This window comes from Thalassobacillus pellis, assembly GCF_016908295.1.
Taxonomy (GTDB): domain Bacteria; phylum Bacillota; class Bacilli; order Bacillales; family Halobacillaceae; genus Thalassobacillus; species Thalassobacillus pellis.
In genome coordinates, this window is sequence record NZ_JAFBDO010000009.1 from 1 (window position 1) to 115,343 (window position 115,343).

The 115,343-nt window shown below is 41.7% G+C and carries 113 protein-coding genes, 1 rRNA gene and 2 other annotated features (1 of these 116 running past the window's edge); of the genes, 90 read left to right on the plus strand and 24 right to left on the minus strand.

The window, feature by feature from the left end:
* Positions 1–106, plus strand: a 5S ribosomal RNA gene (gene rrf / locus JOC33_RS18845); the annotation flags it as partial.
* 465 nt (positions 107–571) lie between these two features.
* On the opposite strand, the gene JOC33_RS18850 is transcribed toward rrf, so the two are convergent.
* Positions 572–1,837, minus strand: coding sequence for a BaiN/RdsA family NAD(P)/FAD-dependent oxidoreductase (locus tag JOC33_RS18850; RefSeq protein ID WP_205094129.1), 1,266 nt, complete (start codon positions 1,835–1,837; stop codon positions 572–574).
* A gap of 116 nt (positions 1,838–1,953) precedes the next feature.
* Between JOC33_RS18850 and JOC33_RS18855 the strand changes: the two genes are divergently transcribed.
* On the plus strand, positions 1,954–3,579 hold the full coding sequence (locus tag JOC33_RS18855; RefSeq protein WP_205094131.1) for a putative polysaccharide biosynthesis protein: 1,626 nt from the start codon (positions 1,954–1,956) through the stop codon (positions 3,577–3,579).
* 12 nt (positions 3,580–3,591) lie between these two features.
* Positions 3,592–4,311 (plus strand): pseudouridine synthase, encoded by a 720-nt coding sequence (locus tag JOC33_RS18860; RefSeq protein ID WP_205094133.1) that lies wholly within the window; start codon positions 3,592–3,594, stop codon positions 4,309–4,311.
* A 48-nt stretch (positions 4,312–4,359) separates the two neighbouring features.
* On the opposite strand, the gene JOC33_RS18865 is transcribed toward JOC33_RS18860, so the two are convergent.
* Positions 4,360–4,578 (minus strand): DeoR family transcriptional regulator, encoded by a 219-nt coding sequence (locus tag JOC33_RS18865; RefSeq protein ID WP_205094135.1) that lies wholly within the window; start codon positions 4,576–4,578, stop codon positions 4,360–4,362.
* Positions 4,579–4,719: 141 nt separating this feature from the next.
* Here JOC33_RS18865 and JOC33_RS18870 point away from each other — a divergent pair, with 141 nt between their 5' ends.
* The 6 genes from JOC33_RS18870 to JOC33_RS18895 all read left to right on the plus strand — a co-directional run bounded on the left by JOC33_RS18870 (position 4,720) and on the right by JOC33_RS18895 (position 10,815).
* Positions 4,720–5,745 (plus strand): potassium channel family protein, encoded by a 1,026-nt coding sequence (locus JOC33_RS18870; RefSeq protein ID WP_239534318.1) that lies wholly within the window; start codon positions 4,720–4,722, stop codon positions 5,743–5,745.
* A 2-nt stretch (positions 5,746–5,747) separates the two neighbouring features.
* Positions 5,748–7,130 carry a dipeptidase PepV gene (gene pepV / locus JOC33_RS18875; protein ID WP_205094139.1) on the plus strand — a complete coding sequence of 461 codons (1,383 nt, stop codon included), beginning with the start codon at positions 5,748–5,750 and terminating at the stop codon, positions 7,128–7,130.
* Between the two features lie 53 nt (positions 7,131–7,183).
* On the plus strand, positions 7,184–7,735 hold the full coding sequence (thpR, locus tag JOC33_RS18880; protein WP_205094141.1) for an RNA 2',3'-cyclic phosphodiesterase: 552 nt from the start codon (positions 7,184–7,186) through the stop codon (positions 7,733–7,735).
* Between the two features lie 6 nt (positions 7,736–7,741).
* Positions 7,742–8,662 carry an NERD domain-containing protein gene (locus JOC33_RS18885; RefSeq protein ID WP_205094143.1) on the plus strand — a complete coding sequence of 307 codons (921 nt, stop codon included), beginning with the start codon at positions 7,742–7,744 and terminating at the stop codon, positions 8,660–8,662.
* Between the two features lie 132 nt (positions 8,663–8,794).
* Complete coding sequence (locus JOC33_RS18890) at positions 8,795–9,721, plus strand: diacylglycerol/lipid kinase family protein (RefSeq protein ID WP_205094145.1); 927 nt, start codon at positions 8,795–8,797, stop codon at positions 9,719–9,721.
* 290 nt (positions 9,722–10,011) lie between these two features.
* Positions 10,012–10,815, plus strand: a complete 804-nt coding sequence (locus JOC33_RS18895; RefSeq protein ID WP_205094370.1) for a phosphotransferase family protein — start codon at positions 10,012–10,014, stop codon at positions 10,813–10,815.
* On the opposite strand, the gene JOC33_RS18900 is transcribed toward JOC33_RS18895, so the two are convergent.
* Positions 10,802–11,092: a YtzH-like family protein gene (locus tag JOC33_RS18900; protein ID WP_205094147.1), complete on the minus strand. Its 291-nt coding sequence runs from the start codon at positions 11,090–11,092 to the stop codon at positions 10,802–10,804. The genes JOC33_RS18895 and JOC33_RS18900 overlap by 14 nt on opposite strands.
* Before the next feature lie 93 nt (positions 11,093–11,185).
* Positions 11,186–11,344 (minus strand): hypothetical protein, encoded by a 159-nt coding sequence (locus tag JOC33_RS18905; protein WP_205094148.1) that lies wholly within the window; start codon positions 11,342–11,344, stop codon positions 11,186–11,188.
* 262 nt (positions 11,345–11,606) lie between these two features.
* On the opposite strand from JOC33_RS18905, the gene trmB reads away from it, so the two are divergent.
* Entirely contained in the window at positions 11,607–12,245 is a 639-nt protein-coding gene (gene trmB / locus JOC33_RS18910) for a tRNA (guanosine(46)-N7)-methyltransferase TrmB (protein ID WP_205094150.1), read from the plus strand.
* A 72-nt stretch (positions 12,246–12,317) separates the two neighbouring features.
* Entirely contained in the window at positions 12,318–13,172 is an 855-nt protein-coding gene (locus tag JOC33_RS18915; protein WP_205094152.1) for a YtnP family quorum-quenching lactonase, read from the plus strand.
* A 65-nt stretch (positions 13,173–13,237) separates the two neighbouring features.
* Here the strand turns inward: JOC33_RS18915 and JOC33_RS18920 are convergent, their stop codons facing one another.
* Positions 13,238–13,552 carry a PepSY domain-containing protein gene (locus tag JOC33_RS18920; RefSeq protein WP_205094154.1) on the minus strand — a complete coding sequence of 105 codons (315 nt, stop codon included), beginning with the start codon at positions 13,550–13,552 and terminating at the stop codon, positions 13,238–13,240.
* A 141-nt stretch (positions 13,553–13,693) separates the two neighbouring features.
* Here JOC33_RS18920 and JOC33_RS18925 point away from each other — a divergent pair, with 141 nt between their 5' ends.
* Entirely contained in the window at positions 13,694–14,761 is a 1,068-nt protein-coding gene (locus tag JOC33_RS18925) for a M42 family metallopeptidase (RefSeq protein ID WP_205094156.1), read from the plus strand.
* 135 nt (positions 14,762–14,896) lie between these two features.
* Positions 14,897–15,403, plus strand: coding sequence for a DUF84 family protein (locus JOC33_RS18930; RefSeq protein ID WP_205094158.1), 507 nt, complete (start codon positions 14,897–14,899; stop codon positions 15,401–15,403).
* A 103-nt stretch (positions 15,404–15,506) separates the two neighbouring features.
* Here the strand turns inward: JOC33_RS18930 and JOC33_RS18935 are convergent, their stop codons facing one another.
* Complete coding sequence (locus tag JOC33_RS18935) at positions 15,507–15,947, minus strand: YtoQ family protein (RefSeq protein WP_205094159.1); 441 nt, start codon at positions 15,945–15,947, stop codon at positions 15,507–15,509.
* A gap of 150 nt (positions 15,948–16,097) precedes the next feature.
* Between JOC33_RS18935 and JOC33_RS18940 the strand changes: the two genes are divergently transcribed.
* From JOC33_RS18940 to ccpA, 13 genes are all read left to right on the plus strand, one after another.
* Positions 16,098–16,598 (plus strand): hypothetical protein, encoded by a 501-nt coding sequence (locus JOC33_RS18940; protein WP_205094161.1) that lies wholly within the window; start codon positions 16,098–16,100, stop codon positions 16,596–16,598.
* A gap of 423 nt (positions 16,599–17,021) precedes the next feature.
* Positions 17,022–18,068, plus strand: coding sequence for a PTS sugar transporter subunit IIC (locus tag JOC33_RS18945; protein ID WP_205094163.1), 1,047 nt, complete (start codon positions 17,022–17,024; stop codon positions 18,066–18,068).
* A 56-nt stretch (positions 18,069–18,124) separates the two neighbouring features.
* The gene (locus JOC33_RS18950) at positions 18,125–18,433 is read left to right on the plus strand and encodes a thioredoxin family protein (protein ID WP_205094165.1); all 309 of its coding nucleotides are present in this window, start codon (positions 18,125–18,127) and stop codon (positions 18,431–18,433) included.
* A 91-nt stretch (positions 18,434–18,524) separates the two neighbouring features.
* The gene (locus JOC33_RS18955; protein WP_205094167.1) at positions 18,525–19,343 is read left to right on the plus strand and encodes a DUF1444 domain-containing protein; all 819 of its coding nucleotides are present in this window, start codon (positions 18,525–18,527) and stop codon (positions 19,341–19,343) included.
* Between the two features lie 3 nt (positions 19,344–19,346).
* The gene (ytpR, locus tag JOC33_RS18960) at positions 19,347–19,955 is read left to right on the plus strand and encodes a YtpR family tRNA-binding protein (protein WP_205094169.1); all 609 of its coding nucleotides are present in this window, start codon (positions 19,347–19,349) and stop codon (positions 19,953–19,955) included.
* A gap of 127 nt (positions 19,956–20,082) precedes the next feature.
* On the plus strand, positions 20,083–22,893 hold the full coding sequence (locus tag JOC33_RS18965) for a DNA translocase FtsK (RefSeq protein WP_205094171.1): 2,811 nt from the start codon (positions 20,083–20,085) through the stop codon (positions 22,891–22,893).
* Positions 22,894–23,105: 212 nt separating this feature from the next.
* Positions 23,106–24,215 (plus strand): nicotinate phosphoribosyltransferase, encoded by a 1,110-nt coding sequence (locus JOC33_RS18970; RefSeq protein WP_205094173.1) that lies wholly within the window; start codon positions 23,106–23,108, stop codon positions 24,213–24,215.
* 515 nt (positions 24,216–24,730) lie between these two features.
* Positions 24,731–26,023, plus strand: coding sequence for a UDP-N-acetylmuramate--L-alanine ligase (gene murC / locus JOC33_RS18975; protein ID WP_205094175.1), 1,293 nt, complete (start codon positions 24,731–24,733; stop codon positions 26,021–26,023).
* A 219-nt stretch (positions 26,024–26,242) separates the two neighbouring features.
* A complete protein-coding gene (locus JOC33_RS18980; protein ID WP_205094177.1) occupies positions 26,243–26,677 on the plus strand; it encodes a DUF948 domain-containing protein in 435 nt (144 codons plus the stop codon).
* Position 26,678: 1 nt separating this feature from the next.
* On the plus strand, positions 26,679–27,122 hold the full coding sequence (locus JOC33_RS18985) for a YtxH domain-containing protein (RefSeq protein WP_205094179.1): 444 nt from the start codon (positions 26,679–26,681) through the stop codon (positions 27,120–27,122).
* 59 nt (positions 27,123–27,181) lie between these two features.
* The gene (gene ytxJ / locus JOC33_RS18990; protein ID WP_205094181.1) at positions 27,182–27,511 is read left to right on the plus strand and encodes a bacillithiol system redox-active protein YtxJ; all 330 of its coding nucleotides are present in this window, start codon (positions 27,182–27,184) and stop codon (positions 27,509–27,511) included.
* A gap of 200 nt (positions 27,512–27,711) precedes the next feature.
* Entirely contained in the window at positions 27,712–28,785 is a 1,074-nt protein-coding gene (locus JOC33_RS18995) for a bifunctional 3-deoxy-7-phosphoheptulonate synthase/chorismate mutase (protein ID WP_205094183.1), read from the plus strand.
* 210 nt (positions 28,786–28,995) lie between these two features.
* The gene (ccpA, locus tag JOC33_RS19000) at positions 28,996–29,991 is read left to right on the plus strand and encodes a catabolite control protein A (RefSeq protein ID WP_205094185.1); all 996 of its coding nucleotides are present in this window, start codon (positions 28,996–28,998) and stop codon (positions 29,989–29,991) included.
* Between the two features lie 220 nt (positions 29,992–30,211).
* Here the strand turns inward: ccpA and JOC33_RS19005 are convergent, their stop codons facing one another.
* The 4 genes from JOC33_RS19005 to JOC33_RS19020 all read right to left on the minus strand — a co-directional run bounded on the left by JOC33_RS19005 (position 30,212) and on the right by JOC33_RS19020 (position 35,966).
* A complete protein-coding gene (locus JOC33_RS19005; protein ID WP_205094372.1) occupies positions 30,212–31,387 on the minus strand; it encodes an acetoin utilization protein AcuC in 1,176 nt (391 codons plus the stop codon).
* Positions 31,384–32,031, minus strand: a complete 648-nt coding sequence (locus JOC33_RS19010) for an acetoin utilization AcuB family protein (RefSeq protein WP_205094187.1) — start codon at positions 32,029–32,031, stop codon at positions 31,384–31,386. The genes JOC33_RS19005 and JOC33_RS19010 overlap by 4 nt, the downstream gene beginning before the upstream one ends.
* Positions 32,032–32,044: 13 nt before the next feature.
* The gene (locus JOC33_RS19015; protein WP_205094188.1) at positions 32,045–32,683 is read right to left on the minus strand and encodes a GNAT family N-acetyltransferase; all 639 of its coding nucleotides are present in this window, start codon (positions 32,681–32,683) and stop codon (positions 32,045–32,047) included.
* A 256-nt stretch (positions 32,684–32,939) separates the two neighbouring features.
* Positions 32,940–35,966, minus strand: coding sequence for a transglycosylase domain-containing protein (locus JOC33_RS19020; protein WP_205094190.1), 3,027 nt, complete (start codon positions 35,964–35,966; stop codon positions 32,940–32,942).
* A 124-nt stretch (positions 35,967–36,090) separates the two neighbouring features.
* Positions 36,091–36,298, plus strand: a binding site (T-box leader).
* Between the two features lie 154 nt (positions 36,299–36,452).
* On the opposite strand from JOC33_RS19020, the gene tyrS reads away from it, so the two are divergent.
* A complete protein-coding gene (gene tyrS / locus JOC33_RS19025) occupies positions 36,453–37,724 on the plus strand; it encodes a tyrosine--tRNA ligase (RefSeq protein ID WP_205094192.1) in 1,272 nt (423 codons plus the stop codon).
* Positions 37,725–37,867: 143 nt separating this feature from the next.
* On the opposite strand, the gene rpsD is transcribed toward tyrS, so the two are convergent.
* Together rpsD and JOC33_RS19035 are read right to left on the minus strand one after the other, a co-directional pair.
* Positions 37,868–38,470, minus strand: coding sequence for a 30S ribosomal protein S4 (gene rpsD / locus JOC33_RS19030; RefSeq protein WP_205094194.1), 603 nt, complete (start codon positions 38,468–38,470; stop codon positions 37,868–37,870).
* Positions 38,471–38,935: 465 nt separating this feature from the next.
* Positions 38,936–39,415 (minus strand): GAF domain-containing protein, encoded by a 480-nt coding sequence (locus JOC33_RS19035; protein ID WP_205094196.1) that lies wholly within the window; start codon positions 39,413–39,415, stop codon positions 38,936–38,938.
* 130 nt (positions 39,416–39,545) lie between these two features.
* On the opposite strand from JOC33_RS19035, the gene refZ reads away from it, so the two are divergent.
* Positions 39,546–40,166 (plus strand): forespore capture DNA-binding protein RefZ, encoded by a 621-nt coding sequence (refZ, locus tag JOC33_RS19040; protein WP_205094198.1) that lies wholly within the window; start codon positions 39,546–39,548, stop codon positions 40,164–40,166.
* Here refZ and hisJ read toward each other — a convergent pair.
* Entirely contained in the window at positions 40,145–40,951 is an 807-nt protein-coding gene (gene hisJ / locus JOC33_RS19045; protein ID WP_205094200.1) for a histidinol-phosphatase HisJ, read from the minus strand. The two genes, refZ and hisJ, sit on opposite strands and share 22 nt — an antisense overlap.
* A gap of 221 nt (positions 40,952–41,172) precedes the next feature.
* Here hisJ and ezrA point away from each other — a divergent pair, with 221 nt between their 5' ends.
* From ezrA to JOC33_RS19070, 5 genes are all read left to right on the plus strand, one after another.
* Positions 41,173–42,864, plus strand: coding sequence for a septation ring formation regulator EzrA (ezrA, locus tag JOC33_RS19050; RefSeq protein WP_205094202.1), 1,692 nt, complete (start codon positions 41,173–41,175; stop codon positions 42,862–42,864).
* 232 nt (positions 42,865–43,096) lie between these two features.
* On the plus strand, positions 43,097–44,236 hold the full coding sequence (locus tag JOC33_RS19055) for a cysteine desulfurase family protein (protein ID WP_205094204.1): 1,140 nt from the start codon (positions 43,097–43,099) through the stop codon (positions 44,234–44,236).
* A 5-nt stretch (positions 44,237–44,241) separates the two neighbouring features.
* Positions 44,242–45,444: a tRNA uracil 4-sulfurtransferase ThiI gene (gene thiI, locus JOC33_RS19060; RefSeq protein ID WP_205094206.1), complete on the plus strand. Its 1,203-nt coding sequence runs from the start codon at positions 44,242–44,244 to the stop codon at positions 45,442–45,444.
* An 80-nt stretch (positions 45,445–45,524) separates the two neighbouring features.
* The gene (locus JOC33_RS19065) at positions 45,525–45,725 is read left to right on the plus strand and encodes an alpha/beta-type small acid-soluble spore protein (RefSeq protein WP_205094208.1); all 201 of its coding nucleotides are present in this window, start codon (positions 45,525–45,527) and stop codon (positions 45,723–45,725) included.
* A gap of 249 nt (positions 45,726–45,974) precedes the next feature.
* Positions 45,975–47,567: an amidohydrolase gene (locus JOC33_RS19070; RefSeq protein WP_205094210.1), complete on the plus strand. Its 1,593-nt coding sequence runs from the start codon at positions 45,975–45,977 to the stop codon at positions 47,565–47,567.
* Between the two features lie 152 nt (positions 47,568–47,719).
* Here the strand turns inward: JOC33_RS19070 and JOC33_RS19075 are convergent, their stop codons facing one another.
* Positions 47,720–48,523: an NAD kinase gene (locus tag JOC33_RS19075; RefSeq protein WP_205094212.1), complete on the minus strand. Its 804-nt coding sequence runs from the start codon at positions 48,521–48,523 to the stop codon at positions 47,720–47,722.
* A gap of 129 nt (positions 48,524–48,652) precedes the next feature.
* On the opposite strand from JOC33_RS19075, the gene JOC33_RS19080 reads away from it, so the two are divergent.
* The 7 genes from JOC33_RS19080 (at position 48,653) to JOC33_RS19110 (ending at position 54,230) form a co-directional block, all read left to right on the plus strand.
* Positions 48,653–49,246 carry a DUF2953 domain-containing protein gene (locus JOC33_RS19080; RefSeq protein WP_205094214.1) on the plus strand — a complete coding sequence of 198 codons (594 nt, stop codon included), beginning with the start codon at positions 48,653–48,655 and terminating at the stop codon, positions 49,244–49,246.
* A gap of 11 nt (positions 49,247–49,257) precedes the next feature.
* Positions 49,258–49,737, plus strand: a complete 480-nt coding sequence (ytfJ, locus tag JOC33_RS19085; protein ID WP_205094216.1) for a GerW family sporulation protein — start codon at positions 49,258–49,260, stop codon at positions 49,735–49,737.
* A gap of 88 nt (positions 49,738–49,825) precedes the next feature.
* Positions 49,826–50,326, plus strand: coding sequence for a thiol peroxidase (gene tpx, locus JOC33_RS19090; protein WP_205094218.1), 501 nt, complete (start codon positions 49,826–49,828; stop codon positions 50,324–50,326).
* Between the two features lie 106 nt (positions 50,327–50,432).
* A complete protein-coding gene (locus tag JOC33_RS19095) occupies positions 50,433–51,419 on the plus strand; it encodes a class I SAM-dependent methyltransferase (protein ID WP_205094220.1) in 987 nt (328 codons plus the stop codon).
* Between the two features lie 129 nt (positions 51,420–51,548).
* Positions 51,549–52,751 (plus strand): acetate kinase, encoded by a 1,203-nt coding sequence (locus tag JOC33_RS19100; RefSeq protein WP_205094222.1) that lies wholly within the window; start codon positions 51,549–51,551, stop codon positions 52,749–52,751.
* 134 nt (positions 52,752–52,885) lie between these two features.
* Positions 52,886–53,728, plus strand: a complete 843-nt coding sequence (locus JOC33_RS19105; protein WP_205094224.1) for an EcsC family protein — start codon at positions 52,886–52,888, stop codon at positions 53,726–53,728.
* Positions 53,718–54,230, plus strand: a complete 513-nt coding sequence (locus tag JOC33_RS19110; protein WP_205094226.1) for a MogA/MoaB family molybdenum cofactor biosynthesis protein — start codon at positions 53,718–53,720, stop codon at positions 54,228–54,230. Before JOC33_RS19105 ends, JOC33_RS19110 begins: the two co-directional genes overlap by 11 nt.
* A gap of 38 nt (positions 54,231–54,268) precedes the next feature.
* Here the strand turns inward: JOC33_RS19110 and JOC33_RS19115 are convergent, their stop codons facing one another.
* Both JOC33_RS19115 and JOC33_RS19120 read right to left on the minus strand, forming a co-directional pair.
* Positions 54,269–54,571 carry a hypothetical protein gene (locus JOC33_RS19115; RefSeq protein ID WP_205094228.1) on the minus strand — a complete coding sequence of 101 codons (303 nt, stop codon included), beginning with the start codon at positions 54,569–54,571 and terminating at the stop codon, positions 54,269–54,271.
* Between the two features lie 15 nt (positions 54,572–54,586).
* Positions 54,587–55,036 carry a universal stress protein gene (locus JOC33_RS19120; RefSeq protein WP_205094230.1) on the minus strand — a complete coding sequence of 150 codons (450 nt, stop codon included), beginning with the start codon at positions 55,034–55,036 and terminating at the stop codon, positions 54,587–54,589.
* 118 nt (positions 55,037–55,154) lie between these two features.
* On the opposite strand from JOC33_RS19120, the gene JOC33_RS19125 reads away from it, so the two are divergent.
* The 10 genes from JOC33_RS19125 to JOC33_RS19170 all read left to right on the plus strand — a co-directional run bounded on the left by JOC33_RS19125 (position 55,155) and on the right by JOC33_RS19170 (position 63,975).
* A complete protein-coding gene (locus JOC33_RS19125) occupies positions 55,155–55,319 on the plus strand; it encodes a hypothetical protein (RefSeq protein WP_205094232.1) in 165 nt (54 codons plus the stop codon).
* Between the two features lie 183 nt (positions 55,320–55,502).
* Positions 55,503–56,261 carry an SDR family oxidoreductase gene (locus tag JOC33_RS19130; RefSeq protein WP_205094234.1) on the plus strand — a complete coding sequence of 253 codons (759 nt, stop codon included), beginning with the start codon at positions 55,503–55,505 and terminating at the stop codon, positions 56,259–56,261.
* 160 nt (positions 56,262–56,421) lie between these two features.
* The gene (gene ald / locus JOC33_RS19135; protein WP_205094236.1) at positions 56,422–57,540 is read left to right on the plus strand and encodes an alanine dehydrogenase; all 1,119 of its coding nucleotides are present in this window, start codon (positions 56,422–56,424) and stop codon (positions 57,538–57,540) included.
* Between the two features lie 149 nt (positions 57,541–57,689).
* Positions 57,690–58,202 (plus strand): DUF4178 domain-containing protein, encoded by a 513-nt coding sequence (locus JOC33_RS19140; protein ID WP_205094374.1) that lies wholly within the window; start codon positions 57,690–57,692, stop codon positions 58,200–58,202.
* A 16-nt stretch (positions 58,203–58,218) separates the two neighbouring features.
* Positions 58,219–58,887, plus strand: coding sequence for a PspA/IM30 family protein (locus JOC33_RS19145; protein WP_205094238.1), 669 nt, complete (start codon positions 58,219–58,221; stop codon positions 58,885–58,887).
* Between the two features lie 133 nt (positions 58,888–59,020).
* Positions 59,021–59,695 (plus strand): DUF4247 domain-containing protein, encoded by a 675-nt coding sequence (locus JOC33_RS19150; RefSeq protein ID WP_205094240.1) that lies wholly within the window; start codon positions 59,021–59,023, stop codon positions 59,693–59,695.
* 17 nt (positions 59,696–59,712) lie between these two features.
* Positions 59,713–60,108, plus strand: coding sequence for a DUF350 domain-containing protein (locus JOC33_RS19155; protein ID WP_205094376.1), 396 nt, complete (start codon positions 59,713–59,715; stop codon positions 60,106–60,108).
* Positions 60,109–60,139: 31 nt separating this feature from the next.
* Positions 60,140–61,690, plus strand: a complete 1,551-nt coding sequence (locus tag JOC33_RS19160) for a polyamine aminopropyltransferase (protein ID WP_205094243.1) — start codon at positions 60,140–60,142, stop codon at positions 61,688–61,690.
* Between the two features lie 45 nt (positions 61,691–61,735).
* Positions 61,736–62,416, plus strand: a complete 681-nt coding sequence (locus JOC33_RS19165; protein WP_205094245.1) for a metal-dependent hydrolase — start codon at positions 61,736–61,738, stop codon at positions 62,414–62,416.
* 245 nt (positions 62,417–62,661) lie between these two features.
* A complete protein-coding gene (locus JOC33_RS19170) occupies positions 62,662–63,975 on the plus strand; it encodes a DRTGG domain-containing protein (RefSeq protein WP_205094248.1) in 1,314 nt (437 codons plus the stop codon).
* 215 nt (positions 63,976–64,190) lie between these two features.
* Here the strand turns inward: JOC33_RS19170 and JOC33_RS19175 are convergent, their stop codons facing one another.
* A complete protein-coding gene (locus JOC33_RS19175; protein WP_205094250.1) occupies positions 64,191–64,493 on the minus strand; it encodes a YtpI family protein in 303 nt (100 codons plus the stop codon).
* Between the two features lie 117 nt (positions 64,494–64,610).
* Here JOC33_RS19175 and JOC33_RS19180 point away from each other — a divergent pair, with 117 nt between their 5' ends.
* Complete coding sequence (locus JOC33_RS19180; RefSeq protein ID WP_205094252.1) at positions 64,611–65,564, plus strand: DHH family phosphoesterase; 954 nt, start codon at positions 64,611–64,613, stop codon at positions 65,562–65,564.
* A 115-nt stretch (positions 65,565–65,679) separates the two neighbouring features.
* On the opposite strand, the gene JOC33_RS19185 is transcribed toward JOC33_RS19180, so the two are convergent.
* The 3 genes from JOC33_RS19185 to ytrH form a co-directional block, all read right to left on the minus strand.
* Positions 65,680–65,877 (minus strand): YtzJ family protein, encoded by a 198-nt coding sequence (locus JOC33_RS19185; protein ID WP_205094254.1) that lies wholly within the window; start codon positions 65,875–65,877, stop codon positions 65,680–65,682.
* Positions 65,878–66,002: 125 nt separating this feature from the next.
* Entirely contained in the window at positions 66,003–66,485 is a 483-nt protein-coding gene (gene ytrI, locus JOC33_RS19190; RefSeq protein ID WP_205094256.1) for a sporulation membrane protein YtrI, read from the minus strand.
* A complete protein-coding gene (gene ytrH, locus JOC33_RS19195) occupies positions 66,485–66,817 on the minus strand; it encodes a sporulation membrane protein YtrH (RefSeq protein WP_275577019.1) in 333 nt (110 codons plus the stop codon). The genes ytrI and ytrH overlap by 1 nt, the downstream gene beginning before the upstream one ends.
* 148 nt (positions 66,818–66,965) lie before the next feature.
* Between ytrH and dnaE the strand changes: the two genes are divergently transcribed.
* The 8 genes from dnaE to JOC33_RS19235 all read left to right on the plus strand — a co-directional run bounded on the left by dnaE (position 66,966) and on the right by JOC33_RS19235 (position 78,040).
* Positions 66,966–70,325: a DNA polymerase III subunit alpha gene (gene dnaE / locus JOC33_RS19200; protein WP_205094259.1), complete on the plus strand. Its 3,360-nt coding sequence runs from the start codon at positions 66,966–66,968 to the stop codon at positions 70,323–70,325.
* A 261-nt stretch (positions 70,326–70,586) separates the two neighbouring features.
* Entirely contained in the window at positions 70,587–71,825 is a 1,239-nt protein-coding gene (ystJ, locus tag JOC33_RS19205) for an NADP-dependent malic enzyme (protein ID WP_338054558.1), read from the plus strand.
* A 146-nt stretch (positions 71,826–71,971) separates the two neighbouring features.
* Positions 71,972–72,580: a GntR family transcriptional regulator gene (locus JOC33_RS19210; RefSeq protein ID WP_205094261.1), complete on the plus strand. Its 609-nt coding sequence runs from the start codon at positions 71,972–71,974 to the stop codon at positions 72,578–72,580.
* An 80-nt stretch (positions 72,581–72,660) separates the two neighbouring features.
* The gene (accD, locus tag JOC33_RS19215; RefSeq protein WP_205094264.1) at positions 72,661–73,521 is read left to right on the plus strand and encodes an acetyl-CoA carboxylase, carboxyltransferase subunit beta; all 861 of its coding nucleotides are present in this window, start codon (positions 72,661–72,663) and stop codon (positions 73,519–73,521) included.
* Complete coding sequence (gene accA, locus JOC33_RS19220; RefSeq protein WP_205094266.1) at positions 73,518–74,480, plus strand: acetyl-CoA carboxylase carboxyl transferase subunit alpha; 963 nt, start codon at positions 73,518–73,520, stop codon at positions 74,478–74,480. The genes accD and accA overlap by 4 nt, the downstream gene beginning before the upstream one ends.
* 291 nt (positions 74,481–74,771) lie before the next feature.
* Positions 74,772–75,731, plus strand: coding sequence for a 6-phosphofructokinase (gene pfkA, locus JOC33_RS19225; RefSeq protein ID WP_205094268.1), 960 nt, complete (start codon positions 74,772–74,774; stop codon positions 75,729–75,731).
* Positions 75,732–75,777: 46 nt separating this feature from the next.
* The gene (gene pyk / locus JOC33_RS19230) at positions 75,778–77,538 is read left to right on the plus strand and encodes a pyruvate kinase (protein WP_205094380.1); all 1,761 of its coding nucleotides are present in this window, start codon (positions 75,778–75,780) and stop codon (positions 77,536–77,538) included.
* A gap of 109 nt (positions 77,539–77,647) precedes the next feature.
* On the plus strand, positions 77,648–78,040 hold the full coding sequence (locus JOC33_RS19235) for an FxsA family protein (protein WP_205094269.1): 393 nt from the start codon (positions 77,648–77,650) through the stop codon (positions 78,038–78,040).
* A gap of 164 nt (positions 78,041–78,204) precedes the next feature.
* On the opposite strand, the gene ytvI is transcribed toward JOC33_RS19235, so the two are convergent.
* Positions 78,205–79,314, minus strand: coding sequence for a sporulation integral membrane protein YtvI (gene ytvI, locus JOC33_RS19240; protein ID WP_205094271.1), 1,110 nt, complete (start codon positions 79,312–79,314; stop codon positions 78,205–78,207).
* A gap of 431 nt (positions 79,315–79,745) precedes the next feature.
* Here ytvI and citZ point away from each other — a divergent pair, with 431 nt between their 5' ends.
* The 23 genes from citZ to JOC33_RS19355 all read left to right on the plus strand — a co-directional run bounded on the left by citZ (position 79,746) and on the right by JOC33_RS19355 (position 104,451).
* The gene (gene citZ, locus JOC33_RS19245; protein ID WP_205094273.1) at positions 79,746–80,861 is read left to right on the plus strand and encodes a citrate synthase; all 1,116 of its coding nucleotides are present in this window, start codon (positions 79,746–79,748) and stop codon (positions 80,859–80,861) included.
* 128 nt (positions 80,862–80,989) lie between these two features.
* The gene (gene icd, locus JOC33_RS19250) at positions 80,990–82,261 is read left to right on the plus strand and encodes an NADP-dependent isocitrate dehydrogenase (RefSeq protein ID WP_205094275.1); all 1,272 of its coding nucleotides are present in this window, start codon (positions 80,990–80,992) and stop codon (positions 82,259–82,261) included.
* 22 nt (positions 82,262–82,283) lie between these two features.
* Positions 82,284–83,222 carry a malate dehydrogenase gene (mdh, locus tag JOC33_RS19255; RefSeq protein WP_205094277.1) on the plus strand — a complete coding sequence of 313 codons (939 nt, stop codon included), beginning with the start codon at positions 82,284–82,286 and terminating at the stop codon, positions 83,220–83,222.
* A gap of 88 nt (positions 83,223–83,310) precedes the next feature.
* Positions 83,311–83,787 carry a MaoC/PaaZ C-terminal domain-containing protein gene (locus JOC33_RS19260; RefSeq protein WP_205094279.1) on the plus strand — a complete coding sequence of 159 codons (477 nt, stop codon included), beginning with the start codon at positions 83,311–83,313 and terminating at the stop codon, positions 83,785–83,787.
* Between the two features lie 670 nt (positions 83,788–84,457).
* Positions 84,458–85,153: a response regulator transcription factor gene (locus JOC33_RS19265; protein WP_205094281.1), complete on the plus strand. Its 696-nt coding sequence runs from the start codon at positions 84,458–84,460 to the stop codon at positions 85,151–85,153.
* The gene (gene pnpS / locus JOC33_RS19270) at positions 85,154–86,887 is read left to right on the plus strand and encodes a two-component system histidine kinase PnpS (RefSeq protein ID WP_205094282.1); all 1,734 of its coding nucleotides are present in this window, start codon (positions 85,154–85,156) and stop codon (positions 86,885–86,887) included.
* A 320-nt stretch (positions 86,888–87,207) separates the two neighbouring features.
* Positions 87,208–89,844 carry a DNA polymerase I gene (gene polA / locus JOC33_RS19275; RefSeq protein WP_205094284.1) on the plus strand — a complete coding sequence of 879 codons (2,637 nt, stop codon included), beginning with the start codon at positions 87,208–87,210 and terminating at the stop codon, positions 89,842–89,844.
* A gap of 20 nt (positions 89,845–89,864) precedes the next feature.
* Complete coding sequence (gene mutM, locus JOC33_RS19280) at positions 89,865–90,689, plus strand: DNA-formamidopyrimidine glycosylase (protein ID WP_205094286.1); 825 nt, start codon at positions 89,865–89,867, stop codon at positions 90,687–90,689.
* A gap of 63 nt (positions 90,690–90,752) precedes the next feature.
* Positions 90,753–91,370 carry a sporulation membrane protein YtaF gene (gene ytaF, locus JOC33_RS19285; protein ID WP_205094287.1) on the plus strand — a complete coding sequence of 206 codons (618 nt, stop codon included), beginning with the start codon at positions 90,753–90,755 and terminating at the stop codon, positions 91,368–91,370.
* 11 nt (positions 91,371–91,381) lie between these two features.
* Positions 91,382–91,981, plus strand: a complete 600-nt coding sequence (coaE, locus tag JOC33_RS19290) for a dephospho-CoA kinase (protein WP_205094289.1) — start codon at positions 91,382–91,384, stop codon at positions 91,979–91,981.
* Between the two features lie 189 nt (positions 91,982–92,170).
* Complete coding sequence (locus tag JOC33_RS19295; RefSeq protein WP_205094291.1) at positions 92,171–93,205, plus strand: glyceraldehyde-3-phosphate dehydrogenase; 1,035 nt, start codon at positions 92,171–92,173, stop codon at positions 93,203–93,205.
* A gap of 251 nt (positions 93,206–93,456) precedes the next feature.
* Positions 93,457–93,834 carry an adenosylmethionine decarboxylase gene (gene speD / locus JOC33_RS19300; protein ID WP_205094293.1) on the plus strand — a complete coding sequence of 126 codons (378 nt, stop codon included), beginning with the start codon at positions 93,457–93,459 and terminating at the stop codon, positions 93,832–93,834.
* A 260-nt stretch (positions 93,835–94,094) separates the two neighbouring features.
* Complete coding sequence (locus JOC33_RS19305; protein WP_205094295.1) at positions 94,095–94,493, plus strand: cytosolic protein; 399 nt, start codon at positions 94,095–94,097, stop codon at positions 94,491–94,493.
* Between the two features lie 31 nt (positions 94,494–94,524).
* A complete protein-coding gene (gene nrdR, locus JOC33_RS19310; protein WP_205094297.1) occupies positions 94,525–94,983 on the plus strand; it encodes a transcriptional regulator NrdR in 459 nt (152 codons plus the stop codon).
* A 73-nt stretch (positions 94,984–95,056) separates the two neighbouring features.
* Positions 95,057–96,430: a replication initiation and membrane attachment family protein gene (locus tag JOC33_RS19315; protein ID WP_205094299.1), complete on the plus strand. Its 1,374-nt coding sequence runs from the start codon at positions 95,057–95,059 to the stop codon at positions 96,428–96,430.
* Between the two features lie 21 nt (positions 96,431–96,451).
* Complete coding sequence (gene dnaI / locus JOC33_RS19320) at positions 96,452–97,384, plus strand: primosomal protein DnaI (protein ID WP_205094300.1); 933 nt, start codon at positions 96,452–96,454, stop codon at positions 97,382–97,384.
* A gap of 103 nt (positions 97,385–97,487) precedes the next feature.
* A complete protein-coding gene (ytxC, locus tag JOC33_RS19325) occupies positions 97,488–98,336 on the plus strand; it encodes a sporulation protein YtxC (RefSeq protein ID WP_205094302.1) in 849 nt (282 codons plus the stop codon).
* A 406-nt stretch (positions 98,337–98,742) separates the two neighbouring features.
* On the plus strand, positions 98,743–100,689 hold the full coding sequence (gene thrS, locus JOC33_RS19330) for a threonine--tRNA ligase (RefSeq protein ID WP_205094304.1): 1,947 nt from the start codon (positions 98,743–98,745) through the stop codon (positions 100,687–100,689).
* Positions 100,690–100,865: 176 nt separating this feature from the next.
* Positions 100,866–100,996 (plus strand) — a sequence feature (ribosomal protein L20 leader region).
* A gap of 80 nt (positions 100,997–101,076) precedes the next feature.
* Positions 101,077–101,580: a translation initiation factor IF-3 gene (gene infC, locus JOC33_RS19335; protein WP_205094306.1), complete on the plus strand. Its 504-nt coding sequence runs from the start codon at positions 101,077–101,079 to the stop codon at positions 101,578–101,580.
* A gap of 35 nt (positions 101,581–101,615) precedes the next feature.
* Complete coding sequence (gene rpmI / locus JOC33_RS19340; RefSeq protein ID WP_205094308.1) at positions 101,616–101,813, plus strand: 50S ribosomal protein L35; 198 nt, start codon at positions 101,616–101,618, stop codon at positions 101,811–101,813.
* A 41-nt stretch (positions 101,814–101,854) separates the two neighbouring features.
* On the plus strand, positions 101,855–102,211 hold the full coding sequence (gene rplT, locus JOC33_RS19345; protein WP_062447185.1) for a 50S ribosomal protein L20: 357 nt from the start codon (positions 101,855–101,857) through the stop codon (positions 102,209–102,211).
* 270 nt (positions 102,212–102,481) lie between these two features.
* Entirely contained in the window at positions 102,482–103,252 is a 771-nt protein-coding gene (locus tag JOC33_RS19350; RefSeq protein ID WP_205094310.1) for a TerC family protein, read from the plus strand.
* 626 nt (positions 103,253–103,878) lie between these two features.
* Entirely contained in the window at positions 103,879–104,451 is a 573-nt protein-coding gene (locus JOC33_RS19355; RefSeq protein WP_205094312.1) for a TVP38/TMEM64 family protein, read from the plus strand.
* Positions 104,452–104,466: 15 nt separating this feature from the next.
* On the opposite strand, the gene JOC33_RS19360 is transcribed toward JOC33_RS19355, so the two are convergent.
* Positions 104,467–104,883, minus strand: coding sequence for a sigma-w pathway protein ysdB (locus JOC33_RS19360; protein WP_205094314.1), 417 nt, complete (start codon positions 104,881–104,883; stop codon positions 104,467–104,469).
* A gap of 137 nt (positions 104,884–105,020) precedes the next feature.
* On the opposite strand from JOC33_RS19360, the gene JOC33_RS19365 reads away from it, so the two are divergent.
* Together JOC33_RS19365 and JOC33_RS19370 are read left to right on the plus strand one after the other, a co-directional pair.
* Positions 105,021–105,506, plus strand: a complete 486-nt coding sequence (locus tag JOC33_RS19365; RefSeq protein ID WP_338054560.1) for a dUTP diphosphatase — start codon at positions 105,021–105,023, stop codon at positions 105,504–105,506.
* 79 nt (positions 105,507–105,585) lie between these two features.
* Entirely contained in the window at positions 105,586–106,671 is a 1,086-nt protein-coding gene (locus JOC33_RS19370; protein ID WP_205094316.1) for a M42 family metallopeptidase, read from the plus strand.
* 98 nt (positions 106,672–106,769) lie between these two features.
* On the opposite strand, the gene sspI is transcribed toward JOC33_RS19370, so the two are convergent.
* Positions 106,770–106,988 (minus strand): small acid-soluble spore protein SspI, encoded by a 219-nt coding sequence (gene sspI, locus JOC33_RS19375; RefSeq protein ID WP_205094318.1) that lies wholly within the window; start codon positions 106,986–106,988, stop codon positions 106,770–106,772.
* A gap of 100 nt (positions 106,989–107,088) precedes the next feature.
* Between sspI and JOC33_RS19380 the strand changes: the two genes are divergently transcribed.
* The 3 genes from JOC33_RS19380 to pheT all read left to right on the plus strand — a co-directional run bounded on the left by JOC33_RS19380 (position 107,089) and on the right by pheT (position 111,664).
* Positions 107,089–107,835 (plus strand): TrmH family RNA methyltransferase, encoded by a 747-nt coding sequence (locus JOC33_RS19380; RefSeq protein WP_338054561.1) that lies wholly within the window; start codon positions 107,089–107,091, stop codon positions 107,833–107,835.
* A gap of 355 nt (positions 107,836–108,190) precedes the next feature.
* Positions 108,191–109,222, plus strand: coding sequence for a phenylalanine--tRNA ligase subunit alpha (gene pheS, locus JOC33_RS19385; protein WP_205094320.1), 1,032 nt, complete (start codon positions 108,191–108,193; stop codon positions 109,220–109,222).
* Positions 109,223–109,237: 15 nt separating this feature from the next.
* Positions 109,238–111,664: a phenylalanine--tRNA ligase subunit beta gene (pheT, locus tag JOC33_RS19390; protein ID WP_205094322.1), complete on the plus strand. Its 2,427-nt coding sequence runs from the start codon at positions 109,238–109,240 to the stop codon at positions 111,662–111,664.
* A 401-nt stretch (positions 111,665–112,065) separates the two neighbouring features.
* On the opposite strand, the gene rnhC is transcribed toward pheT, so the two are convergent.
* Positions 112,066–112,995 (minus strand): ribonuclease HIII, encoded by a 930-nt coding sequence (rnhC, locus tag JOC33_RS19395; protein WP_205094324.1) that lies wholly within the window; start codon positions 112,993–112,995, stop codon positions 112,066–112,068.
* A 132-nt stretch (positions 112,996–113,127) separates the two neighbouring features.
* Here rnhC and zapA point away from each other — a divergent pair, with 132 nt between their 5' ends.
* From zapA to polX, 3 genes are all read left to right on the plus strand, one after another.
* Positions 113,128–113,451 (plus strand): cell division protein ZapA, encoded by a 324-nt coding sequence (gene zapA, locus JOC33_RS19400; RefSeq protein ID WP_205094325.1) that lies wholly within the window; start codon positions 113,128–113,130, stop codon positions 113,449–113,451.
* Positions 113,444–113,992: a CvpA family protein gene (locus JOC33_RS19405; protein ID WP_205094328.1), complete on the plus strand. Its 549-nt coding sequence runs from the start codon at positions 113,444–113,446 to the stop codon at positions 113,990–113,992. The genes zapA and JOC33_RS19405 overlap by 8 nt, the downstream gene beginning before the upstream one ends.
* Before the next feature lie 238 nt (positions 113,993–114,230).
* Positions 114,231–115,343, plus strand: the 5' portion of a protein-coding gene (gene polX, locus JOC33_RS19410) for a DNA polymerase/3'-5' exonuclease PolX (RefSeq protein ID WP_205094330.1). 615 nt of this gene lie beyond the right edge of the window; only the first 1,113 of its 1,728 coding nucleotides appear in the window; the start codon lies at positions 114,231–114,233; its stop codon lies beyond the right edge, outside the window.

Sequence of the window (115,343 nt, forward strand, 5' to 3'; positions counted from 1 at the left end):
CGATAGCGGAGAGGTCACACCTGTTCCCATGCCGAACACAGCAGTTAAGCTCTCCAGCGCCGATGGTAGTCGGGTTTATCCCCGTGAGAGTAGGACGCCGCTAGGCAAGTCAAAAGCCAGAAGCACACACGCTTCTGGCTTTTGCTGTTTTTGTAAGGTGATTTCATCAGTAGCCCTAGTTAATTTTTGCGCCTAAAGTAATGAGAATTCGCCACTAAACTTTAAGCGGCACATTACAAGTTGCCAAAAACTGCCTCTTTCTGTTAATCTCAAATAAGAAAAGCAGAATATATGTTCGGGTGATTAATGTGCAATTAACTAGGTGGAGTTATTCAAGAAGAGGTGTAGTGAGAGGATATTTCGATAAATTTCCTACTTCTACTTTATATTTTAAAAGAATCAGGCGATATTATTTTTTATGTTCGATAGATTGGGGAGCAGATGATCCTCAAGTTACAAAAGAAGATCGTGATGTCATGAATTTACTCATAAATCGCGAATTGGGAAAAGAACAGGCCTATAAAAACAGAAAGTCGAGAAGTCTGTAAAAGAAGACTTCTCGATTTTTACGTTATATTCTGCTCATTGATTCCCAAGCGGCATTCATGCCGGCAACACGTCCTGTGACCATGGCAGAGGTGATGTTATACCCCCCTGTATACCCGTGAATATCAAGAATTTCACCGCAGAAATAAAGACCGTCCATAAACTTTGATTGCATGGTATTTGGGATTACTTCCTTAATGGAGACCCCACCACCTGTGACAAAGGCTTTCTCGATAGACTGGGTATCATGGATCGATAATGAGAAGTGTTTTAGTAATTGAATGAATGTAAGAAGCTTTTCTTTTGATATATTTGCAGATTTATCTTCTTTCGAAATACCTGCTGATTGAAGGAGATAATCCAACAGCCTTTCCGGCACGAACCCTTTAACGAGATTCCGGAAAGATTTTTTTGGGTTATTTTCCATTTCCTTGCGCATTTCTTCTATTAATTCGTTTTCTTTTTTATCGGGCAGGTTGTCAACTTCCAGCACGACTGGACGATGCCCTTTCATAAATTCTTTGACTACATATTGCGAGCAACGGAGTATTGCAGGGCCGGAAACGCCGAAGTGAGTAAAAATCATGTCCATCTGGTGGGTTATGATTGCTTTACCTTTTGGATTGAGAACTGAAACAGCGACATCCCGTAGTGATAATCCTTGTAATGTTTTATTTTTTATCACTGCTTCCTTGGAGATAAGAGGTACTTCAGTCGGATACAGGTCTGTGATCGTATGCCCCGCTTTTTTGGCCCAGGCATATCCATCTCCAGTACTCCCGGTATGGGGGACAGATTTTCCTCCAACCGCTATAACGATGGAACCAGTATCTATTTTTTCATTATCCATTAAAATGATCTGGTGCTTATTATCTCCATAATGTATAGCTTTTACAGGGGTGTTTGTCCTGATCTCCACACCCAGCTTATCCAGCCTGTTTAAAAGAGCATTTACCACATCTTTCGCCTTATTGCTTGCAGGAAACATCCTGCCATGATCCTCTTCCTTTAGCGCGACTCCCAATTCTTCAAAAAAATCGATGATATCATAATTGTCGAAAACAGAAAAAGCACTATACAGGAATTTTCCATTACCCGGAATATGTTTGATTACTTCTTCCTGAGGCAGCCGATTTGTTACGTTACAACGCCCTCCTCCAGAAATGGCGAGCTTTTTACCTAGTTTATTCCCTTTGTCGATCAGAAGCGTCTTTACTCCTTGTTCCGCGGCTGCAATAGCTGCCATCAGGCCGGAAGGTCCGCCTCCAATAATGATTACTTGGTAGGTCAATGGTGTCAATCCTTTCTATAATTCTATATTGGGCATTAATATTCTTTGAAGGGTCTTGATTTATGATAAAATAGATTCGTTCGACTCTACAATCAATGAAGGTGGAATAGATAAAAATGTCGAAAATAATAAAAGGAACGATGCTCCTCACGGGTGCGACTTTTTTGTCCAAAATGCTTGGACTACTTTATGTCATCCCATTTGAAGCACTCGTCGGAGCCAGCGGTGGTGCACTTTATGCATATGCTTATGTACCATACAACATATTTCTAAGCGTATCAACATTGGGTGTTCCGCTTGCCGTATCAAAATTTGTATCGAAATATAATTCGCTCGGAGACTACAAGACAGGAAGAGACATTCTGAAATCAGGAATGCAGCTGATGGCATTAACTGGCCTGATCGCATTTTTGTTCATGTTCTTTGGCGCTGGACAAGTTGCCCACTGGACCATCTCAGAAGGTGCACAAAGCAAAAATTCTATTGAAGATGTCACTATGGTCATTCGCATGGTCAGTTTTGCTTTATTAATTATTCCATCTATGAGTATAGTGCGTGGGTTTTTCCAAGGTCATCAATCGATGGCACCGACTGCAGTATCCCAGGTCATTGAACAGATCTTTCGTATTGTCTTCTTGCTTACTGCAGTCTTTCTTGTTACAAGAGTATTTGGCGGCAGCACGCAATTAGCTGTTGGATTCGCAACATTTTCAGCTTTTATCGGCGCAATTGCTTCCTGTATCGTCCTTTTTTTGTATTGGAAAAAGCGGAAGCCATACTTAGATAAAGAGTTAGAGAGTCAGACAAGCTCCCATCGATTATCAAAGGCATCCATGTTCAAAGAATTGTTCAGCTACGCAGGACCATTTGTCCTGGTTGGCATTGCAACCTCATTATACCAAATAGTCGACCAGTTCACCTTTAATGATGCCATGTTTGCGACAGGGCTGGGGAGTAAGGCAGAGCAGGCTTATGCTGCAATTAACTTGTATGGTCACAAGCTTGTCATCATTCCTGTTACACTTGCTACAGGATTATCACTTGCATTGATGCCAGCCATAACAAGGTCATTTACAGAAAAAAATAAAAAGCAGCTGCATAAACAGATCAATCAGGCCTTGCAAATTATCATGCTGTTGATATTACCCGCAGTCGTAGGGTTATCTTTACTTTCTGATGCAGCTTACGGAAGCTTTTATGGCATTGATGAGAATATTGGCTACTATGGTAAATTGCTTGCCTGGTATGCGCCTGTTGCCCTTTTATATGCTTTATTTACTGTCAGTGCCGCTATTCTGCAAGGAATCAACCAGCAAAACTTTACATTCATCAGTTTAACGTGTGGTTTAATCGTTAAAGGTTCCTTGAACATCCCTTTTATCATGATGTTTGGTGCTATCGGATCTATTGTTGTTACTGGGCTTGCTGTCGGTACTGCTGTAGTTATGAATCTGATGAGAGCGAGACGGAAGGCAAGCCTGTCGTTTAAACCATTATTCAAGCGGACGTTGTTAATTATCATCCTTACCACTATCATGTCTGTCATTGTCCTGTTTATTCGGTGGGCAATTGGCGGAATACTATCACCAGAGGAAAATCGTATTCATGCGCTTATTGTTTTGTTAGCAGGTATAGCTTTTGGTGGTATATCTTATCTATGGTTAAGCTACAAAACAACACTGCTCGAACACATAATGGGTGGAAGGATCCGTTTACTGGACAGATTTTTAAAGCGTTCATAAAGGAGAGTTACGATGAGGATAGATAAACTATTAGCGAATATGGGGTATGGTACGAGGAAAGAAGTGAAAGGTCTTTTAAAAACAGGGAACGTGCGGGTGAACGAGGAGCCGGTAAGCAGCCCTAAGCTTCACGTGAATCCAGAAAAGGACCAGGTAACGGTTTATGGAGAGACTGTTGATTACCGGGAATTCATTTACCTGATGATGAACAAGCCGGCTGGGTTGGTATCAGCAACAGAAGATGCTTCTGAGGAAACAGTTATTGAAATACTTCAGCCGGAGGATCTGGTTTTTAATCCTTTTCCTGTCGGCCGCCTGGACAAGGATACAGAAGGATTACTATTGATTACCAATGATGGACAACTTGCTCATCGCTTGACCTCTCCTAAAAAAGATGTCGGTAAAACCTATTTTGCCGTAATTGAAGGGGAAGTGACTGAAAATGATAAAGAAAAATTCCTGCACGGAGTTACACTGGATGATGGATATGTCACGAAACCTGCTGAGCTGTCCATACTTTCCTCCGGTCCTGTATCTGAAATCGAGCTTATCATTACGGAAGGTAAGTTCCATCAGGTGAAGCGGATGTTTGAAGCTGTAGACAAAAAGGTCACCTACTTAAAAAGATTGAAGATGGGAAACCTTGGGCTTGATCATGATCTTCATCCGGGAGAATACAGGGAATTATCGGATGAGGAACTCCATTACTTAAAAGAATTGACAAACCTATAACTTACAAAAAATCACCCGGTGTCAAACCGGGTGATATATCTTTCTTTATTAGGATATTTTCACTTTCTTTTCTGTTACCGCCCACTTTCCTCTAAGCGGGCTGTCCACAAGTCCGTTGTATTCCAAAACAGTCAAATCCCTTTGAATCGTCCGATCGGTTATACCGAATTCATCAGCAATTTCTGATGTGGTAACTGTCCCATTTTCCCTTATATAGAGATAGACAGCTTTGATTCGATTCAGCATTCGTGAGGATGAAGGATTCAAATAACCACTCCTTAGTTGGAATCCATGTACTTGATACTATGAAGTTAATTATAGTTTACACTATGATCAATGAAATATGCCACACTATCTTTTAGAATTAACAGATTTTTCAAGAAATTTACAGTCCTTTAAAAAAGGAGAATGACCGTGCATATACTCCGAAAGCTGTTCACAAAAATGATTCATATTAATAATTATGTCCTGTTTGTTTCAAGTGGTTTAATGATTGCATTGAGCACTATTTTAATCGTGACTGTGGAAGACGAAACCTTCCCCACATACTTTGATGGATTCTGGTGGGTAATGACGACAGTAACCACAGTAGGTTATGGAGATTTTTATCCAATTACTGTCGCTGGTCGCCTAATTGCAATTGTTCTTTATGTGCTTGGTATCGGTCTGATTGGGGTCGTAATTGGAAAAGTAGTTGATGGATTTGCAAGCTTCCATAAAAAAAGGCGGGAAGGTGATATCGTGTATAAAGAAAAAGGCCATTACATTATTATCGGCTGGTCACAAAAAGCGAATTTTGCAGTAAAAGAAATGATGGATACGGAAGAGAATGTAGAAATTGTCATCATTGATGATTTGAACGAAGCACCTATCCTAAAGGACAACATTCATTATATAAAAGGGAATGCTTCTCAACAGGAAACCCTTTTAAAAGCAAATGTAAAGGCAGCAAAAGCGGTGCTCATTTTTGCAGATGACAAACTTCAAGGGGACGAATTGATAGACGGGAAAACATTGTTGATTGCTTCCTCTATAGAATCTATAGCTCCAAATGTTTATACGATAGTTGAAGTTATGGAAGAAGTGCATATCAATAACTTCAAACATATTAAAGTGGATGAATTCATCGTTTCAAATGAAGCCATCTCTTCTCTCGCAGTTCGTTCAGCGTTCATGAATGGCATTTCCAATATATATGGCCAGCTGTTAAGTCGTTCTTTTGGAGATGATGTCTTCCATGTACCTCTAAGGAACGATTGGAATACTTATCGGGAGGCTTTCGATGCATTGCTTCAAGAAGGTGCGACGTTGATCGCTGATCGTGGAGAATTAAATATAAATCGTCGTCTGGATGATCAACTGCCTGATGATGCAAAGCTGTTTGTCATCTGTGACCAATCCACCTATCAAAAGATTACTGCAAAAGAGGTGTAAGCATGCATTTTCAAAAGCTGGCCGAGAATTACGAGAAAGAATTTCTGGAAAAAGTGACACGTGTATTACGTGTTCCAAGTGTCTACGAATTTAACGACCATTTTCCGTTTGGGAAACCGATCAACGATGTACTGGAACTGATGCTGAAGATGGGAGCAGAAGATGGATTTGAAGTGAAAAATATAGACGGTTACGCGGGGCATATTGAATGGGGAAGCGGAGAGGATTTAATAGGGGTCCTTGGTCATCTGGATGTGGTTCCTGCAGGTGATGGCTGGGATAGCGATCCCTTCGAACCACTAATAAAAAACGGTAACCTTTATGCACGGGGAGCACAGGATGATAAAGGTCCCGTTCTTGCTGCTTATATAGCCATGAAGTTGTTGAAGGATCAAGGTTTCCGCCCAAATAAACGTATACGTTTAATAGTAGGTACAGATGAGGAAAGGGACTGGAAAGGCATCAAATATTATTTTGATAAAGAAGAAATGCCGACTTTTGGATTTTCACCGGATGCTGCGTTTCCGGTTATCCATGCAGAAAAGGGATTGATTGACGGCTACCTTTCCATTCCATTTGATGCTAATGAGGATGGCATCTATGAATTGCTTGATTTTTCGGGAGGAGACCGGCTCAATATGGTTCCGGATCAGGCATCCGCACGACTTCGGGTACCTGAAAATAATGTGGTCAAGGACAAGTTTGAAGCTTTTTTACAGACACATCATATAAAGGGAAAGCTTCATGAGGAAAGAAAAGACATAGAGCTGAGCGTGGAAGGTAAAGGAGCCCATGCCAGTAAGCCTGAGCAAGGAAAAAATGCCATAATACTATTAGCAAAATTCTTAACGGAAATTCCATTACCTGAAAATCAGCAGAAATGCTTCATGTGGATCATCAATCATTTTTGTGATACGAAAGGAACAGCTTTAGGGATGGATATATCAGACGAAGTTTCTGGAGCGTTGACTCTCAACCTTGGTTCTTTGCATTTGGATAAAAGTACTTTGATTGCAGGAGTGAATATTCGTTATCCCATTTCTGGAAATAGGGAGGCTGTAGTGGATGGTATAACTCATAAAGCGCAAATCGTCCAAGGCTCCTTTAAGCTTTATGATCACTTGGAATCGCTCTATGTTAATGAGGAAAATCCTGAGGTGCAGTTATTATTGAACATATATAATGAGCAGACAGGAGAAAATGAAAAAGTCATGGCTATTGGTGGAGCAACCTACGCCCGTTCATTGGAAACCGGTGTAGCGTACGGGGCTATGTTCCCCGATAGTCCCGATACTGCCCATCAGAAGAATGAACATGTTCGTATCAAAGATATGATTAGGGCTATCTCCATATATGCAGAGTCACTCTATCGACTAACGCGTTAAAGTAGTGAAATCAGTCTAATACCAAGAAGCCTCAGGAAGGGTGGATATGTTGAATGAGCAATGCACATTTTTTTATCGGAATACCCGTAACCGAGCCGATCCGGAAAAAGATGACAAAGTGGCAGTCTGAACTGAAAGAGAAGGTTTCCTTTAAAAACTGGACTAACCCGGAAGATCTCCATATCACCCTTAAGTTTTTAGGCGGTGCAGATATCACTGATGTTAAAAATGTCAATGAACGCTTGCAACATACTGACTTCCCTGCCCCTTTTAGTTTAAATATTGACAGTTTAAGCTATTTCGGCAAGTCTGAGCGCCCTAGGGTAGTGTTTGGCGGGGTGGAGAAGAATGACGTACTCTTTAAGATGCAGAGTCAGGTAGAACATATTGCTGCTGAAGCGGGTTTTCCTAAGGAGAACCGCTCATATCATCCTCATATCACCCTCGCGAAGAAATGGGATTTTAACCAGCCAAATGTAACCCCTGGCTGGTTAGAGGGCTATCAGGCCAAAATGGAAATGAAAGTGGATCGTTTCCATATATATCGTATTCATCCCGGCAAAAAGCCGAAATATGAAGCTGTTGCTACGATTCTTTTAAAGTGAGGTGACATGATGGCACAATTGATCAAGCTTCAAGATTATGTCTCCCGTTATGAAAGTGACATGTATCGTTATCCTGGACAATTCATCCGTCTAAAAAGAAATAACTGGGAAAAACTCAAGAAAACATGGGAATATCAGAAGGTCCAGGACAGCTTACCAACAGCACAGGAGAAGGTGGAAGATGAAGACCAATCTTCCTGGAAGAAATATTTCAAAAAATCTACTGGATCAGAATCTACTCAAGAATCTTCCCCTTCTTTTGTTAAAAAGCTCCCAGAGTCGATGGATGATCTAGAGCAACTATTTTTAGACAGGATATTCACTTTCCAGTTGACATGGGCAGCAACAACTTTGCGCAGAAAGTCCTTTATGAATGCCAGTTATCGTCATAATCCACATTTGAAGTTTTTCCTGCAGCGGTTTCCGGATACATTTCTTATCATGTATGAGCCGATTGTCCGTATTAAAGAAGCTCCACTTGATACCGATATAATCATTATAACACCAGTAGGAGTGGAAATAATTCATTGTCTGGATGTACCGCCAGGAGTGACCGTTCATCCGGAAGACGATAAAACATGGATGGTGGAACAAAAAGGACAGTTCAAAAAAGTAATCAGTCCGCTGATTTCACTTAATCGGAGCGAAACATATGTAAAAAGTGTGCTGTCAAAATATAATCTGGATATACCTTATAAGAAAATAGTTCTAGGATCCCGTGTGGATATTAAAGGCTCAACAGAACCTTATAAAACAGCCTTTATTGGCCGTGAAAGATATCTGGATTGGTTTAAGGAAATGCGCACATTAAACTCACCTTTGAAGCATATCCAACTAAAAACGGCGGAGGCATTGACAAAACATAGTGTAACCACTTCTATCAGGCGGACGGAATGGGAGCAGGAGGAAGAGATTTCAATGGAGTAATAATCCACCTGAAGGGATACTGTATGACTTCACGGAGTGCGGCATTTAGCTGTTATGCTCCTGTGCCTCTTCATATTAATTAACGGCAGTGTACAGACTTTTTTCAGTATTCAAAACCTAGGGAGATCATACATGCATATAATCATTATTAATGCTGCAGCAGGAAGTGGAAAAGCTGTAAAAATATTTAAATCAATACAGAAGGATCCATCATTTAAAGAAAAACAATGTAGGAGCTTTTTGACTGAGTATCGGGGACATGCAGAAAAAATTGCTGCACAGGTAGCAGAAATTTACCATGAAAAAATTGATTCCGTTATGGTTATTGGAGGCGATGGCACTCTTCATGAGGTAATGAACGGATTAAATAAATATCCGGGTATTCCTGTTGCGTTTCTTCCTGCCGGATCCGGTAATGATTTTGCAAGAGGAATAGGTACTAAACTGCGTGCGCTGTCGCTATTTCAATCAATAATAAAAAGCCCTAAGAAAAAATTATTCCATCCGGGAATCTACCAGGTAAATGCCAGTAAGAAAGCCCAGCGTTATTTTATGAATAGCTTGGGGTTCGGAATAGACGCAGCTGTTGTACGCGCAGCTGAGCAGGCCAGGTATAAATATATACTGGGTAAATTGGGGATCGGATCATTAAGATATGCATTGGTTTTCATGCAGGTGCTGCGGTCTTTTGTCCCTATGGAAGTAGAATTGGAAATAGATGGGCGTGTGTTGAGGTATAATCGAGCATTTATGGTAACCGTGGCGAATCACCCTTATTACGGCGGGGGTATGAAGGTCGCTCCGCATGCAAATGCGAGCAGCCGTGAACTCGGCGTTATTGTTGTACAAGATATACCCAAATGGAAAACCCTATTAATGTTTCTGACCGTATATACAGGGAAACATGTTTGGATGAAGGAAGTGCATCAATATAAAGGTAATAATATTACGATTCGATCTAATCGGCCGATGTTATTTCAGGTAGATGGGGAAACGGGGAAGTGTCAATCATGTGAAATGAAAAAATCACACGTTAAACGCCCGGTTTTGCATGCCTAAAGAATAAAACGCTTGAAATTAACAGACAGGATGATATATCCTAATCAAAGTGTATATGGGGGAATTTTTTTACACTTTTAGAAAGTTTAACGTTGTTAAAGGATTAAATGATAAATAAAACTAAGGCTTTCGCCATAAGTCCTTGGCGACAAGCCAAGTTTTTCTAACAATAATTCCCTATTGAACCTACTGGCGAAAGTTACTGTAGATGGACTGAAAATGAGTTATACTTAAATTAGCTTTTCATGATCGGTAATACATACAGATTAGAGGAATTGAAGGTGAAGCGCTTGGAACATATACTTGGAGATGAATGGACAATTACACCAGCTGGAGGCTCTACAGGAGAAGCCTACTATGCACAGAATGACAACAAACGTCTATTCTTGAAGCGGAATTCATCACCATTTCTGGCCGTGTTATCTGCAGAGGGAATCGTACCCAAGCTTGTCTGGACAAAACGATTGGAAAATGGGGATGTCATTACAGCTCAGGAATGGCTGGAAGGCCGTGAATTGAAAACAGAAGAAATGCAGCATCCGCGTGTTGCAAAGCTTCTTAGTAAAATCCATCATTCTTCTGAGCTATTAGACATGCTGATGAGAATCAGCAAGCACCCTTTACTTCCTAAAGATATTCTTGAGGATATTAAAGTAAATGAGGGCCTTTTTGAAAAAATAGATCCCTGGTCAGGAACAAGAGATGCCATCAGCTATTTGGAAGCGCGCTTGCCTGAAGTTGAGACAGATAGACATGTGGTCTGTCATTGTGACATGAACCATAATAACTGGATGCTTTCTTTAGATGATCAACTGTATTTGATTGATTGGGATAATGCAATGGTAGCGGATCCTGCCATGGATTTGGGAATGCTGCTTCATTGGTATATCCCAAGAAGTGAATGGAAAGCGTGGCTGGATCGTTATGGTATGGAGGAAACGGAAGGTCTGTATAAGAGGATGACATGGTACGCAGTTGCTCAATCATTGACTTTCATCCAATGGCATCGCATGAGAGGTGATTTGAAAGAAGCTGCCCAACGCGTTGAATCGTTGAAACAGCTTATGATCACTCATGGTATTACAAATCTTTGATTTCTGATAAAGCATTGGTCCATTGTTTTAGATTGGCCTGATTGCTTATAATATGGTCTTCAAATTGATCATCTGAATGCAAATTGCTGCTGTATTTATAAATGGCTGGTAACTGACTACGGAAATCATGATAGGCATCATCATCCAGTTTCGCTTGCAGAGAGTGAACGAGCCTTGCTATTTGTTCACATTCGGCAATCGTACCACATCCATCTTCGCATTGTTCCGAAAGCAGGTCGTACAGGACATTTAATTGATCGTTAACTGTCAGTGGCATAGAGGTACACCCTTTTTTACTTAGAGTGCAGAATTACTGGCTATATTATACAAAAAAACTCAGGCGGAAGCATGATGCTTCTGCCTGAGTTTTTTAAGCTTGTGGTGCATATTTCATTTGCTTTTTACGGACTTCAGGATTCATATACTGGCTAACTTTTTCAAATGGATATATGAAAAGTGCATATCCAGCGAATAATACTGAAAATACAGCGACTACGCTCATTTCAATCATACCTGTCAGCAATTTCATTATTAGTAACTCACTCCAAATTTGTAGTTTGAACAATACGATATCTATCATATAACTGCAACCGCTTACATCCCAACTCTTTCATGGCACCTTATTGCAACAATATATCCGTTACAGCCGACTGCGAAAAAAATAGCTGTTGCATATGTATATATAGCCATTTATAAGCGAAAATCCTTAGGTATACGGCATATTCATCAAAAACTTTTAAAAAATATGATTTTCATGATAAAGTTTAACCGAGGAAAAGGAGGAAATTATCATGCGTTTACGACATAAACCATGGGCGGATGACTTTCTGGCAGAAAACGATCAGGTCGTAGTCCAGTACCCATTTGATTATAAAAGCAAATGGCAGGAGGCATTCCAAAGAAAGCAGCCTCTCCATGTAGAAATAGGTTCAGGGAAGGGACAGTTTATAGCAGGGATGGGTAAGCAGCATCCTGACATTAATTTTATTGGAATTGAACGGGTAAAAAGTGTCATTGTTGGGGCTGTAAAAAAAGTGCTTGATGCTGGACCTGAAAACGTACGGATGGTTAATGAAAATGCCCGTGATCTGAGGGATATGTTCGCAGAAAATGAAGTGGACCATCTCTATTTGAATTTTTCTGACCCTTGGCCAAAGACTAGACATGAAAAGCGACGTCTGACATATCATACTTTTTTAGAACAGTATAAAGATATACTTAAACCCGGCGGCGTAATTACTCTAAAAACAGATAACAAAAAACTGTTTGAATATTCTCTTATAAGCTTTTCAAAATTTGGCATGGAGGTGGAAGAAGTAGAATTGGACCTGCACCAATCAGGAGATCCGTGGAATGTGGAAACGGAATACGAAGAGAAGTTTGCGGCTAAAGGACAGCCGATTTACCGATGCAGGGTCACCTTCGTTTAATGACAGCGTTTCCAAAAGGTTCGATCCCTGATACACTGTGATGTAGTAATGGTTGTAAAGGAGGGGCAAGTAATGGAAACTGTAAAGATTGGTAGGGCTAAGCTAACCTGGTTGAATGGCGGAGTTACTCACTTGGACGGTGGTGCTATGTTCGGAGTGGTGCCAAGGGCTTTATGGACCAAAAAGTATCCAGTGAACGAAAGTAATCAGATTGAACTGCGTACAGACCCAATTTTATTGGAGTTAGATGATAAAATAATGCTGATCGATTCTGGTGTAGGAAATGGAAAATTCTCTGATAAACAGAAACGGAATTTTGGTGTACTTGAAGAATCACATGTAGAACAATCCTTAAGGCAAAAAGGACTTGAACCCGCTGATATTGATGCTGTTTTAATGACCCACCTCCATTTTGACCATGCATGTGGGCTTGCGAAATGGGAAGGGGACAAGCTTGTACCGACTTTTCCGAATGCTGATATTTTCACAACAGAAATCGAATGGACAGAAATGAAAAATCCTAACATTCGTTCAGCAAATACTTATTGGAAAGAGAACTGGCAGCCAATTGAGCATCTGGTGCATACCTTTGTGGGTGAAAAGGAGATTCTCCCAGGACTGAAAATGATACATACCGGCGGGCATAGTGATGGACATGCAATCCTTTTATTTGAAGACGACAACGATACCTTCCTTCATATGGCAGATATAATGCCGACCCATGGTCATCAGAATCCCCTTTGGGTACTTGCCTATGATGACTTCCCTGTGACTTCTGTACATCAGAAACAAAAGTGGATGACCTATGGATATAAAAAACAAGCATGGTTCACATTTTATCATGACGCTTATTACCGGGCACTTAAACTGAATGAAGAAGGTAAAGTGAAGGAGTCAGTGGAACGAGAGAGGTATGAATATAGCTAAATAAACTAAAAAGCCCATGCCGGGTCATTTATCCAAGGCATGGGCTCTTATTATGAAAATTATAATTAATTTGCTTCCGCTACATCAACAATTGTACCTGTTTGAGAATCAATGAAGAATTCATATTGAGAAGTTTCCCCATCCTGGCTTTTAGATACTCCACCGCGATAAACGTCATAATCGACACCGTTTTTAGTGATTTCTTCTGGTTTCATATAAATCCATGAACCGCTGATTGGTCCTTGTTTTTTGAATGCTTCTTTTGCAATTTTCAACGCTTTTTCAGGTGTAACGCCTTGCTTGTTGACAACTTGCTCTTTCACTACATAACCTGCCAGGGCTCCAACTCCCGCAGCGATCGCAACTTTTTTCCAATTCATAGACACTCACCTCAATAATTTATCTTTCCACTAAGTATACTAAATATAAATCAATAAAGAAAATAAAAACCGGTCAGAAAGTAGAAAGTATTTGGAAGTTTCGGTAAAATGGATAAGGTAGAAGAAAGGAGTTTTTACATAATGAATCAAGAAACACAACAATTATTTAAATCATTAACTGAAATACAAGGCGCTCCTGGTAACGAGCATTTAATTCGCCGCATAATGAGAGGCGAGCTGGAGAAATATTCCGATGAAATCATTCAAGATAATCTTGGCGGAATATTTGGCGTTCGTAACGGAGAAGGCCCGAAAGTAATGGTGGCAGGGCATATGGATGAGGTTGGCTTTATGGTCACCAAAATTACTGAAAATGGGATGCTCCGTTTTCAGACGCTCGGTGGCTGGTGGAATCAAGTTATGCTGGCGCAACGGGTCCAGATCATGACAGATAATGGTCCAGTTGTCGGTGTAATTGGTTCCATCCCTCCTCATAACCTCACACCAGAGCAGCGTAAAAAACCGATGGAAGTCAAAAATATGTTGATTGATATCGGGGCTGATGATCAAGAAGATGCAAAGCGGATCGGTATAAGCCCCGGTCAGCAAATCGTTCCAATTTGCCCGTTCACTCCGATGGCCAATGAAAAGAAAATTCTGGCGAAAGCATGGGATAATCGGTATGGCTGTGGCTTAGCAATTGAATTACTGAAAGAATTGCATGGTGAACAGCTGCCTAACCAACTTTTTTCTGGTGCAACTGTACAGGAAGAAGTAGGGTTGCGCGGTGCTCAGACAGCTTCTAATATGATTAAACCGGATATCTTCTATGCACTCGATGCATCTCCCGCAAATGATATGAGCGGGGAGGATAAAGAATTCGGCCATCTAGGGAAAGGCGCACTACTGCGGATTTTAGACAGAAGTATGGTTACCCATCGCGGAATTCGTGACTTTATTTTAGATACAGCTGAAAGCAATGATATCCCATACCAATACTTTATTTCACAAGGCGGTACGGATGCAGGCAGGGTCCATACTTCCAATGACGGGGTACCTTCAGCAGTAATCGGTATTTGCTCCCGCTACATCCATACCTCTTCCTCAATCATTCACGTAGATGACTATGCAGCAGCAAAGGAGCTATTACTGGAACTTGTGAAGAAGACAGATAAGAATGCAGTAGAACAGATCAGGAAGCAGGGTTGAAGATACGGCCTGTTTCCTGCATAATGTAAAATTAAGTCTGGTAATAAGTCACGATGCTATCCTATGCATTCGTGACTTAATGCTTTTCTTAACATCTAACAATGAGTAATCGTTTGTGGAGAAAGGTGAAAAATAATGAAACAGATTTATATAGGGTCACAGAATCCTGCCAAAATAAACTCGGTCAAAAATGTTTTTCCTGATTTTAGTGTGGAAGGGGTCATGGTAGAGTCGAAAGTCTCTGCCCAGCCTTTTTCAGATGAAGAAACGATGGAAGGGGCAATCAACAGGGCGAGGGAATGCGCAAAGATGAAAAAAAGTGTATTCGGTCTCGGTTTGGAAGGCGGAGTCATGGAGATAGAGGATGAGCTCTACCTTTGTAACTGGGGGGCTTTAATTGATACCCAGGAAAACTTGTATATGGCTAGTGGCGCCAGGATTCCGTTGCCTGACAAAATAAAGAATGAGCTGGAAAAGGGAAGAGAATTAGGTGATGTGATGGATGAATATGCAGAGAAACAGGAAATAAGAAAAAGAGAAGGTGCTATTGGGATTTTTACCAATGCCGCTATAAATCGTGAAGAGATGTTTGTTCATATTGTCAAACTGTTGAAAGGCCAATATGAGTTTTACAACAATTAATAATAATCAATTAGCTAAGTGAGCCATATCTAAAGCAGAAACCTCGGAAGTAATTACTTCCGAGGTTCTTTGATTATAAAGGGTTCTAGCGTAATTAACATCCTTATTCGTATATATATTGCAATACTGCCACTGCTTGATCAATTGTTTCTACCGTTACATTTGCTTTATTCGATAGTTCCTTCAAAGGATGTATCAGGGATTCCGGACGCACGATAATGGTAGGTTTATTACTATGGATGGCTGCGCTGGCATCCATTGCGGTATTCCATTGTTTATATTTCTCTCCAAACAGTGCAATGACCACATCCGCCTTTCCAAGTAATACTTGTGTCCTTAAATTATTGATGCTTGATGCAGCATCATCCCGGTATTCTTTACCCGGCTGTTCACCAATAATGTCCTCTCCAATACTATCGGATCGTTCGTGATTTTCCTGGGGTCCCACAAAAGTCAGCGGCAGCTTTTTATCCTTTGCTTTGTCTTTGATTTCATTTCTCCAGTCATCATGGATCTGACCGGCTAAGTATACAGTAAGTTCCATTGTTATTCCTCCCTCGTTCTTTTCTTTATTATGAATCCATATATCCTGTTCTGTCCATTCATGTGACTGGAAAGAACTGTCGCTTGCTATATGGTGCTGCGATAGTATCATGGAAGTAAAAGAGTGCTATATAGGAGGACTTTATTTACCATGATTAAATCAACGGGAATAGTACTTTGCGTGGTTTTGTTGTTGGCTGGCTGCAGCTATTTCAAATCCGAGCAAGATGTAATAGCTGAAGCACTGAAAACAACTGAAAAAACCTTCGAAATGCGAGAAACCAAACCCAATCATGAAACTACTGCTTTTTCTTTATACTTACCTAATACCATGGATATTACAGAGGAATCAAAGAATAATGTTATTTTGACAGAAGGAGAACAGACATATGTTTTGTTTCATAACAGCATGGAAGAAAAGACAAGTGATCTGAACTTCCTTGCAGCTTCACAAGCTGAAAAGGCGCTCCTGCTTGAATCATTTATTCATAATGACCGTTTAGGGTATATCCGTGTACTTCCTATGGAAAAAGACAACAGCTATGAACTCCAGGTAGGTGTAGGCGGAACAAAAATCACTACCTATACCTCAAAAGACCACCTGGTTTCTGATGCTGAAAAAATGATGAAGATTGCAAATTCCCTCTCTTGAAGAAACCATGGTCAAAAAATTAAATTGAAAACACTTACAAGTAAATCAGCTGTATTCATCATAAGAAAAGGGATGTCCTAGATAGTTGTGGGACATCCCTATTTAACGTCCAGAAAGTTATAAATGGATGGCTCTATATCAAAATCCGTACTCAGTCATGTGTCATATCGGATTGCTGGTAGGAAAAGAAAATAGAGAAGCCCAAGAATTACAACAATGCTTACAAGTAACAATAAGAGATCAGTCCTACACGAATCGTATTGAATTCCGTTTTAAAGTTTATGAACCTATAAAACTATAAACACCTTAAAAAACCAACATATATAAACTGTTCACCTCCGACAAATCCAAGTTATGCTGTATTTACACTTGTAAAAAAATAATGTAATATGAAAGAGTTGTCAGGTGAGAGGAGGAAAGAACTTGAAGCAATTTTTGCATAGAAAAGGAGTAAGCCTCAGTGCAAAGGAGTACTTCATAACAGCCTTGAGTTTTATGGCTTTAGGACTTTTTTCATCGTTAATTATCGGGTTGATTATAAAAACTGTCGGCGAGCAGATGTCACAATCTACGTTTGTTCTGTGGGAAATATTGGCTGATCCTTTTATAGAAATGGGTACCTTTGCCATGGATGCAAAAATCTGGGGCGGAGCTATCGGAGTAGCTATTGCCTATGGACTAAAAGCACCTCCACTAGTGCTGTTTGCTGCTCTTTTTGGCGGGGCTTTTGGTGCTCAGCTTGGCGGACCGGCCGGAAGCTACGTCACAGCATTGATAGCAACTGAAATTGGAAAAATAATCAGCAAGGAAACAAGAGTCGATATCATACTTACCCCATTTGTAACAATTGCTGCAGGTTTTTTCGTGGGGGCGTTTATTGGACCTCCAATCGGCAGCTTCATGGTATGGTTTGGTGATGTGATTCAATGGGCGACAACGCAACAGCCTTTTCTGATGGGAATTATTGTGGCTATCTTAATGGGTCTGGCTTTAACAGCTCCTATTTCGAGTCTTGCTATTGCTTTGATGCTATCATTGGATGGAATAGCAGCTGGTGCCGCCACTGTCGGCTGTGCTGCCCAAATGATCGGATTTGCAACCATCAGCTACAGGGATAATGGCATCGGCGGCTGGCTGGCCCAGGGGATAGGAACCTCGATGCTCCAGGTAGCCAATATACTGAAGAAGCCGATTATTCTGGTGCCCCCCACGGTTGCAGGGGCTGTCCTTGCACCGCTTGCTTCAGTGTGGTTTGATATGGTTAATAATCCAATGGGAGCAGGAATGGGGACGAGCGGTCTTGTTGGCCAGATAATGACTTTCGAATCCATGGGCTTCAGCTGGGATATCTTTTTAATCATTCTTTTTCTCCATATTATCGCACCAGCGATTATTAGTTTTGTTATTGCTGAATGGTTCAGGAGAAAAGGCTGGATTCGCCCAGGGGACATGAAAATTAATTACGATTGAAAGAATTTCAAGTCACATTTCCTGAAATATGGTAATATGGTAGCGGAGGTGTACGGATGATTCAACTTGAGACAAACAAACAATTTGATGAATTGATCCACCATAAAACAGTTATGCTCTTTTCTGCTGACTGGTGTCCTGATTGTCGTTATCTGGAGCCAATCATTCCGGAACTGGAGGAAGAATTTCCAGAACAGACTTTCGTTTATGTTGATCGAGACCTATTCTTAAATATATGTACGGAACATGGCATCTTCGGGATCCCAAGCTTCATCGTTTTTGACAAGGGAGAAGAAAGTGGCCGTTTTGTCAGTAAAAACCGTAAGACTAAGAGTGAAATTGAATCCTTCCTGAAAAGGATATGATGGAAAGACTGCGCTGTTGTTGCTGCGCGGTCTTTTTATGCTAAAATAGACAAGTAATTCATTTCTCCCGATCAAAAGGAGGAAAGTTCGGATGAAAATGACTAGTATCAAAATGAAAAAGAAATTAGAAGAGCGGTTGAAAGAGGAAGAATGGCGTACTTCTTTTAATCGAGATAAGGATACTTTCCGGATAGAGTGGAGGGATTCGGGGCAGGGAATCACCATTACTCTGCCAAATGTCATCGCAAAATGGGAAAATCGCGGTGATACGGCCCTTGATGAGCTGGAAGAACATGTGAAAGAAGCTCTGCGTATCATGAACGAGACACATGAGCTGACAGGGAAAGAGCGACACATATTTCCTGTTATACGGGCAGCATCATTTCCTACAGAAACGGAAAGCGGGAAGAGGCTTATCCATACAGAGCATACAGCTGAAACCAGAGTGTATTATGCCCTTGACTTAGGAAAATCGTACCAGTTGATAGATGAAAAGATGCTTGAAAATGAAGGTTGGACAAAAGATAGAATAAAGGAAATAGCCGGCTTCAACGTTCGCTCGCTTCCCGTGGATATGAAGGAGGATGAAGTGTACGGAAATACCTTTTATTTTCTCTCTCATCAGGATGGTTATGACGCCAGCCGTATTTTGAATGAAGCACTGCTTGAGGAAATGAAAGCCAAGGTGACCGGGGAACTGGCTATCAGCATTCCTCACCAGGATGTCATTATATTTGCTGATGTCAAAAATCCTTCCGGGTACGATATTTTGGCACAAATGGCAATGAAATTCTTTGCAGAAGGTGTTGTTCCGGTTACTTCATTATCATTTTTATATGAAGACAAGCAGTTGGAACCCATCTTTATACTTGCCCAGAACAAACCAAAAGACGATGGAAAGGACGAATGAAGCATGCATGTTTTTTATAACCCCAAAGGTATCGGTGATGTACTAATCATCCCGGTAAAAGATGGCGATCGCAATGCTATCAGCCAGGAACGTGTCGGCGATATAGTTAAAATCACTGATGCAAATAATGGAGAATTACTAGGCTACAACTTGTTCCATGCCTCAGAGTATATGAACCTTACTGAACATGGAAAAATAAGGCTTACGGATGTAATGCTTGCTGATATCAAGCAAACCTTTGAGAAGATTGGCTTAGAAGATTCCCTGGACTTTGATCTGTCTCCAAAGTTTATCGTCGGTCATGTCGATGAAAAGTCGCCACACGAGAATGCAGATAAACTCAGTGTGTGTACTGTGGATGTGGGTGAGGAAAAACTTCAGATCGTTTGTGGAGCTCCGAATGTTGATGCCGGTCAAAAAGTTGTCGTAGCAAAAGTGGGGGCGATTATGCCTAGTGGGATGAAAATTAAACCGACAGAACTGAGAGGAGTACCTTCTCATGGGATGATTTGCTCAGCTAAGGAACTAGGTATACCCGATGCACCTAAAGAAAAAGGCATCCTTGTACTGGAAGATAAATATGAAATTGGTCAGGCTTATGAGTTGTCATAAATGAAGGACATTGGACTGTAGCACTATTTTTGGTGCTGCGGTCTTTTTATTTTTAACAAAATAACCTTGAAGATGAAAAAACTGTTAAAATGAATAGTAAATCACATTGGTAGAAAGAGTGAGTAATATGTGGAATCAGATGAAGAAAAAACTGAAAGAAGTATTTACAAACGACCCATCTGAAATACCGATGGAGGAAACTGAAAAAAGCCAAGAAAACTACGACCCATATGTAAGAACAAAAATGACCTATAGATATCCAAAGCAAGGAGAATTCCGTTTTCCGGTTATACCTGATCAGCAATCAGCACCGGAAAAACAAGATGAAAAGAATACAAGCAGATACCCTCAGGACAGTAGAGAGTATAACGAAGCCGAGCGGGGAAATCATTCCAGAAACCGTTATTCCCGTGAAAAGCAACATAGCTGGGAGAGGCATTTGGACTCAGGAAATAATCGGGCGAACAGGTCATCGGGTGTATCCGCACATCAAGAGAAGAGAAAGCGGGAATATACCCATACTACTACTAAGGAAGGTTGGAATACCCCTTCTTATAACAAGAGGGACAACCATATAAAACGGGAAGCACAAAAACATACAGAGACAGCTGATGGATACCGTCAGGAAAGAAGTCAGAGAAAGACAAATTGGAACAAAGAAAATAAAGTTACCGTTGAAAAAGCTCCATTTCAGCCATCAGAAGTACCTTCTCCAATTTATGGATACCATCCCAGGAATATGAAAAGCCGTATTTTGGAGGATCTACCTGCTTATCTGGAAAAAAATGACGATAATGCTCATGAAAAAAATTTGGAAATGACAGAAAGTAACGAACAGAAGAATTCGTATGAAGAAGCTGAAATTATGACAGAGGGATTGGAAACTGAACAGAAGGGAAGTGAAGCATTTGAGTCTGAAATTTATGAGGCCCCAGTAGAAAATGAAACAAAAGATAATAAAATTGACATGATTGAAAATGGAATAAATGAAGCAGCAGCAACAGTTGAAACAGAAGCTCTGGATAAGGTATCTGATGAGGTAGAGGAAACACATGCGAGAGAAGAAACAATTGTCGGAAAAGATGAAGGCGAAACAATGATTGAAATCACTGACGAAGACTCCTTCGAAGAGGAAGGAAATGAAGAAGAACTAAGTCTGGATGAAAAATCCTCCTCTGTTACGGAAGCTACAGAAAAAGCGGATATTGCAAACAATAGTGACAAACCCAAGAAAGTGGAAGAGTCGGTCGAGGAAAATATTGATAGGGAAGGGAAATCAGAACAGAAGCCTTCTAACACCCTTGAAACAAAGAAAAGCCATAGAAAAGAACAAACCCAAACCGAAAAAAATCATCAATCAACCACAGAAAAACAAAGGGTTCCTTTTAATGTTTTGATGACACCAAGAGATAAAAGAAGTCAGAAACGTAAAGCTGAGGAAACTTTTGTTAAGCAACAGGACCAGAGCGTACAAAGGGAGCAAAAAGAGGAACAGGCAGTGTTTCAACGACCACCATTCCATTTGCTGAATGATCCGGTCGAGCGGTCTCACGATGATGACGAATGGGTGAAAAATCAAATGGAAGCTTTGGAAATGACATTGAAGCATTTCCATGTAAGGGCCAGAGTAGTAGATGCTATGCGCGGGCCATCCGTTACCAGGTTTGAAGTACAGCCCGAACCTGGGGTAAAGGTCAGTAAAATCACCAACCTTGCTGATGACATCAAGTTGAGTATGGCGGCCCGCGACATTCGGATAGAAGCACCAATTCCTGGAAAGCAGGCGGTCGGAATTGAAATTCCTAATGTGCAATCAGACATAGTCGGGCTTCAGGAAATTTTCGAAACACCTACATTTTTAGAAGATCCATCCCCGTTAAGTGTAGCTCTGGGACTTGACATCGGCGGTACTCCTGTCGTAACGAATATGCAGAAAATGCCCCATGGCCTGATTGCAGGTGCTACAGGGTCAGGGAAGAGCGTGTGCATTAACACAATTCTGGTCAGCCTGCTTTATAAAGCACACCACGACGATGTGAAGTTCCTGCTGATTGACCCTAAAATGGTCGAGCTTGCACCGTATAATGATCTCCCGCATCTTGTTTCACCGGTTATTACAGATGTGAAAGCCGCAACGACTGCTCTCAAATGGGCAGTGAAAGAAATGGATGAACGTTATGAAAAGTTCGTGCAAGAGGGGGTAAGAGATGTAGAGCGTTATAACCAAAAGATGTTCAAACAGGACAGGAAAGGTGAGAAGCTTCCATATCTCGTAATTGTCATTGATGAGCTGGCTGACCTGATGATGGTATCCCCTCAAGAGGTAGAGGATTCTATCTGCAGACTTGCCCAAAAAGCAAGGGCTTGCGGAATACATTTGTTGGTTGCGACCCAGCGTCCTTCTGTCGATGTAATAACAGGGTTGATTAAAGCAAACATTCCTACCAGAATTGCTTTCAGTGTTTCTTCCCAGGTCGATTCGAGAACCATCATTGATAGCAGCGGAGCTGAAAAGCTGCTCGGAAAAGGAGATATGCTGTTTGTTGAAAGCGGATCAGGACAGGCAGTGAGGATTCAAGGTGCTTTCGTATCTGATGATGAGATTGAACGTGTGACCAGCTTTGTTAAAAAGGCAGCCCCGCCTGATTATCTGTTCAGGCAGGAGGAATTGCTTACCCAGGTAACATCGGAAGAAGACGAAGATGAGCTTTTCAAAGACGCAGTCGCTTTCATAATGGAACATAATGGAGCAAGCGCATCTCTGCTTCAGCGCAGGTTTAAAATCGGCTATAATCGTGCGGCACGCTTGATCGATTATATGGAAAGCCATGGCATAATTTCTGAACAAAAGGGCAGTAAACCGCGAGACATACTGATGACACCGCAACAATTCGAAGAAATTTTCCATCCCACAGAAATAAGTAACTATAACAATTAAAATGTTATAAATAAGGCTGTCCCTGAATTAATCGGGTCAGTCTTATTTTATATTCAATAGGATGAACTTAACGCAAATGAAGGAAATATATTCGCCGTTACGCTGGGGTATGATTTTCGGTATGTATAAATGGCTTGTGTTAGGTGCTTAGTTTTTATATGATTAGAATTGAGTGTATTTACAGGTATAGGATATATATAAGGAGCCGGGTTATGAAAGAAATCACACGTAAGTTAAATGGAGAAATTGAACGACTGACAAACAAAACTTTCAAATTTGATGAACGGGTGAAAGAAGGCTGGTTTTCTGCAGTCTACTTTTTGAAGACGAGAGAAATTGTTGAGAATCATATTGGAAGCAACCAGGTGACGATGCAATTCTTCCAAAAAGATGATGCAGTAGTATGTGGTACAGATGAAGCCATCGCTTTACTGCACACCTTTGCCGAAAAGCCGGAGGATCTGGAAATTTATTCCTTGAAGGATGGAGACAAAATAAGTCCTTATGAAACAGTACTGACGATTAAAGGGGAATATCAGAACTTCGGTTATTTAGAAGGGATTATAGACGGAATTCTTGCAAGGAGAACCTCCGTCGCTACCAATGTGTATAACGTTGTAAAAGCTGCAAGAACCAGTGGAAAACAAAAACCAGTTATTTTCATGGGCGACCGTGACGACCATTTCACTCAACAGGCCGGTGATGGGTATGCCGCGTTTATTGGCGGTTCTACCGCCCAGGCTACACATGCAATGAACGAATGGTGGGGAAAAGAAGGTATGGGTACGATGCCCCATGCTTTGATTCAAATGTTTGAAGGAGATGTAGTAGCTGCCACTAGAGCCTACCATGAGCAATTTCCGAAAGATAAATTAATGGCTCTTGTCGATTACAACAATGATGCCATTACTGACGCATTAAAAGTTGCGAGAGAATTTGGAGAAACACTAAAAGGGGTAAGGGTAGATACATCAAGAAGTATGGTTGATAAGTATTTCCTGCGTAATGAACATCTGATGGGAACCTTTGATCCCCGTGGAGTTAATCCTGAATTGATTTTTGCCTTAAGAAGGACATTGGACCAGGAAGGGTTTAACCATGTAAAAATCATGGTGAGTGGAGGCTTCACGGAGGAAAGAATCCGGCAATTTGAGGACTTGAAAGTGCCTGTCGACATGTATGGTGTCGGAGGAAGTCTGTTAAAAATCAACATTGGGTTTACAGGGGACAATGTACTTCTTAACGGAAAGCCGGAGGCAAAAGAAGGCAGAAGATATAATCCTAATCCAAGACTTGAGAAAGTCGAATACAGTGAGCAATGACTTATGTGGTAAAAGCTTACCTTCCGGAAACGGGGGTAAGTTTTTTATACTTTAAGGAAGTATAACTTTGTTAAAAATTAAACCATAAGTAAAACGAAGGCTTTCTCCACAAGGACTTGGCCAAGGATAGGCTTGTCTTAAGCATGTCGGGGGTGACCAAGACGCTTCCGCTTTTGTTATATCCAGCTGCAGCGCCTCCCCCCTCGAGGTCTTTAGCCGACCCTCTCTGTGACATAGATCGTCACGGCGAGGCTCTTCTTAAGCATGTCGGGGGTGACCAAAGCGCTTCCGCTTTTGTTATATTATGGGCGGTTTATAGGGAAATAAGCTTCCTTTTTTTCATTCATTCTCGATACATGCTACAATGGATAAATATAAAAATGCCTAATTGCTCATTCACCTGATTAGAACAATTTGCTATAATTAGTGCTTGACCAGTTAATTAAAAATCGCAAGTTTAGCTATAGTACATATACTATGTTAAAGTGACTCACTAATTTTGGAGGTACTTGTTTATGACGACTTACCATTTCATTGGTATTAAAGGGACAGGGATGAGTGCCCTTGCTCAGATTCTGCATGACTCCGGGGAGCAGGTTCAGGGGTCAGATGTGGAAAAACGTTTTTTTACTCAGGATGTACTTGAGGCTAAAGATATAAAAATTCTTCCTTTTGGAAAAGAAAATATTCACGACGGCCTGACAATTATTGCCGGAAATGCCTTTAGCGATGACCATGAAGAAATTATTGCTGCTAGAAATTTGGGTCTCCCATTTTATCGTTACCATGAGTTTCTTGGTGAATGGCTGAAAAGAAGTACAAGTATTGCTGTCACTGGCGCACATGGGAAGACATCGACAACAGGGCTTCTCGCTCATGTGCTGGCAGAAAATTTCCCAACTTCTTATCTAATTGGAGACGGAACAGGCAAAGGGCATGAAGACAGCAAGTATTTTGCATTTGAAGCCTGTGAATACAGGCGTCATTTCTTATCCTATCACCCAGATTACGCTATCATGACTAATATTGACTTTGATCATCCTGATTATTTTACGAGCATCGATGATGTATTCAATGCCTTTCAGGAGATGGCAAAACAGGTGAAAAAAGGAATTATTGCTTGTGGTGATGATGAACACCTGCAGCATATTCAGGCAAATGTGCCAGTCTTATATTATGGCCTTGCAGAAACTAATGATTTTCAAGCCCAAAACATTAAGGAAAATGCGGAAGGAACGACTTTCGATGTTTTTGTCCGAAATACATTTTATGACACCTTCCTAATTCCTGGATATGGTAACCATAATGTCCTGAATGCCTTGAGTGTCATCGCCTTATGTCATTATGAGGACATGAGTGTAGAACAGATAAAAAAACTGCGGACATTCGAGGGTGTGAAACGCAGGTTTACGGAAAAGCTGGTAGGTGACCAGGTGCTTGTAGATGATTATGCACATCACCCGATAGAAATTTCCGCCACAATTGAATCTGCCAGGAAAAAATATCCACAACGGGAGATCGTCGCTGTTTTCCAGCCACACACTTTTACGAGGACGAAAGCTTTCTTAAATGAGTTTGCAGAAAGTCTAAAGGAAGCAGATGCGATATACTTGTGTGATATATTCGGTTCCGCCCGGGAAGATAATGGTAATTTAACAATACAGGACCTTCAAAAGCTTATTCCTGATAGCAGCCTTCTTGAACCAGACGGTACAGAAGTCCTGAAATATTATGAAGATGGTGTTTTAGTGTTCATGGGTGCAGGAGATATCCAAAAGTTTCAACAGGCATATGAAGAAACCCTGTAATAACTCAACGAAAGATCCGTTATCCAAGACGGATCTTTTTCTTTCTACTGATCTTACAAAAAATCCGATTCAATTTCATTTAAAAAAGGATATTTTTAGGTTAGAATCGAATAATACTCAAGAGATGCCTAATTCCACCCAATGACGTTTAGCCATTTTTGTAATAGGGTATCAAACTAAATATCTAAAATACATAGCAGAAGGAGTTGAGCAGGGGGAATGGAAATATTATTGTATGTTGCTGCACTGATTGCAGCTGTTGCATTCGCAGTATTAGTTATCTATCTCAGCATTACCTTGAAAGCTGTTTCTCGGACCATGAACAACGTAGCCAATACCTTGGAAGGCGTTGAGGAACAGATGGAGGGTATCACACTCGAAACCACTGCGCTGCTTAATAAGACAAATAAGCTAGCCGAGGACGTTGGGGAAAAATCACAGAAACTCAATACTTTGGTCGACGGGGTGAAAGGCATCGGCGACTCGGTTCAAGAATTTAATCAGTCCATCCGGTCTGTTTCAAAAAGCTTGACCAGTTCAGCAGAAAAGAATACTGATTCAGCGGCTCAAGCGATGAAATGGGGCCAGGTCGCCATCAACCTTTATAAGAAAGCAAAAAAAGAAGAAATTAATAAATCAAAGGGAGGAATCTAGGATGAGTCAAAACAAACAGAAAAATGAAAATGGAAGGGATTTCTTAATCGGATCCTTAGTAGGTGGAGTAGTAGGGGCAGTAGTTGCACTTCTTTTTGCTCCAAAGTCTGGAAATGAACTGCGTGACGATATCAATCAAGGTTCATACTACCTGAAGGACAGAGCAGCAGACTGGAAAGATGTCGCTTACGAAAAAGGTGGAGAATGGAAAGAGCGAGCTGCTGTTTCTTCTTCCCAGCTTTCCAAAAACTTCTCTGAAAAGTCACAGGACTTCAGTGCCCGTTTCAAGGATTCCACGAAATCACTAGGGGATAAAGTGAAAAATATCCGAGGCAGAGATGACGAAGAAGCGGAAGAAGCAGCCCAGGAGGTTGCTGAAGCCATTGAAGAAGCGGCTGAGGAGCTGGAAAAACAACAAGGTGCCAATGTATCTAGCAATGGATAAAGAAATGTATGGCGGGGCTGCAGGCAGTCCCGCTATTTTAATTGGAAAGGATGATCATTGTGTCTATAAAAACTTTGAATACGAAAGAAGAATTTGATACGGTTTCTGGACAGGAAAGTTTTTTTCTCTTGAAACACAGTCTCACCTGTCCCATCAGTGCCAGTGCAAAAGAAGAGTATGAAGCTTTTCATGAGGGAACATCTACGCCGTGTTATATACTGCCCGTCCAGAAAGCGCGTCCGCTATCCGATTATCTGGCCGAATCTCTGAATGTAAAGCATGAATCTCCGCAAGTTCTTTTAATAAAAAATGAAAGAGTCGTTTGGCATGATTCCCACAGTGCGATTACTAAAGACGCCCTTCGGGATAGTGAACATTATCTTTCTTAAATAGATGGACCTGGAAAAGTGGCACTGCTGCTTTTCCATTTTTTTGACCCATCAGGGATGATAGCGCTTTAATAAAAAAATCTGTCATTTTATCGCTTTAAAGGGATGACAAAGACGCTAAATTCAGATATAATGTTCCCTAATTATCTAAAGAAAACAACTGATACTTTTTACAGTAAAACATGAATGGAGGCTTTATTATGAGTAATGAACAGCTTGATTTATTACGCGAAGAATTGGATAAAGTGAATCTGGAAATTTTAGAGTTGATTAGTAAACGTGGTGAACTTGTCCAGGAAATAGGGAAAGTGAAGAATACACAGGGTGTCAACCGATTTGATCCAGTCCGAGAACGGAAGATGCTGGACCAAATAGACTTGCATAATAAAGGGCCATTTGAAAATACCACTATTCATCAGTTATTCAAGGAGATCTTCAAGGCAAGCCTTGAGCTTCAGGAAGATGACCATAGAAAAGCGTTGCTAGTATCCAGAAAGAAAAAGCCGGAAGATACAGTCATTGATATCAAAGGCGAAAGAATTGGGGAAGGAGAGCCATCCTTCATCATGGGACCATGTGCCGTTGAAAGTTACGAGCAAGTTGCAGCTGTTGCTGAAGCGGTGAAAAAGCGTGGACTGAAATTATTGAGAGGTGGGGCTTTCAAACCGAGGACATCTCCTTATGATTTCCAGGGCTTAGGTTTGGAAGGCCTGAAGATATTGAAGCGGGTTGCTGATGAATATGATCTTGCTGTAATCAGTGAAATCGTTAATCCTGCAGATGTATATAAGGCAGTGGATTATGTAGATGTTATCCAAATCGGAGCAAGAAACATGCAAAACTTCGAGCTGCTGAAAGCGGCTGGCTCGGTAGATAAACCTGTATTATTAAAACGTGGAATGTCAGCGACAATTTCCGAATTCATCAATGCGGCTGAATATATCATGTCACGAAGCAATGCAAATATTATGTTATGTGAACGTGGCATCCGTACGTATGAGAAAGCAACACGAAACACGCTTGATATTTCTGCAGTACCGATCTTGAAACAAGAGACCCACTTGCCTGTGATGGTGGACGTGACTCATTCAACAGGCCGGCGTGACCTTCTGCTTCCAACCGCTAAGGCTGCCCTTGCCATCGGTGCTGACGGGGTGATGGCAGAGGTTCACCCTGATCCTGCAGTTGCTTTATCAGATTCCGCACAGCAAATGGATATCGAAATGTTCAACAATTTCATGGATGAACTCACCAAAGAAAAAGTCTATAAATAACCCATACACAAAGGCCGGACTGACAATTGCCAGTCCGGCTTTTTTGATGATAAACAATTGCCTGGTTACCGTCTTATGTTAATGTTTTGGGTTTTAGGGTATGATTTAAATGATGCCTGCTTTATTTACCTGCATTGCGCTTGTAATCATAGTATAATATCATGGGATTATTGGTTTAATAAAGATCGTAATTATAAGGAGGGAATATATATGAATGTAACCATATATGATGTAGCTAGAGAAGCAAATGTATCGATGGCGACTGTATCACGTGTCGTAAATGGCAACCCAAACGTTAAGCCAGCAACAAGAAAGAAGGTATTGGATGCTATCGAACGCCTTGGTTATCGTCCGAATGCCGTAGCACGTGGCCTTGCCAGTAAAAAAACCACTACAGTCGGGGTGATTATACCTGACATATCCAGTATCTTTTTTGCAGAACTGGCAAGAGGTATCGAGGATATTGCCACAATGTATAACTATAATATTATCCTTAGTAACTCTGACCAGAACAAGGAAAAAGAAATTCATTTGATCAACACTATGCTTGGCAAACAGGTGGACGGGCTTGTGTTCATGGGAGGTAAAATTACCGATGATCATATCCGGGAATTTAATAATGCCTCTGTTCCTGTAGCGTTAGCAGCTACAATCGATGAGACCAAAAGTACTCCATCCGTGAATATTAACTACGAAGAGGCCGCGTTTGAAGCGACTGATCTGTTGCTATCGCACGATAACCAGACAGTAGCATTCATTTCCGGACCGGAGAATACAGAAGTGAATAATCAGAAGCTTGCAGGATTTAGGCGCGCAATGAAAGAAGCAGGGCGTGAAGTCTCTGAAGATTTAATCGTAACAGGGGATTATTCCTATGACTCCGGAATTGAGGCTTTTGAACAATTAGATGAAGCAGGAAATCTCCCAACAGCTATATTTGTAGCATCTGATGAAATGGCATTGGGGGTTATCCATGGGGCCCAGGATAAAGGATTGAAGGTACCAGAAGACCTTGAAGTATTCGGCTTTGATAATACACGTCTGGCGACTATGGTGCGCCCGACTTTATCTACTGTAGTACAGCCGATGTATGATATTGGAGCTGTTTCCATGCGTCTGCTTACAAAGTTTATGAACAAAGAAGAAGTTACAGAACAAAATGTAGTTCTTCCCCATCGTATAATTGAAAGAAATTCGACCAAGTAAAGTATTCGGCGATGACGGAGCTGGATGGATGATTCCATTCTGGCTCTGGTCGGCCACTTTAATCTTTTATACGTAACAAGTGATAATCAGATTACCAGCTTAGTTATTAGGCAACAGGAGGTTTGCTCCCCAGTTAAACAGCCTATTTCCACTGATATCAAGCCTACATATAAGATGCACCAATTGCCGTTTGAGATTCTTCATGGCAATTGGTGCATTTTTAAGTGAAGTTATTGTATTTTTTTTGATTATGGATGAATTGCATTGATTTTTCTAATACTTTTCGGTTTTTTTCGGTAATTTCATCTTTCCTGGGAATTGGTTTATAAATACCCGAAGGGTCTTGCCAAGTATCAGGCAGCTCAACTGGTGATTTTCCTTGCCATTTTTCCTTCCAAGATTTTGGTATGGAACCTGCAAATGGTTTATTAGTCGTCATAACTTTCCAGATTTGGGCCCAAGCCCGTGGAACTACCCTCCAAATGTCGTAACCGCCTCCGCCAAGTGCTATCCATCTTCCTTCACAATAACGATGTGAAAGCTCGTGTGCTAAAGCAGGAATTCGTTCATATATTTCCATTGTCGAACATAGATGGGTGAGTGGATCATAATAATGCGCGTCAGCTCCATTTTGCGTCACAATTACATCTGGCTTGAAAAACTCCACAATATCACGGAATGCAGATTCGTAAAGTTCTAAAAAAGATTCATCTTCTGTGAAAGCGTCTATCGGTAAGTTGAACGAATAACCGTATCCTTCTTTTAAGCCACGTTCGCTTACATTACCTGTGCCAGGAAAGAGGTATCTGCCCGTCTCATGAATGGAAAAGGTACAGACATTGGGATCATCATAGAAGGACCATTGCACTCCGTCCCCATGATGGGCGTCCGTATCTACATATAAAACCCGATAGTTATATTTTTGTCGTATATATTCAATCCCTACAGCTCCGTCATTATATATACAGAACCCGGAGGCTTTTCGTTCAAAACCATGGTGCAGCCCGCCGCCAAGGTTAAGGGCATGCTCATATTTTCCTTCCAATACAGCATCGATGGCAGTCAAGGTACTTCCTACCAACAAAGCAGAGGCATCGTGCATCCCTTTGAATATCGGAGTATCTTCTGTACCTATCCCGTATTCCATACCTTCATCTTCCGTAAGAAGTCCATTACTGGCCCTTTTTACAGCATCAATATATTTGGAACTATGTATCAGCTTTAACTCCTCATCAGTTGCTTTTCTAGGTTTTAAAAAGTGTTCTGCCTGAAGAGCCTGTTCTACTTCCAGAAGCTCCTTAGTCATTGTGACACGGAGCTGATTGAATGGATGATCATCCCGAAATCGGTAGCTGTTGAAATCTTCCGAGTATACGAACCCTGCCTTACATATCATGAGGGCATCCCCGGCATATTCGGCCATAGCACCTCGTAGCCTACTTCCTTAAGGTTGTTTATGATCGGCATTGGATTCATGGTTTGAATACGGAATACGATTATTTTATACCTGCTGTCCGGTTTATAAGGATAAATCAATACAGAGCTGATATTCACTTTCCGCTGCCCGAACACTTGAGTAACTTTTGGCAGCATTCCCGGACGGTTTTCCACCTTGATCTCGATTTGCGAACTTTGTACATTGGTACCTGTCAGCTGAATGAGCGTGTACAGCATATCTTTTTCCGTGATCATACCAACCAGCTTATCCTCTTTTGTAACAGGGACACACGCAATTTCATGCTCGTAGAAAATGGATGCAACTTCTTCCATGAAATCGAGTGGGTGGACGGTTATGACAGGGGAAGTCATAATAGAGCTGATTTCATTTTTCAATTCTTCCGGGTCCGGGTCATTTTCAAAAATGGATGGGCTGGCATCACGGACATCCCGGTCTGATACGATACCGATTACTTGATTATCTTCATCGACGATAGGGAGGTGGCGGATATGATACTCATTTAATAGCTTCAATGCTTTTCCAATCGTCTCAGTTGGAGCCATTTTAATGACGTCTTTTTTCATAACTTCTTCTACAAGCATAGGACAACCTCCATTATTTCCGCATTTGATGACGCTTTAAAAAACGAAGCTGATCAAACTTTTCAACGGATGATTCAGGGACATTTTCACCGATCCTTACCATCAGACAATTTGCAGGATGGGATACGATTTCTGGGTCATCCGTAGGAGCAGGTGTAAGACCACCGGCTGCCATCATTTTCTCCATCACTTTTCGGTAATTCCATATACTGAGTCCAGTCCCTTTCAAATCCCAATGCCAATAATATTCCGTGGAGATAATGATGTAATTTTCCATATAATCATCCATCATGGCAACTTTCAACAAGTGGGAGCCTACCCGATACCCACGGAACTCAGGAATCACTTCAATGGCTCCAAGTTCAATCAAATCTTCCATATTGAATTCTGACCACCGCTCAAGCGGGTCGGGGTGTAGATAAGTTACATAACCTGCAATCATATTTTCATGTCTTGCAATGATAATTCTGCCTTCTTCAAAATCTGCGATGCTTTTTACTGCTTCGAATTGTTTGGGAGCCGGCCGGAAGGCGTTCAAGTCAGAATGGAATTCATAGTTGGAGAGTTCTCGTGAGGTGAGAGGCCCTTCAATGATCAATGGCCCTTTTTCCGTATCGATTTCCTTGGAATGATACGACTTAATATGCTTCATTGATACACCACCTGTAACTAGGTTTTTTATGATTGCTGTCTTATATTATACATGAAAATTATCGATTTTAAATCAATCAGGACAAGGTTAGGAGGTGGAAAACCGGCACCAGTTGAAGTGGGGGAGGAACCAGTGGAAGAGACGACGGTAACAGCAGAGCAAAGTAAGGTCTTCAGGTAAAAGGTTAAAGCTAACCCTTCATAAAAAAGCCCCCTTTCCTGAGCGGAAAAGGGGCTTGCATTTTACATGGGATATATTATTGTTCAGGATTAGCTTGCTCGTTTTCAGAGGGTTTCTCCTCAGTTTGACCTTGATCATTTTCTGTGTCTGTCGGCGTGCTTTCGCTGCCCGTATCATTTCCTTCTTCGTTCGTTGTTTGACCTGGCTCATCACCATTGGTTGGTTCATCGTTTCCTTCATTTTCTGGTTTATCCGTTTCCGGTTTTTCCGTTGGTGATTCCTCTGGTGGGTTAGCAGGTTTGGCTGGTTTGGCTGGTTTAGCAGGTGCACCTGGCGTCCCAATCTTAACAGGTGACGACAGAGCAGAAGACATTCCGAAATAATCTACTGCTCGGACAGCGTAATAACCGTCTCCTCCAGAGAAGTTGTAGTTTGTACCAGCTGTGCTGCCAATCAGGTTGAATGACCCTCCGGCAGACGAAGACCGGTAAACCCTGTAGCCAACTACGTCACTGCTTGGAGAAGCTGACCAGCTTAATGATGATCCATTCGCGGAAACACCTCCAGGTGCTGCTGGTGCTGCGCCGTCATTTTCGATTGAGGTCGTCACACCATTAGCCGCTCCGCTAGGCAATGCAACATTGTCCCAGGAACTTGGAATAAGTTCGCTTAATATCTCAGGATTATTCAGGTTATTTTCCTTAAGGAATTCTGGACTGATCGTTACACCGCCGCCTTTATTTATAAATTCGCTCGGTGTATTCGGTCCTGCCACGACAAGTTTGTCTTTTACTTGGACAAAGCTGCCACTGATCAAGCTATCATCAACTTTATCTGGTGCGTACTTGGCCCAATATAGGTCCTGTTCTACGAGACCTACTTTTGAACACAATTCAGAAGGTTTCAATCCTGAAGTAGCACAATAGGAACGGGTGACAATTCCTTCTGGTCGTTTGAAATTTTGCTCAGGGACCATAATTTCCGGGTTAACATCGGAAATGGCGTTAACTACTTGTGCCCAGAGATTAGAGTTGCGCGAACTGTAGTCGCGTGTTTGTAATCCTCCGCCTCGTGAGTATCCCATCCACGTACTTACGGTTACGTTAGGGTTTGTAGCGACGAACCATGTATCATTTTTATATTGGGATGTTCCTGTTTTTCCTGCCCAATCCACACCCGAATATTTCAAGTTGACATTCGATGCAGAGCCTGTGCTTAACACATCGCGCATCATATCGATCGTCAAATAGGAAGCCTGCTGTGAAAATACATCTACCGGTTCACTTTTATGTTCATAGACGACATCACCGTTACTGTCGACGATTTTTTCAATCATATAAGCATCGACGAACTTACCCATATTGCCAAAAGTGGTATAAGCATTTGTGTTTTCTTCAATAGTCACTGTCGGTGAGCCGATTGCTGCTGAATAGTTCGTATAGTCATCTGGGGTAAGACTAGTTATCCCCATTTTTTCCAAGTATTTTTTGGCAGGATTACGATTTACTATTTTCGTATAAGCCTTAACTGCCGGTACGTTTAAAGATTCTTTCAAGGCATAACGGACAGATGTAAAGCCTACATACTGACCATTATAATTGTTGACATCTTTATTTGTTCCCGGATATTCATAAGGCACATCAGCTATTACAGAGCCAGGGTGGAGCACACCCATGTCGATACCTGGCCCGTAAACAAGCAGGGGCTTCATTGTACTTCCATTAGAACGTAAGGCGGATGTTGCATGGTTCACCTGGGAAATATCATAATCCCGTCCGCCTATGAAGGAAAGGATTCTTCCGGTTTCGTTTTGAATCACCATACCGCCGACTTGTACGGGGAGCTCTTTATAAACGACATTGCCATCTTCGTCGGTTACATTTTCCCAGTTTTCGTCCTTTTTAGGAACGGTAATTGATGGACCATATCGTTGATAGTTGTTCTTAACTTTTTGAGCTACATCATACATTTTTTTATGGATGGTGGAGTGTATTTCATAACCACCTGTACGAAGTTCGCGCTCTGCATTTTGGCGATATTCCTGGCGAAGCTTGTCATTATTCTCTAAGTCTTCCATTGTGTAGCCATCCTGTTTCACAAGCATCTCCATAATAATTTCAATCGCTCGTTCTTCAATCTCGAATGTAAGATATGGATACTTTTCAATTGGAGAGTCTGATGGTTTTGCAAAGTCTTTCGTTATATCGTATTCGCTCGCCTTCTTATACTCTTCTTCTGTGATATAACCGGCTTCTAGCATTCTGCCTAAAACATCCTGCATCCGGTACAGGCCTGGCTGAAGCCCTTCCTTGCTTTTGACTTCTCCATTGTTTTTAAAAGGTGTGTAGACATACGGGTTCTGAGGGAGCCCGGCAAGGAATGCTGCCTGTGGTAATGATAGATTACTAGCATCAACATTGAAGATCCCTTGTGCAGCTGTCTGGATGCCGGCAATATTTCTGCCATTAGCATTACGTCCGAATGGAACCATATTCAAATAGGCTTCTAATATCTCGTCCTTTTCAAAAAACCGTTCGACACGGAGAGCGATTAACATTTCTTTTGCTTTTCGCTCAAAGGAAACCTCGTTGGTTAAAATTTGATTTTTGACTAGCTGCTGGGTCAAAGTACTTCCACCAGTCTTTGTTGCCGCGTTGGTTATTTCCTGGAAGACCGCGCGCATGACCGCTTTTGGTACGACACCGTCGTGAGTATGAAAATTTTCATCCTCTGTTGCAATGACGGCATTCTTCAAATAATCAGATATATCTTTCAGGGCCACTTCTTCTCTATGTAAATCTGATCGGACGCGGCCAAGGTACTTGTCATTGGCAAAGTAAAGTTCCGACGTAGAGGAATAATTATAGATTTCTTTACTCATCGCCTGTTTATCTTTCATGGGGACATCTTTGACAAGGGAAGCGAAGTAGCCTGCGCCTACTCCTCCGGCAAAGAAAAGACTGATAACCCCAATAATGATGAATGCCAGGAAAATATTCCATACGACCTCATAGGTTATTCTTGTCGTTTTTTGTATTCGCCCCTGGCGCCAAAGTTCTTTTACTTTAGCTATATTAATACCTTTTTTTCGGGTATTTGACATGATCAATCCTCCTCAAAAAATCCAATCTATATTATAACACAATCTAATGCAGCAAAGAATGTCGAACACGAATTTGATTGCTTTTTAAATCCAGTTATGTTAAAAATATAATACTAGTTGAATAAATGAAGCGTTGAATGGTTGAAGTAGTGGGACGATCCCTGTTCTTAAGAGAGCCTCCGGATGGTGAAAGGAGGCACAAATCGACTCGCGAATTACGATCTGGAGCTTTCTTCTGCACTTACAGAAGACGGTGTTAACCAAGCCGTTATCCAAACAAGTGGCACTATATGTGCAACAAGGGTGGTACCGCGATAAACCTCGTCCCTTTACTTTTAAGGGAGGAGTTTTTTTATTTTACTTTAAGTAAGTTTAACTTTGTTAAAGGATTAAAGTATAAGTAAAACCAAGGCATTCTCCATAAGGAATTGGCGACCTGCCAAGTTTTCTAATACAAAGGTTCATTAATAAGAAGGAGTGGGTAATATGGATATCCTGAAGGATTTACACAATCGTGGTCTAGTTAATCAAATTACGGATGAAGAAGGGTTAGAGAAACACTTGGAAGAAAACCAGGTGACACTATATTGTGGATTTGATCCGACAGCCGACAGTCTTCACATCGGTCACTTGCTGCCGATTCTTATGCTGAAACGTTTTCAGCGTGCTGGTCATCGCCCTATCGCTCTTGTCGGCGGTGGAACAGGAATGATTGGTGATCCGAGCGGCCGTTCTACAGAGAGACAGTTAAACGAAGCCCATGTGGTACAGGGATTCAGTGATAATATCAAAGAGCAGTTAGCGAAGCTGCTGGACTTTGATAAAGGGGAGAATGCAGCGGTTGCCCGCAATAATTACGAGTGGCTTTCCGAAATCAATATAATAGAATTTTTGCGGGATACCGGTAAGCATTTCGGCATTAATTACATGCTTGCCAAAGAGTCCGTCGAGACGCGGATTGAACAGGGGATATCTTTTACGGAGTTCAGTTACATGATTCTCCAGTCTTTAGATTTCTTTAATCTATATCAAAAGGAAAATTGCACCTTGCAGATAGGCGGAAGCGACCAGTGGGGAAATATCACAGCTGGTCTTGAATTCATCAGACGCCGTTCATCTGGAGAAGAAGGGGAAGCAAAGGCTTACGGATTGACCGTCCCGCTTATAACCAAGGCAGATGGAACTAAATTCGGAAAAACAGCTGGTGGGGCAGTGTGGTTGGATAGGGAAAAAACATCTCCATATGAATTTTACCAGTTCTGGATCAATACAGATGATCGCGATGTCATCAAATTCCTGAAGTCCTTTACCTTTCTTGATATGGAGGAAATTTCCAATTTTGAGAAAGAAGTTGAAGTGGCTCCTGAAAAACGAGCAGCCCAGCGCCGTTTAGCAGAGGAAATGACAGAAATGGTACATGGAAAAGATGCTTTGGAGCAGGCACAGCGTATTACAGAAGCGTTATTCAGCGGAAACATCAAGTCACTGACAGGGGAAGAAATTGAACAAGGATTTAAGGATGTGCCTGCCCACCATGAAGAAAATAAAGAAATCGGTCTGATAGATCTGATTGTCCAAGCCGGAATTTCTTCTTCCAAACGACAGGCGCGTGAAGATATAAAGAATGGTGCGATTTATATTAATGGCGAACGCCAGCAAGACCTTTCCTACACTATCCAGAAATCGGATCGTATTGAAGGGAAATTCACGATCATACGAAGAGGGAAAAAGAAGTATTTTATGATCCATTTTAAATAAAAATCGAGAGGTTGTCGGAATGACAGCCTCTCTTTTTTATAGAATTCTATAGAGACTTCTTATAATTCATAAAAAAACCCCTTGAATTATTGAAATACCAACAATTCAAGGGATTTGTGCGTGCTTTTTGAAAGCAACCGCTATTAACGAGAGTAGAACTCTACGATAAGAGCTTCGTTGATTTCTGAAGGAAGCTCTGCGCGCTCTGGCAGGCGGCTGTAAGATCCTTCTAATTTTTCTTCGTCGAAAGTAAGGTACTCAGGTACAAAGTTGTTAACTTCGACTGCTTCCTTGATAGCATCAAGGTTTTGAGATTTCTCACGAAGACCGATGGTTTGTCCTGGTTTTACACGGTAAGATGGAATATCTACACGTCCACCATCAACAGTAACGTGTCCGTGGTTGACCAACTGACGAGCTTGACGGCGTGTACGCGCCAAACCTAACCGGTAAACAATGTTATCCAGGCGAGATTCAAGCAATGTCATGAAGTTTTCACCATGGATACCTTTCATGTTACCTGCTTCTTCGAATAGGCGGCGGAATTGACGTTCAGTCAATCCGTACATAAAGCGAAGCTTCTGCTTCTCTTGTAGTTGAAGACCATATTCGGAAAGTTTTTTACGTTGGTTCGGACCATGTTGTCCCGGAGCGTAAGGGCGTTTATCTAGTTCCTTACCTGTTCCACTCAAAGAAATGCCAAGGCGACGTGACTTTTTCCAAGTCGGACCTGTATAGCGTGCCATAGGTATTTCCTCCTTTTATTTTATTTGCATAAAATAAAAACAGTGTGTTCCGTATCCAATGCTCATTTTGTTTTCATGCACCATCGCTCCAGCAGCAGAGAGTTACACGATGCACCTCTCAAAGAGAGGAACAAAATGACAACATCGGTGGTTCACATAGGCTGCCATTTATTTTACACAAAGGCTATTATATGCTTTATGAAGTCAGAAGTCAAGGCTCTTCTAGTGTTTTATCAGAATTGTTTACGATAGATTTCCACGTGTTTAACCATCAAGCGAGTGTTAAAAGAATACCTGCATAGATATATATAAACATAACTGGCAGCGAGGGGATGGGAAAACGGTTAAAGATCTAATCGGAGACGCTGACAGGGCACTCTATCATGCTAAGTGGGAAGGGAAAAATAGGCTGAAGGTTTAAAAAGGTGTACCCTGTTATTGTTTCGCATGGGCACACCTTGCTGGTCATATGTTTTTTTCCACTATTTCCGTGAATTTTTGAAGGTATTTTTCGTCCAGTTCAGTAAAGCGTGCTTTGGAAGGACTATCGATGTCCAGAACTCCAAAAACTTCTCCATTTTTGAAAATCGGGATGACAATTTCAGATTTGCTGGCGGAATCACAGGCGATATGGCCCTCAAATTGATTGACGTCTTCTACACGTATCGTAGTTTTATCTTGCATGGCTGTGCCGCAAACACCTTTGCCGGAAGGGATACGGACACATGCTGGCAGTCCCTGAAAAGGTCCCAGCACTAACTGTTCCTCTTTCCATAAGTAAAAACCGACCCAGTTCACATCGTCGAGAAATTGATTCAGTAAGGAGGAGGCATTCGATAAGTTAGCGATGATATCGTTTTCCCCTTCAAGCAAGGCAGATAATTGCTTGAGCAGAAGTTCATAGTTTTCCTCAAGTGTGCCAGTATAGTTGGTCGTTTGAAACATGTTGATTCCTCCTTATCCTTTGTTTTTCGATAATTTTCGCGTAAGCGGCGCAGGATTTGACGAACGTTTCATAAAGGATTCCTCCCTGTTATTGAAGAAGTATACATTATATAAAGGAGAGGATATCCAGATGAAGAAAACGACTACCAGACAGAAGGTTATGGATGTTGCTTCCCGTCAGTTTTTTTTGAAAGGTTACAATGGAACTTCTGTCCGCGATATTGCAGGACAAGCAGCTGTAAATGTGTCGTTAATCAGTTACTATTTTACAAATAAACAAGGTCTGTTGGAAACTTTGATTGTCGACTATTATGAAGGATATATTCAGCAGCTTGAACAGCGTACAGAAGATACTGCCTGCCTGGAGCCTATAGAACAGCTCTGTGAGTTGATAGAAGCTATTTTACATTATAAGCAAGAGCGCCATCAACTAACCTGCCTCATCCAACGCGAACTGTCCCTGGATAACCAATTCGTCCGTGAAATGCTGGTAACTTATCTTTCAAAAGAAAATCATTTACTATATAATCTTTTTCGCGATGCCGTCTTGCATATTGCAGCAGACAATAAAGAAATAAAGTTTTTGTACCTCCAGTTCAAGGGTATGCTGCAATCCCCTTATGCCATGCCGAATGATTGGAAGGATTTTGTAACTTTTGACCAGTCCCATCATTACTTTGCAAAACAATACAGTAAAACAGTACAAAGATGGGTGAAAATGATGTGTGCTCAGCCTTTGATGAGTGTCTGATTAATTTTGTTGAATCCTTGCCCGACGGCATTGCTTATATGCGCATCGGATCCATAAATAAGTGGAATTCCTAATTCAACAGCCTGTTCTGCAATGTGGGGTGCCGGGTAGCTTTCCTGGCATAATGACTTGAAAAAACCTGCAGCATTGTAGTCAAGCTGGTAATTTTTTTCTGCAATTTGTCTTAGCAGTTTAGGGACAGGCTCATCCCAATTGTCAGGAGAGGGAAATCGTTGATGGAACTTCCTGACAAGTGACATATGACCAATACGTTCAGGCTTGTATACCCCCAGGTCGCTGGAGACTGATTTTTCCACCGTAGCGAAATAGGTATTGTAAAGCATTTCGATCGAACCGAAATCATCAACAGCAGCCAGGAAAGACTCAGGGGAAAAATCAATACAGTGATAAGCGGAAGGCCCTTTTAAAAAGTGGACAGAAAGAATGGAATCATCAAGTTCACTGCCATACTCGTTTAAAAAGGTTCTTGTTCCCGGTTCATGTCCTTCAATGTAATCAACCTCAAAACCAAGAAGAATATCAATATTCTTTTGATATTCTTTTTTGATTTCTTTAATCTTTGTAATATAGCTTTCGAGTAATTGTTGTTCCATTCCACTGTCCTTATCTGGGACCGGGTCTGTAAATGTTTTCGGAAGCGGGGCATGTTCCGTAAATGTCATGGAAGTAAAGCCCTTATTTATTGCTTCTTCCACATAGGATTTCAGGCTGTCGCGAGAGCCGTGTGGACAATAAGGTGTATGTATGTGACCGTCTCTTAACATGGATTTCCTCCTTGCCAGTAGAAAAAAATGTCATATTGTTAATTATTTTGAAATATTTTAGCAAAAATGAACCGAGTCATGGTATCATTATAACAACAATTATCACATTGTGCGTGTTTCATCTTTTTCTGATTTCAGTGCGACTTTGCGGCTGAATCAGTCCTTATAAAACAGGTTATCAAAGCTATCTTCAGGATTGGTCATATGTAAGGAGGCTGGTTATGGAATATTTGATTGGGGCAATATTGGTGGTGGTCGGTATCATCATTTTCGGGTTGATTACCCGGAAGAAATTATATGATGAAGTCGACAAGCTTGAAAATTGGAAATTGGATATTATGAACAGAAAAGTAACGGAAGAACTATCCAAGGTGAAGCACTTGAACTTATCAGGAGAAACACAGGAAAAGTTTGAGAAATGGCGGAACCGCTGGGATGAGATTCTTACAAAAGAACTTCCTAATTTAGAAGAGGACTTGTTTGACGTGGAGGAAGCAGCAGATAAATACCGCTTCACTAAAGCAAGACAGTCTATTAAATTGACTGAACAGAAACTGCAGCAAACCGAAAAAGATATTGAGGAAATGTATAAAGAGCTTGAACATTTGCTTGATTCTGAACAAACAAGCAGACAGGAAGTAGAACATGTACAGCCTGCCATAAAAGAAATTAAAAAAGATCTTTTGCAAAACCGTCATAAATATGGGAAAGCTGAATCAGTGTTCGAATCCGAACTGAAAGATTTACAGGAGAAATTAGATTCATACTTCTCCTTGGTAGACCAAGGTGATTATCTTGAAGCAAGTCAACTTGTTGCTTTACTGAAAGAAAATTTGCAGGAACTTGAAAGCCGAATTGAGGTTTTCCCAGTATTGTATAAAAAGTGCAAACAGGAACTTCCTATCCAATTGGATGATATTATATCAGGAATGGCAGAAATGAAGGAAGAAGGATACCGAGTAAGCCACCTGGGCTTTGAGAAAGAGATACATAATCACCACGAAAAACTGAAGGAATGCGTAGCTCAGTTGGAAAAAGGCAGGGTTACGGGCATTGAGGAGTTCATTACGGAAACTGAACAGCGGGTACAGGAAATTTATCAGCTTCTGGAAAAAGAAGCGATTGCCAGAAATTATATTGATAAACAATATGATCCGTATCATAAGCATTTGGAAGAGTCTAACAGAATTCTGCTTGCAACTAAGCATGAAGTGGAAGACCTTCAACAGACTTATCACCTTGAAGACCAGGATATGGGAAAGCAATTGGAGCTTGAAAAGTGGATGGCTAAAATAAAGAAACAATTCCTCGATTTTCAGTCGAAGGTGGAAGATGGGACAACTGCCTACAGTGAATTGAGGGAAATGCTGGAAAATAACCAGCAGCAATTGGAAGAATTGCAAAAAGAGCATAAGGTTTTCAGTGATAGGATAAAAGCCATTAGGCAAGATGAATTTGAGGCGAAAAATAAGCTTTCTGATATGCAGCAGACTTTGCTGGCAACCAACCGAAAATTGAAAAAAAGTAATATGCCAGGTATCCCGGAAACACTTCTAGCCGAGCTTGATAAAGCAAGGGAAGAAGTGGCTAACGTTTTTGACTGTTTGGATCGACAGCCGGTGGACATGACAGAGGTAGGCTTTGCATTGGATGAGGCTATTCAGACAGTCGAGCAAGTAAATGAAGAAGCAAACAGGACGATCGATCATGCATATTTAGCTGAACAGGTGATTCAGTATGGAAACCGCTATCGCAGCCAGTACCCTTTGGTAGCTGCCCGTCTTTCAGAAGCTGAAAGGGAATTCCGCTCCTGTAATTATGATGCTGCGCTAGATCTTGCAGGAGAAACGATTCGCCAGGTTGACCCAGAAGCGTGGAAACGTCTGGAATCTGAAGTGGAAGTTCTGGTTTGATTACAACTAATCAATAAACAAGTTTATAAATGCTAAGGGGACCTGTCGGAAAACAGCACAGGTCCTTTTTTTACTGTTAAGAACCATTGGATAGGAAATGAATGGTTATGGATAACACTATTGCAGAATTCTTCACTGAATGCGGTTTAAGGGTCAGGGGATCTTTGTTTAAATTTCTGATTAGGTATGATAATATATTAGATTGCAAAATCACACAAAGGAGTAAAAACCAATGATTTATCTGGATAATAGCGCAACGACCAAACCACACCCGGAGGTACTGGAAGCTTACCACAAAGTTGCAGAACATTATTTTGGAAATCCTTCTTCCATCCACCATTTTGGAGGGGAATCCGAACGGCTGTTAACCCACTCCAAAAAACAGGCTGCAAACATTTTGAATGTGTTACCAGAAGAAATAGTGTTCACCTCTGGAGGTACAGAAGGGAATAATATGGCAATTAAAGGAATTGCATTTGCTCATCAGAACAGAGGTAAACATATAATTACAAGTCAAGTAGAGCACCCTTCTGTTTTGGAAGCTTGTCACGCGCTCGAATCATTGGGTTTTGATATTACTTATCTTCCTGTTTCAAAGGAAGGAATTGTAAATGTAGATGATCTCAGAAACAGTATCACTCCGGAAACCATACTGGTCAGCATTATGTCAGTCAATAATGAATTAGGAACAATCCAGCCCATTTCAGAGATTGGGACAATTGTTAAAAAACACCCAAAGATCTTTTTCCATGTTGATCATGTTCAAGGATTAGGAAAAATAGCATTGGATTTCAAGGCAGCTGGTGTTGATTTATGTACAGTTTCTGGACATAAAATCCATGGGGTGAAGGGAACTGGTGCTTTATTTATTCGGAAAGGTACCACTTTATTCCCGTTACAGCATGGAGGGGGACAGGAAGGAACTTTCCGGTCCGGCACGGAAAATCTGGCAGGAATCGTTGCATTTACTAAGGCTCTCCGCCTTATAAAGGAAGCACAGGATGAAAATCAGGTAAGACTGCTTAAGCTGAATAAAATGTTAAGAGAACATTTAAGAGAGATTCCTCAAGTAATCATTAATAGTCCTGCAGGGACCGTCCCGCATATTCTCAATTTTTCGGTTCCAGGCTACAAGCCTGAGGTTATCATCCATTCCTTAGGGGAAAAAGAAATTTATATTTCCACTAAATCAGCCTGTTCATCGAAGCGGAGCGATGAAAGTGCAGTTCTTGCGGCCTGCCAACTAGGAGAAGCACGTGCAACAAGCGCACTGAGAGTGAGTCTTTCTTATGGTACTACTGAAGAAGACATTGAAATTTTTATTAATGTTTTACGAAGAATAGTAAATGAATTACACGAAGTGATGGGGTAGATATTATGAAATTTGATCAGATAATGGTCCGGTATGGAGAAATGGCCCTTAAGGGAAAAAACCGACACAGCTTTGAAAACAAATTGCACAGCAATTTATCCAAGAAATTACGCAATTTTCCTGCTGTTAAAATCAAAAAGACGCGTGACAGGATGTATGTGCTTTTAAATGGAGAAAATCCATATGCAGTAATGGAGAAATGCCAGGAAGTTTTTGGAATTCAAAGCTTGAGTTTTGCGGTCCGCATTGAGCAGTCAGAAGACAGTATTAAAGCAGCTGCCTTGTATGCTATGAAAGAGGCTGAAGGGGCACGTACCTTTAAGATTTCCACCAAGCGGACGGACAAACAATTTCCGATCCGCTCCCAGGATATGAATCAAATCCTGGGAGGGCATATCCTCAGTAATACGGAGGGTATTACAGTGGATGTCCATAATCCAGATGTCGAAATCAAAGTTGAAGTTCGTCAGGACGCTGCTTATGTCACTTCGCAAAATTATCCTGGAGCCGGAGGACTTCCTGTGGGAACAACAGGAAAAACTTTGCTATTACTTTCCGGAGGTATTGACAGCCCGGTGGCAGGGTATCTGGCAATGAAACGTGGCGTCGAGGTCGAAGCAGTACATTTTCACTCCCCTCCATACACGAGTGAACGTGCCAAACAAAAAGTGCTGGATTTAGCACAGGAAATGACACGATACGGTATAAAACTGAAGGTTCATATTATTCCATTTACAAAAATACAACAAAAAATTCATAGGGAAATGCCGGACGGCTACAGTATGACAATCATGAGGAGAATGATGCTTAGAATAAGTGAGGCCGTTGCAAAAGAGCAAGTGATTCTCTCCTTTACAACCGGTGAAAGCCTTGGCCAAGTCGCAAGCCAGACGATGGAAAGCATGAGTGCCATTAACGATGTTACCAACTACCCGATCATTCGGCCTCTGGTAGCAATGGATAAATTGGAAATCATTGATATTTCCAGAAAAATCGGCACCTATGATATTTCCATCCGACCTTATGAAGATTGTTGTACGGTTTTTGTACCAAAAGCACCTAAAACAAAACCGAGTAAAGAAAAAGCATTGGAATATGAACAAAGTACGGATTTCTCTGAGGATATTAAGGAAGCATTGGAACAAAAGGAAGTCATCAGCTTCTCACAGAAAAAGTCTTCTGAAGCTAAATTTGAAGACCTGTTTTGATTAACAAGAAATACCAGATGAACATATGAATGAAACCTTTCTCGTTACACATGATAGAAGTGACGAGGAGGTGAGACAAAATGGCTCAAAACCAATCTAACCAATTGCTTGTACCTGGTGTACAACAAGCTCTAGACCAAATGAAATACGAAATCGCTCAAGAATTCGGTGTTCAACTTGGTGCTGACACTACTTCCCGTGCTAACGGTTCTGTAGGTGGAGAAATCACTAAGCGTCTAGTCCAAACTGCTGAACAGCAATTCGGTGGACAACCTAAATAATCAATTAAATAGAATGGCAAATGGCCTTGCTGCACATGCAGTAAGGCTTTTAAGTTTTTATAGAAACCTTTTTGATTGTTGTATCATTATACTAACAGTAAATGACATCTGCTAAGGAGGCCCATAACTCAAACCCATAACAGCTCCTCTTCCTTCTTTTACTTATGCAAGTTCTTTGTATCTTCTTCTGGTAAATTATATAGTATTATCATATACAAGTTGATTATATGGAATTCGGGAGGAATTGGTATGGCTAAGCTTTGGTACGGTGGGAAAATTTATACGATGGAAAAAGAAGGAGAGTGGGTAGAGGCGGTTGTCACAGAAAACGGAAAAATTCTTGATGTTGGTGATACCCAGGAGCTCTATCGTACATATAAAGACACATTGACGGATGAACATGAGTTAAAAGGCCATGTCATGTACCCTGGTTTTGTTGATAGCCATCTGCATATCATTGGTCACGGAGAAAGACTGCTCAGGCTCGACCTTTCCTTCATGAAGTCGGCGGAAGAAGTGAAATGGGCTTTGAGCCAGCATGCGGAAAAATTGGAAGAAGGAGAGTGGATTATCGGAGATGGCTGGAATGAAAACCAGTGGGAAGATACACGTATCATTCATAAGAATGAACTGGATGAGATAACTACTAAACATCCAATGATGTTAACCAGAGTTTGCAGGCATGCCGTGTTAGCCAATTCAAAGGCAATGGAGCTTGCTGGTGTGACCCCTTCCACTCCAGACCCGCAAGGCGGGGTAATTGCCAGATCTGAAAACGGAGAACCGATCGGATATTTCCATGAAAAAGCGCAGGAGCTTATCAAGCAGGCAATGCCTGAAGTAACCCCCCAATATCTTGAGCATGCAGTACAACTCGCAGTAAACGATATGCACATGCATGGTTTAGTTGGAGGCCATAGCGAAGATTTGAATTATTATGGGGGATTTAAAAAAACATTTGATGCCTTTACAGAAATAATTGACGGGAAAAAGCTCAAGTTCCGGGCTAACTTGCTCGTCCACCATGAGGTAGTCGAGGATATGCATGATCATGGACTTTCCTACAAAAGCGGGACTGAGTTTGTCGAGTTAGGTGCAATGAAGATATTCTCAGACGGAGCATTAGGCGGGAGAACTGCCTGGCTATCTGAACCCTATACTGATGACCCGATGAACCGTGGGGTTGCAATTCATGAACAAAGTAACCTGGAAAAACTAGTGAAGAAAGCCAGAGCGAAGAACATGCCTGTAGCTGTTCATGCTATTGGTGATCAGGCTGTAGATGCCACTATTCAAGCAATCAAAAAATACCCGTTGCCAAGCGGGGAAAGGGACAGAATCATCCATGCCCAAATTTTGCGTGAAGATCTTTATTACAGATTAAAAGAAGTAAACGCAATCCTGGACTTACAACCGACGTTTGTTTCTTCAGATTTCCCTTGGGTCATCGATCGCCTTGGTGAAAAACGGCTGAAGAATTCCTACGCTTGGAAAACTTTATTGGAAAAAGGTATACCATGTGCAGGTGGCTCGGACGCCCCAATAGAAGAAATCAATCCATTACTGGGGATCAGAGCAGCAGTCGAACGACGGGCTAGCTATGACCAGCAAATTTATACAAAAGAAGAACAATTATCGATGTTTGAAGCCATTTCCTTGTATACGAAGGGAAGTGCTTATGCAATCAGACATGAGCATGACAGAGGGAAGATTGCAAAAGGCTACGTTGCAGATTTTACTGTTTTGGACAGGGATCTGTTTTCACTTGCTCCCCATGAAATTGTCGATACTAATGTATCCATGACAGTGGTTGATGAGGAACTTATGTACCAGCGGATATAGCAATTAAGTATTAGAAAAACTTGGCTTTTCGCACAGTCCTTATGGCGAAAAGCCTTAGTTTTACTTATACTTTAATCCTTTAACAAAGTTAAACTTTCTAAAAATATAACAAAGGCTGCCTCTGGATATTACGAGGCAGCCTTTGTGAATCTTCACAGGAATGTTCGTTGCACACGATCCCAGAAAGAATTGTCCTTCATTTTTACGGTTTTAATCACTTTATCGCTCAGTTCAATCGATAATTCTTTGATATTTCGGATGGAGTAGGCTTCGTTGTCCATTCCAATAATCGGATAGTCATTACCGTCCTGCTGTACCTTTAGCTTCAGCTTCCGCTCCCCACTAAGCACAAATGAAGACCCTAGTGTCCTGTAGCGGTTATTGTTCAGGGAGGCTATTTCACTTACCTGGAAGCATGGCAGCTTTGGATCAATGACTGCTCCTTTCGTTGATTTGTTATAACCGGTGCTCCCAGTAGGGGTTGCTACGACCAGACCATCTCCCCGGAAGGTTTCGAATAGCAAATCATCAATCATAACATCGATGACAATGGTTTTGATCAAGGTGGAACGCACACTGCATTCATTCAGGCAAAGAATGGTTGCTTCGTTATTGACGGTCGTTTCGATGACGGGGAAGCGTCTTACCTCAAGGTCGGCATGCAACATAGAATTGACCATTGCATCAAAATCATCAATATTAAAATCACAATACAGACCTGCTTCTTCTTCTCTCCGAATCCCTACATATAGACAATCCTGTCGAAAGCCTGTTTTCCTTACTGCCTGAAGGAATGTACCATCACCGCCTACACTGATGATGATGTTGGCATGTTTGGAATCGTCCAATATCGTAAATCCATTCTGTTCAGCCAGCTCGAATAAAGGCTGTAATTTTTCATCCAGTTCATGATTTGGCGGGTAATAAAAATATAGGTTTTGGCGTGTGTTTGCCATATGTAATCCTCCCTGGTACAAGTTGCTTTTATTTTATCATCTATCATTATAAAGGGAAAACAAACAGAAAAAACATCTGTCTGCTGTTTAAGTCAACACAAATAGGATGATACTAATGAACAGGTGAGGATGATGGGATGGATCTGGATCATCATAATTATAGCAGTGCTTTCGCTCTTAATATTTATTTTATTGACGAGCAGAATATCACTCCATTTAAAGCTGAATATCATTCCTTCTGAAAAACGACTATACTTAGTCGTTTATTTGGGGTTTCTTCCTATCTATAAGAAACAGGTTGACTTTGAAGAAATGCTGGAATCCGAACAAGAATTGGATGAAATGGAAGCGAAAGCCGAAAAGGTTATTCGAACAAAATGGTCTGATATCAAAAAAGCGGAAAAGCCCAGCTGGGATCGGCTGTTGAAAATCGGAAATACATTAACGATTCATAAAATGGAAAGCCGTTTATATATTGGGACAGGAAGCGCTTCGTCTACCGGAATCATTATGGGGCCATTACTAGGGATAACCGCTTTGCTTGAACAACTGATCCATCGAGTATTTTCGGTAAATAATCCAATTGTGCTGCAAGTGGAGCCATCTTTTCATTTAAAGTGTTTTCAGATGACAGCAAATGGTATATTTTCCTTTAGGCTAGGTAAGGCTATATATGTGTGGTTACGCTACGTGAATAGAAAACCTGGTAAAACCAGGAATTAGCAGGAGGTATCATGATGGATCATCCAATTCAAGGCTTGATGACCACAGCGATGGACAGTTTGAAAGACATGATAGATGTCAATACGATTGTGGGAGAAGCGGTAGAAGCACCAGATGGAAGTATTATTATTCCTGTATCGAAAGTTGGTTTTGGATTTGCTGCTGGGGGCAGTGATTTTAAACCGATGTCGAGAGGTGGAGGCGAAGGTGACCAGGGCCAGTCAGACGGTATGGAGTTACCATTTGGCGGCGGAAGTGGTGGTGGAGTATCCATTACACCAATTGCATTCTTGATTGTAAGAAAACAAGGTGTGCAAATGATTCACTTAAATGAACAGGCGCACTTATATGAAAAAATGCTTGATCTCGCACCGCCTGTGATTGAAAAGATCCAGGAGCTTTTGCAAAAGGATAAAAAGAACAGCGACCAGAGTCAAGGACAGCATCAAAGCAGGTCCAGACGCTCCTCATCTTCCCAGGATCTCTTATGATAGTTTACATTAGACATTCCTAGAAACTGCCTTCATAATGTTGAATAGGCAGTTTTTTTATTGAAAAAGGATGAAGGAGGACGAACGAATGGCTTCAATCACTTTTAAAGAGAATCCTGTTACATTATTGGGTAATGAGGTCAAGGAAGGTGATAAGGCACCTGACTTTACAGTTCTTGCCAACGATCTTAGTGAAGTAAACCTCGATGACTATGAAGGTAATGTGAAACTGATCAGTGTAGTCCCATCACTTGACACGGGAGTTTGTGATGCTCAGACTAAACGGTTCAACGAAGAAGTGACAAAACTGGATAATGTTAAGGTTTTGACGATCAGTATGGACTTGCCTTTTGCACAGAAACGCTGGTGCGGGGCTGCAGGAGTGGAGAATGTCGACACATTATCCGACCATAGGGACGCATCCTTCGGAGAAGCTTATGGTGTATTAATTCAGGAAATGCGTTTGTTAGCTCGTGCTGTGTTTGTCGTTGATTCCAATAACAATGTGACGTATGTCGAATATGTAAGTGAAGCTACCAATCATCCTGATTATGAATCAGCTATAACCGCTGCTGAAAAAGCACAATAAACCACATTAAGCAGTTAAATTCAATGAAAAGTAAGCAGCATGACGCATTCCTGTTAAATGAATGCGTCATTTGCTTGTTTGGAAGTTTAAGGAGGAAGGTTAGGCAATGCAGCAAAAGAACGTAGAAGAATTATACGAGTGGATTGATGAAGCAGCTACGACCATTGAATATCAGGAAAATGCCACCTACCTGGAAGCGGTGGCCGATGCTATGGATATACTTTTCCATAGAACACCTTTCGAGGACATGTCCGACTTGTTAAAACAACAATTAGAGAAACATTTGAAGGAAGTAAGTATAGAAAAATACGAGAAGGAAGAAATAAGGAAAGCAACACAGCTAGCCATTCTAAAAGGTATGAAAGGAGCAACACAGCAGCAGCACCTGATTACGCCTGACTCGGTCGCGATGTTTATGGGGTACCTTACTCAGCGGCTGTTTCCTGGTAACGAAGCGTTGGCGCTGTTTGATCCTGCATGCGGTACGGCGAATCTGTTGACAGCTGTCATGAATCAATTGGACAGAGAGGTAAAATCCTATGGAAGTGATGTCGATGAGACATTGATGAAGCTGGCACTGGCAAATGCTAACCTGCAGAAAAATGAAATCGAATTTTTCCACCAGGACAGCCTTCGCCCATTCTTAATGGAGCCGGTTGATTTTATCCTTTCAGATTTGCCAGTCGGGTATTATCCTGATGATATTCAGGCGGAAAGGTTTACATTGAAAGCGGAGGAGGGGCATTCTTATTCCCATCACTTATTTATCGAGCAAGGGTTGAACTATGTGAAAGACGGCGGCTTTCTGATGTTTATTGTGCCTAATTTTCTTTTTGAGAGCGACCAATCTTCCCAATTGAATACGTATTTAAGAGAGAAAGCCCATATTTTTGGAATGCTTCAGCTTCCTGAAAGCTTTTTTAAAGAAGAAAAACACGGGAAAAGTATTTTGATCCTCCAGAAAAAAGGAAAACAGACTAACGCTCCGAAAGAAGCATTACTCGCAAAGCTGCCATCTTTCAAAAATCACCATGCCATGGCAGATATAATCGGTCAAATCGATCAATGGTTTACAAAAAATCATCCTTCCTAATTGTGTGAAAATAAAAAATTCCGCACGTAAACGTTACCAATTCTCCTTGTGTCTTGAAAATGAAAACATAGGGTGGTTAAATGGTATTGGTAAGAAAAGCCGAACCTATTTTTAAGGGGATGAAGAACCTTGAGTAAAATCATTGCAATAAATGCCGGCAGTTCTTCGTTGAAATTTCAGTTGATTGAAATGCCGGAAGAAAAAATCATTACTAAAGGACTAGTAGAACGAATAGGAATAAATAATTCCATTTTTACAATAGAAGTGGATGGAGAGAAAGACACCACCACGACAGATATACCAGATCATGCAGAGGCTGTTCGTATACTTCTAGACAAGCTGACATCTGCAGGAATCATTGATACCCTTGATGAAATTGATGGTGTGGGACACCGCGTTGTCCATGGCGGTGAGCGTTTCAGCGATTCCGTGATGATTACAGAAGAAGTCATCAAGGAGATTGAAGACGTATCAGAATTAGCACCTTTGCATAATCCGGCAAATCTTACAGGCATCCGGGCTTTTAAAGAGGTATTACCTGAAGTTCCGTCTGTAGCGGTGTTTGATACAGCATTTCACCAGTCCATGCCTGAGCAGTCTTATTTATACAGCCTGCCGTATGAATATTATGAGAAATATGGTATTCGGAAATATGGATTCCATGGTACTTCCCATAAATACGTATCGGAGCGTGCTGCCGAAATGCTTGGACTTCCGGTCGAACAGCTGCGTGTCATTTCCTGTCATTTAGGTAACGGTGCCAGTATTGCTGCCATTGAAGGAGGAAAGTCCATTGACACCTCCATGGGCTTCACCCCGCTTGCCGGTGTGACAATGGGGACCAGGTCGGGCAATATCGACCCTGCTCTAATCCCTTATATAATGGAAAAAACAGGAAAATCTGCTGCGGAAGTCATGAATGTATTGAATAAAGAAAGTGGCATGCTTGCCCTTTCAGGATTTTCAAGCGACCTACGTGATATTGAAGAAAAAGCGCTGCAAGGGGAAGAAAGAGCAGAGCTTGCCCTTGAGGTATTCGCAGCTCGTATTCACAAATATATAGGTTCTTATGCTTCCAGGATGCATGGGGTTGATGCGATTATTTTCACAGCTGGGGTTGGAGAAAATAGTACATCAATCCGTGAGCGTGTATTAAAAGGACTGGAATTCATGGGAGTCTACTGGGATCCATCCTTGAATCAAGTACGTGGACGGGAAGCATTCGTCAACTATCCTCATTCCCCGGTAAAAGTAATGATTATCCCGACAAATGAGGAAGTCATGATAGCAAGGGATACGGTACGACTTTCCGGATTGAAGCAAGAATATTAACCTACAGGGCACAGGTGATACCACTTGTGCTCTTTATTTTTTATTAAGTGGCTCTTTCTGATATTCGTTTTCTTTTTTTTGGAATTCAAGCTAAAATAGTAAATAAGCTTCTTTTGATAAAGGGAGGATACAGGATGAGGGAAGGAACAAAAGTCGGCAGGGATATCCAGAAATGGCGGAAAGTCCAGGCTGAGTACCAGCCCAATGATTTTGAAAGGGTATTTGATTCGTGGGTCGGGCAGATGTTCGAGGAGATGAACCCTAAATGGAAAAAGCGCATTTTCGGTAATCTTGATAATTTTCTTTTTCACACGCATGCATTTCTGCAAGGTACCTCGTTTCAAAATGAAGCAAGGGAACGTATCATTACTGTAGGAAGAGTGTTTGATGAAAATATTGAAGTAATACAGGATATGAAAAATCTTTCTGTTGACCGTAATACATATATTGCCCAGCAGCAAATGGCTCGGGGCAGACTTTATTCGTTTGCACAGGGAGGGCTGACCGGCACCGGGGGACTGCTATTGTTCAGTGTCGATTTCCCACTGATGGTAATCATGAACCTTAGAGCTGTCCAATTGATTGGGCTCTCCTTTGGTCACGAAATGAATCATCCATATGAAATGATGATATCCCTCCGAGTGTTTCATGCAGCCACTCTTCCGAAACGGATGCAAAAGCATGCCTGGGATCAACTTATAGAAGATATTCGTAATCAATATCATCCCTACATATATGAAGGTAATGATGATTTGACGGATGAAAGCTGGCTGGAGCAGCCTTTGAAACAGCTGTTCAAATCATTATCAATTATGATGTTCCGGAAGAAGTTGATCCAGGGGCTGCCGTTAGTCAGCATGGCAGTCGGAGCAGTGTTCAACTATCAATTGACTCGACAGGTGACGGACTTTGCTTTGAAGTTTTATCAATACAGACAGTTGATGGATCGTGAGGAGGAAGATACTGATGGCAGTTGAGCATCATAAACACGAGGCAGCCAAAGAGGTGAAATGTCTCGTAATTACTGTAAGCGATACTCGAAATGAAAAAACAGATAAGAGTGGAAAACTGATGATCGATTTTCTCGAGGGAGAAGGCCATCGAGTTACAGGTTATAAAATCGTAAGAGATGTGCAGGAAGAAATACGTAGAACGGTTGTCAGCGGTTGTCAATCCGAGGAGGTTGATGCTGTATTGATTAACGGTGGAACGGGGATAGCCAAAAGGGATGTTACGATAGAAACGGTTGCTTCCTTATTGGAAAAGGAAATAGTCGGGTTCGGAGAATTATTCCGCATGCTTAGTTACACAGAGGATATTGGTTCAGCAGCCATTCTTTCCAGAGCTGTCGCCGGGGTAAGTGAAGATACTGCCGTATTTTCTACACCTGGCTCAAGTGGTGCTGTGAGATTAGCAATGAAAAAGCTGATTTTGCCAGAACTTGGTCATGTAGTCCGTGAGATTAAAAAAGATATGTGAATGATGATTAAAGAGGCTGCTCAATCGGGCAGCCTCCATTATGATTGAAGAACCTGATCAGCGCGGTACCAAATCCATAAATCGTTTATTGTTGCTGCCATCCTGCTAATATCTTCATTAATCTCACAAGAAGCCTCAAAATCATCCTCTTGATTCAGTAAATCAAGGCAGCGTTCGATATGATACTCCATTTCTTTGACACGGTCCGGAATTGCCCCCCGTTGATTTTCCCATGCGGAAAGAATAGCGCTTTGTACCTCAATGGAATAAGTCCGAAATGGCTTTGGCAGATCTGGGATGGATATACCTAATCTTTTATCAAATGTGAAAAAGTCTTCCATTAATAATCCTCCAGCTTATTTCTGTTCAGGCATCCGAACAACGAGAACGTCGCATTTCGCATAACGGGTAATATGCTCAGAGACACTTCCAATGAAGAAACGTTCCATTGCATTCAATCCTGTTGCTCCGCAGATGATGAGGTCTGCATTAAATTTCGGTGCAACATCTTTGGCGATTTTTATTTTGGGAGAACCATATTCCACTACAGTATCGACGTTTTGTACACCTTCTTTTACAGCTTTGTCCTTATAGTCATTGAGAAGCTCGGTAGCATACCCTTCGGCACGTAACGCCAAAGACCTGTCATAAGCCTCGACAGTCGCAAAAGCACGAGTATCCACTACATGGGCAAGGACCAGGTGTGCATCATTCCGTTTCGCGATGTCTATCGCTTTTTTAAAAGCGTATTCAGCAGCACTCGAGCCATCCACTGCAATAACGATATGCTTATACTCAAAAGGCATAATGAACGCCTCCTTTATTAGTATAGTTCAATTATAACATGTAGATTGAAATTAGTGGAAACGCTCACAAACATGAAAAAGTAATTTTGGTGAACATTAATAATGGAGGTGGAAACCAATGGCTAAAGAAAGGGATAACAAATCCGGTGAAGAACAAAGTCCTGAGCTGGGAATAGAAGAAAGCTATCAATCGGGAAGTATCGAGTTTCAAAAGCCGAATGACAGGGGGAGAAAATCTCCTCGCTCCTCTAGAACTGGATCAAGTCATAAGGGTGAACAATAAAAAAAATTTTAAGCCAAAGCTGGAGGAAACGTTCCTTCAGCTTTCTTGCCTCAAATAGCTTCTCTGTACATCGCTGCAAGCACCTTATGTGAACGATAATAGTTATTTGTAGTAAAGTAGAATTATCATTTCTAATTTACATATATCAGGTTGAGGAAATCGTTTTTTATGGGAGGAATAGACATGCGTCATGCACTCATTACTGCTGGTACAAAAGGGCTTGGTAAAATGGTTGCCAGCCGTTTTCTCAAAAATGGCCATTCAGTTACAGTTACTTACCATACAGACCGTAAGAAAGCGTATCAGCTATTGGATGAGTGGCCAGGCTACCATGACCGAATTCAGATCATCAGGACAGATGTAACGAAACAGGAGGACTTGAACCATTTGGTCACTGAAGCACTGGATCGGTTCGGCAGGATAGATTTTCTGATAAATAATGCAGGCCCCTATATATTCACTCGTAAAAAATTAGCTGATTATACTCAAAATGAGTGGGACAGTATGGTACGTGGAAATTTAGATGCTTCCTTTCATTTGTTCCAGGCTGTGATTCCCCATATGAGAAAACAAAAATTCGGAAGGATTATTCATTATGGCTTCCAGGGAGCGGGTTCTGCTTCAGGATGGATTTATCGTTCCGCTTTTGCTGCAGCGAAGGTTGGTCTGGTATCGTTGACAAAATCGATAGCTTTTGAAGAAGCCGAAAATGGCATTACTTCCAATATGGTCTGCCCTGGAAATATAGCTGGTAATATGAAGGAAGCGACCATAGCAGAAAGCAGAAAAATTCCTGATGCTGATACTCCAATTGGCAGATCCGGAACCGGGGAAGATATTGCCCGTACGATTGAATTTTTGTGTGGGGAAGACTGTGATATGGTGACTGGTGCTGTCTATGAAGTTACTGGAGGTTTGGATGTCATCCATCGTCATCGCTAATATTGAGGGAATAAAATATAGAAAGACAATGAAATATAAGAAGGTGTCTGATACAATTGAAAAGGCTTACAAAAATCTGTCTACCCACATCGGAGAAATGGTGTTATAGTGGTTGTGGCTGGACATGTGTCCTAGAAACATTGGATTGGGAGGTTGTTGCATGAGAATAGGTGTGCCAAGAGAAATAAAAAACAATGAAAACCGTGTCGCGATGACTCCAGCAGGGGTTATTTCGCTTACAAACGCAGGACATGAAGTTATCGTAGAAAAAGGAGCGGGAGAAGGCTCTAATTTTACGGATGTCCAATATGAGGAAGCAGGCGCGGTAATAGTAGATACTGCTAAAGAAGCATGGAGCCAGGAGATGGTCATGAAGGTCAAAGAGCCTTTGCCGGAAGAATATGACTATTTTTATGAGGGCTTGATCTTATTCACATACCTCCACCTTGCACCTGAGCCAGAGCTCACAAAGGCATTGATTGAAAATAAGGTGGTCAGTATTGCTTATGAAACAGTGCAGTTGAGTAATGGATCCCTGCCATTATTGACGCCGATGAGTGAGGTGGCCGGAAGAATGGCGACCCAGATTGGTGCTCAATTCCTTGAGAAGCTTCACGGTGGAAAAGGGATACTTCTTGGTGGAATTCCGGGTGTAAAGCGGGGCAAGGTAACTGTTATCGGAGGTGGTGTTGTTGGAACAAATGCTGCCAAGATAGCGTTAGGTCTTGGGGCAGATGTCACCATCATCGATTTGAATCCGGAACGTCTGCGTCAGCTGGACGATATCTTCGGTTCCGAAATCAATACATTGATGTCGAATCCACTGAATATTCAAGAATCACTGGCTGAATCTGACCTGGTAATCGGAGCAGTCCTTATACCTGGAGCCAAAGCACCTAAACTTGTTACCGACGAAATGGTTCAGGCTATGCCAATGGGCAGTGTCATTGTGGATGTTGCCATTGACCAGGGGGGGATCTTTGAAACGACTGACCGTATTACAACACACGATAATCCAACTTATGAAAAGCATGGTGTCGTGCATTACGCGGTTGCCAACATGCCTGGTGCAGTTCCAAGGACCTCTACTATCGGACTAACGAATGTTACGATTCCATATGCACTTCAGCTTGCAAATAAAGGATATCGCCAAGCCTGTCAGGAAAATGTGGCCCTGCGAAAAGGTATAAATACTCTTTCTGGATTTGTTACTTATCGTGCCGTTGCAGAAGCACATGGTCTTGAGTATTCAGATGTCGAAACATTATTAGAAAAATAAGGATTAAAAAAAGCGGGGAGCGAAAGTATCCTCGCTATTTTTGTTAACCATACAGTTATAGAATTTAATTTTCAAAAAATGAAACCTTTATAGGTTTATATCGTAAAGGATATAGACGAAAGTTAATTGGGAAAGAGAGGTGGATTGTCCTGGGAATACTATCAAGATTATTCTCTAATAAAAAAGCCAAAGCACCTGAAGTAAAAGATAGAGACCCATTAAATATCCAGATAGGCGATATTGTGACGTATGATTTAGCCGATTATGAAGTTGTGGGTAAAATAACTTACAGGGATCACGGGTATGAATGGTTTGCTTATCAGCTGTTGGAAGGAAGATCGACGATTTGGCTGTCCGCTGAAATGGATGATGAACTTGAGCTAGGCATCTATCGTACAATCAAGCTCCCAGTTTCTCATCCTTTTCCTGATAAGCTTGCTTTTGAGGGGACAACGTACTTTAAAGATGAACAAGGAGAAGCCAGAGTCGTTGGAGAAGGAAGAAGCAAGGCTGTCAATGGCCAAGCTATCCCTTATGCGGATTACATTTCAGAGGATGAAACCAGATATATGAGTGTGGAAGCATGGGGGAGCGACATAGAAGTGAGCCTGGGGTATGATATAGAGGCTTATGAGATTAAAATTATAGCAGGTTCAAAATAAAAGGAGGAATTTAAACATGTTTCAATTCTTTAAACGTGTAAAAACAGTAGTAAACTCGGAATTGAATTCTATGCTTGATAAAGCGGAAGACCCGGTAAAGATGCTGGATCAATTCATGAGGGATATGGAAAATGATATCCGTGAAGCGGAAAGCGCAGTAGCCAAGCAGATTGCCAATGAAAAAATGCTTAAACGAAAACACGATGATGCTCAAGCTCTCGTCGATAAACGAATGAAACAGGCGGAACAAGCGATTGAAGCTGGCAATGAAGATCTAGCCCGCCGCGCACTAGAAGATAAAAATAAGCAGCAGGAACAAGCTGATGTGATGAAAGCTTCATGGGAAAGGGCAAAAACTGACGCAGATGGTCTTCGGGATAAACTGGACGAAATGAAAAAAGAATATCAACAAATGAAACTTAAGAAAGACTCTTTAAAAGCGCGGGCAGAGTCAGCGAAGACCCGTACAAAAATAAACCGTACAATGTCCGGCATTGGTGGCGATGAATCTAGAAAAGGCTTTGATCGAATGGAAGAAAAAGTTCTTAAACACGAAGCGGAAGCAGAAACCAGTGAGGATATGTCCAGGGAAAGCCGAACTCTTGATGATGAATTCGAATCTTTACAGGATAACGGTGTAGATGACGAATTAGCAGCTCTTAAGAAAAAAATGGGGAAAGAATAACCGGCAGACCAAAAATGGATAACACCAGAACATTTCAGCAATGAAGGGTCTGAACCATCTTACATGTGATTAGGTAGGATGGGCATTTGGACCCTTCTTGTCTGTCTGATTGCTCCAGGAAGGAGGGATGGAGATGAAAGACTTACTTGTGTTGGGTGGTTTCGGTATTATTGTTTTCATCATTTTTGCAAATGTGTTTGGTGGTGACGATGATATCCAAAGAGGAATGACAAGTTTGGAAGACGGGCCAAGCTATGAAGAACTTCCATCGGAGCCTCCTAAAAAGGATATAGTTGATGGTATAACTGGTTCGGAACCATCAGATCCTGCAGAGATGATCAGTGATCACTTTCCACTCTTGGATACTATCCAGACAGATAATGGATTATCCAAGGTTTATGTAACCAGAGAATTCAAAGTTCCTGAATTGGCAGATTTATTTTCTCAGACACTTAAACCAAGAGAGATTAGTGAATTCGATGGAAATAAGCAAGTGCTCATTTATTCAGACCAGTTTATAATTTTAAAGAAAAGCGAACAAAAGCCAGATGTGGTTTTTATTGAGCTGGCAAACGAGCAATTTGTCCGCAATCATTATTCACCAGGTTTTTTCAATGGTCTGTTGACATACGCCATTTTGAATCGGATGTTTAATTCCAATAATTGGGCAGAACGGCAGCAAGAACGATGCCGAAGTGCCGGAGGCTGTTATGGAGGATATTCGATGAATGGTGGTTATAATGCGGGAAAAACGGGTACCTTCCGTGGCTCTTCCATACGGGGCGGGGGCCCAGGAGCAGGAAAATAATAAAAGGAGGTTTTATGATGGAACCATTCATTGCTACATTTGCATATTTCGTCATTGCTATCGTAGTCGTCGTCATCGGACTGTTGGTTTTTGAACTGATTACCACCAAATACAAGGACTGGGAAGAAATCGGGAAGGGTAATACAGCTGTCGCTTTATCCATTATGGGTAAAATTATTGGTATTTGTATCATCCTTTCTTTTGCCATCTACCACAGTGAAACAATTTGGGACACCCTGATCTGGGGAATATACGGTGTTGTTCTGCAAATGCTTGCTTACTATCTTTTTGAAATGTTCACAAGGAAGTTTTCTGTGGAAGCTATGTTAAAGGACAACAATGTAGCAGTAGGTGTTATCTCAGTCGGCGTATCAGTAGGCTTAGCTTTCGTCATTGGAGCATCAATTACCTGAGCCAAGGCTTAGTTATGCGGAGTGAACATCCATGAATCAAGAAGCAGTAAAAAAAAGCAACATGATTTATTGGGCATCGGGTATTGTCTCCATATGTGGAATCATTTTTGAAGTCCTCTTTGGAGCGCTCGGCTCTTACATACTTGGTGATGGGGTGAAACAATATACCCTTACGATCAGTTTGTTCTTGACTGGGATGGGTGTTGGTGCCTCATTAAGTGAAAAAGTTACGAAAAAGTTGATAGTGACGTTTATCTGGATTGAATTCCTCGTGGCTATCATAGGTGGATTTTCCAGTTTTCTAATGTTTGGAATCATGGCATTTGCTCCTGATGGTACCACATCCTTGTTCCTCTATACGGTCACTTTCACTATCGGGGCGCTTACTGGTCTGGAATTGCCTATATTAATACGTAAGGCAAATGAAATTGGGGTGGAACTGAACAGAAGCACTGCCAGGGTACTCTTTTCTGATTATGCCGGAGGTCTGGTGGGGGGACTGTTATTTGTTTTCTTGCTTCGACCCCAATTAGGGATGGTGAAAAGCGCATTCTTCGTCGGATTCATTAATCTAATGGTGGCTGTCATTGTGCTTTATTTATTCAGACAAGAAATCAAAAATATGAAAGTACATGCCATTTCAGGGACTGTAATCGGTCTATTACTGGTGGCAGGACTGTTTTTCGGTGAAGAAATGGCGTTTTCTTTTGAACAGAAACTTTACAAGGACCCGATCATTTACAGCGAGCAAAGTGCTTACCAAAAAATTGTCATAACAAAAGAGCAGGGGGACACGAGGTTATATCTTAATGGTTCCTTACAATTCAGCTCTACAGATGAATACCGCTATCATGAAACGCTTGTCCACGCTCCGATGATGGCTGGAGCTGATGTGAACAATGTTCTTGTGCTAGGAGGAGGAGATGGCCTGGCTGTAAGGGAATTGTTAGAATATAAAGGAATAAATTCAATTGAGCTCGTGGATCTGGACCCGGCAGTTACCAGACTGGCAAGGAATAATTATCATCTTGTCCAGCTTAATAAAGGAGCATTGGATAATGATAAAGTATCTGTAAAAAACAAGGATGCATTTCAATTTTTGAAAAACACAACAACCATTTATGATGTGATCATTGTGGACCTGCCTGATCCAAATAATGAAAGCTTGAACAAACTCTATACCTGGGAGTTCTATTCTCTGGTGAGAAACCATCTATCACCAGACGGTGTTGCTATGGTTCAGGCGACCAGCCCTGTTTTTGCCACACATGTGTACTGGACAATCGATAAAACAATACAATCTGCCGGCATGCATACAAAGAATTTTCACCTGGACATCCCGAGCTTCGGAAATTGGGGGTTTGTGATGGCGAGCAGGGAACCGATTGACTTGGCTGATAAGGAATTAAAGGTGGATACAAAGTACCTCACAAAGGAATTATTGCGCTCTTTTACGGTGTTTGGAAAAGATGAAGATGGGGAAATCTTCAATGGTGAAGGGGAAAAGATCTCCTTAAAACCGAATACATTGATTGATCCGCACCTTATTCAAATATATGAAAAGGCTTGGGAACATTACTAAGGTGAGGATTTACTTAAATGATTTTCAAGTAAAGGAGAGGATATTGTGCAAGTAACCTACCATGGACATTCCGTAATTAAAGTGGAGGCTAATGGCAAGACCATTCTGTTCGACCCATTCATTTCCGGTAATGGAAATACGGACCTCAACGCAGATAATGTCAAAGCTGACGTGATTCTACTCACCCATGGGCACAACGACCATGTTGGGGATACAGTTGACATTGCTAAAAGAAATGATTCTCAGGTTGTTGCGCCCTTTGAGCTGGCCGAATATCTTGGCAGCAAAGGTCTGAATGCTCACCCTATGTATATTGGTGGAGCGCATGAATTTGACTTTGGTAAAGTTAAGTTCACCCAGGCATTCCATGGATCTTCCTATACCGAAGAAGATGGTACTACTGTTTATACGGGTATGCCGACCGGGATTCTGCTGACAATCAATGGAAAGACTATATTCCATGCAGGTGATACTGGGCTTTTCAGCGATATGAAAATGATTGGAGAACTGAATGATATTGATTTAGCATTTCTTCCAATTGGGGATAATTTCACTATGGGACCTGAGGATGCTTTAATAGCCGCAAAATGGTTGGCTGCAAAACAGGTTGTGCCGATTCACTACAATACCTTTGACCTGATCAATCAAGACGGAAAGTCATTTGCTGAACAAGTGGAACCAGGCGCAGGGCAGGCCCTTGAGGTTGGAGAATCTATTGACCTGTAACCGTATAATATTAAGCCCGCTTCTTTTTACTTAAAGTAGCGGGTTTTTTGTTGTACACAAAAGGATTATAAAAATGACTGGTGGTAAACGCTTATCGGTGTTGAGCAAGGCGCTTACGCTTTTATTTCATCCAGCTTCCAAATTTATACTCTCCTTTTTTTCTGCATTGCAGGAGTTCTGTATCATCTGTATAATAACAATTAATCAAAATTACATTAGTACAGTTAGAAAGAATGGTGAGGGACATGGCTACGAAGCATGAACAGATATTGGATTATATTGAAACACTCCCGGTCGGCAATAAAATATCCGTCCGGCAGATAGCAAAGGAATTGAATGTAAGTGAAGGAACTGCTTATCGTGCGATAAAAGAAGCCGAAAATCAAAGTCTGGTAAGTACGATTGAAAGAGTTGGAACCATCCGGATTGAAAAGAAAAAGAAAGAGAATATTGAACGACTAACCTTTGCTGAAATCATCAATATTGTCGATGGCCATGTCCTGGGTGGCCGGGAAGGTTTATATAAAACATTGAATAAGTTCGTGATTGGTGCCATGAAGCTTGACGCTATGATGCGTTATACCGAAGCAGGATCCCTTTTGATTGTCGGAAACAGAACCAATGCTCATGAATTAGCTTTAAAAGAAGGGGCGGCAGTATTAATTACCGGGGGTTTCGATACGGATGAGCATGTCAAGAAACTCGCTGATGAAAAGAAACTTCCAATCATCTCTACAAGCTATGATTCCTTTACAGTTGCAACCATGATCAACCGGGCAATTTATGATCAGCTGATAAAAAAAGAAATCGTCCTTGTGGAAGATATTTATACTTCTTATGAACAATCCTATTATTTATACATTGATGAAAAAGTAGAAGCTTGGCACAGGCTTAATGAAGAAACTTCCCATAGTCGTTATCCTGTGGTTGATCGTAACCATAGGGTAGTGGGAATGGTTACATCGAAAGACGTCATTGGCAAAGACCGAAGCCTTACGATAGATAAAGTGATGACTAAACATCCGATGACAGTCCAGACTAAAACTTCCCTTGCGAATGCAGCCCATATGATGGTATGGGAGGGGATTGAAATCATGCCGGTTGTAGACCAGCAACACAAGTTGAAAGGTTTGATTTCCAGGCAGGATGTCCTGAAAGCCCTGCAATACTTACAACGTCAGCCACAGGTTGGGGAAACCATCGATGATTTGGTAAGCAGTCAGATGGTTGTGGCAGGGGAAGACGGCAACGGAATGGTTTTCCGCATGGAAGTAACACCTCAAATGACGAATCAACTAGGCAGCCTTTCTTATGGTGTCTTTACATCACTCGTGATCGAATCAAGCAGCAGACTCCTCAGGAAGTTCAAAAAAGGAGACCTGGTTGTGGAAAATCTATCCGTTTATTTCATCAAGCCCGTTCAGATTGAAAGTATGGTTGATATCAAACCTCAAATCATGGAGGTCGGGCGTAAATTCGCGAAAGTTGATGTAGCCTTATATCACGAAAAATCCCTTGTAGGAAAAGCGCTGCTGATGGCGCAGCTCATTGACCGTTAAAAACAAAAGCGGATGCGCCTTGCTCACCCCCGACAAGCTTAAGGCGAGCCTCGCCGTGACGGTCTTTGTCACAGAGAGGATGGACTTAAGACCTCGAGGGGGTAGGCGCAGGAGCTGGATGAAACAAAAGCGGATGCGCCTTGCTCACCCCCGACAAGCTAATTTTCTAAACAAAAAAAGCACCCGTCATCACTCCAGGTGCTTTTGAAAATAGACTACGATTCCATGGTTGTATGGTGTTTACGGTATTCATTTCGGTAATGCTGAGAGCTTTTGTATCCGTTTGTCATCTGCATGCCTCCTAATACCAGGAAAACAATACCGATAAATAACGATAATTTCGTTTCGTAAAACAGGTACTGATTAATACCAAAGAAAAATACAAAACTTCCAAGACAAATTTTCGCCCTGCCATTTAAGTACAATTGTGTAAGTGGATCGTTACTTCTTGTTATGCTTACTTTATAATAAATATATAAAACAGCTGAAACCAGAATCAAAGTTGAAAATATTAACATATTGTATCTACTCCCTGTCAGAACTATGAACCATTATCATTGTAGCTTGTTTTCAGGGAAGATGCTACCGATTAGAGAAATTCTGTAATTATTGAAGAAATGTTAGGAGATGTAGATATGTGTATCAATCAAATTTTTGAAAAAATAAAGGTCTATGACACGATTATCATCCACAGACATGTACGTCCAGACCCCGATGCGTATGGATCACAGGCAGGGTTGAAAGAAATCATCAAGGCAAGCTTCCCTGAGAAAACAGTTCTGCTGGCTGGCAAGCAGGAACCTACACTCGGTTATCTAGCCGACATGGATGACGTGGAAGATGATACATACCATGACGCTTTGGTGATTGTATGCGATACGGCTAATGAAGCAAGAATATGCGATCAGCGGTATAAACAAGGTAAGGGTTTAATCAAAATTGACCACCATCCGAATGTTGATGAATATGGAGATATACAATGGGTCGATACAGATGCCAGCTCAACCAGTGAATTGATTTATGAATTTTATTTAGCTAAGAGTGACGAAGGACTTACGTTGCCGGAGAATGGAGCTCGACTTTTATATGCAGGTATCGTCGGAGATACCGGCCGATTTCTTTTTCCAAGTACCACAACGAAAACATTGAAATATGCAGCAGACCTTGTAAAATATCCCTTTGATCGACCGGCATTATATAATCTCATGTACAATACGAAGCTTCCAGTGTCCAGGTTAAAAGGATACATTCTTCAAAATTTCACAGTCACGGAAAGTGGGCTAAGCACAGTAAGGATTTCTAAAGAAATACTTGATAGGTTCCATGTTACGGTTGTGGAAACCAGCCAGCTGGTTGGAATGTTGGGTGATGTGGAAGGGATACTGGCATGGGCTTTTTTTGTCGAGGAAGATGAGATCATCCGTGTCCGATTGCGTTCAAAGGGGCCGATTGTCAATAAAGTTGCTGCCAACCATAATGGTGGTGGCCACCCTATGGCATCTGGAGCTACTGCTTATTCTTGGGAAGAGACGGAGGTTATTACGGAGGAACTGGAAGAAGTGTGCAAGGCTTATAAGAATAGTCAGTGAATTTGTTATTCTTCAGAAAGATGGTATTAGAGCCAAACTTGTTAATTTTTTTATAACATAGCTCAAATAAAATAACCCTCCCGGCACCTGATAGGGGTCTGGAGGGTTAATTGGCTCATTTGGTGGCTTCTGGCTCTAGGGGGATGAACCAGCAGCCCGAATCGGTCTGGTCCAGGAAGACATTCAATTGGTGTTTGGATACTTCGCGCTTCATGAGGCGGATGAGCTCATCAGTTTCCACATACGCGGTGTAACCATTCATGAGATGGCCGACTTTTTCCTCTAACTGACGATGGTGATCCATGATTAACATGCCACTCACCCCTTTTTAATGTATATTCATTTGACTTCATTGTATAAAAATTAAGTCAAAAATTCTATATTTTTCTGAAAATTTCATCATTTTGTAACATTTAGCACCAAAGTAAATAATGGAGGTTAAGTGTTTACGCTTACTTTAACTTTGATACTTAGTACCCTTGCTATCGTTAGCTGTTTAACCTCTACTTTGTAAGTGAAGTCATCAATTGTGAACTGCTTGTTTTCAATCGTTTTGTACAGGAATTCACTATTTTTAGACAGTTCTTCTACATTTTTGCCGATGACATCCTGTATTTCTTCCTTGATAAGTGTTTGCAGCTGATGCTTTGTCAATCGATCAATATCATTATTGGTCAGCTCTATTTCTGTCTGTTCCACGGTGTATTGTTTTTTTTCACTTTCATGATTTTCTAATAAATTTTCATAAGTAGCTTCTAAATCTGATAGTTCTCCCTTCAATCTGATGTTCTCCTCTACCCAATGCTCCATGAGACTTCCATGGATAAAAAGGAATATCCCATAGCCAACCAAAGCCCCTAACAACATGCCAGATAAAAACCTTTGCCAGCTCTTCCGTTTATAATATGGAGGAATATGCATTATGTGATATCCTCTTGGAGAATCCATTCAAAAAATAACAAAGCAGCTTTCACGCCTCCCATGGCTGATATGATAAGCATGATTTGTTTGAAAAGGTCAAAAGTGGAACCATCAAGGATTCCTTTTTCAAACCGGGCAATTGTATCAAAGGTACCACCGATAGCTGCTACAATCGCCCAAATTCTAAGGCTTTTTGCAATGCGCACCATGGACGTATAAGGTGGTTCACCTGTCAGTAAGCTGCCTAGGCTGCCGAGGAACGCTCCCCCCACAATCACGCCAAATGCGATAAAAAAACAATGGATCATTGATATTAACAACCGCTCCTCCAACATGAATCCCCCTTTTCCTATCCAATATCAGTATGAGAATAATTTCCGCCTATAGTTCAAAATATGATTACATCAGACAAGGTATGCGGTTAGCTTTTAACCTGCCTTGCCTATCAGATATAATAAAGTTAGAGAGAAGGTGAACGGAATGGCTTATACACATCTGCAAGTGAAAAGCGGCTACAGCTTAATGAGCAGTACGATACAAATAAATAAACTAGTGACAGCTGCCAGGAGTGGCGGTTATGATTCCATTGCATTGACAGATGAAGGAGTTATGCACGGAGCTATAGAATTTTATCAAACCTGTAAAAAAGAAGGTATAAAGCCTATCATCGGCATGACCATGCCGATTTCTTGGGAGGGGCATGAAACCAGGGTTGTATTATTAGCCGAAAATTTTACAGGTTATCAACAACTGCTTTCTTTAAGCACACAGTTACATATGAATACTAAAGCAACTATGGATTTGGAGGAACTGGAGAATTATACTGCCGGTCTGTTGGCCATTGTGCCTGCTGCAGAGTCGCCGCTGGCACATTGGCTGGAGGGAGGAAACAGGGAGAAAGATGTCAACAGCTTCCTTGAGGCGTGGAAAAGTATATTTAAACCGGAAAACTTCTATCTTGGAGTGCAGGATCATAACCGGGAAATAGAGCGCAAACTTCATTCAACCATTAAAAAACTTGCTGAGGATACCAATACAAATGCGACGGCAGTGAATGATGTACGTTACATATATAAAGAAGATCATCAAGCCTTTGATTGTCTTACATCCATGAGGGATGGAGAAAGGTGGACTCCAGCAAGGAATGACTCAGCTTATCAAAACCGACACCTGAAAACACAGGATGAGATGGAAGCTTTATTTGGTGACTGGTGGCCAGAGGTATTGGAAGCGAGCAGAACTATAGCTTCCCGCTGCTCCGTAGAAATACCTCTTCATGAACGGAAAATTCCTCGCTATCCTGTCGAGAGCAAGGAAAGTTCCAGCGCCTATCTGCGGGGAATATGTGAACAGGCACTGAATGATATGGAGCGAAATGATTACTCAGTTGCTAAACAAAGGCTCGACTATGAGTTAAATATCATCACTTCCATGGAATTCAGTGATTATTTTTTAATCGTATGGGACTTCATCTCGTTTGCTAAAAAGCAAGGAATAATGGTGGGTCCTGGCCGTGGCTCCGCCGCAGGCTCGTTCGTCGCATATTTGCTCGGTATAACTGCTGTTGATCCATTATCCTATGATTTGCTATTCGAGCGTTTCCTTAATCCGGAGCGTATAAGCATGCCAGATATCGATATCGACTTTTCTGATCATCGGAGAGATGAAGTTATCCGGTATGTCCATGAAAAGTATGGACCTGGGCACGTAGCACAAATTGTCACATTCGGGACTTTTGCTGCAAGGAGCCTTCTGCGTGAGTTATTCAAAACAATAGGAATTGATCAACAGGACGCTTCTTTCATATTGAAGGAGTTCTCTTCAGCAGGTTCTGGGTCGATCATTGAGGTCGTAAAACAATCGGAAGAGCTAGCGATGTATGTTCGTCAGTCATCTAAATTGAAACTTCTTTTCCAAATCGCAGCTAAACTGGAAGGGCTTCCTAGACACACGTCCACTCATGCGGCGGGAGTGATTATCAGCGATGAACCTTTGACGGAGCATGTGGCATTATTGGAAGGTCATGAGGGGGTCCCTTTGACCCAATATGCAATGGGAGATCTTGAAACAATCGGGTTATTAAAAATGGATTTTCTAGGACTTCGTAATTTGACATTATTAGAACGGATTGAAACTAATATAAAGAAATATGAAGACTCGTCATTTACATTGGGCAGGATTCCCCTCGATGATCAAAAAACGTTTCATACACTCCGTGAAGGACGGACAAATGGTATTTTTCAGCTTGAATCCCAAGGAATGAGGAATGTTTTACAGCAGTTGAAACCGAATCACTTTGAGGATGTAGTTGCAGTGAATGCTTTGTACCGACCTGGTCCTATGGAATATATCCCATTATTCATAGCCAGAAAACACGGTAAAAAAACCGTCGAGTATCCTCATTCAGATATACAGCCAATCCTGGAAAAAACATTCGGGGTGTTGGTTTATCAGGAACAAATTATGCAGGTTGCCAATCGTATAGCTGGATTTTCCTTAGGGGAAGCGGATATTCTACGGAGAGCTGTCAGCAAAAAGAAAAAGGATGTACTTGAACAGCAGCGTAAAGCTTTTGTAAATGGTTGTAAGGAAAGTGGTTATGATGCTTCAGTCGGAGAAGAGATCTATCAATGGATTGTGAAGTTTTCCAATTATGGCTTCAATCGAAGTCATGCCGTAGCATACAGTATGATTTCTTATCAATTGGCCTATTTAAAAACCCATTATCCTGCCTGCTTTCTATCTGAACTGATGAACAGTCAGGCGGGTAACCAGGATAAGCTTACGGCTTATATTAGAGAAGCCAGGGATTTTGGAATAAACATTCTTCCACCATCAGTTAACGAAAGCTTCGCTGTTTTCCGTGTAACTAAGCAAGCGATTCGTATGGGGTTGCTTCCGATCAAGGGTGTTGGTTACCAGGCAATTCAGGCAATAATCGACGGGCGAAGAAATTCCAACTATAAAAACTTATTTGATTTTTGTTTAAAAGTATCCCTGAAAGCGGTTAATAGATCGGTAATAGAATCACTGATACTAGCTGGAGCCTTTGATGAAACCTATGACAATCGTGCCAGACTTCTAGCGAGTATCGACCATGCAATGGAGCAGGGGGAGTTATTCAAAGAGTTTGAAGACCAGCCATCTTTTTTTCAAAATGATCTAACACTGGATATCAATTATATTGAAACGGAGCCTTTTTCTCGGTTAAAACAATTGGCACTGGAAAAGGAAGTATTGGGAATTTATCTGTCTAGTCATCCATTGGAAGATTATCGTGCTAAGCTACGTAAAAATGGCTTCATACCATTTAGTAAAATGACCGGTCTAAAGCAGAAAAAGCGGTTAAAGGCATGTGGGGTGGTAGAACATATTAAGCAAATACGGACAAAACGCGGGGATCCGATGGCTTTTATGACAGTAAGTGATGAGCAGGAAGAAACAGAAACGGTTATCTTTCCCGAGCTTTATCGAAAAGTTAAACCATGGCTGAGTGAAGAAATGATAATCTGCTTTGAAGGAAACGTGGAAGAACGAAATGATAAAATGCAATGGCTCCTATCGAACATCTGGCCATTTTCAGAGGAGAATCTTTCGGGAACGGAAGAGCGGAAGTTGTTTATTAAGATTTCAGCTCAGGAAGAAAATGATGCATTGAATGTGATTCGACAGATTGCGGACTATTTCCCGGGTAATACGCCAGTCATCGTCCATCACGCAGAAAAAAGAAGGACGTATCAGCTGGCAAGTGAGTACTATGTAAACCTATCCCATGATTGCCTGACAGCTCTTTACGATTATTTCGGAAAGGATTCTGTTGTTACAGCTGGCAGCCCTTAGGAAAAAGAGAAGGTGTTTTTCTTACTTACAATGCTGCCATGTTTTTGCTAAACTGTCTTATATTAAGTTGTATTTTGGTAATTGAGCAACAAGGGGGGATTCGCTTTACACCGATATATCATCTGTTATAATTAAATAGTCTATCACAAGTGGTCAGACCACCTTTTTGGAAATCATTTTACTATAGTTACATTTTAATCACGATTATTGCTTGTGAAATTGTTATTTTCAGGACTTTTATAGATAAAGGAGCGGTTGTAGGTGTCAAATATGAGAGACGAGGCATTGCATATCCACCGAGTAAACAAAGGAAAGTTAGCTACACACTCTAAGGTTCCAATCAAGAATGCTAAGGACCTCAGCCTGGCTTATTCTCCAGGTGTAGCCGAACCATGTAAGGAAATATACGATCATAAAGAATCAGTCTATGATTATACGATGAAAGGGAACATGGTAGCCGTAGTTAGTGATGGCTCAGCTGTACTAGGACTTGGCAATATCGGTGCAGAAGCATCCCTCCCGGTCATGGAAGGGAAGGCGGCATTATTCAAGAGTTTTGCAGGTGTCGATGCGTTTCCTATTTGTCTAAGTACGAATAAAATAGATGAAATTGTACAAACGGTTAAATTAATGGAACCGACGTTCGGCGGAGTAAACCTGGAGGATATTGCTGCACCAAACTGCTTTATCATAGAAGAACGCTTAAAAAAAGAAACGAACATACCAATCTTTCACGATGACCAGCACGGTACAGCGATAGTTACCGTAGCAGGACTAATGAACGCCTTGAAGATTGTAGGAAAATCTTTCTCGGATATTAAAGTTGTTGCCAACGGAGCCGGTGCTGCCGGTATTGCGATCATCAAACTGCTTTACCATTTCGGAGTCAGGGATATTATTATGTGTGACTCGAAAGGTGCTGTATTTGAAGGAAGAAATTATGGTATGAATGATGTGAAGGACGAGATTGCTAAAATTACGAACAAAGATAAAGTGGAAGGCAACCTGGAGGAAATCATGGAAGGGGCAGATGTTTTCGTTGGTGTTTCTGTTGGAGGCTTGCTCTCTAAGAAAATGGTTGAATCTATGAATGACGACCCAATTATTTTTGCTATGGCAAACCCTGAACCAGAGATTATGCCTGATGTGGCGAAAACAGCTGGCGCCCGTGTAATTGGGACAGGCAGGTCTGACTTCCCGAACCAGGTTAATAATGTTCTTGCATTTCCGGGTATTTTCAGAGGGGCACTTGATGTGAGAGCGACCAGAATTAATGAAAAAATGAAAATTGCCGCTGCCGAAGCGATTGCTTCATTGGTTTCATCGGAAGAACTGAATGAAGATTACGTTATTCCTGCTCCTTTTGACAGCAGGGTAGCTCCAGCAGTTGCAGCAAGCGTTGCCAAAGCAGCTATGGAATCAGGCGTAGCACGTCATCACGTGGATCCTGAACAGGTGGCAGAGAAGACCCGCCAGCTGACCATGATCAATGAAGATTAAAGAAAATATATGTCTTCTTCCATTCCATCAGGCCAGAACCGACAAGGCTCCACTGTCAGTTCTGGCCTGAATGGGGTCCTGTTTTTACATAAATGGCCTGGTTTGTTTTTCGCTTAATGGTAAATATAAAGGAGTGTTCAAACGCAGTGACGAAGCCGACTACAACAAAGGTTTATGAAGAAGTTTTAAGGCAGATCAGGCATTATATGGAAACGCATCGGCTTCGCCCTGGCGACAAACTCCCTTCCGAGCGAGAGTTAAGTGATTTGCTTAATGTTGGAAGATCTTCCATTCGAGAAGCATTCAGGGCCATGGAATTATTAGGGCTTTTAGAAACAAGAAGAGGTGAAGGAACATTTCTTCGTAGTTACCGTCCATATCATATGGTCGACCTGCTCTCCACCTTCATTTTGAATGAAACAAGGACAAAAGAGGAAATATATGCTGCAAAAGTGATGCTGGAAACCGAGGCAGTGACCAAGGTTGCTTCCTTTATCACTTCATCCCAATTAGATGGGCTGGAGAGCATAGTGGAATCATCCAAAACTTCCGATGTCCATTACACATTTTTTCAATTTTTATTCGACCTTTTAAATAATGATCTTTTAAGACGGATGTGGGAGCTGGTTGACGGCTTTGCAAACGCAGCCAACAATGTGCTGGCAGACAAAAAGTTTTATCATAACATTATCGCCGGTATGGCTGATAAAGATTATAGTTATCTAGCCCGGCTGTGTGAAAGAAATGTCGATTGAGGATCGACATGAAATGGCATTTTTTACCCCGCATCCGATACATTGGATGGATATAAGCTCGTTCTGAAGGAGGGATCACCTTGCTTAAAGATATATTCAGCAAGAAAAGAAAATACGCATCTATACCGAATCAAGAAGGGAAACAAGACGTTCCCGAGGGCCTTATGCAGAAATGTCCCGGTTGTCATAAAATTTACTACCGGAAAGAACTAAAACGCAACTTGAATGTCTGTCCACATTGCGATCATCATCACCAGCAAAATGCTTTTGAACGTATTGATAGTCTCTTTGATGATGGCAGCTTTCAGGAGTGGGATAAATACATGGTGTCTGACAACCCGCTAGACTTCCCTGATTATAAGGAGAAGTTGGAGAAAGACAGGCAAAAATCTGGTTTAAACGAAGCTGTCATCACTGGCAAAGGACTTATCGGCGGCTATGAAACTGCTGTAGGCGTAATGGACGCCCGTTTCCGTATGGGAAGTATGGGTTCAGTTGTTGGGGAAAAAATAGCTAATGCCATTGAGCAGGCAAGAGAGCTGGGTATCCCGTTTATTATCTTCACAGCTTCTGGCGGGGCAAGGATGCAGGAAGGCGTTCTCAGCCTGATGCAAATGACCAAAACATCCGTGGCAATCCAGCGCCTTCATGCAGATGGCGGTCTAATGATATCGGTTATGACTCATCCTACGACAGGAGGCGTGTCTGCCAGCTTTGCTTCCTTAGGCGATTATAACTTTGCAGAGCCAGGAGCACTGATTGGCTTCGCAGGCAGGCGTATAATCGAGCAGACAATCAGAGAAAAATTACCTGATGATTTCCAGACAGCTGAGTTTTTACTGGAACACGGTCAGCTGGACAAGGTGGTTCATCGCCACGAAATGAAAAAAAATTTAAAAACGATCCTCAGCATCCATCAGCCAGGGGGTGAAAAGTCATGAAACATGTTCTTGATTTTGAGAAACCTGTCATAGAACTACGGGAAAAAATAGACGAATTGAAGCGTCTTACGGAAGAAAGTGAAATGGATTTAAGCCAAGAAATAAAAAGCATGGAGAAGAGACTTGAAAATCTGGAGCATGATGTATACGAACGGCTGAAGCCTTGGCATCGTGTTCAAATGGCTCGACATCCGGAACGTCCTACGACTCAAGATTATATAAATGAACTTTTCACCGATTTCATTGAACTCCATGGCGACCGCGTTTATGGAGATGACGAGGCAATAATAGCAGGAATCGCCAAGTTTAAAGGCTCACCGGTTACAGTAATCGGCCATCAGCGAGGCAAGGATACAAAAGAGAATATCCGGCGGAATTTTGGTATGCCTCACCCAGAAGGTTATCGTAAGGCATTACGTCTGATGAAACAGGCTGATAAGTTTAACAGGCCGATTGTTTGTTTCATCGATACTAAAGGAGCTTACCCTGGAAGAGCTGCGGAAGAACGCGGTCAGAGTGAAGCCATCGCCCGTAACTTGATGGAGATGGCGGGCTTGGAAGTACCAATCGTTTGTATTGTTATTGGTGAAGGGGGAAGCGGAGGAGCACTTGCCCTTGGAGTGGGTGACAGGATTCATATGCTTGAAAACTCAACTTATTCGGTCATTTCCCCAGAAGGGGCGGCGGCACTTTTATGGAAAGATTCCAATCTTGCTCAAAAAGCTGCAGAAACAATGAAAATTACTGCTTATGATTTGAAGGAATTGCAGGTCATAGATGAAGTGATTCCTGAAGTTCGTGGTGGAGCCCATCGTGATGTTGGATCCCAGGCACAAAATATTGATAAGGTATTAGAAGATAGCCTTAACCAACTCCAAAAGCTGAATGGAGCAGACCTTCTGGAACAACGATGGCAGAAGTACAAGAAAATTGGAGATTATAAGGAACTTCCATTATAATAAAGAATAGAAATTTTTTGATAGCAAAGTCGCACAGAAAAAGTGCGGCTTTTCGCATCTTGAGAGAAGGACAGCGCTTTCATTATTTACATATCAGAATAGGGATGGTTACCATTTGTCAACGCATTTGTGCATATTATATAATTTTTCGGCATCTTTTTTTAATGAATTGTATAATATGCATGAAAATCGTGTGAAGCATGCTTCGAGTATTGCTATACGAATGGTTTAACCTTAAGTTGATATGGGGAAGCAACAAGCAGGTAAACTTTTTAATGGGGTGAGAAGCAAATGAAGAAAATTGGCGTATTGACGAGCGGAGGAGACGCTCCTGGCATGAACGCTGCCATTCGGGCTGTGGTCAGAAAAGCCATTTACCATGGCTTGGAAGTGTATGGAATAAAATATGGCTATCAGGGTTTGATTGAAGGAAATATAGTTAAGATGGAATTAGGCTCTGTAGGGGATATAATTCAACGTGGTGGAACGATGCTGTATACTGCACGCAGTGAAGAATTCAAAACAGAAGAAGGACAGCAAAAAGGTATCGAACAGCTTAGGAAGTTTGGTATTGAAGGCCTTGTAGTTATCGGCGGGGACGGTTCTTTTCGTGGTGCAAAAAAACTGACAGAAAAAGGCTATCCATGTGTAGGAGTTCCAGGAACGATCGACAATGATATTCCAGGAACGGATTTTACTATCGGTTTTGATACTGCTTTGAATACCATTATTGAAGCAATCGATAAAATCAGGGATACAGCGACTTCTCATGAACGTACATACGTGATTGAGGTAATGGGACGTGACGCTGGCGATCTTGCCTTGTGGGCTGGGTTGGCTGATGGGGCTGAGACGATTCTCGTTCCGGAACGGCAGGAGGATTTCCAGGATGTTATTGAAAGACTGAAACGCGGACATGATCGTGGAAAAAGACACTCTATCATTGTAGTGGCAGAAGGTGTAGGCAGCGGCTTTGAATTTGGACAACGGATTAAGGAAGCGACAGATTTAGAGACAAGAGTAACAGTCCTTGGCCACACGCAGCGTGGCGGATCTCCCACCGCTTCCGATCGAGTGCTGGCAAGTCGCCTTGGTGCAGAAGCAGTAGATGTATTACTAACCGGAAAAGCTGGCAGAATGGTAGGTATCCAAAAGAATGTACTTGTCAATCATGACATCATCGAAGTGCTGAATGAAGAGCATTCAGTAGATATGGATATGTACCGTTTATCACAAGAATTGTCTATATAAGAATTCAAATATAACGGCAGCTTTCGTTATAAGGAGGAAGAACATGATCAGAAAAACAAAAATTGTATCTACTATTGGTCCGGCTTCGGAAACCGTAGACACATTGATTAAACTTATGGAAGCCGGAATGAATGTAGCACGGCTTAACTTTTCTCATGGAGACTTTGAGGAACATGGCAACAGAATCAATAACATTCGTGAGGCTGTAAAGCGGACTGGAAAAACAGTTGCGATCCTGTTAGACACAAAAGGTCCTGAAATCAGAACGGGTGTTATGGAAAACGGTGGCGTTGAACTTGAGCAAGGGGCAACGCTTTATGTGAGCATGGATGAAGTGGAAGGGACAAAGGAACGTATCTCCATCACTTATTCCGGTCTGATTGATGATGTTCACAAAGGCTCGAAGATTTTGCTTGACGATGGGTTGATTGAACTACAAGTAGATGAAATATTGAAGGAACAAAACGAGATTAAGACTACTGTCCTTAACTCTGGACTTCTAAAAACGAAAAAAGGTGTCAATGTACCGAATGTAAGTGTCAACCTGCCTGGAATCACAGAAAAAGATGCCAGTGATATTGAATTTGGGATTGAACAGGACATCGATTTTATTGCAGCATCTTTCGTGAGAAGGGCGTCCGATGTATTAGAAATTCGTGAATTATTGGAGAAACATGATGCCAACCATATCCAAATCATACCTAAAATAGAAAACCAGGAAGGTGTCGACAATATTGATGAAATCCTGGCAGTCAGTGATGGGTTAATGGTAGCCCGTGGAGACCTTGGGGTTGAAATTCCTGCTGAAGATGTTCCCCTGGTCCAGAAAAAACTCATTCGCAAGTGCAACCAGGTTGGAAAGCCGGTTATCACTGCCACACAAATGCTTGATTCAATGGAACGTAACCCTCGTCCGACCCGTGCGGAAGCTTCTGATGTAGCTAATGCGATTTTTGATGGTACTGATGCCATTATGCTTTCTGGAGAAACAGCAGCAGGGAATTACCCGGTGGAAGCTGTCCAGACAATGAATAATATTGCCAGCAAGACTGAGACCGGGCTTGACTATAAGGCTATTCTTCAAGAACGTTCGAAGCGCAGTGACCTTACAATAACGGATGCAATCAGTCAGTCTGTTACCCATACTGCCATCAATTTAGCAGTGAGTGCCATTGTGGCTCCGACGGAAAGCGGCCATACGGCGCGCATGATATCAAAGTATCGCCCGCAAGCTCCGATTGTTGCAATTACATCCAATGTACGCGTTCATCGTATGCTATCACTGATATGGGGTGTCCATGGCGTAATCGGAAACAGGGCATCCACCACCGATGATATGCTGGGAGAAGCAATTGATCGAAGTCTTTCTTCTGATATTGTAAAACGTGGTGATCGTGTCATTATAACTGCAGGTGTTCCTGTTGGCGAAAGCGGCACAACAAACCTGATGAAAGTGCATGTAATCGGCGATGTTTTAGCCAAAGGACAAGGGATTGGCCAAAGCAGCGCCTATGGCAGGGCTATAGTTGCTAAAAGCACCCAGGAAGCCCTGGATAAAGTGGAAGACGGAGACATTCTTGTCACCTTTGGCACTGACAAAGATATGATGCCTGCCATCGAGAAAGCTGGCGGTCTTATTACTCAGGAAGGCGGCCTTACTTCCCATGCAGCGGTTGTGGGCCTAAGCCTTGGAATCCCGGTAATTGTTGGGGTCCAGGATGCTTTGGATATTATAAAAGATGGAGACGATTTGACGATCGACAGCTCCAGAGGAGATATTTACTCTGGGCATGCAAGTGTATTATAAAGGCAAAAAGGATGGACTAGGTTCTAACCTATGTTCATCCTTTTCTTTTATTTTAGGGGTGAAATGGAATATAATTAGACTGTGAAAACAAATAGAAAGGATTATTTCTATGTTCCGGTGGCTTTTGTTATTGATTATAATTGTTCCTGCTTTGGAAATTGGAATTCTGGTTTGGGCTGGAAATATGATTGGTCCCATCTGGGTGGTATTGTTAATAATTCTTACGGGTGTTGTCGGTGCCTGGCTAGCCAAAAAACAGGGGCTGGAAACTGTTCAACATTTTCGTTCCTCTATGTCCATGGGGCAGCTTCCCCAGGATACACTTCTGGATGGCGCATGCATTTTAGTCGGAGGCACTCTCTTATTGACTCCGGGGTTTATAACAGATACCACAGGGTTCCTGTTGTTATTTCCCCTTACCCGGAATCCTATTAAAGTATTAATAAGGAAATGGGTGAAAAGAAGAATGGACCGCGGCACAATCACCATCCACAGAAGATAACCCTATATTAATTTTTTATAATAACACTCTGGCTGTCGGGAAATTCTCTCGACAGCTTTTTTCAGGACTCCTCTGTAATTTGTTACCTAAAAGTAGCAGGTAAAAACGGCGAGCTGTTTTCTCATTACTCTTTGATTAATCCATAGGTAGAGTGGGTTATGCAACTATTTACTAATAATGTATCTCCAGATTTCATGAAACACCCCTGCTTTAAACAAAGTGCTCAAGATTACCAGCACCACCGGTCCGGCAATCAGCCCCAGAAACCCAAACAGCTGATAGCCTACAAATAAGGAAACAAGGGTTGCTAGCGGGTCAAGCCCTATATTATTGGATAGGACTTTAGGTTCCATCAGCTGACGCTGGATAATGACGATAATATATAAGATTGCAAGCCCGATGGTGAGAAAGTAATTACCAGTGAAAAACATATAAATAATCCATGGCACAAAAATCAGCCCAGTCCCCAGATACGGCAACAAGTCTACCGCACCTGTAATAACCGCAATGGTTACAGCATAATCAACCCGGAGAATAAGAAGACCTATCAGAACGATTACTGCAGTTATGGAAATTAGAGTGAGTTGAGCCTTGAGAAAGCCAACCATAGCTTTTTTTAAACCTTTCAGCACATTTCTGAAAGAAATAATGACTCTCTGGGGGAAAGTTTTCTTTATTAATCCTGTAAGCCTGTACCAATCTTTACTGATAAAAAAAGTTCCTAATAGCGAAAAGACCAGGACAGTGATATAGCTGGGCAGTTCTTTTAAAATAACAGGTATTTTCTGAAGGATGTTTTGAAGGAGTAAGGCACCTTCCTGGGCAATGTTTTCCCCGATATTTTGAATGTTGGTCATAATCGTCTGCTGCTGAGCGGGGTCAAGCGTATTCATAAATGAAACAAGTTTTTGGTAAATTGGTATGACAGTAGTTGCAATAACAGCCTGTAAATAACTGATCAACGTTTTGAAATGCTGAGGTACTTCCTCTGCCAAGTACGATGTTCCATCCGCAATTTCGACAATGAGAAGCGTGATAATAGCAAAGAGGACTGCAAGTATGGAGAGAAGTACAGTAAATACAGCCATGCCCCTTGGAAATCGCAACTGACGTTCCAGCAAATCGACAAGTGGATTTATCATATAAGCGATCAGTAACGCAAAGATGAAAGGATATGTATATTGGGCAATCTGGTATGAGGCCAGAAAGAACATACTGGTTACAGAAACTACTATTAAAAATCGAAAGATCCGATTGATCATTACCATATCCATGTCTTATCACCACTCCTAACCATACTGGCTATTTACATAGATATTCATTTATATGGTAGGATATTATATGGCTTTGGTTTTTTTGAGAGAAATTCAAGATGCATACACTCCCCTTTTTCCGCCAGTGTTATAATTTTTGTGAACCGTAAGGATAAAGCAAAAAGGTTGTGGGTAATGAATAGTATCTGGACATAAAACAACCAGTACAACCGGCGGCTTGGGTATCGTCAATATACTTTAATAAATAACAAATAGAGATAAAATACCTTTAAAATAATCGGTTTCAATTCACATATATTTCAGATTGCTTTATAATTGTGGATGGGGATGAAATCCTGAGCATTATGATAGGATATACGTATCGCTTTTTTTTGTAGTAATCTTGTTTTTCTTTAAATGAAAGCGCCACAAAAAATAAAGGAGAGAGATAAATGGCAGCAACTAAAGGTCTAGAAGGTATTGTAGCGACTCAATCATCAATCAGCTCCATCATCGATGATCAACTTACATACGTGGGGTATGACATTGATGACCTCGCAGAGAATTCCAGTTTCGAAGAAGTGATTTATCTGCTTTGGAACCAGAAACTGCCTAACGAGGAAGAGTTGAAAAACTTCAAAGAAGATCTCGTATCCAACATGGAAATTCCCAATGAAATTATTGAGCATTTGAAATCTTATGATCTTTCTACTGTTCATCCGATGGCAGCACTTCGCACAGTAGTATCCATGCTTGGTCTGTATGATTCTGAAGCTGATGAAATGAATGAAGATGCTAATAAACGGAAGGCAGTACGCCTGCAGGCGAAAATACCAACCGTTGTGACAGCATTTGCTCGAATTCGTAAAGGACAAGACCCGGTTGGCCCCAAAAAAGGTTTGGGTTTTGCCGCTAATTTCCTTTATATGCTGAATGGAAAAGACCCAGAGGATATAGAAGTGGAAGCTTTCAATAAAGCACTTGTGCTCCATGCTGACCACGAATTGAATGCGTCTACGTTTACTGCTCGTGTATGTGTAGCAACGCTGTCTGATATTTATTCAGGTGTGACAGCAGCAATTGGCGCTTTGAAAGGGCCTTTGCACGGTGGAGCAAATGAACGAGTTATGAAGATGCTTACGGAAATCGGGGAAGTGGACAATGCTATTCCTCATATTAAAGAACGTCTTGAAAACAAGGAAAAGATCATGGGAATGGGACACCGTGTCTATAAACAAGGAGACCCACGTGCTAAACACTTAAGAGAGATGTCCAAAGAATTGACAAAATTGACTGGTCAATCTAAATACTATGACATGTCTATTAAAATTGAAGAGTTCATAAAAGAGGAAAAAGGACTTCCAGCTAATGTAGACTTTTATTCTGCATCTGTTTACCACAGTCTTGGGGTTGACCATGACCTCTTCACACCGATTTTCGCAGTAAGCCGTATATCCGGTTGGCTGGCCCATATCCTGGAACAGTACGACAATAACAGACTGATCCGCCCTCGTGCAGAATATGTGGGACCAAAAGGACAAACGTACCAGCCGATCGAAAAGCGATAAATAAGAGCCGGACATGTCCGGCTCTACTGTGTTTGCCCTGTAAGCTCTTCCTTTTTATTAAAAAGGAATTAGCGTATGATAGAAATTGTGAGTCATAAATATTAATTAGCAATATAGGAGGTAATCTAATGGCACAAGCTGAAAAAATAACAGTAGATAATGGAGTATTGAATGTACCTGACCGTCCGGTGATTCCATTCATTGAAGGTGATGGAATCGGACCTGACATTTGGGCTGCGGCAAGCCGCGTAATCGAAGCTGCCGTGGACAAGGCTTACGATGGCAAAAAAAGCATCGAATGGAAAGAAGTATTGGCAGGCCAAAAAGCATATGACAAGACTGGCGAATGGCTGCCAGATGAGACTTTACAAACTATCCGTGATTACAAAATCGCGATCAAAGGACCATTGACCACTCCGATTGGCGGAGGAATCCGTTCCTTGAATGTAGCTCTTCGTCAAGAACTTGATCTGTTCACTTGCCTGCGTCCTGTTCGCTGGTTCACTGGTGTTCCTTCCCCAGTAAAGCATCCGGAAGATACGGACATGGTTATTTTCCGTGAAAATACAGAAGATATCTATGCTGGTATCGAATGGCAAAAAGGATCAACGGAAGTGAAAAAGGTAATCGACTTCCTTCAAAACGAAATGGGTGTACATAACATCCGCTTCCCTGAAACTTCTGGAATTGGTATCAAGCCAGTGTCTGAAGAAGGGACTAAACGGATTGTACGGGCTGCAATCGAGTATGCACTTAACGAAGGCCGTAAAAATGTGACGCTTGTTCACAAAGGAAACATCATGAAGTTTACAGAAGGTGCATTTAAAGCTTGGGGATATGAAGTTGCGGAACAAGAATTCGGTGACAAAGTATTCACATGGCGCCAATACGATGAAATTGTTGAGAAGAGTGGCAAGGATGCTGCCAATAAAGCTCAAGACGAAGCTGAGCAAGCTGGAAAGATTATTGTTAAGGATGCTATTGCCGACATATTCCTGCAGCAGATTCTTACTCGTCCAAAAGAGTTTGATGTTGTTGCTACCATGAACTTGAATGGTGACTATATTTCTGATGCCCTTGCTGCTCAAGTAGGCGGAATTGGAATCGCACCAGGAGCGAATATCAATCAGGAGACAGGTCATGCTATCTTTGAAGCGACACATGGTACTGCACCTAAATATGCTGGCATGGATAAAGTGAACCCATCTTCCGTTATTCTTTCTGGAGTACTCATGCTTGAACACCTTGAATGGAGAGAAGCAGCAGACTTGATCACGAAGTCAATGGATAAAACCATAGCTAACAAGACCGTCACTTACGATTTTGCTCGTATGATGGATGGAGCAACAGAAGTGAAGACTTCCGAGTTCGGTGATGCATTGATCAAAAATATGGACTAACCGTCAGGAAAGGAGATTTCTCATGCCTATTAAAAGAAGCAAGATTTCTGTAATCGGCGGTGGCTTCACTGGAGCTACAACTGCTTTAATGGCGGCACAAAAAGAGCTTGGCGATGTAGTTTTAGTCGATATTCCGGATATGGAAGGTCCTACTAAAGGTAAGGCTCTCGACATGCTCGAAGCAGGACCGGTCCAAGGGTTTGATGCAAACATTACAGGTACAGCTAATTACGAAGATACGAAAGATTCGGATTTGGTCATAATTACAGCTGGTATTGCCCGAAAACCTGGAATGAGCCGTGATGATCTGGTTAACACAAACGCGAAGATTATGAAGAGTGTAACAAAAGAAATTGTTAAGTATTCACCGGATTGTTATATCATTGTACTGACAAACCCGGTCGATGCAATGACTTATACTGTCTTCAAAGAATCTGGTCTTCCGAAAAACCGCGTCATTGGCCAGTCTGGTATCCTTGATACCGCTCGCTTCTGTACTTTTGTCGCACAGGAATTAAATCTATCTGTGAAAGACATTACTGGTTTCGTATTAGGTGGGCACGGGGATGATATGGTTCCGCTAATCCGATATTCCTTTGCCGGTGGTATTCCATTGGAAAAACTAATTTCCAAGGAACGATTGGATGCCATCGTACAGCGGACGCGAAAAGGCGGCGGTGAAATCGTTAATCTGCTAGGTAACGGAAGTGCATATTATGCACCAGCCGCTTCCCTGGTTCAAATGGCTGAAGCTGTCTTAAAAGATCAGCGGCGTGTGATTCCTGCGATTGCTTATCTTGAGGGAGAGTATGGGTATGAAGGTATCTACCTTGGTGTTCCAACTATCCTCGGCGGAAATGGCATAGAGGAAATAATTGAACTTGATCTGACAGAAGAGGAAAAATCACAACTGGACAAATCAGCTGACTCTGTTAAAAATGTATTAAATATATTACAATAAGAGTAGAACGATTATAGGATTCGGGGCCGTCCCGAATCCTTTTTCAAACATTAAAAGAAAACGCTTACAAAACGACGAGGTGACTGCGATGATTAATAAAAAAAGAAAGCTGGGAAAGAAAATTCAAGAATTGAAGGTTGGAGATCATCATTCTATCACAAGAAAAATCGAAGATCGCGACCTTTTAATGTATTTAGGACTTTCTGATGATGCGAACCCACTTTATCTTCAGCATGACTATGCCTCACAGACACCTTATAAAAGGCCGCTGGTCCCTGCAGTTATGTTGGTAGGGATGGTTTCTTCACTTGTTTCCATGCAACTTCCAGGGCCGGGCAGCCATATTCTTCGCCAGGAGCTGAATTTTCCCGAGCCGCTATACCATTATTCGGAAGTTAGTATCAGGGCTGAAGTGACAAAGATAGATGCAGCCAACCATGAAGCAACCATTAATATCGTTGCAAAGGATAATGATGAAAAGGAAATCATCACGGGCATCATTGTGGTATCACCCCCATATGAACCGGAATCGATGACTGCTCAATCATTAGAGAATTTCTATTGATGAGACTGGGGAAATCTGCTAAAAGCGATCAAAATAATGAAATAGAAGGTTTCAGCAGGATGGTATAGAGCGTAGTCAATGACCTGAAGACTCCTAAGGTAACAGCACGCTCCCGAAAAGAAAGACGTTTTGGCTTTCTGAGGGTCTCGGGCCCTGCCCATGAAACCTCTCTCAGGCAGTCGAAAAAATCCTCGACTGCCTGATTTTTTTCTTTTTCATCACGTGTATTTGTATGAAGATAGTAATTTTAATGCCTGCCCGTATATGACCACAGATCATGAGGGATACTGTTAGGCCAAGCCTTACCCGCGGAAAGCGAAGTGTTTGGACGAAGCGATTGAAAAAAATTACTTTTATACACATAAATCCGAACTGATTTTAATGAATCGTTCGGGTTAATTTATGCTTTGCTCCGTTTTCTTTTAGCCCAATAAAAATGCAAGATAACCTTTGCAATGAATAGCATACAGTTTCTGATACTAATCCCTGTGTTCTCCTTGTGACAAAAAGATCTACAGAAAATACTCGCTTTAAGCTTATGAGGATGAGTAGATCCTCGAGTGTTTTTGGTTAAAGTTTTGTAAGAGTTATGTAAATTTTTGAGGAGAAGTTTGTTAAGCAAATGAACTTCATTGTATGATGAAGATAGATTTGTTGTGAGGTGATGAAGTTGGCACAGAAAATATTAATTGTAGATGATGAAGAATCAATCGTAACACTGCTGAAATACAATATTGAACAGGCAGGATATCTGACTGATATGGCCTATACAGGTAGCTCAGCTTTACAAAAAGCGGGAGAAACAGATTATGATCTTATTGTGCTAGATATAATGCTTCCTGAGTTGGATGGCATGGAGGTTTGTAAACAATTGCGTGCCAAAAAGATGGACACGCCTATTTTGATGCTGACAGCTAAAGATGAAGAGTTTGATCGCGTACTGGGGCTTGAATTAGGTGCAGATGACTATCTGACAAAACCATTCAGCCCTAGAGAAGTAGTTGCCAGAATAAAAGCGATTCTGCGCAGGTCTAACAGAGAAGCCAAAGAATCTGACCATAACGATATAAAAATTGCGGATTTGGTCATTTATCCTGAACGTTATGAAGCAACAATTAAAGGAGAACCACTCGTGTTCACCCCAAAAGAATTTGAACTCCTTCTCTACTTGGCTCAAAACAAAGGACGCGTGCTGGCAAGAGATCAATTGTTAAGTGCCGTATGGAACTATGACTTTGTCGGCGATACTAGGATTGTCGACGTTCACGTCAGCCATTTAAGGGAAAAAATTGAGCCTGATACGAAGAAACCTGTATATATCAAGACAATTCGCGGACTTGGTTATAAAATGGAGGAGCCGAAATAAATGAAAGCTTACTCACGACCCCTGATGACATATACCGCCATCATTATACTTGTAATGATTGTGCTGGGGCTTATATTAGCCCAACTTACACGGGGTTATTTCATCAATGTCTTTGAGGACAGGATCAAAAATGAAAGTGAGTTTTTCGTCGCTATCATTAACAATTCCGAGAATAGTTCAGATATGAATATACAATTAAAAGAATTCACTGAAAAAGTGGATACAGCAGTAGTTGTATTTGATGAAGGTGGCGAGGCAGATACCAATACCATTCGAACTCTTGATTCGTTTTCAGACCAGGAGTATGAGAATACATTTGAAAATGCACAAGCATTATACGCGAACAAAAGCGACGGTAGGTTGATCAACGAAACGTTCTATTATCCTGTACCAGTTGAAAGTGGAACGATGATAATGATCTCCCCGGTCAAAACACTGGAGAATGTCACCAGACATATCTGGTTACTAATAGGATTGACCTTTGCTCTTGGCCTGATACTTATATTTCTAGTGGTTTATAATGTCATGGAAAAGTATGTTAAACCTATCCGGTCCGCTGCGAATGTGGCCTCTGAGCTGGCAAAGGGAAATTACCGCGCCAGAACCTACGATGGATATTTTGGAGAAGCCGGAAAACTGAATCAATCTATCAATGTGCTAGCGAGAAACCTGCAGCAAATCACTACTGAACAAGGCATGCAGGAAAATCGTCTCGAGGCAGTGATCAACAATATGGGAAGCGGATTACTCCTGATTGATGAGAAAGGTTATATCCATCTGGTCAATCGAGCTTTTTTAGACAGCTTTGGAGGGAATTCGAAAGATTATATCGGCGCTCTTTACTATGAGGCTATTCCATATAAATCGGTCCATGAAACAGTGAAAGATATTTTTATGCTGGAGGAAACAGTAAGAGATACGTTTGTATTTCCTGTTAAAATCCAGAGGAAACATATGGAAGTAACAGGTGCTCCGATATTTAATGAGTCAATGAAGTGGAAAGGTATTGTCCTTGTATTTCACGATATCACTGAATTAAAACGCCTGGAACAGACGAGAAAAGATTTTGTCGCTAATGTTTCTCATGAATTAAAGACACCTATTACATCTATTCGTGGTTTTTCAGAAACGTTACTGGACGGTGCGATGAAAGATCAGGAGCTTTTGGAGCAGTTCCTGACGATCATTCTTAAGGAAAGCGGCCGTCTTCAGTCGCTGATAAAAGATTTACTGGAGCTTTCTAAAATCGAAAAGACGGACTTTCAGCTGACTGTCAGCGCTATCGACATCAGTCATCTATTACAAGAGCTCATGCCGATCATCAGACAAAATGCAGCAGAAAAAGAGATCACTGTTGATATGGAAACGGTTGGCCCGGTAATGATAGATGGAGATGCGGGCAGACTGAAGCAGGTATTTATGAATCTACTGACTAATGCTGTTAATTACACACCTTCTAATGGGAATGTGGATGTCAAAGTAACAGAGGGAGAAGAAGATATCAGGGTTTCCATTGCCGATACAGGCTACGGTATACCAGAGGAGGATATTCCACGTATATTTGAACGATTCTATCGTGTCGATAAAGCACGCAGCCGTAATACCGGGGGAACTGGACTTGGGCTGGCTATCGTCAAACACATTATAGAAGCACATTCCGGAACAATTGAAGTTGAAAGTAATGTCGGGGAAGGAACAATTTTCCATGTTATCCTGAAAAAGGAATTAACCTGAACTTTACATCTTGTTTACTGAATGTTCATAATCCGTTGGTATGATAAAAGTGAACCCTTTCATCCAAGGTGTTTCATACTATGGACGGAGGCCTCCCCAGCTTCCGTCCCCTTTTCTGTTAGCTCAGAGTGAACTTACCTCTAATTATATTAGCCTTGACTTGAGGAATAGTTAAGAAAATATCATAGAAGATTGTGCCTTTTTTCTTCTCTATCATAAAAGTGGTAGAATGAAGAAGAAAGGCTTTTTTCATTGATGAATCTATAATGGCATTTATAATCCATAAACATTTTCCATACATAAATTTAAGGAGTGGGACCATGTCGAAAAAAGTAGTATTGATTGACGGAAACAGCATCGCATATCGGGCATTTTTCGCTTTGCCTTTACTTAATAATGACAAAGGCATTTACACCAACGCAGTCTATGGCTTTACCACTATATTGCTGAAAATATTGGAAGAAGACCAGCCATCACATATTCTCGTTGCTTTTGATGCAGGAAAAACGACTTTCCGGCATAAGACATATGAAGATTACAAAGGCGGAAGGGAAAAGACACCATCTGAACTCTCCGAACAATTTCCAGTATTAAAAGAGCTGCTGGATGCGTTTAGCATCCCCCATTACCAGCTTGAACAATATGAAGCAGATGACATTATTGGGACATTGAGTAAATCTGCAGAAGAACAAGGACTTGAAGTCAATATCATTTCGGGAGATAAGGATCTTTTACAATTGGTCTCAGACCATACGAATGTCACTCTTACCAGAAAAGGGATTACAAATGTAGAAAGATATGACCCGGAATTTCTTCTTGAAAAAATGAATATACGGCCTGATCAGGTAATTGACTTGAAAGCCTTGATGGGAGATAAATCGGACAATATACCTGGTGTTCCCGGGGTGGGCGAGAAGACTGCCGTGAAGCTTCTCAAAGAATTCGACACCTTGGAGAACCTATACGACAATTTGGATAAAGTAAGTGGTAAAAAGCTGGTGGAAAAGCTTGAAAACCATAAAGAGAATGCGTTTATGAGCAAAGAGCTTGTGACCATTATGCGCAATTCACCGATTGAGGTCGGTGTTGACGGAATTTCCTACGATGGTTATACAAGCCAGACCGTGACAAACATCTTCAAAGATTTAGGTTTTCAGTCCTTATTAGGCCGTGTTTCCGGTTCCGAAATAGACGACGAGGAAGGCGTCACCTTGCCTGAAATTGATGTGCAGGTGATTGATGAGTTCGATAAAGCGGAACTCACGGGTGAAGAAAGTGTCATAGTGGAAATGCTTCATGATAATTATCATCAGGCAGACATCGAAGGTATTGCCATATCCAATGAGAATAATAAATATTTTATTACCATGGAAAATGCGGCAAAATCAGAAATCTTTAAAAACTGGGCCGAAGATCAGGATAAAAAGAAATGGGTTTTTGATGCTAAGAAGACGGTTGTTGCGTTGTTGCGCTACGGAATTTATATGAAAGGGATCGAGTTTGATCTGCTGCTTGCTTCCTATCTGATCAACCCTTCCGAAAATAATCACGATATTCCATCCATCTGCCATCGAATGGGTGAAACGCAAGTGAAGTATGACGAAGAAGTTTATGGCCGGGGTGCTAAATTGCAGGTCCCTTCTGAAGAAATATTGGCGGAACATCTGGCAAGAAAAGCAGATCTTTTATTTAAACTTAAACCGAAAGCAGAGGATCAGCTTTATACCAATAATCAATTTGACTTATATAAAGATTTAGAAATGCCATTGGCGCTGATATTAGGGGAAATGGAACATCTTGGAGTACAGGTGGATGTAGGTCGTCTGGAGGCAATGGGAGATGAGTTGCAAACGAGATTGAAGGAAATAGAACAACAGGTATATGAGCTGGCGGGGGAAACTTTTAATTTAAACTCCCCGAAGCAATTAGGGCCGATCCTATTTGAAAAACTGCAGCTGCCTGTCATCAAAAAAACAAAGACTGGCTACTCAACTTCTGCTGATGTATTGGAGCAGCTCCGTGACCATCATGAAATCATTCCTAAGCTATTGATTTACCGTCAATTAGGAAAGCTGCAGTCCACCTACATTGAAGGTCTTTTGAAAGTGGTGGACAAAGATACAAAAAAGATTCATACGAGGTTCAATCAGGCTTTGACACAGACCGGAAGATTGAGCTCCACAGACCCGAATTTGCAGAACATACCGATACGTCTGGAAGAAGGACGTAAAATCAGGCAGGCATTCATTCCCTCACAGGAAGGATGGGTTATTTTCGCGAGCGATTATTCCCAAATTGAGCTTCGTGTTCTCGCTCATATTGCCGAAGATGAAAAGCTGATTGACGCCTTTAATGATGGAAGGGATATTCACACCCAAACAGCTATGGAAGTTTTTTCTGTATCAGGGGATGAAGTGACTGCAAATATGCGCCGTCAGGCAAAAGCGGTTAACTTCGGAATAGTTTATGGTATTAGTGATTTTGGATTATCTCAAAGTCTTGGAATTACAAGAAAAGAAGCGAAGAAGTTTATCGATCGCTATCTGGAAAGCTATCCAGGTGTCAGAGATTATATGGAAGAAACGGTAAGCGAAGCGAAACAGCAAGGATTTGTTACAACTTTTATGAACCGGAAACGGTTTTTACCTGAAATCAACAGCCGCAATTTTAACCGGAGGAATGCTGCTGAACGCACAGCTATGAATACACCAATTCAAGGGAGTGCCGCAGACATCATCAAAAAAGCGATGATTGATCTCCATACGCGCCTGAAAGAAGAAGGTTTGTCGGCTAACCTCCTGCTCCAGGTACACGATGAGTTGATTCTGGAGGCACCAGAAACGGAAGTTGAGCGACTAAAAACCGTCGTTGCGGATGTCATGGAAAATACAATTGAACTTAAGGTGCCGCTGAAGGTCGATTATTCCTACGGGCCTACCTGGTATGATGCCAAGTAAATTAGAAAGGAAATAGAAAAATGCCAGAACTTCCTGAAGTAGAAACAGTCAGACAAACGCTGAGACAACTTGTTCTGGGGAAACAAATCGAACAAGTGACCGTCCTATGGGAGAACATAGTAAAACTGCCCGTTGAAAAAGAAGCTTTTACCGATATGCTGCTGGGTCAGACTATCCGCGAAATTGACAGAAAAGGAAAGTTCCTCATTATTCATTTTGATGAAATCAGCATGGTATCTCATCTCCGAATGGAAGGAAAGTATGGCGTATATCCTGCAGGTGAACCTGTGAAAAAACATACTCACATCATCTTCCGCTTTAATGACGGAACAGAACTTCGCTATAATGATGTCCGAAAATTTGGTACTATGCATCTTTTTCCAAAGGGACAGGAAAGGGTAGAAAAACCCTTAATAAAGCTTGGACCAGATCCCTTCGATGAAGCTTTTACGAATGTATACCTTTATGAGAGATTGCAACGTACAAGCCGTTCTGTCAAAACTGCCTTGCTTGATCAACATATAGTAGCCGGACTTGGTAATATATACGTTGATGAAACCTTGTTTCGGGCGGGAATCCACCCAGAGCGGCAAGCGAACAACCTAACACTCGATGAGGCTGCAAGCATAAGGCAAGCAGCAATTGAAACGCTGGATGAAGCGGTTGCCCAAGGAGGAACAACGATTCGGAGTTATCTCAACAGCCAGGGGCAAATGGGTATGTTCCAACAGCGCCTGTTTGTTTATGGAAAAGAAAATGAGCCATGCAGGAATTGTGGTTCTGTTATTGAAAAAACACGGGTGGGCAACCGAGGCACCCATTTTTGCCGAAGCTGCCAGTCATAGCACGAATACGGAAGTGTTTCCATATACTATCTCATACTGATAGTGATAGAGGGAGATCGTAGGATGGGAACTTTCATCACTTTATTTTTACTTGTAATAGCGGTAAGCATGGACAGCCTTGGACTCGGAATCGTTTATGGGTTAAAAAAAATACGATTAAGCGGAATGCCATTATTACTGATTGCCTGCCTGTCTTCGACAATTTTCTATATCGCCTTAATGGCAGGGAGGATAGTGGGGACATTTATTGATGAAAATACTGCAGAGATTATTGGCGCTATGATACTAATTTTGCTTGGCGTCTGGTTTTTGTGGCAGTCCTTACGCCCTGTACGTTTAAACATGGAAGAAGGATCGCGTCGCCCGTCATGGTCGACCCCGTCTGATATCCTGAAAGATCCTGTGCGCGCCGACTTGGATAAATCTGGCTCAATTAAAGGCGTAGAAGCGGTCATGCTGGCACTTGCCTTATCCTTTGATACGATTGGTGCGGGGATAAGTGCGGCATTCATGGGTCTGCCATCCATCGTGACCGCGCTGTCCATCGGCTTTATGACCAGCTTCCTTTTATACAGTGGATGGAAGCTGGGGGATCGTCTCGGCCAAAGTGGTTGGTTTGATAAGGCAGGGGTATTGCCCGGAGTGATATTGCTGTTAATCGGATTGATTAAAATAGTATAAGGGGGAATTCTGTGACAATTGTCATCGGATTGACTGGGAGTATTGCCAGTGGAAAAAGCACGATTTCCTTAAAATTTAATGAATATGACATACCCGTTATTGATGCAGACAAAATTGCCCGTGAAGTTGTGGTTCCCGGAGAAAAAGCGTATGACCAGATTGTTGCAGAGTTTGGAGAGGATATTCTAAGAGAGGACAAATTGATAGACCGTAAAAAATTAGGCGATATCGTTTTCAAAGATGAGGAAAAAAGAAAAAAACTCAATCAGATCGTCCACCCTGCGGTCCGGGAGCGAATGCTTTTCCGTCGGGATCAATTAAAGGAAAAAAATGCCCGCGCGGTTGTTTTGGATATCCCGCTGTTATTTGAAAGTGGTTTAGCGCACTTCGCAGACAAAACATTAGTGGTATATGTGGATGAAGATGTACAGTTGAACAGGCTGATGGAACGGGACAACTCTACAAGGGAAGAAGCCTTGTCAAGGATCAGCGCGCAAATGCCTGTGAAGAAAAAAGCTGAAATGGCAGACGAAGTAATTGATAATAATGGAAGCAGACAGGATTCCTATCAGCAGCTGGAGAAGGTTCTTCGAAAGTGGGAAGTACTGTGATTTGCTTGGGTACAACGCTCGTTATGTGTTCTATTTTTGAAAAAAACATACCATTTACAGACCACGCAGCCCATTTGCGTGGTTTTTTGTTATTTTAACAAGAAAGATACACAAAAAGTGTGTTTAATGTGTTATACTAATCGTGATAATTCGCAATTAAAGTATATCATATATAGGAGGTTCAACCTTATGAAAAAAACACGTATTGCCATAAATGGGCTTGGGAGAATCGGGCGAATGGTCTTTCGGAAAGCAATATTGGATGACACGATAGAAGTGGCAGCCATCAATGCCAGTTATCCTCCTGAAACCCTCGCCCATATGATAAAATATGACAGTGTCCATGGTCGTTTTGACGCCGAAGTGAAAGCGGTTGCTGATGGCTTGGAGATTGATGGTAAAGCAGTGACGGTCTGCTCCAAGCGGAATCCGGTTGAACTGCCGTGGCAGGAGTTGGGTATCGATATTGTCATAGAAGCGACAGGTAAGTTCAAAACCAAAGAGGATGCCGGCCTTCATATTAAGGCAGGCGCGAAGAAAGTGATCATAACTGCTCCCGGTAAGCAAGTGGACGCTACTATTGTAATGGGAGTAAATGAGAACACATATAACCCAGAAGAACATGATGTCATCTCAAATGCTTCCTGTACAACAAACTGTCTTGCTCCAGTTGTAAAAGTGCTGGATGATGAATTTGGCATTGAAAATGGTCTGATGACGACTGTCCATGCTTTCACTAATGATCAGAAGAACCTGGATAATCCACATAAGGATCTTCGCCGTGCCCGTGGGTGCACGCAGTCTATTATTCCAACTTCAACAGGAGCAGCTAAGGCTCTTGGTGAAGTAATTCCTCATTTGAACGGGAAACTTCACGGGATGGCGCTGCGAGTTCCAACACCGAACGTCTCCCTTGTTGACCTTGTTGTGGATTTGAAGCAGGATGTAACGGCAGAAATTATCAATGAGACTTTCCGTTCCCTGTCAGAACGAGGGTTGAATGGAATCCTACATTACAGTGAGGAGCCGCTAGTGTCCATTGATTATACAACTTCCGAGTACTCTTCTATTATCGATGGGCTTTCGACAATGGTAATGGGAGATAGGAAAGTGAAGGTGCTCGCCTGGTATGACAACGAGTGGGGTTATTCCTGCCGTGTCGTAGATTTGGCAAAGCATGTCGGCAGTAAACTGTATGAAAAGGAAGAGGCTAAAGTATCCTGATCTATTGGAAATCATCCCCTTTTATGGTTTATAATGAAAAAATAGGTAATAAGCATTGTCCTAAACTTAAAGTGAATAATTACCTTGCAAAATTTGGGGAAACCATATATACTTTTTTTGAACTTCTGAATTCTTGCAATAAGATGGCTACTCAAAGGGTTAGGACCTCTTTGGACTAACTTTCCCCCGTGGTAGTTATTTCCTTAGCATTTGGAAGTCGATCTTTAACCGTAAAAGGGGGATATCTGATTATGGATACAATGGGAAGACATGTCATTGCAGAATTATGGAACTGCAATATGGCTAAATTGAATGATATCGGATATATTGAAAAAGTGTTTGTGGATGCTGCATTGAGAGCAGGAGCCGAAGTCCGCGAAGTGGCATTTCATAAATTTGCACCACACGGCGTAAGCGGAGTAGTTATTATATCTGAATCTCATTTGACCATTCACAGTTTTCCAGAGCATGGCTATGCGAGTATTGATGTTTATACTTGCGGCGACCGGATTGATCCGAATGTTGCTGCTGATTATATAGCGGAAGCATTAGAAGCGAAAACCAACGAAAGTGTAGAAGTACCACGGGGAATGGGTCCTGTGGAAATGAATCAGTCAAAAGCTCTTTAATTTGAATAAGGTAAATGAGGCCACGCGGAAATAGTTCTGCGTGGCTTTTTTGCTAAAGATTTCTTACTGTAACATTAAATGTAATAAAACAGCCATCCTGTCTGAGTGAACGGATTACATTGCTGCTGTAAACCCTATTGCATTCCATATTTCGTCGCAAATTTACATTTTTTTTAACGAACATTTATGATTCAAGTAAAAACATGTTAAAATAAATTATGACTAGACGTACGGTATAGAGGGAAGAAGGGAAGTTTAGGATGAAAAAACTATTTTCTAAGTATTTAACAAGTCATTCAGAAACACGTGAAAAGCATATTGACGAAGCACTACGTACACATTATTTCAAAACAACAAAGGACAAGGCATTCCGGGCAGTTGAGGATATGTTTCAGGGACATGAGTACAAGATCATCTCTGTATCCGAAGAGCACGGTGAAATTAGCGTAAACTATAAAAACAGAAGAAAGGCTTTTATTGTGGCAAGTATAATCATGGTAAAACCTTTCAGGACTGCTGTTGACTTTTCTGTAACTACCGAATCTGCTGCGCCCATTGATTTCGGGTTCAGCAGGAACTTGGTAGTTAAGTTGAACGGGGAGCTGAGAAAAAATCTGCCATACATCGAAACATCCATGGCCGAGAAGCTTCATGAATAGATACGCACAAAAGTGTTGGAGATGATCGAAATTGAGATGTCCAAATTGTCAATATAAAAATACAAAAGTGCTGGATTCAAGGCCGATTGAAGAAGGAAGAGCTATTCGCAGGCGCAGAGAATGCGAGAAGTGCGGCTTCCGTTTTACCACATTTGAACGTCTCGAGGAAGTCCCTTTGATTGTAGTGAAAAAAGAAGGAACACGAGAAGAGTTCAGCCGTGAAAAATTAATGCGCGGTTTAATTAAGGCTTGTGAAAAACGGCCTGTAGCCTTGGAAGAAATTGAAACAATTGCTTTAGAAGTAGAAAAGGAACTTCGTAACAGAGGAACTTCCGAAGTGGAAAGTGAAGATATAGGCGAGATGGTGATGGATCGGTTGTCAGAAGTTGATGAAGTAGCTTACGTTCGGTTTGCTTCTGTATACCGCCAATTCAAAGATATAAATGTGTTTTTAGATGAATTGAAAGATTTGATTAAACGAGAAGATTGAGTTCCGGTGACCATCCATCCAGCTCCCGGACTCTTTTTTTACATAGAAATGACGAGGAAACGGGGTGAAAGGAATGAGTCAATCAATAGGCAAACTGCTGCCGGTGGACGGGTATTACGTCCAATTGAACGGACCGGTACCACGTGATTACGAGCTTGCTTTATCTCATCTGTATCAGCCGATCATCGGTAATAATCCTGTAGCACTATATCGTACATTGCTTGGCGAATACGATCTGTCAACGAATCAGGAGATACAAACACACCATACACTTATGACATATATGACTTTGCCTTTAGATCAAGTCTATGAATCACGCAGGAAATTGGAAGCTATCGGTTTGATGCAGACCTATTCATCAAAATCAGATACAAGTACCATTTATATATATGAATTGCAGCCCCCTTTTTCACCGGAATTATTTTTTAATGACGATATGCTTTCCTTGCTTTTGTATCATGAGCTGGGTAACGATAAATACGCAAAGCTTAAGAGCAGCTTCACCCAGGATAAGTTCCCTGTCGATACTGCTGAAAATGTGACTGCGTCCTTTGATGAAATATTTCATGGCTACCAAATATCCGGACCCGCTTTTACCCAGAATAAGAAAGAAGAAGCATCGAATATTGTGAGGTTGAGAGATCCGGTCGGACCGAAGCTCGAGGATGACAGGATAGACTTTGCCTGGATTAAACAGTCCCTTCAGGAAAAGATGTATCCAGCTGAAAAAATTCTCACTGGAAAAAACAAACGTGTCATGCTACAGCTGGCGTCCTTGTATGATTTATCCTCGCAGGAACTTGAAAAAGCTATTGGATGGGCTCTTAATGAAGAAAACCAGCTTATGATCGAAGAATTGAAAGAAGCGTGTCATGATATGTCTCCTAACAAAGGAAATGTTTCTTCCTTGAAGGTACTGGAAAAAAGGGACAAAGTATACAGAGATGACCAGGTTGATCCACACGCTTCTAAGGAAGAACAATTCATCTCTATGCTTGAACGCATCTCCCCAAGAGAGCTTCTCGAGGATGTAGCCGGTGGAAATGAAGCTTCTGTCCAGGATCTAAAGCTAATACGTGATGTTATGACTGAGCAGGGACTTAACCCTGGTGTAATGAATGTACTTGTTCATTATGTACTGCTGAAAACAGATATGAAGCTTTCAAAAGCATACTTAGGAAAAATCGCCAGTCATTGGGCAAGGAAAAATGTTACCACAGTCAGGCAGGCAATGACGATGGCAAAAGCTGAACATCAGAAGTATCAGCAGTGGGGAAAAGGGAATAAACATCGATCCAGGAGCGTATCTAAAGAAATTATTCCAGATTGGTTCAAGGATCATCAAATGAATGACCAAAGCAAGGAAACTGCACCAGAGAGTAAGGCTAATCGCACTAAGGATGAAATTGCTGCAAGGATTAAGCGGATCACGAATGAAGGAAATTAATGATAAGGTGTGGGATATATAATGGAATCCATACAATCCTCGCTGAAAAAATGGATGCGGGAGAACAAAAACTTCAAGGGTCATTTCATAAAAATTAAACAGCAGCTGATGGCCTCTCCTGAAGTCGCAGCTTTGAAAAAACAGCACCCATCATTGGATGATGAGGCAATAGAGCGCCAGTTGATGAAGATTTATGAATATCACAGCCAATCAAAACGCTGTGAGAAGTGTCCATCCCTCAGTGAGTGTATCAATGTGCTGCCAGGGCATGTCCCCCATATTAATGTAGAAGGGTCACACGTGCACATTGCCTATGATAAGTGTCCTCGAAAATTAAGGGAAGACCAGCAACGTAAACAGCAATCTTTGGTGAAAAGCCTCTATATGCCAAAAGAAATATTGGAAGCATCATTAGATCGGGTGGACCTCGAAGAGGAGAAACGATCGGAAGCCATTGAAAGAATGGTTGCCTATTTAGAAAATATAAAAGATGAACTGCCTGCAAAGGGTTTGTATTTCCATGGACCATTTGGAGTCGGGAAAACCTATTTTCTGGGAGCGGTAGCCAACCGGCTGAGCGAGAAAAACATTGCTTCTATGATCATATATATGCCGGAATTTGTCAGAGAAATGAAATCTTCCATTAAAGATGATTCCCTGAACAGCAAAATAGAGGCATTCAAATCCGTACCAGTACTTATGCTTGATGATATTGGTGCCGAATCTCAATCAGCATGGTTTCGTGACGAGGTGTTAGGTTCCATTTTACAGTATCGCATGATGGAGCGCCTGCCGGTATTCTTCACATCCAATTATAGCTTAAAAGAGCTGCAGGAAGTGTTTACAACAAGTACCAGAGGAGATGTGGAACTGGTCAAAGCCTCTCGAATTATCGAACGAGTCAGGCAAGTCAGTGAAGTAGTCCCTCTTTACGGAAAAAATAGAAGACATTAAATCACCAGCCCGTACACTTTTCCAAAACTGTACGGGCATTTTTTCATCCCCCTGACCATATAAATGAAGTAGATTGATTGTTGTGAGGGGGATCAGGTCAGATATGATACGTTTCTTTTTTTTATCGAGACAGGAGACTATTTCCTTTTGTGATTTCGTCATGCAGCAAGGGGCAAAGTTTCAAGTGCAATGGAAAGGTGATAATAAAGGTGGAAATCAAGTCGCGCTTAGCGGCGAAGAATGGGACAAGGTGGAAAAGGAGATACTGATTGATATATTGATAACAATTGTGGACAAGCATCGGGTGCCTAAATGGTATGAACAGTTGGTCCGTTCCCATTATTATTATCAGGATCCCGATGAAATCGGGCGAATTTTGGAAATATGTGATTGGTTAAACGATGCAGAGCAGCGAAGAAAGCTCGGAGTTGACCTGCCGGCATATAGAAATGTAATGAGAGATTTCTTTCATCAACATGTCCATGAATCCGGTGTAGTGGATTTCAGTGGTTTAATGCCGTTTTGTTTACAATCCCTGCGTCCATTACTTCTCGATTACATTGGATCGGCAATTGATGAATTTAAACGGGAAGAGGATTATCAATTGTGGGTGGAATCAATACGCCGTTATGTGGCAGCAAAGCCACCGCGTGTAAAGGAATTGCATTTACTGCAAAAAAAACAATTTCATTTTTATCTTTCCAATGGGAAGTTACTGACAAAAATGGAAATAAAAGCGCTGTTAAGAACCGAGCCGGTAAGGTTCATCTCGGGAGACGCAGATGACCATAGTATAGCTCCGACAATGATTTATGTGCCGGAAAAGCTGTACATTTATGGGAACGACCCGTCTGAGCCCAAGATACAAACAATCATTAATATATTCCAGGAAAAAGCGATTTATAAACCGTTAAGCGCATTTCCATTTAAACACACTTCGCCAATGCAATAAAAATAGGCTTGATTTCTAGGATGACTACAGCTATAATACGTACATATCTAAATATCATCACTGTTAAGATAAGGACACGGACGACAGATGACGATGGAAAAGAGAGGGAAGTCACCGGCTGAAAGCTTCCTCCACACGGACTGCCGTTCACCACCTTTGAACACTCTCTGTGAAAGAATAAGTAGCTGGGAGCGTACCGTCTGCGTTAAAGATAGGAAGAGCCGCAGCCTTTTTTGCGGAAAATTGGGTGGAACCACGAGTCAACGCTCGTCCCTTTGCTATATATGCAGAGGGATGGGCGTTTTTTAGTTTTTAAATAAGCTCTGAACATCTGTTACTGATAGGAAAGCTTGGTAAGCCCTTCGGTGATGGTAATCGTGACAACTTAAAATAAGGAGTGTGTAAAATGTCTGAACAAATCAACATTATTTTTCCAGACGGAAATAAAAAGGAATTCCCAAAAGGGACAACAGGGGAAGAAATCGCTGGAGACATCTCTCCCGGCCTGAAGAAGCAGGCACTGGCGATCAAGTTGGATGGGGAACCTTACGACTTACGCCGTCCCATTGAACAAAATGGTGAGATTGAAATCATCACGTATAAAAACCCGGAAGGCTTGGAAGTTCTGCGGCACTCTACTGCTCACCTGATGGCTCAAGCGCTGAAAAGGCTTTATGGGGATGTGAAACTGGGAGTAGGGCCAGTCATCGAGAATGGTTTCTATTACGATATAGATATGGAGGAAGCCTTAAGCCCGGAGGATCTACCAAAAATAGAAAAAGAAATGAAGCGCATTGTTGATGAAAATCTGGAAGTAGAACGGATCGAAGTTTCCCGGGAAGAAGCAAAGGAAATGTACCGGGAAGCAGGCGATGATTTGAAACTGGAGCTGATAGATGATATTCCGGAAGGAGAACAGGTGACTATTTACAAGCAAGGAGAATTTTTTGATTTGTGCCGTGGGGTTCATGTACCTCAGACGAGTAAAATCAAAATATTCAAGCTGCTGAGCATTTCGGGTGCTTATTGGCGTGGTGATAGTAACAACAAGATGCTCCAGCGAATTTACGGGACAGCCTTTGAAAAACAAGGACAGCTTGATGAATATCTCCGTATGCTGGAGGAGGCGAAAGAACGGGACCATCGTAAGCTTGGAAAAGAACTAGAGCTTTTCACTGTGAACCAAAAAGTCGGCCAAGGTCTTCCGCTATGGCTGCCAAAAGGGGCAACCATCCGCAGAACAATTGAACGTTATATTGTCGACCTTGAAGAACGGCTTGGATATGATCATGTTTATACTCCGGTATTGGGGAGTGTCGATCTATATAAAACAAGCGGTCACTGGGATCATTATCAAGATGACATGTTTCCGGTGATGGAAATGGATAATGAAGATCTAGTGCTTCGTCCGATGAACTGCCCTCACCATATGATGGTTTATAAAAATCAGCTGCATAGTTATCGAAATCTGCCAGTGCGAATTGCTGAGCTGGGAACAATGCATCGCCATGAAATGTCTGGAGCGCTCGCAGGGTTACAACGTGTTAGAGCGATGACATTGAACGATGCGCATATCTTCAGTCGCCCGGATCAGCTTAAAGAGGAATTCATCCGTGTGGTCCATCTTGTTCAGGCTGTATACCGGGACTTTGGCATCGGCGATTATTATTTCCGACTTTCCTACCGTGATCCAGAGGATAAGGAAAAGTACGTCGACAATGATGAAATGTGGGAAAAAGCCCAGGCGATGCTGAAGGAAACTATGGAGGAACTTGATGTGGATTACGTGGAAGCTGAAGGGGAAGCAGCATTTTATGGCCCTAAACTTGACGTACAGGTCAAGACTGCCCTTGGTAAAGACGAAACTCTATCAACCGTACAGCTTGATTTCCATTTACCTGAAAAGTTCGATTTGACTTATGTGGGTGAAGATGGAAAAGACCATCGTCCTGTTGTTATTCACCGGGGTGTCGTTTCGACAATGGAACGTTTTGTCGCTTTCTTAATCGAAGAATACAAAGGGGCTTTTCCGACATGGCTTGCCCCAGTTCAGGTTAAAATTATTCCAGTGTCTGCAAATGCCCATTTAGATTACGCTAAAAAAGTGGAAGATGAACTTCGTCACGCAGGCGTCCGCGTGGAAGTTGATGAGCGTGATGAAAAAATCGGTTATAAGATCAGGGAAGCCCAAGTTCAGAAAGTACCTTTCGCTCTTGTTGTTGGGGATAAAGAGATGGAGAATAACGGAGTCAATGTCCGCAGATACGGGGAAAAAGACTCTGAAACTAAATCTTTATCTACCTTCAAATCAGAAATAAAGAATGAAATTGAACAAAAATTATTGAATAAATGATATTGGCGAAATCTCCCCCTAAAAATGAGGGAGATTTCCTCTTTTACTTCTGATTTTGACAAAAGAGAAATTTTTCGTTAATCTCAGTATAGCTGTTTGCCGGCTCTCGTACTATTAACCCTTGACAGTCCCATATAACCATGATAGTATATTTTAGGTGAACAGAAGAACGGATCTGAGACAAGTAGAAGCACCCGCTTCTCACCTGATCGACGCTATGACAGCAGTTGGCAGGTCACTAATCCTTTTTGAACTCGATTGGGATACGTGTGGGTGCATTGTTATGTACCGACACTTTTTTTATTGGTTTAAAACTGACTTGTCGATGACAGATCTCACTATTTTCCTAATAAATTTTGGAGGTGGCTGGTTATTAGCAAAGATAATATGAACGTTAATGAGAAGATACGAGCAAGAGAAGTACGACTCATTGATAACAATGGTGACCAACTTGGTGTAAAATCACGTCAAGAGGCACTGGAAATCGCTCAGAACGCGAATCTTGACCTGGTTCTGGTGGCACCAAATGCAAAACCGCCTGTCTGTCGGATCATGGATTACGGTAAATACCGTTTCGAGCAGCAAAAGAAAGAAAAAGAGGCCCGCAAAAAACAGACAACCATCAAGGTTAAAGAAGTGCGCCTAAGCCCTGGAATTGAAGAGCATGACTTTAATACGAAGCTGCGTAACGCCCGCAAATTCCTTGAAAAAGGTGATAAGGTAAAAGCTTCTGTCCGTTTCCGTGGACGTGCGATTACCCATAAGGAGCTTGGCCAAAAGGTACTTGAGCGTATGGCTGAGGAATGTAAGGATATCGCTCAGGTGGAAACCAAGCCAAAAATGGAAGGCCGCAGCATGTTCTTGATGATGGCACCATTAAATGAGAAATAAGCAAACTTTGAATGAAGCAGAAGGAGGAACTACTCATGCCAAAAATGAAAACCCATAAAGGTTCTCAAAAAAGATTCAGAAAAACAGGTACTGGAAAAGTGAAGCGTTCCCACGCGTTTACTAGCCATATGTTCGCTCATAAGAGCCAAAAGCAAAAACGTAAATTGCGTAAGGCTGCTCTTGTTTCTAAAGGCGACTTGAAGCGTATCGCGCAATTACTGCCGAAAAAATAATCACATCAAGAATTATGGATCCAAAATAGGAGGGATTTACTATGCCACGTGTAAAAGGTGGAACAGTGACACGCCAACGTCGTAAACGTGTCCTTAAATTAGCAAAAGGTTATTATGGTTCAAAACATGCACTTTTCAAAACAGCAAAACAACAAGTAATGAAGTCTGGTCAGTATGCTTACCGTGACCGTCGTCAGAAAAAACGCGATTTCCGCAAACTGTGGATTGCGCGAATCAATGCTGCTGCTCGTATGAATGATATTTCATACAGCCGTATGATGCATGGCCTCAAACTTGCAGGAATTGAAGTGAACCGTAAGATTCTTGCTGATCTTGCAGTTACTGATGAAAAAGGTTTCGCAAGCCTTGCCGAGAAAGCAAAGTCTGCGCTTAAATAGAACGTTTCCAAACCGTTTCCTCTTAGGAAACGGTTTTTTCTTGACTTTGATGCAAAGCATTGATATATTTTAATAGTTGAAAAAGGGGAGTAGCTTTTACAGTAATGTCGTCATTCCAGAGCGGATCAGCTCTCGGCATTACTGGCGACTTTGACGTTGTTAGCAAGACCTTTGCCATGATTGGTAAAGGTCTTTATATTTTTTAGGGGCCATTTGCCATACTAACATGGTGATAGCCTCTATTTTTATTTTCAGAAAGGAGAAATTAACTTGGATTCAATTTGGTTGGAATATGCTTGGACTTTATTGATACTTATTGGACTGGAAGGATTGTTATCAGCAGACAACGCCCTGGTATTGGCTGTCATTGCTAAGCACCTGCCGGGTGATCAGAAAAAACGCGCAATCAATTATGGGATAATCATGGCCTTTGTGTTCCGCTTTGCTGCTTTATTTGCTATTTCATTTATTGCAAATGTCTGGCAGGTACAGGCTATCGGTGCCTTATATCTCATCTACCTAGGCGGAAAGCATCTGGTCACTGCTAAGTTTGGTAAAGAAAATGAGAACATTGAAGAGGAAGTGGAGGAGGAAGCGGCAGGGAAAGGTTTCTGGCCGACTGTCGCTAAGATCGGTCTGGCTGATGTTGCATTTGCGATCGATTCCATATTAGCCGCAGTAGCACTGGCACTTGCCCTTCCTAATTCTCCATTCCCTGAATTTGGAGGTATGGACGGCGGTAAATTTATGGTAGTTGTTATCGCCGGTATTGCCGGTTTGGTCCTTATTAAGTATGCAGCAACCTGGTTTGTTCAGCTTCTGGAGAAGCGGCCTGCTCTTGAAACAACTGCTTATGCGATCGTTGCCTGGGTTGGTGTCAAGCTTGCTGTCATCACGTTATCGCATGAGGATGTAGGAGTGCTGGATAAACATTTTGCCCACAGTACCGCCTGGACGCTTACATTCTACGGAGTATTAGTTGCCATTGCTTTGATTGGCTGGTTCGCTCCGGGTAAAAGGGAAACAGAGCAAAGTAATTAAAGTCCAAAAGCGTAAGCGCCTCGTACACCCCCGACAAGCTTAAGCCAAGCCTCGCCGTGACGCTTTATGTCACAGAGGGGATCGGCTTAAGACCTCGAGGGGGTAGGCGCTGGAGCTGGAGGGAACCCGCTGTAAAAAGGTTATTTACCTCCCTGGGATATTGAAAAAACGGCGAAGAACTGCTGACTTTTTGAGTTATGGACTAAAAAAACAGCCGGATGGACGATAAAATCGTTCCAGCCGGCTGCTTTTGTTATAAATAAAAGTAACTTTCCCCCCTCAAATCAAGGAAAATCACTCTTTTTCATTTTACCTCTGTTGATTCCACAACGAGCGTTTGGTGGTGACGCCTGCGGGAACAGCGCAAGCCGAAGATATACTTGGTCAAGTGATCTTCCTGACCAAGAAGGCTTAAAGCCGTGCCCGGGCAAGCATTCATTGCTAAGCGATACGTGAGAATCAACAACAAACTTTAAAAGCTCTTCCGGATTAGAAAGAACTTTTCAGTGGTCTCGCTCAGTCCGCCGTTTTTTTGTGCCCGTGTAAAATAAACCGGATTACGTGCTTGTCCAAACGTTATATTGCTTCTTTCCTGCTCATAGAATGTTAGTCAGGAGGGGGTAAATATGGAGCAATTCGCAATGGGATTTGTGGGTTGGCTAGAGATCAGTGGATGGTATGCCCCGCTCTTATTCATTGCTTTTCACCTGTTTCGTCCATTATTGTTTTTACCTGTTGTCTTATTGTGTATTTCAGGGGGAGTGCTGTTTGGTGCCATAGCAGGTACGATTTATTCCGTCATAGGAATAACCTTATCTAGCACGATATTCTACAGGATTATTAAAGGAGTTCCCGGAGTGTGGAAAAGGCTGACACGGTTGAAGAATAAGATGCTGAAAAAGAATACTTCTTTGACAGTGAGACAGGTAGCCGTCTTGAGGCTTGTTCCTTTTATCCATTTTCACTTGTTATCATTGTGTTTGATTGAAATCTGTACTGATTTTAAAGAATATGTAAGAGCATCCTTTGTCTCCAACCTTCCGCTGGCGTTTGTGTATACGACTGTTGGGCAGTGGCTTTCCAAAATTTCCATTCCCATGATGGTTGTATTTATGGTTATGCTCGGAATCATCACCTTTTTATTTCGCCGGAAGCAATACATCCTCTCCTGGAATGATTTTTTCCAACCTAATACATGAAAAGACCCGCTACTGTTAAAAGGGCGGGTCTTTTCTTTCATCGACAACATTTTGTATTAATAGCCGGTTCAAAGGGTATTTCCATTCAATTTCGGCATGGGGGTAACGGATTAGTATCTCTTTTTCCAGGAAGTACATATCCTCCCGCTCCAGACCTCTTATCGTGTTCGGGTTTTTGGCGGATACATTAATATTGACGACTTCAAACGCTTTCTCGGTGGTGCCCAGATACTTTTCCCCTTCAAAAACATGCCCCTTATAAGTTACCAGAAAGTTATGCTTTGTATTTTGAATATCATCATGGAAGTAAAACACCTTATTAGTTGTTGCAATATCCAGCTTTCTTCTGGGACTTGTCCAATATTTATAAGCGGTATATATCAAGAAAATGACTGCGATCAGAATTAGCAGTCTGAACAGTAGTACAACCATGGATTTATCCCCCTGCGTTCCTTAAATTACTTCATTTACGTATGACATTCCCTTTTGGTTTCATAAAATGATACATTTATAATAGAAAAATGAAAAATCAGTATAAATTAATTGCAGCACCAGTGAAAGGATGTTAAATGATGGAATGGAAATCTCTTTTTGCGATGCAGGAAAAATTGGATCGCTATATTGAAGAAAAGCAACAATTGGAAGATCACGATCTGTTCGACAGGAAGGTTATGGCTCTCCTGGTCGAACTAGGGGAACTGGCTAATGAAACACGCTGTTTTAAATTCTGGAGTAAGAAGAAAGCAAGTGAAAAGTCAGTAATTCTAGAAGAATATGTGGACGGGCTACATTTCATCCTTTCGCTTGGATTGGAACTTGGGGTGCGTTATGAGCCAAAGTCAGTGAAGGACGGAGAAGATTTGACAACAGAATTTCATAACACTTTTGAAAATATCGTCGCATTTAAAACAAATGCTTCTGAGCATTATTATCAGGAAATGTTCAACCAATTTTTGAAGCTGGGTATGGGCCTGGGATTTTCAGAGCACGATATAGTGAAGGCTTATTGTGATAAAAACAATGTCAACTATGAAAGACAGGATACCGGATATTGAGAAATCATCTAATTTTTGTGAATTATCCGTAAAAAAGATATAATGGAAAAGTGAATAATTTGAAGGGGGAAAGTTACATATGGCTAAGTTAGATGAAACATTGACCATGTTGAAGGACCTTACAGATGCAAAAGCAATTCCGGGTCATGAAAAAGAAGCACGTGATGTAATGGAAAAATACATCACTCCTTATGCGGATGAAGTGTTTACAGACAATCTGGGCAGTTTGATCGCAAAGAAAGTCGGCGAAGAGAACGGGCCTAAGGTCATGGTTGCTGGACATTTGGATGAGGTCGGTTTTATGGTAACAAGAATTGATGATCACGGTTATATTTATTTCCAGACGGTTGGCGGCTGGTGGAGTCAGGTCATGCTGGCACAGCGTGTCACTATCATGACTCGTGAAGGAGACGTCACCGGGGTAATAGGATCCAAGCCTCCGCATATCCTTCCGGCAGATGCGCGCAAAAAACCGGTGGAAATCAAGGATATGTTCATTGATATTGGTGCCTCCAGCAGAGAGGAAGCAAAAGAATTCGGGGTACGTCCTGGTGATTCTATCGTACCTTATTTTGAGTTCACTCAAATGAAGAATGAAAAAATGCTCCTTGCCAAAGCATGGGATAACCGCATCGGTTGTGCGATTGCCATTGAGGTACTGAAACAACTTAAGGACGCAAAACATCCAAACGTCGTTTATGGAGTAGGTACTGCCCAGGAGGAAGTTGGCCTTCGAGGTGCTCGTACTTCAGCTCACTCCATCAATCCAGACATCGGGTTTGCAGTCGATGTTGGTATTGCTGGCGATACACCAGGCGTTTCAGACAAGGATGCGTCAAGTAAGATGGGGGACGGACCTCAGATTATTCTTTACGACGCATCGATGGTTTCCCATAAGGGGCTGCGCGACTTTGTCGTTGACACGGCAGAAGAAAAAGAAATTCCATTCCAGTTTGATTCTATCGCAGGCGGTGGAACGGATTCAGGTGCTATCCATCTGACTCATAACGGAGTGCCGGCACTTTCCATTACTATTGCTACCCGATACATTCATTCCCATGCAGCAATGCTTCATCGGGATGATTTTGAGAATGCAGTGAAATTGATTGTGGAAGTAATCAAGAAGCTTGATGCGGATACAGTGAAAGAAATAACATTCAGCTGACATACAAAAGCCGTCCCCCTTTAGGGAGACGGCTTTATATTTGGATTGTATAAAAAAATTGACCAGGTGAAGATTAGCAGGAGCATACCTCTAACTATTTATTGAGGTTTATTTTGGACACTTTGTTCAAGCGCTTCAAGCATTTCCTGCTTGTCCTGCTCACTTGACTCCTGCCAGAGCAATTCGAACAAAACACCAAGACCAGGAAGCATTTTTTCTTCCCCTTTTTGGATAGCATCTACGATTGTCGCTTCAATTTGTTCGGAGCTGTTGCCGGAAATATTAGACAGAATTGCTTCTCTTAAATTCAAATTCATGGTTTACTCTCCTTTATTATACTAATTTCTAACATTAGTTTGACCTTTAGAAAGAGAAATATGTATGATGGACTAATAAGATGTTGAAAAAAGAGGTAAAATGATGATAACTTCCATACAAAATCAAAAAGTAAAGCAATGGAATAAGTTGAAAAAAAAGAAATACCGGGAAGCTGCGAAGCATTTTATAGTTGAAGGTTTCCATCTTGTTGAGGAAGCGTTTCAAAGTGAATGGGAAATAGTGGAGCTCATAGTGAGGGAAGATACCAGCTTCCCTGTGGATTGGAAAGGATTTACCAATAAGATCACACACGTTTCTAATGATGTTTTTTCGGCGATCACAGAAACAGAAACTCCACAGGGTATTGCAGCTATAATCGAGGTGAAGCATTTCGAATTTTCTTCTCTTGAAAATATCCTCCTTACAGACGGTGTACAAGACCCTGGGAATCTTGGTACTTTGATCAGAACGGCTGATGCGGCTGGCTTTGATGGTGTTATAATAGGAAAAGGTTCCGTTGATGTGTTTAATGAAAAAGTCATCAGGGCAACGCAAGGATCATTGTTTCATCTTCCCATCCAGCAGGGAACACTGGAGGAATGGATTCCTCATTTAAAGAAACAGGGCTTAACAATTTGGGCCTCAGCCTTGAAAGATGCAAGTCCTTACAAGAAGCTCACCGTCCCGGAAAAATCAGCGTTGATTGTTGGGAATGAAGGCGCCGGAATCCGGGAAGAACTGTTAAAACTTGCCGATAAAAGCGTTTATATACCGATTTACGGCAAGGCTGAATCATTAAATGTCGCTATTGCAGCTGGTATACTGATGTACCATATGAAAAAATAGTCTTGCAAGCACTCGATTCATTTTCTATAATATATAGATAGTCATATCGGAATAATTGAACAGCTATGAACGAGTCAGTAGATGTTCACAGAAACGATACAGGGAAGGAGTGCCATGGACTGCGAGCACTCCCATCGTGGTGGCCATTGAACCTTCACTCTGGAGCTGACACCAACTATAAAGGTGTTCCGGACGTCCAGTCCGTTATCAAGCATGAGTGGGTGCACGTAAGGTGCATCAACAAGGGTGGTACCGCGGAGGCAAAAGTCTCGTCCCTTTTACCAGGGATGGGGCTTTTTTATTTTGATAAAGTAAGTGGTTCTTTAAAAGTAGTTAGAAGAAGGAGGAAGAGAACATGAAAGAACAATTGAAGGAATTAGAAACGGAAGCCCTGGAGAAAGTTCAGCTGGCAGAAGATACTAAGGCATTGCAGGATGTACGAGTTGCATATCTAGGTAAGAAGGGGCCAATTACCGAAGTGCTCAGAGGAATGGGGAGACTATCCAAAGAAGAACGTCCTGTAATTGGGCAATTAGCAAATGAAGTACGCGAGCACATCCAGGATGCCATTGATTCAAAGCAAAATTCCCTTGAAGAAGCTGCCTTAGATAAGCAATTGGAAGAAGAAAAGCTGGATGTCACTCTTCCGGGTCGACCTGTACAGGTTGGCGGTCCCCATCTGTTGACTAATATATTGGAAGAGATTGAGGATTTGTTCATCGGTATGGGCTTTGAAATAAAAGAAGGTCCTGAGGTAGAGACCGATTATTATAATTTTGAAGCTTTGAATCTTCCGAAAGGTCATCCAGCACGTGATATGCAGGACTCTTTTTATATTACAGAAGAGCTTTTGCTGCGGACCCACACATCTCCTGTACAGGCGAGGACAATGAAGCAGAAGGATGGCGAACCTGTGCGAATGATTTGCCCTGGTAAAGTTTATCGGAGAGACACGGATGATGCTACACATTCCCACCAGTTCACACAGGTAGAAGGCCTGCTCGTTGACAAAAACGTCAGGATGAGCGACCTGAAAGGGGTTTTGAACACTTTTGCCAAGCAGATGTTCGGTTCAGAACGCGATATTCGTCTAAGACCAAGCTTTTTCCCATTTACGGAGCCTTCTGTCGAGATGGATATTTCCTGTAAAGTCTGTGACGGAAAAGGCTGCTCAGTATGTAAAGGAACAGGGTGGATTGAAATTCTTGGTGCTGGTATGGTGCATCCGAATGTACTTGAAATGGCAGGGTATGATCCGGACGTTTACTCCGGTTTTGCATTTGGCATGGGGCCGGAGCGTATCGCTATGCTTAAGTATGGAGTGGATGATATCCGTCATTTCTATACCAACGATATCCGATTCTTGAAACAATACCATAAAGTTTAAAGGAGTGTCTGAATCATGTTAGTCTCACTTAATTGGCTGAAACAATATGTAGATATTGATGAACATACCCCAGAAGACCTGGCGGAACTGATCACTAAAACCGGTATAGAGGTGGAAAGCGTTATTCCCGTTGCCGAAAAATTGGAAAATGTCGTAGTAGGTCATGTGCTAAGCTGTGAACAGCATCCTAATGCAGATAAATTAAGTCTATGTAAGGTAGATGTCAGCGATGAAATATTACAGATCATTTGTGGTGCCCCGAATATTGCAGAAGGGCAAAAAGTGGTGGTCGCAAAGCCTGGTGCTGTCTTGCCTGGCAACTTCAAAATTAAAAAAGCAAAACTCCGTGGCGTAGAATCGAACGGAATGATATGTTCCCTTCAGGAGTTGGGAATCGATGAGAAGGATGTACCAAAAGAATTTACTGATGGAATTTTCGTTTTTCAGGAAAACGTTGAGATTGGGGCGGATGCTGTCCCCCTTTTGAACTTAAACGACGTAATCATTGAACTTGGTCTTACCCCAAATCGTGCAGATTGTTTAAGTATGCTCGGAGTTGCGTATGAAGTGGCGGCGATTCTGGACCAGCCATTCACGCCTGCTGAGGAAGAAGTCCACCCGATCACTGAGCGTGCCTCTGAACATATATCGGTAAAAGTGGATGCACCCGACCTCAATCCTTATTACGGGGCGTTTGTGATTAAGGATGTCAAGGTTGGTCCGTCTCCTCTGTGGATCAGGAACCGCTTGATTGCCTCAGGAGTACGCCCTATCAATAATGTCGTTGATATTACTAACTATGTATTGCTCGAATATGGGCAGCCGCTGCATGCTTTTGATCTGGAGAAATTCGGCTCATCGGAAGTAGTCGTCAGACGTGCAGAAAACCGGGAAAAAATTACTACTCTCGATGATCAAGAACGGTCATTAAACGAAGATCACCTGGTCATAACAAATGGAAAAGAACCTGTGGCAATTGCGGGAGTAATGGGTGGTGCTGACTCAGAAGTGGACGATAACACCCAAACCATTCTTTTGGAAGCTGCTTTATTTAATCCGGCTGCCGTCCGTACTTCCTCAAAGGATCATGGGTTGAGAAGTGAAGCAAGTACACGTTTTGAAAAAGGTGTTGATCCTAACCGTGTAAGACGTGCAGGGGAAAAAGCATGTGAATTATTAGAAAATTATGCACAAGGAAAAGTGTTAAAAGGAGTAGTAGAATTCGATGAACTCGATCGGGCTCCACAGGAAGTGCACATCACAACAACTCGAATCAATAACCGTCTCGGAACGGAGATTTCCAATGAAAAGATTGGAGACATATTAAGACGGCTGCAATTCGATTACAAACAGGATGGCGACACATTTAAGGTTATCGTGCCAACGCGCAGAGGTGATGTGTACCTCTTTGAAGATATGCTGGAAGAAGTTGCCCGAATTTATGGGTATGATAACTTACCATTCACGCTGCCAGAAGGTGAGTCCCAAGCAGGCGGACTTACTCTTTATCAGCAGCTGAAACGAAAAGTAAAAGCTTATCTCGAAGGTGCGGGTCTTAATGAAACAATTACGTATTCTTTAACCAGGGAAAGCCGGGCCAGCCAGCTTACAAGCCGGGAAGTGGCTGACCGTGCGAAATCTCCTGTGAGGCTTGCCATGCCGATGAGTGAGGAACACAGCCATCTCCGTTTGAGTATTCTTCCGGAGCTCCTCGCGTCACTTTCCTATAATGTTGCAAGGAAACAGAATGATCTTGCTTATTATGAACTGGGAAGTGTTTTCATTAGTGAAGAAGAACACGTAACCAAGCAGCCGGAAGAACAGCTGCGATTAGCCGGTGCTATGACGGGCAACTGGCATGTTCATCCATGGCAGCAGGAAAAGAAAGCGATTGACTTCTATGTTGTTAAAGGGATTATAGAAGGGCTGGCTGAAAAGCTTGATATTCCTCTAACGTATCACGCTTCAAGGTATCCTGATATGCATCCGGGTCGAACTGCTGAAGTATTACTGAACGGTGAAACCATAGGCTTCTTTGGTCAGGTGCATCCAAAGCTTCAGCAGGAGCTTGACTTGAAGGAAACCTATGTGTTCGATCTGAATGCAGAAAAAATGTTCAAACAATACCAAAAAGAAGAAGCTTTTCAGGCAATTCCAAGATTCCCTTCTATCAAAAGAGACATTGCACTGGTAGTCGATGAATCCCAGCAAGCAGGAGCTATCACCACCACTATTTTAGAAGCAGGAAGCCCGCTGATTAAAGATGTGGAGATTTTTGACGTTTATCAAGGTGAACATTTGCAGGATGGTAAAAAATCAATTGCTTATAGTCTGTTGTATATGGATCCGAATCGTACACTCAAAGATGAAGAAGTTGAAAAAGCTCATAAAAAAATCCTCGATGCAGTCAAAGAGAAGCATCTGGCTGAATTAAGAGGATAGTCTGTATTAAATGGAAATGTTATGAGCCACTAGGAAGCTATGAGGCTAATGAAAGTTCCTTTATAATTAAAAGAGTTGTTAAAGTCTTAGGTTGATTCTCAAGAATCGCTTGTCGGTGGATGCTTGCCGCGGGCACGGCCTCAAGCCTTCTTGGTCAAGAAGGTCGCTTGACCAAGTGAATTTTCGGCTCGCACTGGTCCCTCAGGCGTCACCACCGATCGCTTATTGTGGAATCAACACAGCCAATTAAAAAAAGTGATTTTCTTTGATTAAAAAGAAAATCACTTTTTTATTGCTGTCTAGAAATTATAAAAATGGATGGGTAAATAACGTTTTACAGCTGATTCCCTTCAGCTTGTTTTTAAGCTGGTCAAGGGTGTGCAAGACGCTTCCACTTCTTTTTAAAGAAATTTATCTGCTTTTTGTGTAGTAGCAAAGTGGACTTTTGCTACGTCCTGAAGTTTGGCTTTTCCGAATTTACTGATAACTGCTGCTGCTGCCCTGTCCACTTTTTGGGACGCACCTTTTGGAATATCCATTCTCAGCTCTTTGGAAATGTCTTCCATAGCTTTGACAAAACTGGCCCTTGCAAGGATTGATCCCGCTGCAACAGCAATAGAATAGCTCTCCGCTTTAGTCATGAAATAAACATTTTCCTGGAGTTTGTTTCCTTCTGTTGCAAGGTGGCGTTTGTATACATTTGGTTGGGAGAATTGATCAATCAAAATACCTTCAGGGTGTTCAGGCTGTATTTTTTCGAGGAGTTTTTCAAGGGCGTGGTGGTGTAACATTGTTTTCATTTTTCCCTGACTCCAACCCTTTGCTTGTAACTGGTTATACTTCCTGTTATTGAGTTTTAGTAATGTGTAGGGTATATCCAAATGGAGAATATCCTTAGCAATTTTCCTTATGACCTCATCCGTCAGGTGTTTAGAGTCTTTAACTCCTAACTCTTTCAATAATGCCACATGTTCTTTTTTTACATAAGCCGCGGCCACTGTGATAGGACCGAAATAATCACCAGTTCCAGCTTCATCAGAACCAATATGAGAGCTATGAAATAACGTTTCAGGTGGATGGAATTCATGTACAGGCTTAGTAATCTTTTCTCTTGTATTTGAAGTGTTGGTCAGCCCCCATTGAGCAGCTTCTTTTTCTGGATCTTTCCCTTGAAACAAAACTTTGCCTGACTGGTAGGCAGTAATTGTACTATATGGGGTCTTAGCTACGAACACTGCAGCTTGTGGTATGCTTGGTGCCAGCTGATTTTTATAATGTGATTTCATTTCCTGGATTTTGTCTTTTGTCAATTTCAAAACAACTTGTCCCATATGATTCCTCGCAATCTGACAATATGTAGTTGCCAATTTATGATAAAATTAGTATAACAGACGACAGAATAAGACAGAACCTATTATTATCAGGATAGGTTTGGTTTCCTTATTTTTGAGCTTCGTGTTAATATGAATTTTAGGATTTTATTGTTAGGGGGGATCAGTGTGTCCCAGTCAGACAAAGAAAAAAAACGGACAACGGTTGAAATCTTCAACCGATCATATACAATCGTTGGTCAAGAATCATCCAAACGTGTGAAACTTGTAGCGAGCATGGTCGATCAGAAAATGAGAGAAATCCAGGCCTCCAATCGGTCGTTGGACACATCCAGGCTGGCAGTGCTCACTGCTGTAAATACCATGAACGATTACATAGCCTTAAAGGAAGAACACAATAAAATATTAGAAGAACTGAAAAACATCAAAGAAAAGGAACGAAAACAAGATGACTGATTTAATACTTATTATTCTGTTGATTTTTGGAATATTAAACGGACTGCGAAGAGGGTTTATCCTGCAACTGTTCCACATCGTCGGTTTTATAGCCGCTTTTGTCGTTGCAGTCCTATATTACGATACATTTGCAGACCGTTTAAGGTTATGGATACCATATCCTGATTTGCCCGAAGGAACCCAGTGGGCGATATTTCTGGAAAATTTGCCTTTGGAGACAGCGTTCTATAATGCCGTAGCATTTGCCCTGTTATTTTTTGCAGTAAAAATTATCATGCAAATTATTGCTTCTATGCTAGACTTTGTTGCTGATTTGCCTATCTTGAAAACATTGAATGGGTTGCTAGGAGGATTACTTGGCTTCATCGAAACTTATCTCATTTTATTCCTCCTATTGTCGCTGGGAGCTCTGTTACCAATTGCTTTTGTCCAGAACGCCCTCGATAATTCTTTTATTGCCCAGACAATAGTAGAACATACTCCGATGTTTACCGAACAGCTTAAGAAAATTTGGTTCGAACATGTAGCAGCACTATGGTAAAACTTCTCTATATAATGGAGAAGTTTTTTCTTTAAAGGTATTTTGTTTTTTGAGTGAATTTGGAAATTTCAATTGGCACATGCTGGTACATTTCTATTTATTAGGTTGCTGCATCAGCCGAACACTCTCCATTATTAACGGGTTTAAAGTTTACTCATTCATTAAAACCAGAAACCACTGGATTTTGGTTAAAAGGAAACGTGGAAAGTTCAAAGCATATTTGAAAGGAGCCGACACGATGACCGTCGATAAAAAGAAAGTCATAAAATTACTGGAAGAAATAGCAGTCTATTTAGAATTGAAGGGAGAAAACCCTTTCAAGGTTTCCGCATACCGAAAAGCAGCCCAGGCACTTGAACAGGACGAGCGATCCTTGGGAGAAATAGAAGATTTCAAGAAAATGAAAGGTATTGGAAAAAGTACGGCAGAAGTTATTGAAGAGTATATTGTAGATGGATATTCAGATACATTAAATCAATTGCAGGAAGAAATTCCGCGAGGATTGGTGCCCCTTCTGGATCTTCCGGGCTTGGGCGGCAAAAAGTTATCTAAGCTTTATAAAGAGCTGGGGGTTACCGATGCAGCTTCCTTAAAAAAAGTATGTGAAAATGGGGAAGTCGAAAAGCTGGAAGGTTTCGGCAAAAAGACTGCTGAAAAAATTATTCAAGCTGTAGAGGACGCTGATACCAGACCAGAACGTCTTCCTATTTCTATGATGCTTCCATTAGCGGAGAAGATAGAAGGCTATTTGGAAAGCCTTAAAACTGTAAAAAAATATTCTCGTGCCGGAAGCCTTCGACGAATGCGGGAGACAATCAAGGATCTGGATTTCATTGTTGTTTCGGAAGAGGCAGCAAAAACCCGGGATGAGTTACTCGAATACGAGGATATCGAGGAAGTGATTGCCTCTGGAGAGACAAAGGTATCCATAGTTGTCAACGAAGGTTATGATATAAATATAGATTTCAGGATAGTTAAGCCGAATGAATTTGCAACAACGCTTCATCATTTTACAGGGTCTAAGGACCATAATGTGGCCATGCGTCAGAGGGCAAAAGAAAACAATGAAAAAATAAGCGAATATGGAGTAGAAAATAGTACGACAGGGGAAGTGCTCACCTTTAAAACAGAACAAGCATTTTTTGAACACTTTGGTCTTCATTGGATTCCCCCTGAAGTCAGGGAAAATTTAGGTGAAATAGAAAAAGCGGTAGACGAGAAAATTTCATTAGTCGAAGAAAAAGATATTCGCGGTGATCTTCATATGCACAGTACTTGGAGTGATGGAGCACAGTCAATTAGAGAAATGGCGGAAAAGGCAAGAGAAAAAGGATACGAATTCATTGCCATC

Excerpts from the sequence above, each read along its gene's own strand:
- JOC33_RS18855 (WP_205094131.1), top strand. The coding sequence starts at position 1,954 with ATGTCGAAAATAATAAAAGGAACGATGCTCCTCACGGGTGCGACTTTT.
- JOC33_RS18860 (WP_205094133.1), top strand. The coding sequence starts at position 3,592 with ATGAGGATAGATAAACTATTAGCGAATATGGGGTATGGTACGAGGAAA.
- JOC33_RS18870 (WP_239534318.1), top strand. The coding sequence starts at position 4,720 with ATGACCGTGCATATACTCCGAAAGCTGTTCACAAAAATGATTCATATT.
- pepV (WP_205094139.1), top strand. The coding sequence starts at position 5,748 with ATGCATTTTCAAAAGCTGGCCGAGAATTACGAGAAAGAATTTCTGGAA.
- thpR (WP_205094141.1), top strand. The coding sequence starts at position 7,184 with ATGAGCAATGCACATTTTTTTATCGGAATACCCGTAACCGAGCCGATC.
- JOC33_RS18885 (WP_205094143.1), top strand. The coding sequence starts at position 7,742 with ATGATGGCACAATTGATCAAGCTTCAAGATTATGTCTCCCGTTATGAA.
- JOC33_RS18890 (WP_205094145.1), top strand. The coding sequence starts at position 8,795 with ATGCATATAATCATTATTAATGCTGCAGCAGGAAGTGGAAAAGCTGTA.
- JOC33_RS18900 (WP_205094147.1), bottom strand. The coding sequence starts at position 11,092 with ATGCCACTGACAGTTAACGATCAATTAAATGTCCTGTACGACCTGCTT.
- JOC33_RS18905 (WP_205094148.1), bottom strand. The coding sequence starts at position 11,344 with ATGAAATTGCTGACAGGTATGATTGAAATGAGCGTAGTCGCTGTATTT.
- trmB (WP_205094150.1), top strand. The coding sequence starts at position 11,607 with ATGCGTTTACGACATAAACCATGGGCGGATGACTTTCTGGCAGAAAAC.
- JOC33_RS18915 (WP_205094152.1), top strand. The coding sequence starts at position 12,318 with ATGGAAACTGTAAAGATTGGTAGGGCTAAGCTAACCTGGTTGAATGGC.
- JOC33_RS18920 (WP_205094154.1), bottom strand. The coding sequence starts at position 13,552 with ATGAATTGGAAAAAAGTTGCGATCGCTGCGGGAGTTGGAGCCCTGGCA.
- JOC33_RS18925 (WP_205094156.1), top strand. The coding sequence starts at position 13,694 with ATGAATCAAGAAACACAACAATTATTTAAATCATTAACTGAAATACAA.
- JOC33_RS18930 (WP_205094158.1), top strand. The coding sequence starts at position 14,897 with ATGAAACAGATTTATATAGGGTCACAGAATCCTGCCAAAATAAACTCG.
- JOC33_RS18935 (WP_205094159.1), bottom strand. The coding sequence starts at position 15,947 with ATGGAACTTACTGTATACTTAGCCGGTCAGATCCATGATGACTGGAGA.
- JOC33_RS18940 (WP_205094161.1), top strand. The coding sequence starts at position 16,098 with ATGATTAAATCAACGGGAATAGTACTTTGCGTGGTTTTGTTGTTGGCT.
- JOC33_RS18950 (WP_205094165.1), top strand. The coding sequence starts at position 18,125 with ATGATTCAACTTGAGACAAACAAACAATTTGATGAATTGATCCACCAT.
- JOC33_RS18955 (WP_205094167.1), top strand. The coding sequence starts at position 18,525 with ATGAAAATGACTAGTATCAAAATGAAAAAGAAATTAGAAGAGCGGTTG.
- ytpR (WP_205094169.1), top strand. The coding sequence starts at position 19,347 with ATGCATGTTTTTTATAACCCCAAAGGTATCGGTGATGTACTAATCATC.
- JOC33_RS18965 (WP_205094171.1), top strand. The coding sequence starts at position 20,083 with ATGTGGAATCAGATGAAGAAAAAACTGAAAGAAGTATTTACAAACGAC.
- JOC33_RS18970 (WP_205094173.1), top strand. The coding sequence starts at position 23,106 with ATGAAAGAAATCACACGTAAGTTAAATGGAGAAATTGAACGACTGACA.
- murC (WP_205094175.1), top strand. The coding sequence starts at position 24,731 with ATGACGACTTACCATTTCATTGGTATTAAAGGGACAGGGATGAGTGCC.
- JOC33_RS18980 (WP_205094177.1), top strand. The coding sequence starts at position 26,243 with ATGGAAATATTATTGTATGTTGCTGCACTGATTGCAGCTGTTGCATTC.
- JOC33_RS18985 (WP_205094179.1), top strand. The coding sequence starts at position 26,679 with ATGAGTCAAAACAAACAGAAAAATGAAAATGGAAGGGATTTCTTAATC.
- JOC33_RS18995 (WP_205094183.1), top strand. The coding sequence starts at position 27,712 with ATGAGTAATGAACAGCTTGATTTATTACGCGAAGAATTGGATAAAGTG.
- ccpA (WP_205094185.1), top strand. The coding sequence starts at position 28,996 with ATGAATGTAACCATATATGATGTAGCTAGAGAAGCAAATGTATCGATG.
- JOC33_RS19005 (WP_205094372.1), bottom strand. The coding sequence starts at position 31,387 with ATGATATGTAAGGCAGGGTTCGTATACTCGGAAGATTTCAACAGCTAC.
- JOC33_RS19010 (WP_205094187.1), bottom strand. The coding sequence starts at position 32,031 with ATGCTTGTAGAAGAAGTTATGAAAAAAGACGTCATTAAAATGGCTCCA.
- JOC33_RS19015 (WP_205094188.1), bottom strand. The coding sequence starts at position 32,683 with ATGAAGCATATTAAGTCGTATCATTCCAAGGAAATCGATACGGAAAAA.
- JOC33_RS19020 (WP_205094190.1), bottom strand. The coding sequence starts at position 35,966 with ATGTCAAATACCCGAAAAAAAGGTATTAATATAGCTAAAGTAAAAGAA.
- tyrS (WP_205094192.1), top strand. The coding sequence starts at position 36,453 with ATGGATATCCTGAAGGATTTACACAATCGTGGTCTAGTTAATCAAATT.
- rpsD (WP_205094194.1), bottom strand. The coding sequence starts at position 38,470 with ATGGCACGCTATACAGGTCCGACTTGGAAAAAGTCACGTCGCCTTGGC.
- JOC33_RS19035 (WP_205094196.1), bottom strand. The coding sequence starts at position 39,415 with ATGTTTCAAACGACCAACTATACTGGCACACTTGAGGAAAACTATGAA.
- refZ (WP_205094198.1), top strand. The coding sequence starts at position 39,546 with ATGAAGAAAACGACTACCAGACAGAAGGTTATGGATGTTGCTTCCCGT.
- hisJ (WP_205094200.1), bottom strand. The coding sequence starts at position 40,951 with ATGTTAAGAGACGGTCACATACATACACCTTATTGTCCACACGGCTCT.
- ezrA (WP_205094202.1), top strand. The coding sequence starts at position 41,173 with ATGGAATATTTGATTGGGGCAATATTGGTGGTGGTCGGTATCATCATT.
- JOC33_RS19055 (WP_205094204.1), top strand. The coding sequence starts at position 43,097 with ATGATTTATCTGGATAATAGCGCAACGACCAAACCACACCCGGAGGTA.
- thiI (WP_205094206.1), top strand. The coding sequence starts at position 44,242 with ATGAAATTTGATCAGATAATGGTCCGGTATGGAGAAATGGCCCTTAAG.
- JOC33_RS19065 (WP_205094208.1), top strand. The coding sequence starts at position 45,525 with ATGGCTCAAAACCAATCTAACCAATTGCTTGTACCTGGTGTACAACAA.
- JOC33_RS19070 (WP_205094210.1), top strand. The coding sequence starts at position 45,975 with ATGGCTAAGCTTTGGTACGGTGGGAAAATTTATACGATGGAAAAAGAA.
- JOC33_RS19075 (WP_205094212.1), bottom strand. The coding sequence starts at position 48,523 with ATGGCAAACACACGCCAAAACCTATATTTTTATTACCCGCCAAATCAT.
- JOC33_RS19080 (WP_205094214.1), top strand. The coding sequence starts at position 48,653 with ATGATGGGATGGATCTGGATCATCATAATTATAGCAGTGCTTTCGCTC.
- ytfJ (WP_205094216.1), top strand. The coding sequence starts at position 49,258 with ATGATGGATCATCCAATTCAAGGCTTGATGACCACAGCGATGGACAGT.
- tpx (WP_205094218.1), top strand. The coding sequence starts at position 49,826 with ATGGCTTCAATCACTTTTAAAGAGAATCCTGTTACATTATTGGGTAAT.
- JOC33_RS19095 (WP_205094220.1), top strand. The coding sequence starts at position 50,433 with ATGCAGCAAAAGAACGTAGAAGAATTATACGAGTGGATTGATGAAGCA.
- JOC33_RS19105 (WP_205094224.1), top strand. The coding sequence starts at position 52,886 with ATGAGGGAAGGAACAAAAGTCGGCAGGGATATCCAGAAATGGCGGAAA.
- JOC33_RS19110 (WP_205094226.1), top strand. The coding sequence starts at position 53,718 with ATGGCAGTTGAGCATCATAAACACGAGGCAGCCAAAGAGGTGAAATGT.
- JOC33_RS19115 (WP_205094228.1), bottom strand. The coding sequence starts at position 54,571 with ATGGAAGACTTTTTCACATTTGATAAAAGATTAGGTATATCCATCCCA.
- JOC33_RS19120 (WP_205094230.1), bottom strand. The coding sequence starts at position 55,036 with ATGCCTTTTGAGTATAAGCATATCGTTATTGCAGTGGATGGCTCGAGT.
- JOC33_RS19125 (WP_205094232.1), top strand. The coding sequence starts at position 55,155 with ATGGCTAAAGAAAGGGATAACAAATCCGGTGAAGAACAAAGTCCTGAG.
- JOC33_RS19130 (WP_205094234.1), top strand. The coding sequence starts at position 55,503 with ATGCGTCATGCACTCATTACTGCTGGTACAAAAGGGCTTGGTAAAATG.
- ald (WP_205094236.1), top strand. The coding sequence starts at position 56,422 with ATGAGAATAGGTGTGCCAAGAGAAATAAAAAACAATGAAAACCGTGTC.
- JOC33_RS19145 (WP_205094238.1), top strand. The coding sequence starts at position 58,219 with ATGTTTCAATTCTTTAAACGTGTAAAAACAGTAGTAAACTCGGAATTG.
- JOC33_RS19150 (WP_205094240.1), top strand. The coding sequence starts at position 59,021 with ATGAAAGACTTACTTGTGTTGGGTGGTTTCGGTATTATTGTTTTCATC.
- JOC33_RS19155 (WP_205094376.1), top strand. The coding sequence starts at position 59,713 with ATGGAACCATTCATTGCTACATTTGCATATTTCGTCATTGCTATCGTA.
- JOC33_RS19160 (WP_205094243.1), top strand. The coding sequence starts at position 60,140 with ATGAATCAAGAAGCAGTAAAAAAAAGCAACATGATTTATTGGGCATCG.
- JOC33_RS19170 (WP_205094248.1), top strand. The coding sequence starts at position 62,662 with ATGGCTACGAAGCATGAACAGATATTGGATTATATTGAAACACTCCCG.
- JOC33_RS19175 (WP_205094250.1), bottom strand. The coding sequence starts at position 64,493 with ATGTTAATATTTTCAACTTTGATTCTGGTTTCAGCTGTTTTATATATT.
- JOC33_RS19180 (WP_205094252.1), top strand. The coding sequence starts at position 64,611 with ATGTGTATCAATCAAATTTTTGAAAAAATAAAGGTCTATGACACGATT.
- JOC33_RS19185 (WP_205094254.1), bottom strand. The coding sequence starts at position 65,877 with ATGTTAATCATGGATCACCATCGTCAGTTAGAGGAAAAAGTCGGCCAT.
- ytrI (WP_205094256.1), bottom strand. The coding sequence starts at position 66,485 with ATGCATATTCCTCCATATTATAAACGGAAGAGCTGGCAAAGGTTTTTA.
- dnaE (WP_205094259.1), top strand. The coding sequence starts at position 66,966 with ATGGCTTATACACATCTGCAAGTGAAAAGCGGCTACAGCTTAATGAGC.
- accA (WP_205094266.1), top strand. The coding sequence starts at position 73,518 with ATGAAACATGTTCTTGATTTTGAGAAACCTGTCATAGAACTACGGGAA.
- pfkA (WP_205094268.1), top strand. The coding sequence starts at position 74,772 with ATGAAGAAAATTGGCGTATTGACGAGCGGAGGAGACGCTCCTGGCATG.
- JOC33_RS19235 (WP_205094269.1), top strand. The coding sequence starts at position 77,648 with ATGTTCCGGTGGCTTTTGTTATTGATTATAATTGTTCCTGCTTTGGAA.
- ytvI (WP_205094271.1), bottom strand. The coding sequence starts at position 79,314 with ATGGATATGGTAATGATCAATCGGATCTTTCGATTTTTAATAGTAGTT.
- citZ (WP_205094273.1), top strand. The coding sequence starts at position 79,746 with ATGGCAGCAACTAAAGGTCTAGAAGGTATTGTAGCGACTCAATCATCA.
- icd (WP_205094275.1), top strand. The coding sequence starts at position 80,990 with ATGGCACAAGCTGAAAAAATAACAGTAGATAATGGAGTATTGAATGTA.
- mdh (WP_205094277.1), top strand. The coding sequence starts at position 82,284 with ATGCCTATTAAAAGAAGCAAGATTTCTGTAATCGGCGGTGGCTTCACT.
- JOC33_RS19260 (WP_205094279.1), top strand. The coding sequence starts at position 83,311 with ATGATTAATAAAAAAAGAAAGCTGGGAAAGAAAATTCAAGAATTGAAG.
- pnpS (WP_205094282.1), top strand. The coding sequence starts at position 85,154 with ATGAAAGCTTACTCACGACCCCTGATGACATATACCGCCATCATTATA.
- polA (WP_205094284.1), top strand. The coding sequence starts at position 87,208 with ATGTCGAAAAAAGTAGTATTGATTGACGGAAACAGCATCGCATATCGG.
- mutM (WP_205094286.1), top strand. The coding sequence starts at position 89,865 with ATGCCAGAACTTCCTGAAGTAGAAACAGTCAGACAAACGCTGAGACAA.
- ytaF (WP_205094287.1), top strand. The coding sequence starts at position 90,753 with ATGGGAACTTTCATCACTTTATTTTTACTTGTAATAGCGGTAAGCATG.
- JOC33_RS19295 (WP_205094291.1), top strand. The coding sequence starts at position 92,171 with ATGAAAAAAACACGTATTGCCATAAATGGGCTTGGGAGAATCGGGCGA.
- speD (WP_205094293.1), top strand. The coding sequence starts at position 93,457 with ATGGATACAATGGGAAGACATGTCATTGCAGAATTATGGAACTGCAAT.
- JOC33_RS19305 (WP_205094295.1), top strand. The coding sequence starts at position 94,095 with ATGAAAAAACTATTTTCTAAGTATTTAACAAGTCATTCAGAAACACGT.
- JOC33_RS19315 (WP_205094299.1), top strand. The coding sequence starts at position 95,057 with ATGAGTCAATCAATAGGCAAACTGCTGCCGGTGGACGGGTATTACGTC.
- dnaI (WP_205094300.1), top strand. The coding sequence starts at position 96,452 with ATGGAATCCATACAATCCTCGCTGAAAAAATGGATGCGGGAGAACAAA.
- ytxC (WP_205094302.1), top strand. The coding sequence starts at position 97,488 with ATGATACGTTTCTTTTTTTTATCGAGACAGGAGACTATTTCCTTTTGT.
- thrS (WP_205094304.1), top strand. The coding sequence starts at position 98,743 with ATGTCTGAACAAATCAACATTATTTTTCCAGACGGAAATAAAAAGGAA.
- infC (WP_205094306.1), top strand. The coding sequence starts at position 101,077 with ATGAACGTTAATGAGAAGATACGAGCAAGAGAAGTACGACTCATTGAT.
- rpmI (WP_205094308.1), top strand. The coding sequence starts at position 101,616 with ATGCCAAAAATGAAAACCCATAAAGGTTCTCAAAAAAGATTCAGAAAA.
- rplT (WP_062447185.1), top strand. The coding sequence starts at position 101,855 with ATGCCACGTGTAAAAGGTGGAACAGTGACACGCCAACGTCGTAAACGT.
- JOC33_RS19355 (WP_205094312.1), top strand. The coding sequence starts at position 103,879 with ATGGAGCAATTCGCAATGGGATTTGTGGGTTGGCTAGAGATCAGTGGA.
- JOC33_RS19360 (WP_205094314.1), bottom strand. The coding sequence starts at position 104,883 with ATGGTTGTACTACTGTTCAGACTGCTAATTCTGATCGCAGTCATTTTC.
- JOC33_RS19365 (WP_338054560.1), top strand. The coding sequence starts at position 105,021 with ATGATGGAATGGAAATCTCTTTTTGCGATGCAGGAAAAATTGGATCGC.
- JOC33_RS19370 (WP_205094316.1), top strand. The coding sequence starts at position 105,586 with ATGGCTAAGTTAGATGAAACATTGACCATGTTGAAGGACCTTACAGAT.
- sspI (WP_205094318.1), bottom strand. The coding sequence starts at position 106,988 with ATGAATTTGAATTTAAGAGAAGCAATTCTGTCTAATATTTCCGGCAAC.
- JOC33_RS19380 (WP_338054561.1), top strand. The coding sequence starts at position 107,089 with ATGATGATAACTTCCATACAAAATCAAAAAGTAAAGCAATGGAATAAG.
- pheS (WP_205094320.1), top strand. The coding sequence starts at position 108,191 with ATGAAAGAACAATTGAAGGAATTAGAAACGGAAGCCCTGGAGAAAGTT.
- pheT (WP_205094322.1), top strand. The coding sequence starts at position 109,238 with ATGTTAGTCTCACTTAATTGGCTGAAACAATATGTAGATATTGATGAA.
- rnhC (WP_205094324.1), bottom strand. The coding sequence starts at position 112,995 with ATGGGACAAGTTGTTTTGAAATTGACAAAAGACAAAATCCAGGAAATG.
- zapA (WP_205094325.1), top strand. The coding sequence starts at position 113,128 with ATGAATTTTAGGATTTTATTGTTAGGGGGGATCAGTGTGTCCCAGTCA.
- JOC33_RS19405 (WP_205094328.1), top strand. The coding sequence starts at position 113,444 with ATGACTGATTTAATACTTATTATTCTGTTGATTTTTGGAATATTAAAC.